The sequence below is a fragment of the Pseudomonas sp. B22(2017) genome (genome assembly GCF_002113105.1).
GTDB lineage: Bacteria > Pseudomonadota > Gammaproteobacteria > Pseudomonadales > Pseudomonadaceae > Aquipseudomonas > Aquipseudomonas asiatica.
Map to the genome: position 1 here is coordinate 731,319 of NZ_NEJN01000001.1, position 95,576 is coordinate 826,894.

Sequence of the window (95,576 nt, forward strand, 5' to 3'; positions counted from 1 at the left end):
ACCGGGTGTTGTCGGTATCGTTGCTGGAGCAGCCAATCGGCCCCGAACCGGATACCGAGAACTTCAAGCGCTACGCCGATTTCAAGAGCCTGGAAACCTTCCGCAAATTCGTCGCCGGCTTCTTCATGCGTGAGCGCTGAGCCCCCTCTACCGGCACACACAAAACCTTGTAGGAGCGGCCTTGTGTCGCGATGGGCTGCAAAGCAGCCCCTGCCATTCATGCACTAGTGCTGAAACCCAGGGGCCGCTTCGCGGCCCATCGCCGGCAAGCCAGCTCCCACCTGGACCGCACCAACCTCAAGCCATGCGCCGTCCCTGTGGGAGCGGGCGTGCCCGCGAAGAGGCCCATACAGGCTGCATGAGGTTTGCGTATCAACCCAGGAACAGCTTGTACGCCGGGTTGTCGGTCTCATCCCAGTAACGGTACCCCATCTCATCCAGCGCCAGCGGCAACCCCGCCAACTCATCCCCCGGTACTTCCAGCGCCGCAAATACCCGTGCTTCTGCCGCGCCATGGTTGCGGTAATGGAACAAGCTGATATTCCAGCGCTTGCCAAGCCGTTCCAGAAAGCCCAGCAAAGCACCCGGGCGCTCGGGGAATTCGAAGCGCAGCACCCGCTCGTCAGCCCCGGGCGCGGCATGGCCGCCAACGGTATGGCGCACATGCAGCTTGGCCAGTTCGTTGTCGGTCAGGTCCAGCACGCTGTAGCCCTGCTCATGCAGGCTGGCCAGCAACTGCTCACGCGGGTCGTGTAGTGGGTGTGTCTGCACCCCAACGAACAGCCGCGCCTCCTTGCCAGGGTAATAGCGGTAGTTGAACTCGGTGATCTGCCGCTTGCCCAGGGCCTGGCAGAAGGCGCGGAAGCTGCCCGGCTGCTCCGGAATGGTGACAGCGATGATCGCCTCGCGCTGCTCGCCCAGTTCGGCACGCTCGGCCACATGGCGCAGGCGGTCGAAATTGACGTTGGCCCCGGAGTCGATGGCCACCAGGGTCTGCCCCTGCACGCCGTCGCGCGCCACATATTTCTTGATCCCCGCCACGGCCAGGGCGCCTGACGGCTCGGTGATCGAGCGGGTATCGTCGTAGATGTCCTTGATCGCCGCGCACAGCTCGTCGCTGCTCACGGTCACCACTTCATCAACGAAGTGCCGGCACAACTCGAAGCAATGGGCGCCGATCTGCGCTACCGCCACGCCATCTGCGAAGGTGCCGACCTGCGGCAGGATCACCCGCTCACCGGCCGCCATGGCAGCCTGCAGGCAGTTGGAGTCCTCCGGCTCGACGCCGATCACCTTCACCTCCGGACGCAGGTACTTCACATAAGCGGCAATACCCGCGATCAGACCACCACCGCCCACTGGCACGAAGATGGCGTCCAGCGCACCCGGGCGCTGGCGCAGGATTTCCATGGCCACGGTGCCCTGCCCGGCGATCACATCCGGGTCGTCGAACGGTGGCACGAAGGTGGCGCCTTCGCTGTCGGCCAGTTTCAGCGCATGGGCCAAGGCATGGGGGAAGCTCTCGCCGTGCAGTACTACATGACCACCGCGCGAGCGTACACCCTCCACCTTCAGCGACGGCGTGGTGGTAGGCATGACGATGGTGGCCTTCATGCCCAGGTGCGATGCCGCCAGGGCCACGCCCTGGGCATGGTTGCCCGCAGAGGCGGTGATCACCCCGCGCTCGCGCTGCACGGTACTCAGCCGTGACAGGCGGGTATACGCACCGCGGATCTTGAACGAAAAGGTAGGCTGCAGGTCTTCCCGCTTCAGCAATACCTGGTTGCCCAGGCTGGCAGACAACGCAGGCGCAGCTTGCAAAGGCGTTTCGATGGCCAGGTCGTACACCGGGGCGGCAAGAATGCGCCGCACCTGCTCCGACAGCAGTTGCTGGGGGGTGACGGTAGAACGAGGGCTGACGAAGCTGGTCATCGATGACTCCTTGGCTGTGTTCACGTTGCCCAGGAGTCAGAGAGAAGAAACCCGCCTCCAGGGCGGGTTCGGTGCACGTACGCGCTAGCCCGCCAAACTGATAATGGCGGTAATAATAATGGCGTTGACGTGCTGGAAAGTTTTCATGGGGTAGGAACTTAGCCGGTAGCGCAGCACAAAGTCAACACTTGGCCTGCTGCGCCGAAAGCGGCACATCGAACACCTTGTCGAAGCCCCACTGGAAGACAAACGCATAAACGAAGAAAAACACGAACAACGCCAGGTTGGTCAGCAACGCCGCCCACAGGCTGACATCCAGCCAGTACGCCACCAGCGGCAGCAGGATCAGCACCAGCCCGCCCTCGAAGCCCAGCGCATGCAGCAGACGCCGCAGGAAAGTGCGCTCACGCCGGTGCTGGCGCGCTTCCCAGCGTTCGAACACCCAGTTGTAGGCCATGTTCCAGCTCATCGCGATGCCCGACATCAGCACCGACAGCACGGTCGACTGCGCCATGCCGGCACCGAACGCCAGCTCCAGCGCGGGCGCCACGCAGGCGACGGCGATGGCCTCGTAAAGGATGGCCTGGACGATCTTGCGTGCCTTGCCTTGCATGTTCAGCTCCCTGGGTAAACGACCTGTAAAACTACAAGAAGTGGCCCACAAGAAAAAGCCTGAAATTTGGACAACCCCGCGTTCGGCTGCTTGTATCTATCCAGTACAAACGGCAGCAAGTCGTACAACTTCGTCCAGGGAATCGAACGAGGATAAAGACGATGGCCCACCCCTTCCTGTCGGTGACCGGCAAATGAGCCTGGTATTCATCGACTTCCTCACCTACGTGCTGTTCGGCCTGAAGATCCTCGCGATCATCCTGGCCTCGCTGATGTTCCTGCTGGGTCTGGATGATCTGTTCATCGACCTGTGCTACTGGGGCCGCAAGCTGATCCGGCGCTTTCGCATCTACGACAAGTACGAGAAAGCCGACGAAAAACGCCTGTTCGAGGTGCCGGAGAAACCGCTGGCCATCATGGTCCCGGCCTGGAACGAAGTGGGCGTGGTGGGCGAGATGGCCCGCCTGGCAGCCTCGACCATCGACTACGAGAACTACCAGATCTTCGTCGGCACCTACCCCAACGACCCGCAAACCCAGGCCGACGTCGACGCGGTATGCCTGCACTACCCCAACGTGCACAAGGTGGTCTGCGCCCGCCCCGGCCCCACCAGCAAGGCCGACTGCCTGAACAACATCATCGACGCGCTGCTGCGCTTCCAACAGGACGCCGGCATCGAGTTTGCCGGTTTCATCCTGCACGACGCCGAAGACGTGATCTCGCCCATGGAGCTGCGCCTGTTCAACTACCTGCTGCCGAACAAGGACATGATCCAGATCCCGGTGTACCCCTACGCACCGGAATGGAAAGGCTTCACCGCCGGCCACTATGTCGACGAGTTCGCCGAAAACCACGGCAAGGACGTGATCGTGCGCGAGGCCCTGACCGGCCAGGTGCCCAGCGCCGGGGTCGGCACCTGCTTCAGCCGCCGCGCCATCAGCGCGCTGCTCGAGGACGGCGACGGCATCGCCTTCGACGTACAGAGCCTCACCGAAGACTACGACATCGGCTTCCGCCTGAAGCAGAAGGGCATGAAGTGCATTTTCGCCCGCTACTCCATCACCGACCCGGCGCTGACCCTGAAGCAGGAATGGCGCCCGGGCATGAGCCGCGAATTTTCCCAGGTGATCTGCGTGCGCGAGCACTTCCCGCGCGACTGGCAGCATGCCATCCGGCAGAAGTCGCGGTGGATCGTCGGCATCGTGTTCCAGGGCACCAGCAACCTAGGCTGGAGCCGCAAGGGCGCGCTCAACTACTTCCTCTGGCGCGACCGCCGCGGCCTGTTCGCCTACCTGCTGAGTTTCCTGGTCAACCTGTTGCTGCTGGTGTTGCTGGCCATGTGGCTGGTCACGGTGATTGCGCCGGAGTCGTGGCGCTTCATGTCGATCCTCAGCGACAGCTGGCTGCTGACCACCTTGCTGTGGCTGAACGGGCTGATGCTGTTCAACCGCTTGTTCCAGCGCGCCTGGTTCGTCACCCGCTTCTATGGCATCGGCGAAGGGCTACTGTCGGCACCGCGGATGATGTGGAGCAACTTCGTCAACTTCTTCGCCAACCTGCGTGCCCTGCGCCAGGTGATGGAAATGGGTGACTCGCGGCGCGTGGCCTGGGACAAGACCACCCACGAATTCCCCGCCATCGCCGCCCCCGCCCGCACGCCGCTGGGCCAGCGCCTGGTAGCCAAGGGCCTGATCAGCGACGAACAGCTGCAACAGGCGATCACCAGCCCGGTACGCCGGCGCCTGGGCCGCGAGCTGCTGCTGCGCGGCTGGCTGAACAGCGAACAGCTGGTCGCCACCCTGGCCGAGCAGATGGACCTGCCCTGGGCACCGCTCAACCCGTTCAAGCTCGACCCGCAGCTGATCGCCAAACTGCCGCGCAAGCTGGCGACGCACTACGGCGTGCTACCGGTGGCCGAAGACGGCGACAAGCTGGTGCTGGCCAGCGAAAGCCCGGTGAGCCAGGTGTCGCTGGGGGTAATCAGCCGCCACCTGAAGCGCCCGGTCAGTGCCCGCCTGGCGCCCCAGGGCCGGGTGACCCTGGGCCTGCGCTACCACTACCCAAGCCCCTGGCAGAAGCCGGAAACCCGCGACATGCTGGCCATCCTCGAGCGCCACCAGGACGACGAAGTGCTGCTGGAACAGGTCAGCCATCACCAGGTAATGCTCGGCGCCCTGCTGCAGGTGCGCGGCATGGTCCCGGTCACTTTGTTCAACCAGGCGCTGATCGACTTCGACCCGGAACACCAGAGCCTCGGCGAGCACCTGATCGCCCGCGGCATCATCACCGAGCAGGTGCTGCAGCAGGCCCTGATCGAACAGGCCAGCGAACAGCAGGCCGCCTTTGACCTGACCCGGGAGGTGGCATGAAGCCGCGCTTTTCCCTCACCTTCACTGGCTTGTTGCTGTGTTCCGCCGCCCTGCCCTGCGCCGCTTCGGCGCCGATGACCGACTTTCAGCGGTTCACCAGTTACCCGTTCATGGAGCGCAGCTACCGCGAAGCGAAGAAGGACAACTGGGCCGAGGTCGAACGCCTGACCCGCCACGTGCTGGGCCGGGTGCCGAACAACGACGAAGCGCGTGCACTGCTGGTGGAGGCGCTGGCTCACCAGCGCCGCTACAAGGAGGCCGAAGCCCTTGCCGAACAGTTGGGCGACAGCCCCGAACACGCAAACGCCCTGCTGGAACTGCGCTTGACCTGGATCGAACAGGACCCACCGCCGGCCAGCCAAGTGGAACAATGGCTGGCCAGCAGCGACGGCGCTCAACGGGTTCGCCTGTGGCAGGCCTACAGCCTGAGCCTGGCCAGATTCGGGGGTGCTGCCAGGGCGCTGGACTGGCTCAACCATCTGCCGCCACAGGGCGACGGCCAAGTGCTGCGCCTGGCCCGAGCCAACTTCGCCGAACAACTGCGCAACTGGAAGGAAACCATCGAGCAGTTAAAGCCGCTGGCCGAGCAAGGCCAATTACCTGCGCAGGACTGGCAGCGCCTGGCCAATGCGTATATCCAGCAGGTGGATGAAAAAGGGTTGAACGCGCTGTTGCCCAGCGCCCCTTCCCCCGAAGCAGCCAACCAGGCCCGCCTGGCCATGGCCAACCGCGCCATCGCCGTCGGCCAGAACCAGCAGGCCCGGCATTGGCTGCAGGCACTGCCCGCCGAGCAGTTGAACCAGCCCGAGCAGCGCCAGCAACTGTGGGAGCTGGCCCGCGCAGGCGATGACGCGCCGCTGGTGCAGCGCCTGAGCAACGAACTGCAACGCCCCTGCCTGGAAACCGTCGACTGGCTGTCGCGCCGCGACCCGCAGCTGGCGCGCGAGCAGTTCAAGGGCTGCACAGCCAGCACTGACCCCAAGGCCTACGCCGTGCTCAAGCAACGCCTGTACGGCGACCCGCCCCAGCCCCCGCAACCACGTACCGCCGCCGAGTGGGAGCAACGCTATCGGCAGAGCGGCGATATGGCCGCACTGGAGCAAGCCACCTTCCTGCTGATGCAGCAAGGCCATGACGAACACGCCCGGCAATTGCTGGAACAGGCCTACGACCGCCACCAAGGCCGCCTTGCACCGTCGCTGCTGCAACGCCTTGGCAACCTGTATGCACGTAACGACGGGCCGCTGGACACCCGCCGCATGCTCGGCCTGGTCCCTCGGGTCGACGCCAGTACCCGGGCCCAGTTGCTCGGCCGCCTTGCCGAGGCTGGCCAGTGCGATGCCGTGCGCCAGGCAGTACCGGCCACCCCGAGCGAACCTGGCCAGTACCGCGCCCTGGGCCGCTGCGCCATGCCCGACCAGCCAGGCGAAGCGGTGGTCTACTACCAGGCCGCCGAGCGCCTGGGCGACAGCGGGAGCCGCCTGCCCCTGGCCTATGCCCTGGAAGCCGCTGGCGACTCCGAAGCGGCCCTGCCCATCTGGCGCACCCAGCCGGACAGCGCCTGGACCGACAACGCCCGCCTCACTGCCGCTCGCGGCGCGTTGAACGCCGGCGACGCACAAGCGGCCCGGCGCTATTGGGACGCCGCCGCACACGATAGCGCCGACGATTGGGCCCTGGGTGCCGCCATCGCCCAGCGCCAAGGCGATTACCAGGCGGCGCTGGGCTTCCAGCGCCAGGCCCTGGCACACAACCCGCGGGCCGACCACTACTACGCGGCCTCCAGCACCGCGCAACTGGCTAGCGACAGTGCCCGGAGCAGCGCCTGGCTGGCAGAAGCCGTGCGCCTGGCTCCCGACCAGCCACGCTACCGCGCCGACTACGGCATGCGCCTGGCCGGCTCGACGGACAAGGCCCAGCGCCGCCAGTCGATCCCCTACCTGGAACGCGCCACCCACGACTTCCCCGAGGACTACCGCCTTGGCGAGACGCTGGCCTTGCGCTATGACGAAGCCGAAGACAGCGCTTCGGCGCGCCGCGAACTGCGCCGCATCCTCGATGTGGAGCAGGACCTGGTCGACGGCGACGACGAATACGGCAGCCTGGAAGCGCGCAAGTACCGCCAGCGCCGCGCCCACGAAAGCCTGTCACGGCGCGATACCATCACCCTGGCCAGCACCTGGTCGCCGGCCGGTACCTCGACCAACGACAAGTTCCTCGACAATGGCCAGCGCAGCGGCACTTCGCGCCGCGCGCAATCGCAGAACGTGCAACTGGCCATGTGGGACCACGCCCTGGGCGAAGAGCCCAGCCGCAACGGCAGCACCCTGTCTGTGTATGGCCGCGTGCTGTTCGGTGGGCAAAGCCGCACCGACTACGCGCAAAGCATGGGTACCGGTGTCGGCCTGCGCTACAAACCATTCGGCCAGGCCAACCTCAACCTGTATGCCGAGCTGTACCACCAGCGTCAGATCGACGAGGAACACTACCGCGGGCTGAGCCTGGGCCAACTGCTTAGCCCCGCCAAGGTCGGCGGCAACTGGGGCGACCTGCGTCACCACGCCGAATCGAGCAACGACCTGCTGTTGCGGGCCACCGCTTCTTTCCTCGACCAGGGCGACTGGCGCAACGACTGGCGGGTCGATGAAGACGACTGGAACGAACGCTTCCTCTACCTCGACGCCGCCTGGTGGACCCGTGCCGGCGACCACGCCTGGCTGTCGCGCTACCAGCAAGGCCACGCCTGGAAGCTGCCGGGCAGCTCACCGCAAACTATCATGCCCTATGGTTTTGTCGAGTTTTCCAGCCAGGACCCGAGCAACGACTGGCGCCAGGACGCTCGGGCCGGGGTGGGCGTGCGCTGGCAATGGTGGTTCGATGACGACCGCTACAATGCCTACCGCGGTTCGCTGAAAGTGCGTGCCGAATACCAGCAATCGCTGGGCGGCAATCTATACGAGCGCGCCAATGGCGTGCTGGTCGGTGCGGAGATGACCTTCTGATGCGTACGTTCCTGGCCCTCTGCCTGGTTGCCCTGTGCCTGCCAGCCAGCGCCGACCAGCGCCTGTTCTACCAACCCCTCAACCGCGACGCCAATGTCACCCCCGCCCAGTGGCAGCAACTGTGGCATGCCACCGTGGCCCAGGGCGGCAAAACCCTGATCGTGCAGTGGAGCGCCTATGGCGACAGCGATTTCGGTGGTGCCCGGGGCTGGCTGGCCGACAGCCTGCGCAGCGCGCGTGCCCAGGGCCTGCAACTGGTGCTGGGGCTGTACATGGACCCGGTCTATTACCAGCGCATCGACGAGCTGGACGGTGAAGGCCTGAACAGCTACTGGAAGGCGCAGCTGGGGCGCTCGCTCAGCCAGTATCAGCAACTGCGCCAGGCGTGGCAGTTGCCGGTGGACGGCTGGTACCTGCCCATGGAGCTGGACGACCATCACTTTCGCGAGGCCGAGCGCCGGGATGCCCTGCGCAGCCAGTTGCAGGCCTTCAACCGGCAACTGGACAAGCCTTTGCACATCAGTGCTTTCAGCGTCGGCAAACTCTCACCGCGGGTCAATGCCGCATGGCTGGATCAACTGGCCGGGTTGGGCTTGACTGTGTGGTGGCAGGATGGCGCCGGGACCGGGCGCTTGCCCGCGTTGGTGCGCCAGGGCTACGAGCAGGCTTTGCCGTGCCGGGTTGGCGTGGTGCGCGAGGCGTTCCGCCAGGTGAGCGCGCCAGGCCAGGCGTTTCGGGCTGAGCCTGCCCAGCCGAAGCTGGGCGCCGGGTGCCATGCCGAGGCGGTGTTCGACCTGCGTTACCGGCCATGGGCCCGGGGTGTTCTGCCCACCAATTGAGTCCCCAGGCCTGGCCTCTTCGCAGCACAAGGCTGCCCCTACAGGAGAAATGCGTCACCTGTAGGAGCAGCCTTGTGCTGCGAAAGGGCCGGGACCGGCATGGTAGTACTCTCAGGAGCCCGAATGTTCAAGACCATCGAAGCCCACGTTCGCAAACAGGTCGCCCCCGCCGCCCTGCGCGCCGAATTCCGCCAGCACGAATTCGAGCTCATGCGCCCGTTCTGCCTGCTGGTATTCTGCGTCAGCATTCTGATCTGGCTGGTTTTCGACCTGATCGTCAGCTTCCTCGGCGGCCAGGGCTTCACCTGGCTGTCCTATCTGTTCATCACCCTGCTCGGCAGCCTCACCGTGGTACTGCGGTTCACCCGTCGCAGCCATCACTTCGATGTACTCAACCTGCTGTTCATCGCCGCCATCACCCTGGGCATGCGCCTGGTGATCGAAGGCATCCCGGTGGCCCAGCGCCCGGTATGGCTGGTGCTCGGGGTGTCCACCGTGCTGTATGCCGTTTCGGTGCTACCGGTGCGGCGCTGGTCGTTCTTCTGCGCCATGGCCATCACCTGGGTGGTGCTCAACCCGTTCTACCACACCCGTATCGGGCCGGACGAACTCGAAGGCGCCATGCTGATCAGCTACGCGGTGTTCCTCAGCGGCCTGGTCATCTACAGCTACCTGCAGATGCGCAAGGCCAAGCTGCACAACTTCTACCTGTCCAAGGTGCTGCTGGACCAGGCCTATGTCGATGCCCTGACCGAAATCCCCAATCGCCGCTCGTTCATGGCCCAGGCCGGCCACCAGCTGCGCCTGGCCACGGCCGAGCAGTACCTGGCGATGATCGACATCGACAACTTCAAGCGGGTGAATGACCGTTTTGGCCATGACGTGGGCGATGAAGTACTCAAGCGCGTGGCCCTGCATATCAAGGCGAGCATGGCCGGTTACGAGTTTGCCCGACTGGGTGGTGAGGAATTCGCGATCTTTTTCCAGGGGCTGGACCAGCAAGGCGCCGAGCAACGAGTGGCGGCGCTGTGCCAACGAGTACGTGAAGATGTTGGCGAACACCCGGTAACCATCAGCATTGGCCTCACCCGGGTGGACCAGGGCGACAGCCTGACCACGGCGCTGGTGCGCGCCGACCAGGCGCTGTACGAGGCCAAGCACAGTGGCAAGGACCGGTTTGTGCTGTGGTCTGCCCGGCTGGCAGAAAGTGATTAGCAGGCCCGGCCCTTTCGCGGGTAAACCCGCTCCCACAGGTGCTCCACAGTGTTTGAATCTGTACGGCTCTTGTAGGAGCGGGTTCACCCGCGAAAGGGCCGGCACAGGCACCCAATCACCCGGCAGGCAAGCGAATCCGGAACTGCGCGCCCCCCAGCGCCGACTGCGCCACGGTCAAGGTGCCACCCTGCCCCTCGATCGCCCGCCGGCTGATCGCCAAGCCCAGGCCAAACCCTCCGGTATTGCGGTCACGGCTACGGTCCAGGCGGTAGAACGGCTGGAAAATCCGCTCGCGCTCCTCCACCGGAATACCGATCCCGTCATCCTCCACCGTCACCAGGCAGGCGCCATCGTCTTCCAGGCGCAAGCGCAGCAACAGGCTCTCGTCGCAGTAACGCATGGCATTGCGCACCAGGTTCTGCACCGCCCGTGCCGTCAGCCGTGGGTCCAGCACAAAACGCGGCAAATCCCCCTCGGCCCGCACCTCCCACTGGATACCCCGGCCATCGAGTTCCTCGGCAAAGCCGCCGAGTACACTGTCGACCAGTTCCAGCAACGACACCTCGACCCGCTCGCGGGCCTGGTCGGCGTTGTACAGCCGGCTGTAGGACAACAGCTCCAGCACCAGCTCATCCAGCTCACGCACATGCCCCACCAGCTCCAGCAGGCGCTTGCGGCTGGCCGGCGGCACTTCGTCGAACAGCAGCACCAGGCCGAAATCCAGCCGGGTCAACGGCGTGCGCAACTCGTGCGACACCGCATTGAGCAGCTCGCGCTGCTGGTTGACGTGGCGCTCCAGGTCACTGGCCATGGTGTCGAACACCCCAGCCAGCTCACCGATGTTGGAGTGCGGCGAGATGTGCGTACGCTCGGCCATCTGCCCCTGGCCCAGGCGCCGGGCGGTTTCCTTGAGGCGCTCCAGGTCGCGCCAGTGCGGCCATACCCACAGCAACAGGCAACCGAGCATCGCTGCACCGATCAGGACGGTCACACCCCACGACAGCACGTTGATATCCAGCGGGTCTGGCGGTGAGTGCAGGCGCACCAGCCATTCCTTGTCCAGCGGCGCCAGCACCGTCTCGTAGTAGCCCCATTCGGCAATGCGCACGGCGTACAGGCCGTGCTCCAGGCGCGCCTGCTCGTCCTCGCTCAGGTCAGCCTGGTCCATGCGCAGCAGTTGCAGTTCCAGCGGCGCGAAATCACTGGCCAGCTCTTGCTCCACCGCCGGCCACTGCTCGCGCGGGGCCTGGCGGAACTGGCGCACGATCAGCGACTGCACGCCCTTGGCCTGGTCCAGGTTGTAGGCCATGAAGCGGTCCTGGAACAGGCCGACGATGGTGTCGGGGATGAACAACAGTGCACCGGCATAGGCAACGATGATCACCAGGTACAGCCGCACCAGAATCTTCAGCATGGGCGGTCAGCACTCCCACTCGACACGGCTGAACAGATAGCCCTTGCCCCACACGGTCTTGATCTTGCGCGCTTCGCCGGCGTTATCGTCGAACTTGCGCCGCAGCTTGGAGATGGCCACGTCCACCGAGCGGTCGGTGCCGTTGAACTCGATACCCCGCAGTTGCTGCAGGATGCGGTCGCGGTTCAGCACTTCGCCGGCATTGCGCGCCAGTACCACCAGCAGGTTGTACTCGCCGCTGGACAGCTCCACCTCTTCGCCACGCCAGCTCACGGTGCGCTCGGCCAGGTCGATGCGCAGGCCACCGATCAGGATCAGGTCGTTGTCCAGGCGCGGCTCGTTGACGCTGCTGCGACGCAGCAGGGTACGCACGCGGGCCAGCAGTACACGCGGCTCGCAGGGTTTGGTCACGTAGTCGTCGGCGCCCATTTCCAGGCCCAGGACCTGGTCGTGGCTGTCGTCGCGGGCGGTCAGCATCAGGATCGGCAGGCCCTGCGACTCCTGGCGCAGCAGGCGACACAGCTGCAGGCCGTCGATCCCCGGCAGCATCAGGTCGAGGATGACCAGGTCGGGCTTTTGCCGGCGGTACTCGTCAAGCACATGATCGCCACGGGCGATCACCTGGACATGGAAGTCGTTGCGTTGCAGGTAGCTGGCGATCAGTTCGGACAGGGCGCTGTCGTCTTCGACCAGGAAAATATTCGGCATAGGTGCTTGGGAATCTGGGTTGGGGTAAGACCTCACCGGCCTCTTCGCGGGCTTGCCCGCTCCCACAGGGACCCAACAGCACTTGAAAGCTGTGCAGTCCCTGTGGGAGCGGGCAAGCCCGCGAAGAGGCCGGTACAGGAATACTCAGGATATAGAACACTACAGGCAGACAGGATTGTTCTTCACACTTTTTCACACTCGTCCTACAGGTATTAACAGCCACGCAAGGAACGCCTGCCGTAGCATACCGGCGGTCATCATCGGAAGATCCGTATGTCTACTACCCTCCCCCCACGCTTGCGCCCGTTGGCGCTTCTGGCGCTCCTGAGCCTGTCCCTGGCCGGCTGCGACGACAGCGCCGAACAGGAAGAACAGGCCCCCACCCCGCAAGTGCGGGTGGAAACCCTGCAACTGCAGCCACTGGCCATCAGCAGTGAGCTAAGCGGCCGTATCCTCGCGCCGCGCACCGCCGAAGTGCGAGCACGTGTCGCGGGCGTTGTGCTCAAGCGGGTGTATCGCGAAGGCAGCGACGTCAAGCAGGGCGATGTGCTGTTCCTGATCGACCCGGCACCGTTCAAGGCCGACCACGACAGCGCCCGCGCCACCCTGGCCAAGGCCGAGGCCACCCTGTACCAGGCACGCCTGCAGGAACAGCGCTACCGCGAACTGGTCGACGACAAGGCCGTCAGCCGCCAGGAATACGACAACGCCAAGGCCAGCTACCTGCAGGCCGATGCCGCAGTGGCCGAGGCCAGGGCCGCCCTGGAACGCGCCCGCCTGAACCTCGGCTACGCCACCGTGACGGCTCCGATTTCCGGCCGTATCGGGCGCGCCCAGGTCACCGAAGGTGCGCTGGTCGGGCAGAACGAGACCACGCCCCTGGCGACCATCCAGCAGCTGGACCCGATCCACGCCGATGTCACCCAGTCGACCCGCGAGCTCAACGCCCTGCGCCGCGCCATGCGTGCCGGCGAGCTGCAGCAGGTGGGCGCCGGCCAGGCCCGGGCCACGCTGATCCAGGACGATGGCAGCACCTACCCGTTGCCGGGCAAACTGCTGTTCTCCGACATCAGCGTCGACCCCAGCACCAACCAGATCACCCTGCGCAGCGAGTTCCCCAACCCGGACCTCGACCTGCTGCCCGGCAGCTACGTGCGCGTGCGCCTGGAGCAGGCCGTGCAGCCCAAGGGCCTGAGCGTGCCGCAGCGCGCCATCCTGCGCGACAGCGCTGGCGTACCCAAGGTGCTGGTGGTCGACCCGCAGGCCCGGGTCAGCGACCGCCAGGTAGTCCTGGGCAGCGCCCAGGGCGACCGCTGGATCGTCAGCGAAGGCCTGGCCCCCGGCGAGCGGGTGGTGGTCGAGGGCCTGCAACACGTCAAGGCCGGTGACCAGGTGCAGGTCGACAACGCATCAGGGGCATCGCCCATCGCACAGCACACTGGCCAGTGAGGGCCTGATTCATGCCGCAATTCTTCATCGACCGCCCGGTATTCGCCTGGGTGGTCGCCCTGTTCATCCTGCTGGCAGGTGCCCTGGCCATCCCGCAACTGCCGGTGGCCCAGTACCCCAACGTGGCCCCGCCGCAGGTGGAAATCTACGCCGTGTATCCGGGCGCTTCGGCGGCGACCATGGACGAGAGCGTGGTCAGCCTGATCGAGCAGGAGCTCAACGGCGCCGACAACCTGCTGTACTTCGAGTCGCAGAGCAGCCTGGGCAGCGCCACCATCACCGCCACCTTCGCCCCGGGCACCAACCCGGACCTGGCCCAGGTCGACGTACAGAACCGCCTGAAGGTGGTCGAGTCGCGCCTGCCGCGCCCGGTAACCCAGCAAGGCCTGCAGGTGGAAAAGGTCTCCACCGGTTTCCTGCTGCTGGCCACCCTCACCTCCGAAGATGGCAAGCTCGACGAAACCGCCCTGTCGGATATCCTCGCGCGCAACGTGATGGACGAAATCCGTCGCCTCAAGGGCGTCGGCAAGGCCCAGCTGTACGGTTCGGAACGCGCCATGCGCATCTGGATCGACCCGCGCAAGCTGATCGGCTTCAACCTCACGCCCAACGACGTGGCCGAGGCCATCGCCGCGCAGAACGCCCAGGTGGCCCCCGGCAGCATTGGTGACCTGCCCACCCGTGGCACTCAGGAAATCACCGCCAACGTGGTGGTCAAGGGCCAGCTGAGCACCCCCGAGGAGTTCGCCGGGATTGTCCTGCGTGCCAACCCGGACGGTTCCACGGTGACCATCGGCGATGTCGCCCGGGTCGAGATCGGTGCCCAGGAGTACCAGTACGGCACGCGCCTGAACGGCAAGCCGGCCACCGCCTTCAGCGTGCAGCTGTCGCCGGGCGCCAACGCCATGGAAACCGCCACCCTGGTGCGGGCGAAGATGCAGGACCTGGCGCGCTACTTCCCCAAAGGCGTCAAGTACGACATCCCCTACGACACCTCGCCATTCGTCAAGGTGTCGATCGAGCAGGTCATCAACACCCTGTTCGAAGCCATGCTGCTGGTGTTCGCGGTGATGTTCCTGTTCCTGCAGAACCTGCGCTACACCCTGATCCCGACCCTGGTGGTGCCGGTGGCCCTGATGGGCACCTTCGCCGTGATGTTGGCCATGGGCTTCTCGGTCAACGTGCTGACCCTGTTCGGCATGGTGCTGGCCATCGGCATCCTGGTCGACGATGCCATCGTGGTGGTGGAGAACGTCGAGCGGATCATGGCCGAAGAAGGCCTGCCGCCCAAGGAGGCCACGCGCAAGGCCATGGGCCAGATCAGCGGCGCGATCGTCGGCATTACCCTGGTGCTGGTGGCAGTGTTCCTGCCCATGGCCTTCATGCAAGGCTCGGTGGGGGTGATCTACCAGCAGTTCTCGCTGTCGATGGCAGTGTCGATCCTGTTCTCGGCGTTTCTCGCCCTCAGCCTGACCCCGGCGCTGTGTGCCACCCTGCTCAAGCCGGTGGCCAAGGGCGAGCACCACGAACGCAAGGGCTTCTTCGGCTGGTTCAACCGCCGCTTCGAGGGCATGAGCAACGGTTACCAGCGCTGGGTGGTGCAGGCACTCAAGCGCAGCGGCCGCTACCTGCTGGTATACGCGTTGCTGCTGGCGGTGCTGGGTTATGGCTTCAGCCAGCTGCCCACGGCGTTCCTGCCCACCGAAGACCAGGGCTACACCATCACCGATATCCAGCTGCCGCCAGGCGCCAGCCGCATGCGCACCGAACAGGTGGCGGCACAGATCGAGGCGCACAACGCCGAAGAGCCCGGCGTGGGTAACACCACCTTGATCCTGGGTTTCAGCTTCTCGGGCAGCGGGCAGAACGCGGCACTGGCCTTCACCACGCTCAAGGACTGGTCCGAGCGCGGTGCCGACGACAGCGCCCAGTCGATCGCCGACCGCGCGACCATGGCCTTTACCCAGCTCAAGGACGCCGTGGCCTATTCCGTGCTGCCACCGCCAATCGACGGCCTTGGCGAGTCGACCGGCTTCGAGTTCCGCCTGCAGGACCGCGGCGGCATGGGCCACGCCGAGCTGATGGCCGCCCGCGACGAGCTGCTGGCAAATGCCGGCAAAAGCAAGGTGCTGACCAACGTGCGCGAAGCCTCGCTGGCGGAAAGCCCGCAGGTACAACTGGAAATCGACCGCCGCCAGGCCAACGCCCTGGGCGTATCGTTTGCCGATATCGGTTCGGTGCTGGACGTGGCCGTGGGTTCCAGCTACGTCAACGACTTCCCCAACCAGGGCCGCATGCAGCGGGTGGTGGTGCAGGCCGAAGGCAACCAGCGCAGCCAGGTCGAAGACCTGCTGAAGATCCACGTGCGCAACGACAGCGGCAAGATGGTGCCACTGGGCGCCTTCGTCCAGGCCAGGTGGGTCAGCGGCCCGGTGCAGCTGACCCGCTACAACGGCTACCCGGCGGTGTCGATTTCCGGCGAACCGGCAGCCGGCTACAGTTCGGGCGAAGCCATGGCCGAAATCGAGCGCCTGGTGGCCCAGCTGCCGGCCGGTGCCGGCCTGGAATGGACTGGCCTGTCGCTGCAGGAGCGGCTGTCCGGCAGCCAGGCACCGATGCTGATGGCGCTGTCGTTGCTGGTGGTGTTCCTGTGCCTGGCAGCGCTGTACGAAAGCTGGTCGATCCCCACCGCAGTTCTGCTGGTAGTACCGCTGGGCGTGCTCGGTGCGGTGCTGGCGGTGACCCTGCGCGGCATGCCCAACGACGTGTTCTTCAAGGTCGGCCTGATCACGCTGATCGGCCTGTCGGCGAAGAACGCCATCCTGATCATCGAGTTTGCCAAGAGCCTGGTCGACCAGGGCGTGGATGCTGCCGACGCCGCCGTGCAGGCCGCGCGCCTGCGCCTGCGCCCGATCGTGATGACCTCGCTGGCGTTCATCCTGGGCGTGGTGCCACTGGCCATTGCCAGCGGCGCCAGCTCGGCCAGCCAGAAGGCGATCGGTACCGGGGTGATCGGCGGCATGCTCAGCGCCACCCTGGCCGTGGTGTTCGTGCCGGTGTTCTTCGTGGTGGTGATGCGCCTTGCCGGGCGACGCCAGGCGGGTAATGCCGACACGCAGGCCGTGACCAGCGACAGCTGACTGGACAAGCCCCGCGTGAAATGGGAGGGTTCCCGGCATTGACTGCCCGGAACCCTTTTTCATGCCTGATGCCCTGCCCCCCTGCTCCATCCTCATTCTCGCCGGTGGCCGCGGCCAGCGCATGGGCGGCCGCGACAAGGGCCTGGTCGACTGGCAGGGCGAACCGCTGGTGGCGCATGTGCAGCGCGTGGTACGGCCGCTCAGCGATGACCTGGTGATTTCCTGCAACCGTAACCAGCAGGCCTACCGGGCGTATGCCGACCAGTTGGTGGGCGATGCCGAGGCGGACTACCCCGGGCCGATGGCGGGGGTGATTGCCGGGCTCAAGGTGGCGCGGCATGAATGGGTGGTGCTGCTGGCCTGTGATGCGCCGCTGGTTGACCGGGGGTTGATCGAGGACCTGCTGCGGCTGGCGGTGGCGGGTGACAGTGCGGCCATGGTGCGCCAGGGTGGGTACTGGCAGCCGATGTTCAGCGTGCTGCCACGCCGGGTGTTGCCGGTGCTGGAACAGGCCTGGGCGGCGGGCGAGCGGAGTTTGCAGAAGGCCTTGCTGCGTGAAGCGGTGCAGGGGCTGGAATGTGCCGACGATGATCGCAGGTTGAGCAACTTCAACAGCCCGGAGTTGCTGCAGGGCTGAGGTCATCTGCTGCCTGACCATCAGGCCTGCGCGGTCCTTGTAGGAGCGGCCTTGTGTCGCGAAAGGGCCGCAAAGCGGCCCCGGGATTTCGGCGCAGATGCACAAATTGCCGGGGCTGCTCTGCAGCCCTTTCGCGACACAAGGCCGCTCCTACAGGGGCCCACTTCCTTTTCAATGGGTGATTTACCCGGCAAACAGCTCCTCGACACTGATCTCGCGCATGCGGAACTTCTGCACCTTGCCGGTCACCGTCATCGGGAACTCATCGACAAAGCGGAAGTACCGCGGCACCTTGAAGTGCGCTATCCGCGCCTTCGCCCAATCGCGCAGTTCCTCCGCGCTGGCCGTATGCCCCGGATGAAGCCGCACCCAGGCCACGATCTCTTCACCGTACTTGCTGCACGGCACGCCAATCACCTGCACATCGGCCACCGCCGGGTGGGTGAAGAAGAACTCCTCCAGCTCGCGCGGGTAGATGTTCTCGCCGCCGCGAATGATCATGTCCTTGCTGCGCCCGACAATACGCACATAGCCCTGCTCGTCCATCACCGCCAGGTCGCCGGTGTGCATCCAGCCTTCCTCATCGATGCTTTCGGCCGTGGCCTTGGGGTTGTTCCAATAGCCCAGCATCACGCTGTAACCCCGCGTGCACAATTCGCCGATCTCGCCCCGCGGCAGCGTGTTGCCATCGGCATCAATCACCTTGTTCTCCAGCCTTGGCTGGGTGCGCCCGACGCTGGTCACGCGGCGCTCCAGGTCGTCGCTGGCGCCGGTCTGCAGCGACACCGGGCTGGTTTCGGTCATGCCGTAGGCAATCTGCACCTCGGCCATGTGCATCTCGCCGATAACCCGGCGCATCACTTCGATCGGGCAGGTGGCGCCGGCCATGATCCCGGTGCGCAGGCTCGACAGGTCGAACTCGCCGCGCTGGGGGTGGTCCAGTTCGGCGATGAACATGGTCGGCACACCGTACAAGGCAGTGGCCTTTTCTTCCGCCACCGCACGCAGGGTGGCCAGCGGGTCGAAGGCGTCGTTGGGGTAGATCAGGGTGCTGCCGTGGGTCATGCAGCCGAGGTTGGCCATGACCATGCCGAAGCAGTGGTACAGCGGCACCGGCACCACCAGCCGGTCATGCTCGGTCAGGCCCAGGCTTTCACCGACCATGTAGCCGTTGTTGAGGATGTTGCTGTGGCTGAGGGTGGCGCCTTTCGGGAAACCGGTGGTGCCCGAGGTGTACTGGATATTGATCGGGTCGTCGCAGCGTAGCTGTGCCTGGCGCTCGGCAAGGGCTTCGCGGCTGACGGCCGCGGCACGGGCCTGCAGGTCGTGCCAGGCGAGAAAGCCCGCCGGTGGCGCGACGGCCAGGCTGACCACACCGCGCAGTTCGGGGAAGCGTTCGCAGATCAGGGCGCCCGGCTGGCTGCTGGCCAGGCCCGGAACCAGGCCCAGCAACATGGCGTGATAGTCGGATGTCTTGAACGCGTCGGCGCAGATCACCCAGCGGCAGCCGGACTGGCCGAGGGCGTAGTCCAGTTCGCTGGAGCGGTAGGCCGGGTTGATGTTGACCAGGATCGCGCCCACCTTGGCGCTGGCGAACTGGGTGATACACCACTCTGCGCAGTTGGGTGCCCAGATGCCGAGGCGGTCACCGGGCTGCACGCCCAGGGCCATCAGCGCACGGGCGTGCTGGTCGACGGCGTCGGCCAGCTGCTGCCAGGTGTAGCGCAGGGCCTGGTGGCGGACGACCAGGGCGTCACGGTCGGGGAAGCGGGCGACGGTGGTGTCGAAGGCGTCGCCGATGCACTGGGTAAGCAGGGGTTTGTCCTGGTTGCCCTGGGAGTAGCTTGGCTGGGGCATGGGCGGTCTCTTGTTGTTCTTGTGTTGATTGAGCGGGCCTCTTCGCAGCACAAGGCTGCTCCTACATTGGAGTGCAGGAGCCTGTAGGAGCAGCCTTGTGCTGCGAAGAGGCCAGTGAAGCCACCCTGGAGCTAACGGATGAACACCTGCGGCGTGGTGGTGGACATGTCCCCACCCGGCAACTTGATGTTCTTCACTTTCTCCAGCGTATCCGGGTTGAACACCGCCAGGTCGCTGAAGGTGCCGCCCAGGTACAACTTGTCGCCTTTCTTGTCGAAGGCCACGCAGTAGTAAGTGTGGTCCAGATTCGCCGCCTTGATCAGCTTGCGCTGTTTGAGGTCGTACTTGGCCAGGCGGTTGAGCACGCCGTAGATCTGGTTCGGGTCTTTCGGCGAACGCAGCCCGGTGAAGTACAGCTCGGTCAGGTCGGCAAATTCCTGGGTGTGGGTCTTGCCGGTCTTCAGGTCGACGCTCAGGTAGCCATACAGCAGATCGGCGGTGGCCGGGTCCTGCTTGTCATCCTTGAACCTGGCAATGGTGTACAGCATCGAAAACTCGTGGCGCGGGCTCTGGTGCGGCCAGAAGTACAGCACGTCCGGGGCGCTGTAGCCTTTGCGGTTCCAGTTGCGCAGCGGCAAGGCCACCGTGTACTTGCCGGTCTTCACGTCCATCTTGTAGATGTCCGGCCCGGCGACGTACAGGCTGCCATCGTCCGCCGCTCGCATCAGGTACACCTGGCGCGGCATCGGAAAGGTGCGCACCGGCTTGGCTTCCAGGCCATCGGCGGTGCTGAACACCTCCAGCCGCGGTGGCTTGACCACGTAGTGGTCGTTCAAGCGCTGGGTCGGGTTGACCGTGGCGTACACTTCCTTGCCGTCCGGGCTGATGGCGAACGAGTACATCGACCGGCCCACCTCACCCGGCACACTGGACAGGTTGGCGAGGAAGGTGTTCTTGCAGGTGTCCAGGTCGATGCCGTAGATGTCGCCGTAGTGGTTGTTGAGCACGTAGGCGGTGCGGTTGTCCGGCGCCATCATCGCGGTGCCGGGGCCGAACTTGTCGGGCATCACGCAGCTCTTGTACACCGTGTCACTGGCCACATCGACCACGTGCAGGTTGTTCGGGTAATTGGTCACGATCATGTATTCGTGGCCAGCCTTCAGCGCCGGCCCGGTGTCGGCGGCCTGTACCAGCCCGGCACAGGCCGTGGCGGCGATGGTGAGCGCGAGTGACGCGCAGCGTCCAGCTTTCATGCGGTTTCCCCTTGTCATTCTTGTTGGGCCGGTCACTTGTCTTTCGGGAACACGGTGCCGAGGTTGCGCCAGTCTTCCGCCGAGTTGCTCGCCTGGGCGTTCCAGTCCTGGTAGGTGCTCATCATGTCCGGCACCTGGGCCGGCCACCAGCAAGGGTCGGAGCAGCCATACAGGTCGGCCTCCATCGGCTGGCACAGCGAGCTCACGCCACCAAAGGCGTCCACTTCCCAGCCCGGGTCGGTGGTGGCGGTGCAGCCCGCCACTGCGCTCATGGCCATGACTTCTTCGACGCGGTCTTCGGCGGCGGTCTGCTCGAGGATGCGCGCCTTGTTGTTCAGGGGCTTCAAGTGCTTCATGTCAGTGCGCCTTCCGCGGGGTGATGTAGCGATCGATGAAGGCCGGGTTGGCGGCCATGATGCGGCTGTAGACTTCGATGCCGAAGTCGACCCAGTCGCGCATCAGTTCGCAATAGTGGTAGGTCGGGTGCTGCGGGTCGCCATAGCGGGCATAGCTTTCGTGGTAGCAGCCGCCGGAGCACAGGTTGCGGATGCGGCAGCTGTCGCAGCCGGTGTTGCTGCGGTCCAGGCGCTGCGACAGGAAGTCGTTGAGCTGCGCCTGCTTCACGCCCTGGTGCACATTGCCGAAGGTCGGCAGGCTGGAGCCGGTGAAGCGGTGGCACAGGTTCAACTCGCCCTCATGGTCCACGGCCAGCATCTTCAGCCCGGCGCCGCACGGCAGGGCCTTCTTGTGGCCTTCGTGGATGTCGGTGATCAGCTGGTGCAGGTTGGAGAAGCCGATGTTGCGGTGCTCCAGCGCAGCCTCCAGGTAACGCCGGCCCAGCGCCTTCATGTTGGCGAACACCTGCACCAGCTCTTCGCCGGTGAGGTTGAAGTTGGCCATGTCGCCAGAGGTGACCGGGGCAAAGCCGACTTCAGCGAAGCCCAGTTCGTTGAACAGGTGGTTCCAGATGGTCTCGACGTCGGTGATGCCACGGGTCAGCGTGACCCGCGCGCCCACCGGGCGGCTGTGGTAGCGCGACAGCAGCATGTCGACCTTGCGCCGCACCACGTCATAGGTGCCCTGCCCGCCCACGGTGATGCGGTTGCGGTCGTGCACGGTCTTGGGGCCGTCGATGCTGATCGACAGGCCGAAGCGGTGGGCATTGAGCCAGTCGACGATCTCTTCGTTGAGCAAGGTGGCATTGGTGGTCATTATGAACTCCACCTGCTTGCCCGCCTCGGCGAAGCGCCGCTCGCAGTAGGCGACCATGTGCTCGATCAGTGGCCGGTTGGACAGCGGCTCGCCACCGAAGAACACCACGCTGTAGCGCTGCTCGTCGGGCGACTCCTTGAGCAGCATCTCCACCGAAGCCTCGGCGGTGGCAGTACTCATCTTCTTGCCCGCGGACGGTTTGTCCAGGTCTTCCTTGTAGCAGTAGGTGCAGCTGAGGTTGCAGCCGGTGTTGACGTTGAGCACCACGGTGTTCAGCGCCGTGCGCTCGACCTGCTTGAGGGCGATTTCCGGGGTCAGCGGCGAGCCGTCGCTGACCAGTTCCAGCGCGATCAGCTCGCGCAGGGTGTCCTGGATATCGCTGCCGGCAAACCGCTGGCCAAGGCGCTGCATCAGCTCCTCGGCCGAGCAGCCTTGCTGGCGCAGGGTGTCGATGATGCCGCCGGTCACCGCGTCGGCGGTGAACAGCGAACTGCTGGGGATATGGAACAGCATGCGGTCGGCGTCGACCTGCACTTCATGCAGGTTGCGTTCGACCAGGTTCAGTAGCGCGCCCATGGCGACCTCCCGATAATCGATCCGTTGGAAAACCGTAAGCCCCCTGCCGTTACGGCAGCGGCGGGTTGTTCCAGCGCTGTACGGTGACGATCATGTGCCCCTCGCCAGTCTGGCCACCGTCGGCCAGGGTGGCGATGACCTTCAGGTTGCCGGCGTTGTTGGTCATCATCTTGCGCTCCGGGTTGGGGCCAGCGCCGCCTGGCACGAACACGCCATCGGCCTGCATCTTCCCGGCGAACTTCACGTCCTCGTCCTCGATCGCACGCTCGTTGAACGGCTCGACCTTCCAGCTGGCCGGCAAGTAGCCGATGCGCAGCGGCTGGCCATTGGCGTCCTTGCCCCAGGCTTCGGCCTCGAAGCGGCCCTGCACCTTGGGCACCGAGGCGCCGTTTTCACCGATGCGGGCGATGGAGAACGCCGGCACCACTTTCACTTCCTCGACCTTGTCGTACACCGCCAGGTTGACGCCCTTGAGCGCCCCTACGGCGACTTCGCGCTGGCCAGGCCTGGCATCGGCCGCGGCGCGGGCCTTCACCCGTACCAGGGTTGGGGTCTGCTCCAGTACCTCGGTCACTTCCACGCCAGCGCCCAGGTCCGGTTTGCCGGCCAGGCCGCTGCCGACCAGGGTGATCTCGCTTTCGCCACCGGCCTTGATGAATGCCGGTTGTACCGCCAGCAGGCGCGCCTTGCCCTCCTTCACTGCGGTGAAGTCCAGGCCACGCTCGTCGTGCTCGGCCTCGAACATGCGGCCCTTCATTTCGCCATCCAGCGCGGCGAACACCTGGCGAAGGTTGGCGTCGCCGACCTTGACGTTGCCACGCCATTCATAGCCGTTGTAGAGGATCGCCGAACCGCTGCCATTGAACGGCGTGCCGTCGGCATAAGCGCCCTTGACCTCGACCTTGAAGGTGTCACCCTGGTCAGGCGTGACGCTCATCACCCCGCGCACATCGCCCTTGGCCAGCATGTGGCCGCTGAATGCCCACTGGCCCGGCAGCGCATCGGCCTTGGGCCTGGCTTTCTGCCATTCGGCCCACGCCGCGCTTTCCAGCGGGTAGCGCTTGGCCAGGTCCGGCACCACTTGTTGCAGGGCGATCGGCAGCCAGTCGCGGTCACGCGCCTGGGCCTGGTATTCGAGGGACGGCCACTGGCCGAGATGGAAGTTGACCAGGTGCTCCCACTCCTTGGCCGGGCGCCGCTGCAAGGCGACACGGGCACCGGAGTGGCAACGGCCACAGGTTTCGCTGAGCTGGGTGTCGAACTGCTCGACGGTGTTCAGCCGGCGCTCCATGGCATACCGCACGCCATCGGTTTCGCTGGGCGCCAGGCCCTGCTTGTCGGCCAGGTACTTGACCAGGGTGCGGCGGTCGTCGTCGCTGATCTGCAGGCCGTGCATCACCTGCATGCGGGCGATGCTCATCAGCCAGCCTTCCGGCGTCTTGCGCTGGTGGCTGATGCGGCTGTAGGTGTCGTTGCCTTCGGGGATATGGCACCCCATGCACTTGTTCTGCAACAGGCTCGGGCCCTGCTCGGCCGCCATGGCCTGGGTGCTCAGCAGCGCGGCGGCGACCAGCGCCAGTTTGCCCGCATGCCGCCGGAGTCGAGTCGTCTTCAAGGTCAGACCTCCACGGTTGTTGTTCTTATCGTTTTCGCACGCTTTGGTACAGCAGGTGTGCATGTGACGGTTGCGATACAGGAACTGTGCCAGGTGCTGTAAAAGCGTTTTCTTTCAACCTGTTAGCCGGTTTTTCGGCCTTGGCCAGCAGCAGGCATGACCAATTGCAGCGTGCCATTTCGCGACAGGGTGTTTCATCCTGAGACAGGGGCCTGCTGCGCAGGCCAATTGCCGGCAAGCCAGCTCCCACAGGTACAGCACAGGCCTTCAGGGCAGTGGTTAACCTGTGGGAGCTGGCTTGCCGGCGATTGGCCCTTGATGCCACTGTTTCACCACCGTCTCACACCGTCTCAATGTGCAACAGCGCAACCCTGCAATCCCAACCTTGCACCAGGACAAAACCCAACCCGTTCAACGGCTTGCAGCCATCTACCGACCTTGGCACGCCCATTGCGCCTATGCCTGTCACATCCAATGACAAGAGGCACCGTCCCATGCTTTCCGAACTGCCCATCCTGCCCGCCACCCGCGCCTTTCTCGAACGCAAGCTGAAGATGCGCATCGGCGCCGACTGGCAGGACGCCGCCAGCGGTCGCACCCTGTCGTTCCGCAACCCGGCCACTGGCGAGGTACTGGGTGAAGTGCCCGCCGCCGAGGCCGAAGATGTCGACCGCGCCGTGCGCGCCGCTCGCCAGGCCTTCGACGATTCGCCGTGGAGCCGCCTGCGCCCACGCGAACGGCAGAACCTGCTGTGGCGCCTGGCCGACCTGATGGAGCGCGACGCCCGCCAGCTGGCCGAACTGGAATGCCTGAACAACGGCAAGAGCGCCGCCGTTGCCCAGGTGATGGACGTGCAACTGGCCATCGACTTCCTGCGCTACATGGCCGGCTGGGCCACCAAGATCGAGGGTAGCACCGTCGAAGCCTCGATGCCGTTGATGCCCAACGACCAGTTCCATGGTTTCGTGCGGCGCGAGGCAGTGGGCGTGGTCGGCGCCATCGTCGCCTGGAACTTCCCGTTGCTGCTGGCCTGCTGGAAGCTCGGGCCGGCCCTGGCTACCGGTTGCACCGTCGTGCTCAAGCCCGCGGACGAAACACCGCTGAGCGTGCTCAAGCTGGCTGAACTGGTGGACGAAGCCGGCTACCCGGCGGGCGTGTTCAACGTGGTCACCGGCACCGGCCTGAACGCCGGCGCCGCACTCAGCCGCCACCCCGGCGTGGACAAGCTGACCTTCACTGGCTCCACCGAGGTCGGCAAGCTGATCGGCAAGGCAGCCATGGACAGCATGACCCGCGTCACCCTGGAACTCGGCGGCAAGTCGCCGACCATCGTCATGCCCGACGCCAACCTGCAGGAAGCCGCCGCCGGCGCCGCCACGGCGATCTTCTTCAACCAGGGCCAGGTGTGCTGCGCCGGGTCCCGCCTGTACGTGCACCGCAAGCACTTCGACAACGTGGTGGCCGACATCGCCGGCATCGCCAACGGCATGAAGCTGGGCAGCGGCCTGGACCCTGCGGTGCAGATGGGCCCGCTGATCTCGGCCAAGCAGCAGGACCGCGTCACCGGCTACATCGAGCTTGGCCGCGAGCTGGGCGCGACCATCGCCTGTGGTGGCGAAGGCTTCGGGCCTGGCTACTTCGTCAAGCCGACGGTGATCGTCGATGTCGACCAGCGCCACCGCCTGGTACAGGAAGAGATCTTCGGGCCGGTGCTGGTGGCGCTGCCGTTCGATGACATCGACGAAGTGATCGGCATGGCCAACGACAACCCCTATGGCCTGGGTGCGAGCATCTGGTCCAACGACCTGGCCGCCGTGCACCGGATGATCCCGCGCATCAAGTCGGGGTCGGTGTGGGTCAACTGCCACAGCGCCCTCGACCCTGCCTTGCCGTTTGGCGGCTACAAGATGTCCGGCGTCGGTCGTGAGATGGGGGCGGCTGCCATCGACCACTACACCGAGCTGAAGTCGGTGTTGATCAAGCTCTGATCATTTTCCTGTACCGGCCTCTTCGCAGCACAAGGCTGCTCCTACAAAGGTAGCGCGGTCCTTGTAGGAGCAGCCTTGTGCTGCGAAGACGCCGGCACAGGCAACCCGAGAACAACAACAAAAACATGGAGCACACCATGAGGCACAAACTCGCCTGCACATTGGCCCTGCTGTTCGCCGCCCCGGTCACCCAGGCCTACGAGCTGTACAACCACGACGGCACCACCCTCAACGGCGACCTCGAAGCCCTGTTCGGCACTTTCCACAGCGACGAAAGCTTCAACCTCGCCGGCAACCGCAAGCCTGGTAGTACCGCCTGGCAGGAAGGCTACGTCAAATATGGCCTCAGCGGCAGCCAGGCCCTGGCCGACAGCGGCGCGCTCTACGGCGCCTTCAACCTGCTCAGCTCCGCCACCTGGGGCGACGGCGATGCCGCCGGCCTGACCCTGGGGGACGAGCGCCGCACCGCCATCGAAGACCTGTACCTGGGCTGGCGCTCGGCCAACCTGTTCCCGGCCCTGGGCGAAGACGGCGTGGACATTTCCGGCGGCCGCCAGGTGGTGACCCTGGGCGACGGCTTCCTGATCCAGGGCGACCCGGTGAACCTGGGCAAGGTCGACCTGGGCGCCAACTTCGACCGCGGCGGCGCCTACTACCTGGCCGCACGCAAGGCCTTCGACCGCACCGCCGTGCTGCGCCTTGGCGGCAAGCAAGGCTGGCGCAGCGACCTGATGTGGCTGAAGTCCGACAACCACTACCAGGCCGACACCTCGCTGGCGGTGGCCAACCTGGAGCACGTCGCCGACGCCGGCACCGTCGGCCTGAGCTGGATCCGCGGCCTCGACGTGGACCAGCGCTACGCGCAGATCATGGGCCTGGAACACCGCGACGGCATGGACACCGCCAGCCTGCGCGGGCGTGGCAACCTGGGGGTGAAAGACCTGGAGCTGGCCGCCGAGTACGTGACCCAGGACAAAACCGGCGAGCGGGAGAACGCCTGGTACCTGGAAGGCAACTGGACCTTCTCCGAACTGCCCTGGTCCCCCACCGCCACCTACCGCTACAGCCGCTTTTCCGAAGACTTCGACCCGCTGTTCTATGGCCTGAGCCGTGGCTATGGCACCTGGTTCCAGGGTGAGGTGGCAGCCAATTATGCCGGGCCGTTCAACAGCAACAGCCAGGTGCACCACGTGGCGCTGAAAGGCAAGCCACGGGACAACCTGACCGTCGGCGCGCTGTACTTCGACTTCGATACGCTGGACACCGACCAAGGCAACCTGGGCGGACGGGAGCTGGACCTGTACGTGGAATGGATGGTCAACGACCATCTGCTGATCAGCCCGCTGGTAGGGTTCTACAAGCCGGAACGCAGCGCGGCCAATGGCGGGACGCAGCTGGGTGGGCGGGATACCGGGACCTATATGCAGCTGATCGTCGGGACTTTCTTCTGATTCGAAATCCTGGGGCTGCTGCGCAGCCCATCGCGACACAAGGCCGCTCCTACAGGTACAGCGCAAGCATCATGGGCATCACCGAACCTGTAGGAGCGGCCTCGTGTCGCGAAAGGGCCGCAAAGCGGCCCCGGCAATCTCAAACCAAGCCCTGCTCCAACAACCACCGCCGCACCATCATCTGCTGCCCCCCTGGCAGGCCTGACAACACTGCCTCGATAGGTCGGCCGCTACGCAGCCCGCGCACCACCGGCGCCAACTCCATCCCCTGCAAATGCCACACCCCCAACGGCTGATCCGCCGTCACCACCACCTCGGCCTCATCCACCAGCCCGTCACGCAACACCGGCCGCCGCTCGACCCTCACCGCGCTCCAGTCCGCCGCCACGTGCAATGCCTGCATGTCCGGCCAACCCTGCCGCCGCGCCCAGAACGGCTGCCCCACCCGCCCCTGTTCTTGCCCATAGAAATCCCGCCCGATCCGGGCAAAACGCAAAAACAGCTGTTCGATCCGCTGCTGGTGAAACTGCCGCGCCAACCCGGCCCGCTCGGGCCTGCGCAGCAAGGTATTGATCACCACCGGCGCCTGCAGCGCCGAAGACAGCGACTGGAAGATCCCGTTACCCGATAGCGGGTCAACGGCCATCGCGGCATCGCCCACGCGTATCCAGTCCTGCCCGACGCACTCACCGGCCAGAATCGCGGTACTGCTGCGCGCATGCACCTCTGCCGGCGCCAAGGCCCTGGCATCGAACAGCTCGGCCACCAGCACGCTGCCGGCTCGCCGCGCCGCACAGTAATCCGCCAATCCGGCCTTGCCCGGCAGCCCGGCGGCGTCCAGGGTGACTTGCCAGTAGCAGCGGCCGTCTTCCAGGCGCGCCATCCACGCCCAGCCATCCGCCAGGCTCTCCACCGCCGACGCTGGCGCCCCGGGGGCGGCCTGCCAGACATTCAGCAAGCTGACCGTCTCCGGCCCGCGCAGGCGGTCGGCGGCCAATGGGGCCTGGCGGCCTCGAGCTTCGACCAGGAAATCAGCCTGCAGTACCTGCCCGTCGTCCAGGCGAATATCGTGGCCGCCTTCGCGTACGACCTCACGCACCCGTCCCTCGACCACGCTCACACCCGCGCACTGAAGGTCGTCGCGCAGCGCCCGGTCGAACATTTGCCGATCGAGCAGAAACTCCTGGTTCAGGTGCAGCTGCTGGCCGTTCCAGTGCACTTGCCGAGTCGCCGGCATCGCCGCCTGGCGCAACGCCCCACCAAGGCCGGCATGGCGCAGCCCGTCCAGCACCCGCTGCGAAACCCCTTCGACCGCCGCGAACCGGCGCCACTCGGACACCACCGTCACCGCATAACCCAGCCGCCGCAGGCCAATGGCCGTGGCCGCACCCGCAGGGCCTGCCCCCAACACCACAATGCGCGGTTCAGCCATGGCCGACACCTCGTCGCTCGGGGCCGGTAAACGCCGCGTGGTGGCGCAACCAGTCATGAACCTGCTGCTGGCCCATGCCCGGCTCGTCACACAGCAACGCAGCGATCCTGCCACTCAGGGCCGCACAGCCCAGGCTCGCGCCCGCCCTGCCGCCCGCCCCCACATAACCGCCAAAGTCCGCCTGCCGGGTACCCAGCCAGGACCACTGGCCAGGCGCACAGCGGGCATCGCCGGTAACCCGGATCACCCCGGAGTAGCTGGCTGGATACACCGGCCCGCCCTGCGCCGGGCTGGAGGCGCACAACAGCACACCCGCGGCCAAAGCCTCGGCGCAGGCCTGGTGCAGCACAGGCCGGTCCTGCTGCAGGCCAAGGCTGAGGTTGACCAGCGTAACCCCCGCCTCCACCAGCCACAGCAGCGCGGCCGCCACCTGCAAGGCACTGGTGCTGGCCTGGGCGCCGAAAACCTGGGCCAGCAGCACGGGCACCGGCCCGGCCTCCCGCTGCAAGCCGGCGAGCACCGCGCTACCGTGCCCAAGCTGGTCGGGCAGCATGTCACCTTCGCGCAACTGGCCATCCTCCAGCCAGAAGCGGCGCGCGCCCAGCAAGGCGCTGGCCTGCTCCGGCGTGCAACCACTGTCGATCACGCCAACACGCACGTCAGTGCCCATGCTTGATCACCTCCTCGGGCAGCACCTGCAACTGGCCAGCGTGCAACTGCAGGTGCAGGTCGGCATCGGCCAGGGTCGAAGCACGGTGACTGATCAGGATGCGCGTGCGGCCGGCGAACAACTGGTCGATGGCCGCGATCACTTCGCGCTCGGTGGCTTCGTCCACCGCCGAGGTGGCCTCGTCCAGCACCAGGATCGCCGGCGCCTGCAGCACCGCGCGGGCGATGGCTATGCGCTGTTTCTGCCCGCCGGACAACTGCTGGCCACGCTCACCCAGCAGGCCGTCCAGGCCCAGCGGCAGGCTGTCGACCAGGCTGTCCAGCCGCGCCAGGCGCACCACCCGCTCCAGCTCCTCACGGCTGGCCTCGGGCACGCCATAGGCCAGGTTCTGTGCCAGGGTGCCGCGGAACAGCACGATATCCTGGCTGACCACCGCAATGCGCCGGCGCAGCGCAGCCAGGTCCAGTTCGCGCAGGTCGGTGCCGTCCAGCAGGATGCGCCCGGCGTCCGGGTCGTAGAATCGCTGCAGCAGGTCGATCAGGGTCGACTTGCCCACCCCCGAGGCACCGCTGATGGCCACCTTCAGGCCACCCGGCACGCACACCTGCACGTCGTTCAGCACCGCGCCCTGGCGCCCTTCATGGGCAAAACTCACCCCCTCGAGGCGCAATTCGCCCGGCCCGTCGGGCACCGGCTGCGGGTTGGCTGCCGGGCGCACGGCCACGGCCTCCTGCTTCAGCTCCATCACCCGCCCCAGGCTCACCGCCATGCGCTGCACCGCCACGTACAGGCCCAGCAGGCTCTGCACCGGCCCTACCGCCATGCCCATGTAGGTGGAAAAGGCGATCAGCGCCCCCAACTGCCAAGTACCCTGGATCACCCACCAGCCGCCGACCAGGAACGCGCAGGCGCGACACCAGGAGGTCAGCGTGCCAGGGATTGCCTGGGTGAAGAATTCGGTCACCTGCACCTTGAGCAGCTGGCGCATGTAGCCCTGCCCCAGTTGGTCCAGGCGCCCCGCCTCGCGGCCTTGCTGGCCGGCGGCCTGGATGAACTTCATTGCCGGCAGGGTTTCGACCAGGAACGACGACACATCTGCCGAGCGTTCGCGCAGGTTGCGTACTTCGCGCTCCACCTTGCGCCGCATCCAGCGCAGCCACAGCACTTCTATCGGTACCAGCAGCGCCAGCAGCAAAGACAGTTGCCACGACAGCATCAGCATCAACACCACCGCGCCCACCAGGCCGATCACCGCCGACACCGCCGAAAACAGCGAGTCCACGGCAAAGCGCTGGATTTCCGCCACATCGCCATCCAGCCGCGAAAGGATGTCGCCGATGCGCCGCCGCCCGTAGAACGTCGGCGACAGCTGCTGCAGGTGGCGGTAAAGGTCGTCGCGCAGGGCGAACAGGATGCGCCCCGACAAGCGCGTGTGCAGGTAGCGGTTGACCCCGGCCAGCACGGTACCCAGCAGGCCCGCGCCGATCATGATCGCGGCCATGTGCCAGAGGGTCTGGTAGTCCTTGGCCAGCAGCCCCTCGTCGATCAGCGTCTTGACCAGCCAGGGTTGCGCCAGCGCCAGCAACGAGGCGCCCAGCGACAAGCCGAGCAACAGGCCGATGGCGCGTCGATGGGGGCGCACGAAACCATACAGCCAGGCCAACGCCTGGCGCATGAGCACAGGGTCGCTGGATTCCACCAGCCGGGCGAACAGGCCGCCCACGTCAGCCGCGCAACTGTTTGAGCTTGCGGTACAGCGTCGCCCGGCTGATACCCAGCGCCTCGGCCGCCGCGGACACATTGCCCTGATGGCGCGCCAAGGCGCCACGTATCAGTTCCAGTTCGTTGTCCTTGAGGCTGCCGGAAGGCGCCGTGCCACTGGCCAGTTCGTCCAGCAGGCAGTCGGTGAGGTGGTCCAGGGTCAGCACCTGCTCGCCGTCCTCGCGCATGGCCAGCGCGGTGCGCACGACCATTTCCAGCTGGCGGATGTTGCCCGGCCAGTCGAAGCCTTCGAGCAACGCGGTCAGGGCCGGGTCCAAGGTCACGCCCCGGGCATCGGACTTTTCCAGCAGCCCCTGGATGATCGCAGTCAGGTCATCACGCTCGCGCAGTGCCGGCAGGCGCAGCGACACGCCGTTGACCCGGTAGTAAAGGTCTTCGCGGAAGTGCTGCTCCTGCACCAGGCGCTTGAGGTCGCGGTGCGTGGCACAGATCAATGCCACATCGATGTCCTGCTCGTCGCCCGCCCCCAGCGGTGCCACTCGCCGTTCCTGCAGTACCCGCAACAAGCGCGCCTGCAGCGCTAGCGGCATGTCGCCGATTTCGTCGAGGAACAGCGTACCGCCGTGGGCCTGCATCAGCCGGCCGACCATGCCGCCCCGGCGCGAGCCGGTGAACGCACCTTCACGATAGCCGAACAGTTCGGACTCGATCAGCCCTTCGGGGATGGCCGCGCAGTTGACGGCCACGAACGGTTTGTCGGCACGCGGGCTGGCCTGGTGCAGGGCCCGGGCGACGACTTCCTTGCCAGTACCGGTCTCACCCAGCAACAGCACCGGCAGACCATTGCCCAGCCCCTGGCGGGCCATGCGCAGGTTGCGCGCCAGGCGCGGGTCGCCACCGGCCAGGGCGTCGAGGGCGGGTGACTGCTTGCCCGGCGCCGGCTTGCTCACCGGCGTGCTGCCGTTGACCCGGCCATGGCGCGGCAGCTGCAGGGCGCGGAAGTAGAACTCGCCCTTGGCCGTTTGCACACTGCTCACCCCGCCCTGCCACAGGCGGGCGATGAAGGCCGGTGACCGTTCACCCAGCAGGTCGCTGCTGCGCCGGCCCAACAGCTCATGGCGCGGCACCTGCAACAGCTGGCAGGCACTGTCGTTGGCAGCCAGCACTTCACCGTCCAGGCTCAGCGCCAGCAGGCCATGCCAGGCGCTGTTGAGGTATTGCGGGCGGCTGTGAAAAGCCAGCACCAATTGCTCCGGGTGGCACAGGCCGAACATGCGGCTTTCGATGTTGCCGGCCGCCAGCATCAGCGTCGACAGGCTGTCCTGTGGTTGCGCCATCACCCCTTCACGGGTGATGTCGAGCACGCCGATCACCTCGCCGCGCGGGTCGCGCAGGGGTACCGAAGTGCAGGAGAACGGGCTGAGGCGGTCGAGGTAATGTTCGCCGCAGTTGATCAGCGTCGGCCGGCCTTCCACCACTGCCGTGCCGATCGCGTTGGTGCCACGCAGCGACTCGCTCCAGCAACTGCCCGGGTGCAGGTCGCGCAGGCCCTCGCGTTGCAGCACGTGCTTCTGCCCTTCGATGGCCAGCACATTGGCCTGGGCGTCGCCGAGGATGACGATGCCGGCCTTGCCCTGACGCGCGACCAGATAGTCCAGTTCCGGGGTAACGGCGTCGACCAGCAGGCGGTTGCGCTCCAGCAGCATGCGCAGGTCGTGGCCCTGCTCCAGGCCCAGGCCGACCTGCTCGCCCTGCAGGCAATCCAGGCCATGGCCCAGGCTGCGGCGCCAGGAGGCATCGATCTCGTCGCGCAGCATGCCCAGTGGCAGCTCGCCTTCGCTGGCCAGCTTCAGGCGGGCCTGGCGGGATTCGTGCAGCGGGTCGTGGGCGTTTGTTATTAGTTGTCGCGCCATTTTCTACTCCGGCTGTGCCCCGCAAGGTGGCGGGGAACGGGCTTGGGAATTTTCCGCAGTGTGCGGGAGAAATCCCTGGCCGTCATCAGGCTGAGGTAGAAGGTGGCATATGGTGACGTTTACGTAAAGGGACAGGCAGGAGCACCGCCTTGCTCAAGATCTGAAAGCTTGCGCAAGCTTTGTGGGAGCGGGTTCACCCGCGAAGAGGCCCTCAAGGTCGATCACGGCTGCCGCTTGATTTCAACAAAGCCCAGGCGCCCGCCAGATACCCGGAACCGGCCCATTCGCGGGTAAACCCGCTCCCACAGGGACGGCGTCGCACTTGAGATCACGCGGTACTTGTGGGAGCGGGCAAGCCCGCGAACACCGGCAAAGCCGGTGCCATCCACCGCGTCGTCTGCTTCGCGGGCGCGCCCGCTCCCACAGGTACTGCGCTGTCTTAGCCACCATAAAACGAAATAACCGGGCATAAGGCCGCTCCTGCAGAAACAGCGCACAACTTGTTCTCAACTACATGGCCAACCCAACAACCAAGAAAAAACACTAAGTTACAAGTTTCAGAAAGTTCCTACTTATAACCAAAAACAACAACACCCTGTTTATTTAAATCCCGCCGCAGCCCGCCTACCCTGCAAGTCCGCCCTCGCCATCAACCTTACCCCAGGCCCAATCTGCACCAAGACTACGGCTGATACTGGAGCAATTCTTAACAAGGGAAAACACGCCATGTACCGACAATCTGATCTGCGCTTCAGCTTTCAACCCTTGGCTGGCGACATTCAATTCGAGGTGCTTTCATTCGAACTCGACGAAGCCATCAGCGCACCATTCCAGTTGAAGCTGGAGCTGATCAGTCACGAAGATGAAGTCGACTTCGGTCAGTTGCTCGACAAGCCGGTACTGTTCACGATCTGGCAGCACGAACGCCCACTGCGCTACGTGCACGGCGTGACAAGCAGCTTCAGCCAAGGTGAAACGGGCTTTTATCGCACCCGTTACCATGCCTTGGTCGAGCCCCTCCTGGCCCGCGGCGGGTTGCGTTCGAACTGGCGAATCTTCCAGCAGAAAACCGTGCCGCAGATTCTCGAAATCATACTCAAGCGCCAGTGCATCCTTCATTTCGAGTTGCACATTTTTGGCGACCATCAGGTGCGCGAGTTCTGCGTACAGGCCGGTGAAACAGACCTCGACTTCATCGCCCGCCTGGCGGGTGAAGAGGGTTTCGTCTATCGCTTCGAGCACACGCCAAAACAACACCTGCTGGTCATCACCGACCGACTGCTGGCGCTGGGACAGATCAGCCGAGGCGCGATCAAGACCGAAGACGACGATGAAGGGCTTCCTGAAGAGGACGACGTCGGCCCCGACCAGGTGCTGTACCGCGCCAACAGCGGTGGTGATCAGGCCAGGCCTTGCCTGCGCCGCCTGCGCTACAGCGAGCAGGTACGCACCGCACGACAGGTACAGCGGGACTACACCTTCACCAACCCGCAGTACCGGCAGGAACACCGCGCAGATGACAGTGGCATCGCCCATCAGTCCCGGGATTATGAGCGCTTCGACTACCCCGGCCGTTACAAGCGCGATGTGGTCGGCGTCCCCTTCACCGCCACGCGACTCACGGCCCTGCGCCATGACGCCCGTATTGCCGAGGTAGAGGGCGACGATGTGCGGCTGCAACCAGGCCTGAGCTTCACCCTCATCGAACACCCCCGCAAAGACCTCAACACACACTGGCGCGTGATGCGCGTGCATCACGAGGGGAGCCAATTCACCAGCCTGCAAGAAGAAGCTGCCGGAGCCGAACAGGGAACGCGCTACTCGCAGGAAGCCGTGCTGGTGCCCGGCCGGATCGAATGGCGACCTGCGCCGCTGGACAAACCGCGCATCGATGGCCCGCACATGGCCACCGTCGTCGGTCCACCCGGCGAGGAGATCTATTGTGACGAATGGGGACGGGTCAAGGTCAGCTTCCCCTGGGATCGCGAGAGCAGAAACAACGAGTTCAGCTCCTGCTGGGTGCGCGTATCACAAGGTTGGGCAGGCGGCAGCTGGGGCTCGATGGCTATCCCACGCATCGGCCAGGACGTGATCATCCAGTACGTCAACGCCGACCCCGACCAGCCGATGATCACCGGGCGCACCTACTGCGGCGATCAACTGCCGCCCTACGAGCTGCCGGAACACAAGACGCGCATGACCATCAAGAGTCAGACCCACAAGGGTAATGGCTTCAACGAACTGCGTTTCGAAGATGAACTGGGTCGGCAGGAAGTGTACGTGCATGCCGAAAGGAACATGAATACCAAGGTCAAACACGACCAGACCCTGAACGTCGGCAATGATCGCGCCACTGCGACAGGCCGGGACCAAAACACCAGCATTGCGCGTGACGAGACTATCGATACCGGACGTGATCGCCGCGATCATGTTCACCAGGACCGATTCACCAGCATCGACCGCAACGATATCCACTCCATTGGCAACACAAGCCGCATCACCATCGCCGCCGACCACAGCCTGAGTATTGGCGGCAATCAGTCGCTAGTCATTGAAGGTACGCGCGCCATTGAAGCCCGTACTGCACAGCGCCTGCTGACCCGGTACTACATGCTTCAGGGCACGGAGCGCATCCACATCCGTGGCCCTAGCGGCAAGATCATCCTCGATACCGACGGCATCACTATCGAGGCTCCCAACATCCACTTCAAAGGCAATGTCACCTACCAGACACCTGTGCAGGCCCAGGTCGAAGCCATCGAGGCCGCCATTCGAGAAGGCTCACCGCTGATTGAAGAATGCCCCTTTGCCGGGAAGGACGACGCATGAGCCTGCACCAGCAATTAAGCGAAGGCAGCCTGTACACGGGTGTCGTCAGTGCAAGCCTGTTCGTGCTTGCCGAAGCGTCGGCCAATCCGGGCCTGCTGGGCAGGCTCGAGTTCCATTCCACCCGACACCAATGCCTATGGCACCTGGACCATCACACCGGGCTGGAGAAGCATGCGCCATTACTGTTCCAGCTGACAGCAGGCAGCGAACTGGATGCCTGGCTTGGCGGCCTGGACGGGGCCTTCGCCTGTACTGTCGCCGAGACCACTCTGTCTCTCGAAGCCCTCGCACGGCACCTGCGCCGCTTTGGCAAAGTCCAGGAAGGCCGACGTCGTTACTTCATGAGGCTTGGTGACCCTCGGTCGTTAAGCATCTACGTCGGCTCACTGGTACACCAGCCAGACACCCTGGCCCGGCTGTTCGATCACGGACGCATACGCAGACTCTACTTTCACGATTCACGAACCGGGCTTGCACTTGGCGCACAGCCGCTGTTCGAGCAAACAGAAAGCAGCATCGAACGGGAAGGCTGCCTGGCCTGGCTGCCATTGCGCCACGAGGTCCCTGCATGAGCCTGCCGAAACTCAATCTGGGTGCGCTGCAAGCTGCCTCGCTACGGACCACCAACCGTCGACTGTCCCGCTTCCTGCTGGGGACGTTGGACGGTTCGATTGCGCGCTTCCATACCCGTCCCGAGGATGTTCCCTTGCTGGTAGCCAATGCGGGGGCTCTGGTCAGCAACAGGGGCTACACCTGCGGCAAGGAATACAGCTTGCTGGTGCTGGGCCATTTCTTGCTGGGTCTGGGCTGGTGGAACGACCCCGCAAGCGTATCGGTGTGGTCAATCCACCAGGTTCCCGGCCTTACCCAGGATGAGCGACTCGACATGCTGACCGTGCGGGCAGTAGCCCACCGTATGCAGTGGGAGGGTCAACTTACCCTTATGCATGACGTTACACGGCAGATTTTGCGCTTGCCCGATGACGATTGCGACCGCGACCGGCAGTGGCGATCACTGGAGCAACTGATGACCCTGCGCGGCATACCGGCTGACGCGCAGCAGTCTTGTTACTGCTGCTATGAGTCGGATGCCAGCCGCCGCTATGCGCTGCCCGCCATCAATCACAAGGAGCTGAACGGGAACGAGATCCTCGCCTACCGCTATTACGGAAAACGGCTACCTCAGCCGTCCGATGACCTGTACAAGCTGCCCCCGTTGCCCCGCAGCCAAGTGCTGATGCATGTACTCCTGGCGATCGCGTTCGGTCGACACTTTTACCTCAACCCATTGTTCACCCCTTGGGTGAAGTTGCTTGAAGCCACCGACTCTCCCCGAGAGCGCTGCCGGGTGTTGGCAAGTCAATTGGCAGCCCACCAACAAGCACTCAAGGAGCCGAGCCCGCATGGTTGAAGCATCTGCTTTACAAACACTGGGGCAAGCCGCACTCAACGGGGCGCTGCCTCTTCCACCCGACATTTGCGTACCCTGCTCCCTGCCCGGCGCGCTGTTCTCCCTCGACGGCGGCGACGGTTGCGACCAGTTGCTGGGCATCCCCTCCCAGAACGGCGTCGGCCCTGCCTGGTTTCGCAACAACCCCTGGATCCGCGACCAGGCGCGCAACCACCGCGATACCTTCCTCCAGCAGGTGCTGGAGCATGCCGGCGACACGCTGGGCAATGCCTGGCTGGCTGAGTTTCATGCCTTTGCCGCCAGCGAAAAGCTGCAGTTGGTGTGCATCGACGACGAGATCCGCCTCGACGAACTGCCCCCGCCCGTACTCGACCACATGGGCGAGCGCAGCCAGCACGGTTATGCCTTTGCCCTGCACAGCAATTTCTTGTTCACCGACCACAAGATCTATTTCGCCACCTTCACCCATGTGCAGTGGGCCGAGGCGCAACGGGAAGAGTACGTCGACGAGCACGGCACCCAGCGTATCAGCCCGCCCTATACCTGGCACACACCCAGTGGCCTGTACCCGATCGAACAGGCCTGTGAACAGCTGGCCCGGCACTACGCCGAAGCCAAGGCCCGGGCTCGCTTCTGGCAAGGCGTCATTGGCGCGGGCGAATTCGCCCTCGGCGTGCTGGCATTCATACCGGTGGTGCGCGGCATCAAGGGCACCGTAACGCTCGGCCGCTATGCCTTCGTGGCCCTGGAGGCCGCGCTGGCCGCCGATGCCATGGTCGACGGCAGCAGCCGCATGATCACGGGCGAAGGCCTGAGTATCGGCGAGCAGTTCTTCACCGACCTGGCGCGCCTGGCCAATCCCGACACTGCCGAGGCACGTGGCAAGCAGGTATTCATGGCCATCAACCTGGCCCTGCTGCTACCGGCCGCCATCGGCAGCGCCCGTTGGCTGATGCACAAGTTGCAGCCCGGCAGCATGACCACCGTACGCCTCGACAACGCCGCGCTGTCGCAAGAGGAAGTCCGGCGCCTTGGCAACCGCAGCGCCGGCGAAGTCACCGTACTAGAAACCCGCATCCAGCGACGCCCCCGTGAGGGTGAGCTGCCGGTCACCGCCCGTGAACTGCACTCGGTGGAGCGCAATGCCAGCCTGGTCGCGCTCGATGTGGCTGGCGGCAAGGCCGACTATGCCTACATGGCCACCACCCTGCGTGACCGGCTGGTGGCCATGATTCAGCACAGCATCGGGCCGGTGCGCATGGGCGGCAGCCTGACCCGGGTCGTCGCCGATGCCGGCGAAGAAGCCCTGGCGGCGGCCCTGGTCAGCCACTGGAAGGTCAAGCCGGAGAACATCCTCGGCCTGAGCACCCACCCTTCCCGGCCCAGCCAGTTCGGTTTGAAAAACAAGAGCGACCAGGGGATCGACATGCTGGTGTACGTACCACCACCGCCCTCGATGACGGTGCGTAATCCGACGACACAGGAAATGCGGCACCACATTGATGGGCTGAAGGGGACGGCGCCGCTGGAGGAACTGAAGTTCGAGGCTGGGACGTTGTTGGTGATCGAGGTGAAGACGACGCTTGGCAAAACCAGGACGCCATCTTTTCTAGAAACGCAACGCGTTGGAGGGTCAAGAAATTTACGACGAATCCAGGAGCTTATAGCTAAGGACAAAGGCGCTTGGCAACTCGATAAGCTTCAAAAGCATGACCCCGGCTTCACATCAAAAGCCGGGGCGACCATGACGGCGACAGCCTCGGGAAAAGTTGAATTCCTGCACGCTCAAGTTTTCTTCGACTCCAGTGGCAAACCCAACCCACTAACCCACGCCCTCAGCGGCATACAAATTAATAACTGGAAATAACATGAAAAAAAATCGACTTCAACAGAGCCTCCGAGACCTGGACGATTGGGCATCTGCTCAGGGCAATTATCCAGCCAATTGGTTTGACGATTATTTGAACAACGGTTCCCAATCTACCCTGGCTTTTAACGCCCTATTCAGAATTGGGCTTCTCGAAATCAAAAAAGAGCTTCTACAAGCACGACTCAAAATAGCACCACCAGCACCCAAGAATTTAACGACCGGCATAGTTAGAATGATGGCCAGCGATGCAATCCTTATCGAATCACTTAAGGGCACCGGGCGAGTTGCTAATGATACGCTGGACGGCATAACACACCTCATGTTCTGCGCCATGGCTACAGGACAATTTCGACTGATAGCGCCTTTCCACCAAACCATTCTTCTAGCGTTGGAAGGCGGCTACGGCGTAGAGGATGGAAACAACCTGCCGATAGGCACCACCCTTCGCTACGCCGCCTTCGGTCTGACCATCATCGGCGACTGGCTGGGCAAACCGCTCGACCTCGACAAGCACGCCCTGCCTCGCGACCCTGCCTGGGGTCAATTGGTCGCCCAATGGCGCGAACCTGATCCCGATAAACTGGCGCCTATTCTGTTGGCGGCCTGCGATACCCATGTCCAACGCATCGCCCTGACATCCCGCGAACTTGACTCCGGCAATTTCGATTTCGGCTCCCCCTTCGAGGCCGTCTACCCCGCCGAGATCCTGGCCATTCTCAACCTGCGACGTTCGCTGGGCCTGCCGAACCCTTCCATCGACCACCCATTGATGAAAACACCCTACGCCAGGCTGACCTGCCCGCCTGGCATGCGCTTCGAGCCGGATGAACTGCTGATGCGCTTCCTGGCTGCCGCCTGCAAATACGATCCTGATGCCGTGCCGGCCGGCCTTTACGAAGCAATCTTGCAAAACAGCGCAAAGGATTGAGCGATGTCCCGACAAGGTGCGATTCGAAAAGGCGATCCCCACAGCGGGGGTGGTCGGATGGGGGAAGGAAGCGGAGTTCTTGTCAACGGGCGGCAGCAATGCGTTCTCGGAGATCGTGCGCCATGCGCGCTTCATGGAGGGACATTTGCGTTGGTCTCTGGCGGTGACGGTAGTGTCTTGTTCAACGGTATTTCGTTGGTGTTCGAGCCGGCAGAGCTTGCTTGTGGGTGCAAGGTTTCATCTACCTGTTCGGGACCTTATGCCAAAGAGGGCTGAACGACCTGAAGATCGTGGTTTCATGCATCGACCTCTTCGCGGGCTTGCACGATTTGAACAGCGCACGCGTTGTCTGTTTCGCGGGCGCGCCCGCTTTGACAGGTACTGCGCTGGCTTCGAGTTGGCGCTGTATATGTGGGAAATTGCAAAGAACAAATATCGCTCGTCTGACGCGTCCTTTGTAGGAGCAGCCTTGTGCTGCGAAGAGGCGGTACAAGCAACAGACAGGCTTTGTCAGTACTGGCCTCTTCGCAGCACAAGGCTGCTCCTACAGAACCTCGCCGAACCAATGAGTCACGTGTTGTATGAGAGCGGGTTCACCCGCGAAGAGGCCCTCGTAGCCAATCACGGCTGCTGATTCTGGCTCAGGTACTTGTCCACCGTAGCCTGCCCTTCCCCCGCATCCCCCGCCACCTGCCGCAGCCGCCGTTCAATCCCCTGCGCCAGCAAGTGCCCCACCGCCGCCTCGATCGCCGACAGCACGCACAGCTGCGCCGGTTCGTTGGTGGTGTACCCCACCTCGGCCTCGAGCAGCTTCTTGAACTCGATGAACTTGAACACCCCCGCACTGCGCCCAACCGATCAGCATGCTTGCTGCACCCTGGGTGACGGTGGTGGAGAACGAACTGGCCGGGGTCGGCTTGTATTGCCCGGTCTGGTCGCGGAAGCCGTACATCTCTTGGGCTGAGGCAAGTTGATCAGGATAGGAGGTCGAGTCGCGCGATAGAATTGGCTGAACGGCATCTAGTAGTGTATGGATTGGGGTAAGGCTGGGTTATATTCCATAAAATTAGCGCAATCCTTGTGTGGCTTGTCGGCGATCACAAGGCTGCTCCTACAGAACCTCGCCGAACCAATGAGTCACGTGTTGTATGAGAGCAGGTTCACCCGCGAAGAGGCCCTCGAGGTCAATCACGGCTACCGCTAGAGTCCAACAAAGCCCAAGCGCCCGTCAGACACCCGGCACCGTCTTCCGCCCAACCAGCTGCTGCCTCTCCACCCCATCCAGCAACGCCTCCACCACCGCCTTGGCCGAATCCAGCCCATGGTCGTTGCTCAACAACAGATCACGACAGGTCCCCTTGGCCAGCTCCAGTGCCTTGAGATTGGTCGCAAACGCGCCTTGGAGCAGCGTGGACAGCACCAGCGCATCTTCGTAGTCCACCCCCGAACGCACGGCAAACAACGGCGGATGGCTGCATTCGCACGTGGAGAAACTGGAGGACGCCGTGGTGGCGCGTACGGGAGGATCGGGTAAGCCTTTTGTCATTGTGTCGCTCCTTGATTCACTGGAGCCGCCACAAATCGCTACCAAACGAGATGGTGACGGCTGTACGCAGGTTGGTAGACCGGGAATCAAGGAAACCGGCGCGCACGGAGGCGCCCTACGCACAGCCGCCATAAAACGAAACAGCCGGGCACAAAAAAGCGCCAACTGTATCGCAGAGCGGGCGCTTGTGCGCCTTGATTGATCGCGGGCTACCAAACCCGGCTGCTGGACTTACAGCAGCGGGTAAAGACTACCGGTGTCGGGGAAGCGTTTCAAGCGAAGGGAATGTGCAGTAACACTTCCGTTGCCGCCTCCACAGGGACGGCGTCGCGCTTGAGATCACGCGATACCTGTGGGAGCGGGCATGCCCGCGAACACCGGCAAAGCCGGTGCCATCCACCGCGTCGTCTGCTTCGCGGGCGCGCCCGCTCCCACAGGGACGGCGCGGGCTTCGAGTTGACGCTGTACCTGTGGGAGCGGGTTCACCCGCGAAGAGGCCCTCGTAGCCAATCACGGCTGCTGATTCTGGCTCAGGTACTTGTCCACCGTAGCCTGCCCTTCCCCCGCATCCCCCGCCACCTGCCACAGCCGCCGTTCAATCCCCTGCGCCAGCAAGTGCCCCACCGCCGCCTCGATCGCCGACAGCACGCACAGCTGCGCCGGTTCGTTGGTGGTGTACCCCACCTCGGCCTCGAGCAGCTTCTTGAACTCGATGAACTTGAACACCCCCGCACTGCGCCCAACCGAATAGATGGTCTTGCTGGTCATCACATTGGCCAGGACCTGCCCGGTGCGCACGTCCACCGCGCGCAGGTTCACGGTCACCTGGTCGACGCGGTACTCGCGGGAGATGTCTATCCCCAGGTAGCGGGCACCTTCGCCGCCGCTGCGCACGTTGGTGTCGTAGGCGATGATGCCGCCCTCCAGCATCAGGTTGGCGGCCTGCAGCGGTGGCAGCTCGCCCATGATGTTTTCCGGCACATCGGGCTTTTTCTGCGAAGCACGGATGATCTTGCGCTCGGTCAGCAGGTTCTGCAGGCCTTCACGCTCCAGCACCACGAACCAGCCGCTGGCGTTCAGGGCGTCCATCAGCATGCTTGCCGCGCCTTGGGTGACGCTGGTGGAGAACGAGCTGGCCGGGGTCGGCTTGTACTGCCCGGTCTGGTCGCGGAAGCCGTACACCACCGCCATCAACCGACCCTTGGGCCGTGGCATGTTGATCAGGTCGTAGTAGGTCGAGGCACGGGGGGTCAGGGTCGGGGTTTCCGAATCCTGTTCGGCGGGCATCGGTTCGCGCAGGCCACAACCGTGCAGACCCAGGGCGGTGAGGATCAGCAGCGTGCTCAGCAAACGTTTCATGGTGTTCTCTCCCCAAACAAATAGCCTTGCCCCCTCAAGGGTTCAGGCCGCTGACCTCAATGATCGAAATTTCTCCTGTGGCGCGATCGGTGACCTTGATGCTCAGGGCCCCGGAATCGTCGATGACGTCGATGAGAAACGCATCGGTCGCCATGCTGCCGGTGTTGCCGTTACTGATGTTGTCCAGCAACTGCGACAACATCCGCGACTCCAGCTGGTTGCTGAAGCGCTCCAGGGCCGTGGTGCCGGCAAAGGCCGAGGAGCGGTCCTTGAGGTCGGGGTCGTCGTAGTCGTTCTGCGCCTGCGCGTTGTTCAGCAACCAGGTGCCATTGAGCGGGTTGCCGCCAAAGGCCGGGTTGACCGGGGTGTACACCAGCTCGGTGGCCTGGGCGGCACACGCGCTGGCCAACAGGCAGGCGGCGATGCAACGGGGTATGTGGTGCTTCATAGCTCGTCCCTCTCCAGATCGGTGGTGTCCTGCAGCAGGCGTTGCAACTTGCGTTGGATGATTTGCTGCTTGACCAGGTCGGCTGCTGCAACGGCCTCGTCCTTGAGCTCGGTGGTGTTCGGCGGCAGGAAGCGGCGGTACACCACCTCACGCTCGAACTCCACGGTGACCAGGCTGCCCCAGCGGGCATCCGGGCGTTCGCGCACCACCAGGTTGAAATCAAGCCGGCTGGTGGCGCGCAGGCGGTCGGCGAAGTAGTAGTAAAAGTCGTGGCCGATGTGCGAGATGGTGTTGTCGACGATGAAGCCTTGCATCTCGTCCTCGTCCCCGGCCCTGGCCGAGGTGGCCAGCACTGCCACCAGCAGCAGGCCCAGGCACAACGCGGCCAGGCGGCTCATGGCGTGTCTCCCGGGCCGGCATGGGTCTGCACGCCACCGGCACTTTCGGTAAAGGCCTGTTCGGCGACGAACTGCCAGTCGCTGTAATGTTCCAGCCCGTCGAAACCGCTCCATTCGGCGCTGAAGCCACTGCGCTTGAACGGGGTGGCGTCCGAGCGGCTGTGCACGCCGGTGATGCGGCCATCGATCGAGCGCAGCAGGCCCCAATCGTCGCTGTTGGTGATGGGGTCGGGGTACAGCCGGCGAATGTGCCGCCTGGCCTGCGGGAAGCGGTTGTCCTGCAGCAGGTCGGCCAGTTCCTGCGGGTACTGGGCCAGCCCCGGCGAGGCGCGGTAGTAGCTGCGCAGGGCCTGGGCATACTGGCTGCCTACCCACAACAGCTGGCGCTCGCGGTCACGCTGGGCAGCACTGGCCCAGAGCGTGCCGGTGGCGGCCAGGGCCACGCTGCTGACCGCAATCAGCAGCAATACGCCCAGGTAGGTGAAGCCGGCGTCGGCCTTACCATTCCGCGAACAGGCTGCCATCGCGCGCCCTCCCTGTGGCACCGCTCTTGATATCAGCCACGCCGCCAGCCACGCCTTCGGGCGGTGGCACCAGCTGCCAGGCATCGCTGCGCTCGGTGATCGGATCTATCGGGGTGTTGCGTAGGTAACGCTGTTCCACCAATTGCTCCAGCGAGTCCGGGTAGTGGCCGGTGTCGCCGTAGTAGTGGTCCAGCGCCTCGCGCAGCACCGCCAGGCTCTGGCGCAGGGTGGCTTCGCGGGAGCTTTCCAGGCTGTTGAAGTAGCGCGGCATGGCAATGGTCATCAACGTGGCGATGATCGCCAGCACCACCAGCAGTTCGATCAGGGTGAAGCCTTTGCTGCGTTTCATGGCTGTCACCATTGCCCGTAGGGGATGTTGTTCAGGCCTTTGCCGCGGGCCTTGGAATACACGTCGAACACGTCTTCACCTTCGCGCGGGTTTTCGGGGCTGCTGTCATAGGCGCGCAGCCCCCACCCGCCTTCGTCCTCACCCTTGGCCGCCACCAGCGGGTCGTGCGGGATGCGCCGCAGGAAGTAGAACTTGGCGCCCTTGGCGCTGCGCACATCGCGCACGCCGTCGACCAGCACCTGCAGGTTCGGCGGGTAGCCACTGGCGTCCAGGCGCTTCTCGATGTAGCCGGCATCGAACGCGCGCTTGTAGGCGTCGATGGCGTCGCGAATCTGGTACAGCGCCTCGCGCAGCTGCTGTTCCTTGCCGCGGCGCACCACGGTTTCGGTCAGCGGCGCGGCCATGCTGGCAAGCAGCCCGAGCAGTGCCAGGGTCAGCACCACCTCGATCAGGCTGAAGCCCTGCATGCGGCGCTGCGCGATCATGGCCGCGGGCTCCCTTTGGGTGGGGCGATCGCCATCTGGCTTTCCACCACCGGGGCATCGGTGGCCGGGGCATTGCCAGGCACATCCGCCGGCGGCAACGGCGCCATCTGCCGCACCTGCATGGCCGACTCGGTGCCGGTGGCGAACTCCATGTCCGACGGGCTCTGGTACGGCAGGTTGCGCACGATGCGCGGAGTGATCGCCAGCACCAGCTCCGACTTGCTCATGTCGTCCTTGTTGCTGCCGAACAGCCGGCCCAGGCCAGGGATGTCGCCAAGGCCCGGGATCTTGTTGCCGCTGGCGTTGTGATCGTTGCGCACCAGGCCGGCCAGCACCTGGGTTTCGCCATCGTGCAGGCGCAGGGTGGTCTGGGCGTTGCGGGTGTCGACCTGGACCGGAATGGTGCCCTGGCGGGTGGCTTCCAGCGGGGTGGCGTTGCTCACCTCCAGGGCTACCTTGATCGCCACTTCGTTGTTCAGGTGCACGGTGGGCTGCACCTCAAGCTTCAGGCCCACGTCCAGGTAGGTGACGCTTTCGGTGATCACCGGGCCCTGGGTGGACGGCACCGAAGTGGCGCTGATGATCGGCACCCGCTGGCCGATGTGGATGCGCGCCTGCTCGCGGTTGCTGACGCGGATCACCGGGCTGGCCAGGGTGTTGATGTCCTTGTCCTGCGCGTTGATCTTGGCCTGCGGTGCCGGCGCGATGCTGATGCGGCTGGAGTCGATGCCCTTGAGCTGGTCGAGCACGCTTACCGGCTGGCCGTCGGAGCTCAGCACGCCGAAGGTGTTGGGCCATTGCAGGCCGAGGTCGAGGATGCGCGAAGTGGCCACTTCCATCACCTCCACTTCCAGCACCACCTCGGGGTTGGACTGGTCCTGCGACTGCAGCAGCTTCTCGGCCATGCGCACGGCATCGGGGGTGTCGCGCATGGTCAGGGTGTTGAGGCGCTCATCGACGAACACGTCGCGGGTCTTGAGCATGGTCTTGACCATGTTCAGCGCGGTGTTGGAGTCGATGCTGGTCAGGTAGAAGGTGCGCATGACCAGTTCCTGGTAGTCCTTGGTCTTCTGCGGCGAGTCGGGGTAGATCATCAGGGTGTTTTCGTTGACGATCTTCTGCCGCAGCTGGTTCTGTTCCAGCAGCAGCGCCACGGCGTCCTCGATGCGCAACTCGCGCACGAAGATGGTGGCCTTCATGTCCGGGCGCATGTCCTTGTCGAAGATGAAGTTGATGCCGGCGACCTGGGACAGCACCTCGAAGATGGTCTTCAGGTTGGCATCGCGAAACTCCAGGGTCACCGGCCGCTCCAGCTTGCTGCGCAGCTGCGGGAACGGTTGCGCGGTGCGCGCCTGCACGTTCTCGATGTCGCTGCGCAGGGCAATGCCCTTCTGGTTCTGCGGGTCCAGGCGCAGCACTTCGCGCATGTAGCGCTCGGCACCGAACAGGTCGCCCTGGCGCAGCGCCGCCTGGCCCAGCGCCACGCGCTCGTCGAGGGTGCGGATCAGCTCCAGCTGGCGGATGCCTTCCTGGGCGCGGCGGTTGTTCGGCTCCAGGGTCAGCACCCGGCCATAGCCCATGCGGGCGCTGGCGAAGTCGTGGCGGATGCGGTCGGCGTCGGCCTGGGTCAGCAGCGCCTCGACCGCGGCCTGGCGGCTGTGGGCCAGGGCGATGTTCAGCTCGGTGTCACGCGGGTCCTCGCGCAGGGCTTTTTCCAGGCTGGCGATGCCGGCTTCGTACTGGCCCTCCTTCATCAGCTGTTCGCTGTCCTTGCGTACCGCACTGGAGCCGCAGCCGGCAATGGCCACGCACAGCGCCACTAGCAGGAACGGAGCCGGTTTGCACAGCTTTGACGACTTCATGGTGCGCTCCCTACAGACAAAGTCTGCGACTGATGCAAAGGCAGGTAGACCAGATGCAGCTCGCTGGCCGATACCCGCTCGAGGCGGTAGGTGTCTTCGATCACGTCGCCCTGGCGCACGACGTAGAGTTTTTCGCCGCTCTGCAGGAAGATCTGCAGGTCGTCGCGGTCGCCGATGCGGCCAATGAACTGGAATGGCAGGGCCGGTGCAGTCGGGGCTGCGACTACGGCGGGTGCAGTGACCACGGGTTGTTCGGTGACAGTGGCCAGAGCCTTGGGTTTGGTCCATTGCTGGGTTGGGAAGAGATCCCTGGAGGCTTGTTCCGGCCCTTTCGCGGGTAAACCCGCTCCCACAGGGACCGTGGATACCGCCGATTTTGTGGGAGCGGGCGCGCCCGCGAAGGGGGCAACACTGTCTTCCTCGCCGAACCAATGACCCGGCGCCCAGGCCAGCGCCGCACTCACGCCGAGGAAGCCAACCCAGATGACAGCACGTTGTGTGTTCATCATGACCTCGACAGGTAAAGGGTCATGCGCAGGCGGGCGTTGAGCTCGCTGTCGCCAATGCGTTTGCGTTGCAGCTCCAGGTCTTCCAGCACCAGGGTCGGCAACTGCTTGAGCAGGCCCTTGAGGAAACCGCGAATCTGCGGGTAGCTGCCGCGTACCGGCAGCACGATCTGGTAGCGCGCCAGTTGCGTCTTGGGGTCGATGCCCAGGGCATATTCGCCACGCGCCAGGCTGATATGCTCCGCGCTGGCCAGGTGGTACAGGCGCTCGATCAGCTCACTGGCCCGGGGCTGCCCCGGCAGTTGCTGGCGCAGGCTGTCGAGGGCCTGCTGCTCGGGCTTGATGGCAATCTTCAGCTCGCCACGCCTGACCCGCTCGACCTGCACGCTGGCGTCCGCTTCGGTGGCGCGCAGCTCGCGCAGGTTCTGCCATTGCGGCAACACCCCGGCGCACAGCACGCCCACGGCCAGCAGGCCCACCGCAACCGCAGCCAGGCCGACCGGGCCGACGCGACGCAGGCGCTCCTGGAGGATCAGGCTGTTCAGCGATTCACGGGCGCGCATGGCCGGTCTCCCAGGTAGCGGTGAGGGTGAAGCGCACCGGGTGTTCGGGCTGCGCGGCCAGCACTTCGTGGTTAAGCAACGACACATCGCTGAGCTCGGCACTGGCCTCCAGGCGCTGGTGGTACTGCAGCATCGCTTCCAGGTTGCGCGCCTCGGCGGTGATGCGCAGTTGGCCTTTGCGCGCGTCGGGGGCCAGGCTGAGCAGCGCCACGTCGTCCTGGGGCTGCGCTTCGAGCATGGCGAACAGCTGCTGCCAGGGCCGTTGCAGCTGCTGCGAGACGCTTTGCATCTGCGCCAGGCGCTCGGCCTGTTCGCGGCTGGCGGCGCTGCTCAGCGGCGCGACAGTGGCCGGGCGACGGCCCAGTTGCTGCTCCAGGCTGTGCACGCTGGCCTCCCGTACGACCTGCTCGGCCTGCAAGCTTTGTTGCAGCAGCACCAGGCCGGCAACGGTGGCGCTCGCCACGGCCAGCAGCGACCAGGCCAACGGGCTGCTGCGCCGGGGCTGGAATTCCAGGTCGAGGCGGCGCATGTCAGGCCACCGCCCGCCACATGGCGCACAGTGGGTCGGCATCGCTGGCTGGCTGGCACAGCTGCACCGCCGCCAGTTGCGGCACGTCACCCCGACCCGGGGCATGCAGGTAGACCCGTGGCAGGTGCTCGCCGTACAGCTCGCAGGTGCGCTCGATCAGTGCTTGCAGGGCCTGGTCACTGTCGGCACAACCTTGCGTCAGCACTTGCTGCCAGGCCCCGCCGGCAGCCAGCAGCAGCACGCTGCGGCGCGGTTCGGCCAGGACGAACAGGAAGTCGCCCTGCCCCAGCTGCGCCGAGCAGCGGTTGTAAGCGGCCATCAGGTACGGCTGTACCGAGCGCAGGCTCAGGTGGCTTTCCCGGCCCAGCGCCTGCAGCCGCTGCAGCAGGGCTTCGGGCAACGCCGTGGCGATGCGCGCGGCACCGGCCGGCTCGGGCGACAGCACGATGCGCCAGTCGTCCAGCGGCTGCCCGTAGAGGTTTTCGAAACAGGCCCGGGCGTAGGCGTCCAGCTCGCGCGGGTGGCTGATGGCATCACTCCAGGGCACCAGGCAGAAGCGGCTGTACCGGGCCGACAGCAGTACCCGCAACTGGGCACCGCGCACGGCATGCTCGGCCAGCAGCATGGCCAGGGCGTCGACGGCGGCCTCCCAGGCCGGTTGGGCGGCATCGCAGGTAAAGTCGCGGCTGCCCAGCCATTGGTGGTGATTGGCGTGCCAGCTACCCAGGCCCACACCTTCGGCACCGAGTACGGCACTGTATCTGTAAGCGCCACGATCAGATGAATGTGACACGGTTGATCTCCTCGAGTGTGGTACGGCCATCCCGGACCAGGTCCAGGGCCGAGGCCCGCAGCAGGCGCAGGCCACGCTGGCAGGCGAGGTTCTTGATTTGCGACAGAGGGCGACGCTCGACGATCATCTGCCGCAGGTCGTCGTCCAGGTGCAGCAGTTCGGCGATGGCGCTGCGGCCGCGGTAGCCACTGCCACGGCACTGGCCGCAGCCCTGGGCGCGGACGAACTTCCAGCCGGCCACGCCCTCGCGGGTCAGGCCCGCGCCGTACAGGGTGTCGTCGTCGACTTCGCACGGCGTGGCGCAGTGCGGGCAGGCCAGGCGGATCAGGCGCTGGGCCAGCACCGCATTGAGCGCGGAGACGAAGCTGTAGGGGTCGACCTGCATCTGGCTGAAACGGCCGATCACATCGAACACGTTGTTGGCGTGGATGGTGGTGAACACCAGGTGGCCGGTGAGCGCCGACTGCACGGCGATTTGCGCGGTGTCCGGATCGCGGATTTCACCGACCAGGATCTTGTCCGGGTCGTGGCGCAGGATCGAGCGCAGGCCGCGGGCGAAGGTCAGGCCCTTCTTCTCGTTGACCGGGATCTGCAACACGCCAGGCAGCTGGTATTCGACCGGGTCCTCGATGGTGATGATCTTGTCCACGCCGTGGTTGATCTCGCTGATCATGGCGTACAGGGTGGTGGTCTTGCCGCTGCCGGTGGGGCCGGTGACCAGGATCATGCCGTAGGGTTCGGCGGCCAGGCGGCGCAGGGCGCGCAGGGTTTCCTCGGCAAAGCCCAGGGCCTGCAGCTGCACGCCGCTGACCCGGTCGGACAGGTCCTGCTTGTCGAGCACCCGCAGCACGGCGTCTTCGCCGAAGATGCTGGGCATGATCGATACCCGGAAGTCGATTTGCCGGTCGCCCACGGCAACCTTGAAACGGCCGTCCTGGGGCACGCGTTTTTCGCCGATGTCCAGCTCGGCCATCACCTTGATGCGCGAGATCACCTGGTCGGCGAAGGCGCTGCCGCTGGCCTTGCCGGCGCCATTGAGCACACCGTCGATGCGGTACTTGATGGTCAGGCCCTGGCCGGTCATGCCCAGGTGGATGTCGCTGGCGTGCAGCTTGAGGGCGTCGTACAGCGTGGAGTTGACCAGCTTGACCACGCGGCTCTGGTCTTCGCTGATGCTGGCCAGCGACAGGCGCTGCAGCGGGTCGCTTTCGCTGCTGGTTTCGGCGTCGTGGTCAAGGGCGTCCACGGCGTGGAAGCTTTCTTCGTGGCGGGCCAGGAAAGTGGCGAGGTCCGCGGCGTGGGCCAGGTACAGCGGTGCGCCTTGCAGCACATCGTCGATCCAGGCCAGGCGGGCGTGGTCGAAGGGGTCGGCGAACACGCCCAGCAGTTGGCCACCCTGCTCGATCAGGACGAATTCACGCTTCAGGCACATCGCCAGGCTGACCTTGTCGAAGCGTGGGGTGCTGGCCAGCAGGGTGTGGCTGTCCAGCACCGGGTAATGCAGGGTCAGGCCCAGGCGCTGGGTGAAGGTGTCGGGGGTGTCGCAGGCCAGCTGTTCCAGGCGGGTGAGCAGGCGTTCGTCGCTGGTTTGCAGGCGGGCCTGGGCCAGTAGGTCGCGGGGGTAGGCAGAATATGCTTTTACCTGTGCCGGCCCTTTCGCGGGTAAACCCGCTCCCACGGGATTGCCGATTTCTTCAGAATTGCGGTGCCCCTGTGGGAGCGGGTTTACCCGCGAAGAGGCCGGTGCAGGCGGTAGAGCGTCCTGGGTTGCATCGAATGCTTCTGGCATGGCCTGCGACTCCGCTCAGGGGCGCGTCGCAGGCTGGCTCGGCCAGGGGTGCGGGCGCCGCTATTCCCCTGTGAGCAGTTGATCGTCGTCGGGCCCCGGGGGCTTGGCGCCGTTGCGGCGGCGGTCGGCCAATACCCAGCTTCCATCGTACAACTGCAGGGGGAACGATTCGTTCCTGTTCTGGCGTCGTTCGACAAACCCTTCAGCCGGGTTGTCCGTGGCCCTGCGCCGGCGCTCGATGCCCATCAGGTCGAAGACTGCACGGGCCAGTTCCACCAACGGGAACGGCTTGAACAGGACATGGCTCACACCCAGTTCGGCGGCCCGCTCACGCACCTCGACGGTGGGGTGGGCGGTAATCAGCACGAAGTGGCACTGCCTGTTCCTGCGTACGGTCTCCAGAACCTGAAAACCCTCCATGTCGGGCAAGCGGTAATCCAGCACGATCACTTGCGGTGCCAGGCTTGCAGCCTGCTCGATACCACTGGCACCGTCGTGGGCAACATGAACTTCCAGGCCTTGCGCCTGCAGGTACGCTTGCAGGTTCTGCGCAAGAGTCTGTTCGTCATCGACTACCAATACTCTGTTCACCAAGGTCGACTCCCAAGAACTGCCCGGTAACCCGGTCTGCGAAGTGCGCCCCTGTACAGGCTTGAGCAGGCTTCGTGCCAGGCGTGAAAAATCATGCTGCACCACTGTAAGTCATTGATTCGCCAAGGGGTACCGATCAACATCCGTAACGCAGCGGGCAGGCGCACCGGCCTGGTTCCCCACATGCGGGGAAACTGATGGCACACTGCCAGATCGTTATTCCCCATGATTGGGGAAACGCCATCAGTCACCTCAGTCGGCAATCTCCACGATAGCGGACGCACGCAAACGTTGGCGCACGGACTGGCGCGCCTGCGCCTCCCGCTGCCCGATGAGCGTGGCCCTGGCTTGAACCAGTCCCTGTTCGCGTATGACCGAAGGTTCGTCATTTTGTTTCTGCACTCCTTGCAGGGTTTCCAGGCTGGCATCGTAGAATGCCTCCACTTCGGCCTGGCTGGGCGCGGCGACAGCGCTGAGCTGGGCATACACCTGCTGCGCGGCCAGCTCGCGCCGGGTGTACTCATTGTACTGTGCCCTATCGAAGCCCGCTTCCGCCAGCCGCCGTTCAAAGATTGCCGGGCTGCCAAGCGCGGCCTCGACCTCGCCCACATGCGCCGACACCTGCTCGTCGCTGATGGCTATGCCGCGGCGCTGGGCCTCCTGCCACAACAGCTCCTTGTCGATCAGTTCATTCAGTGCCTGGTCGCGCAGGCGCTGGTACAGGTTCGGGTTGCGGATGCTGGCCACCGCGCGGCCCTGGGCATCCAGGTATTCGCTGAAATAGCGCTCCAGGCGCATCGTCTCGATCTCCACACCATTGACCCGCGCCGCCGGCATATCGGCCCAGCTTGCCTTGGCCAACACCTGCAACAGGCACAACAACAGAACGCGCATGGCAACCTCCGCTCAAGGGCTGTCCGGCAGTGGCCGGTATGGGGTGACCGCGGTGAAGCGCGGCCCGGGCAGGGCCACCGCCACCACATGGGCACCGGCCATGCCCTGGCGGCGACCGGGGCCGAAGCCCAGGGCCGGGGTCAGGCCGGTGGACACATCATGCAGGCCTTCCAGCGCGGCAATCAGCTGCTCGCGGCTGGTGTCGCGGCCTGTCTGCTTCAACGCTTCACTCAGCAGGCGCAGCGCGCACAGGGTGTTGACCTGCAACGACGCCTGGCGAGGGTCGAGGCCCTGACGCTGCTGCAGGCCGGCCAGAATCGCCTGGCCCTGTTCGGTCCAGTCCCCAGGCACGTAGGGATAAGCCAGGAACACCCGTTGCGACCAGAACTCGGGCAAGCGCGCCACGGCGCCGGTCACCTGGCTGGAGGCGGCAAACAGGTACGGCTGGCGGCCGGCTGACTGCAGCGCCGAAGCCAGTTCGGCAAAGGCCTGGGCACGGCCGAGGAAGACAATGCCCTGCCCGTCCACGGCCTGGCCAGCAAAGGCCTGGGCCGCAGGTGGTGACCAGCCTTGCTGCTGAAGGCGTTCGCGCACCTGTTCGGCCAACGCCGCTTGTTCATTGCCGGCATACACCACACGCAGGTCGTTGGCAGCCAGCCCCAGTGCCGCGCGGGCGTGGCCGGCCAGGCTCAGCAATTGCGCGGGCAAGCCGGGCAACGGGTCAAAAATCTGTGGGCTGCCGCCGCTGCGTGGGGTACTGCCGATCAGCGGTACATTGTGGGGCGCCAGCAAGGTTGCCAGGCGCTGGTCGAGCATGGGTGCCAATGGCGCGATCAGGGCGAACACCTGCTCCTGCTCCAGCAACTGCTTCAGCGCCCGTTCGGCGCTGGCCGGGTCGGATCCCGGGTCGAGCACCACCAGTTCCAGGCGTCGCCCGTGGATGCCACCCTGCTGGTTGAGTTGCGTCAGGCCGTCTTCCAGCACCGCACGCACCACCTGCCCGGCCTCGGTCAGCGGGCCGGATGCCGGCAGCAAGGTCCCCAGGCGCAGCACGCCCTCCTCCACGCCGGGGTCGCGCTCCTGGGCCAGGCGCTTGAGGTAGGCCGTGAGGTTGCGCTGGTCGGCCAAGGTGAGGTCGAAGCGCGGCATGGCCGGGTCCAGGCGATTGCCTGCCGGGTCGACGCCGTGCTGAATCGCCCGGGCCAGGCTGCTGTCGCTGTAGGCCGGATAGCGGCGGCCGTTGACCTCGCGTTCGCCCTGGCCTTGCGCCAGGCGCTGCCAGTCGAGGCTGGGCGGGCGTACGCCCCCTTCGGCACGGCCGCGGCCATCGTTGCCGTGGCAGCTGGCACAGGGCAGCACGCTGGCGGGGACCATCATGTCGCTGGCACCGACCCGGGCTTGCAGTTGTGCGTCGCTGCTGGAGACGCCCTGGCGGTAGAGGTGTTTGCCGGCTTGTTCGTTGGCGGTGAGGTCCAGGGCAAAAGCCGGAGCACAAAACATCAGGCTCACAAGCACAACCAGGGTTGTGCTCATGGCTTTTCCAGCCTGCTCAGGCCTCATCGCCGGCAAGCCAGCTCCCACAGTAATCGCAACGTGCCTGAAGGCAGTGTCATACCTGTGGGAGCCGGCTTGCCGGCGATGAGGCCGGCAGCAACAGCACAAGGCCGCAAAGGCATTCATGATACTCACCGCCCTGCCAAAGGCAGTGCCAGCAACTGCATGCGCTGGGCAATCGCCGCCGGCGGTGCATCCGGGCGGATCTTGCTCCAGCGCTTGCCGGCCACATCGCCGGCAATCAGCTGTGTCGAATGCTGCTCGGGGCTGGGCAGGAACTGGCCGATGCGCCCGAGCACCAAATCGACATTGGCCTTGTCACCGGTCAGGAACAACCAGTTGGGCCCATCCACGCCCTGCTTCCCGGCAAACGCCTTGAGCACTTCGGGGGTGTCATTGAGCGGGTCGCTGCTGATCGACACGAAGGTCACCTGGCTGGCCAGCTGCGGCCCCATGGTCTCGCGCACTTCGCGCAACTTGCGGGTAATCAGCGGGCAGGCGTCGGTGCAATGGGTGAAGATCACGTTGAGCATCACCACCTTGTCCTTGAGCACATCGCTGTAGAAGCGCAGCTCGCGGCCATTCTGGTCCTTGAGCACGGTGTCGGTGAACCAGGCCTGGGCATCGCGGGTACCGCCGCCACTGGTCATCGCCTGCGGTGCCGGCTGCGGTTCTGGCGCCTGCGGGGCATGGCCTTCATGGGCGAACGCCACCGAGGCGAGGATCCACAGGCAGCCACCCAGCATCAGCCAGTCAAAACCGCGCATGCCTGCGCGACGGGAGCTTACCAGGCTCATGGTTGCACCTCGTGATGGTCGGCAATCGCCGTGCTCTTGGCATGCACCCGGCGGGCGCCTAGGCGGTTGATTTCGTCGATCAGCACTGCCGGGTCGGTGAAGCCGTAGTAGCGCGTCCAGTGGCCGGTGCGCCCGTCCCCCACCAGGATCAGTGGCGGGTGCTGGCTGAGGTCGGCGCTGAAGCTGCCCAGGCCCTTGAGGGTTTCGCTGATGGCATATGGCGTGCCGGTCAGCCAGCTCCAGCCCGGCCCCTTCTGGAAGGCCTTGGCGTAGTCCTGCAGGCGCTTGGCGTCGTCACGTTGCGGGTCGACGCTGATCGATACCAGGTGAATGTCTTGCCCCACCCGGCCACCCAGTTGCTGCTGGACCTTGCCCATGATCGACGACACCACCGGGCACACCGTGGTGCAGCTGGTGTAGATAAAGCCCATGACCACCAGGTGGTCGCCTACCAGGTCTTTTTCCAGGCGTACCGGCATGCCGTCCTGGTTCAGCAGCGAGACATCGGCAAAGCGCACGCTGGCCTTTTCCTGGCGCGCCGCCGGCGGCTGTTCGGAGTGGCCGTTGTGGTCGTGGCCGCCATGGGCCAGGGCCAGGTTGCCGGCAAAAGCCAGGCTCAGGGCCAACAGTTTGCAAGCATGCTTGGCGTTCATCGCAGATTCCTCACGTCATTATCGGAAACGGTGGACGTTGCGGCCGGCAGCACGCGCAGGCTGGTGTAGTTTTCTTCGGCGAACTTGCGCCCCAGCGACGGCGACTGCACGTGCAGGTACCAGGCACCAGCTTCGGGCAGGCTCAGCGCTGCCTGATAGATGCCCTCGCCCACCTCCTCCAGCTGCAGGTTGCGTGGCATCGACGAAGGCGCCAGGAAGTAGCGCAGGCTCAGGTCGCTCAGGCCCAGGCGCGGCAGGCCGTCGTCGCCGACGATGCGCACCCGTGCGGTCACAGCGCTGTGCTGCGACAACGGCCGGTCCAGGCCGATGAACTCGGCATGCGCGCCCTTGCGCTTGCCGGCATTTGGCGCTGCGACCACATCGGTGCTGAAGCAGTGGATGATCTGCGGCTGGTTGAGCAAAAAGGCCACGTCGAACTTGCCGGCGGCGGGCATCTTCACCGTCGAGCCATACACGCCCGGCGCCAGTTCGCGCAGGCTGCGGTCGACGACGATGGCGGCACGGGCCTGGTGGCCACGGTTGTTGTAGCCGGACATCGGTGCGTTCATGCCTTCGGCGTAGAAGTAGGTGGTGTTGTCCACCGGGTTGACCACGAACACCGAATTGTCATCGCGCGACACCGACAGCCCCTGAGCCAGCGGCAGGTCGCCAGCCTGACGTGGCGCCGCCGGGCCGGCCTCGAAGCCCTGGATGATCGGCGAACGCCCTTCGCCCAGGCTGGCCAGGTTGATCATGCTCACCTTCGGTGAAGCCAGGCCGCGCACGTAGGCATAGCCCTTGGTGAAAGTCAGCTGATACGGTTCGGCCGCCACCGGGATCCGGTGGATCAGCTTGTCGGTACTGGCGTCGATCACCAGGGCCTGGTTCTCCAGGGTGTTGAGCACGATGCCATAGCGGCCATCGCTGCTGAAACGCATCGGCCCCAGGCCCTGCTCGGCCTGGACCGTGTGGCGTAGCTGGTGGTTGCGGGCATCGAACACGCGCACGCTGCCCTCCTCGCCATCGACCACGTACACCGCCTGGGACAACGCCGAATAGCTGACCGACAGCGGGTGCGGGCCAACCTTGATGGTCTTGGCCAGGCGCATTTCCGGGATGTCGATCACGCTCAGGGTGCCGCTGTCGCGGTTGCTGACATAGGCGTAGCGGGAGTCACCACTGAAGGCGATTTCGTGGTGGCCGCCGCCGGTGTTGAAGGTTTTCAGGGTGTTGCGCCCCGGTACGTCTATCACCGTTACCCCGCCCTTGGCCGGGTCGCTGCTGTTGTTGCCTACCCAAAGCCGGTGCTGGTCCGGTTGCAGGGCCACGCGCAGCGGCTGGTCGCCAGCGTCCAGGTCGGCCACGCGGGTGAAGGTCTCGGTGTCGATCACCGAGACCTTGCCGCGCTCGGGAATGGACACGAACACCTGCCTGTCGTCAGCGGTGGCTACCCAGTCCATGGGCCGCCCAGGCAGGTCGATGCGGGCCATGGTGCTGGTCACGCCGCCCACCGATACGGTCGGGTCGATCACCGTCAGGCTGGCGTCCTTGTTCATCATCAACAGGAAGTAACTGTTCAGGTCGAGCAAAGGCCGGGCGCCAATGCTGCTTTTGAGGAACAGCGCGACACGGGCCTTGCAGCTCTGGTCGCGGTCGCCCTCCGGGGCCGACTGCGTCGGGTCGAGCCACGCCCCCGGGGCCATGCCCGACAGCGGTTGGCCACTGGCCTGGTCGCTGACCTTGAAACGGATGTTGGCGAAGCCGCCCTCCTGCAGCTCATCCCCCGCCAGCGGCCGGGCCTCGAACTCCACGGTCACACCGTCGCGGCTGAGCCGGTGCGGGGCCTGCGGGTCGGCAGAGCCCTGCAAATACTCGCGCGGATCGCACCACAGGCTTTCATAGGCCACGCCCAGGCCGATCAGCGCTGCCCCCAGTGCTACCCCCATGCATGCAAGGCGGGTCTTCTTGTTCATTTTCGCGCCCCCATTTACCGTCACTGCGCCGGTGCCGTTGCCGGCGGCGCTTCATTGGTCACCCGCAAGATCCCCCACAGCCCCGAGAGGTTGCCGTAGGCGGCGTAGTCGCGGAACAGGTAGTCACCCGCCACCGCGTTGGCGCCGCCGGCACTGGGCAGCATGAAGCTGAAGTGCGCGGCCGGCAGCACGCTTTCCTGGGCACCGATGTACATGGCCATCGGGTTGTAGCCGAAGCGCACCGAGCCGATGCCAGGCAGGCTCAGCGGGTAGCCGTCCACGTCGTTCTTCTCGGCCTGGTAGTTGTGCAGCGGCCACAAGTGGCCATCCAGCTGGTAGACCATGCCGCGGCTGCCACCACTGGGCATCACGATATGGTTGCGCACCGGCTGGCCGGGCTTGGCGTACAGCACCGGGGTTTGCGGGTCGCCACCGACCAGGCCGTTGGCGTAGGCCATGTGGGCATTGGGCACATCGCCAAAGCCCAGGCCACCGGCGCGGCCGAAGGGTGAGTCGGGGGCCATGCCGAAGCGCAGCCACAGGGGTTCGGTCTTGTAGTTGACCGCCATGTTGCCGTTGTCCTGCGGGTCGCCGGCGGCGCCGTTGCCTTCGGTATTGATGCCCTCCACCGGGCGGCCGTCGGCCCAGCGCATGTTCAGCGCACGCTGCCAGACCGTGACGAAGTCGCGGTAGTCGGGCTGGCCGGTGACCTTGACCGTGGCCTGGGCCCGTGTTGCGGTGTCCTCGGTCCAGGTGGCGGTCTGTGGCAGGATGCTCATGGCACCCACCAGGCCTTTCTGCGGCTGCTTGATGAAGTCCGACGGGGTCAGGTTGAGGCCGCCGAACTCGATGGCCGTGGTATTGATGTTGTCCACCGTGCGGCCCAGCTGCGACACCGGCTTGCCTTCACGCTCCAGGTGGCCGGCATAGTACTGGTAGGTACGGGTCGGCCAGGCGCCACTGGTGCCGGCACGCGGGGCTACGGTCTGCACCGGGTTGAGGCCGACGTTGGCGCCATCGGACTTGGTGATGTCGTAGGCCAGCAGCTGGGCATGCAGGCCCACGTGGCTGGACGGCCGCATCAGGTTGTTGGCAAAGGCGGTGGCACCCTCGCTGTCGAAGCGGTCACGCTTGACTACGTTGTGCATCACCGCAGTGCTGGGCAGGTCCGGCATCACCAGCGGCAGGCGGTTTTCCAGGGTGATGCTGATGCACTCGCCGGCATTGGCGCGCAGCACCAGTGGCTCCACGGGCACGCCCGCCTTGAGCTTGCCGGTGGTGGCGTCCAGGTCGGCCTTGCGCACGTACAGGATCGCGGTCGGGTCGTGCAGCGGCGCGCTGTGGCCACCGATGGTGAAGGGTTCCCCATCTTCGGGGTCTACCCCACTGACCAGCGGGATGGTGGTCTTGCGGCTGTTGAACACCAGGGTGCCGCCATTGGCCTTGAGCGGGCCGCCGACATGCTGGCCGACACCGGCCGGGTCGTTGATGCTGACCCCGTTGCGGTTCTCGAGAATGTCGTTGGCCAGTGCCGCGACGATTTCGTAGCTGCGCTTGACCGTGGGACGGCTGCCGATGCCGTTGGGGTTGGCCGTGGTTTTCGGGCAGATGCCGTCGAAGTTGACGGTGTTGCGCATGGCCACCGGCTGCGGGTTGTTGGGCAGCGGGAACAGGTCGGCACGCTGCGCGGTGTAGTTGCGCATGATGCCCCAGATGCCGTTCCAGTAGCCCTCCAGGGCCGCGTCCAGGGAATACAGGTAGTCACCGTTGGTGGCCGCCGAACTGGAGATCATCGACACCGGCGCCATGAAGCCCAGTTGCTCGGAAATACCGATCATCTGCGATGACTTCCAGCCCGAGTTGGAGCTGTTGCCGTAGCCGGTGCCGTTCTGCAGCCACTTCACGCCATGCAAGGTGACGTTGTGCTCCTCTTCATGGCCGCCGGCGTGCATGCGCAGGCGTACGTTGTCACCGGAGTAGGTGCGCAGCATCGGGGTAAACGGGTCGCCCGGTTCGCTGCCGGCCGCGTTGATGTGCGGCGGGAACAGCGTGGTGCCGCCGGTGGGGCCCACGGCCGAAGTAATCGCCGACGGAGCCAGGTTCATGGCCGGAATCGCCCGGTCGGTACGGGTTTGCAAGGCATAGCTGAGGTCGCCGGCCAGGCCGTCGGCCTGCATGCCACGCTTGCCGTCCGGGCCGACCTTGTACGGGTCGTACACACGCAGGGCCAGGGGCTCGTTGCGGTAGTTGACGACGAACATGCCCGGGTCATCCACCGAGATTGCCTGCGGGCAGGGCCGGCTTGGGCAGCCCGGGTTGATGCCGCCGCGTTCCTCGACGATGGCCTCCAGCAGGTTCGACGCCTTGCCGCGCACCGGCGGGTTGATGGCGTAGCGGAAGCTGTCGGCGGTGGCCGGGTACGACTGGGCATTGGGGATGCCGTCCGGCCCGGCGCCGACGTACACACCGGCCTCGTAGGCGTGCTGGAAGTCGCTGTATTCCAGGAAGAACTCGCGGTAGCTGTCGTTCTTGCCGTCGCCATCGTGGTCACCGGTCTGGATCACCGCCTGCCACGAGGTCGGGCCACCGTCCTGGCGCGTGGCCGGGTTGTACAGCTTCTCGCCGGTTTCGGCGTGGTACCAGGTGGAGTTGGCCGGTTCGGCCAGTACGGTGGCATACAGCCCAAGCTGCTGGTGGGTCGATGGGCCGAGGTGGTCGTGGGTGAAGATGGTGCCCAGGCCACGGTCGACGTTGTACACGTTCACCAGCGGGTCGGCGAACCAGCGCTGCATGGCCGTGCGTGCGCCCAGCCAGTCGGCCCGGCCGAAGCGGCCGAAGTATGGGTGCTGCCGGGCTTGCGGGCAGGCGGCGGTGCCGTCGCGGCTATCGCCTTGGGTGCAGCCGTTGTAGGCGCGAATGGCCTGCACCCGCTCGACCACGCTGCCGGGCGAGAGGATGCCGTCTTCGTAGTTCCAGCCGTTGGCCGAGCCGTCGGCGGCGGTCAGGTCCCACTTGGGCAGGTGGATGTGCTGGCCGATCACGTCGGTCGGGGTGCGCACCTGGTAGTCGTCCATCTCGTAGATGTTCGGGATCAGGTTGGTGTGCTGGTACATGGTGCAGTCGAAGGTGTTCATGCGCATCACCAGTGGCTCTGGCGGGCGCTGCTTGGTAATCACCGGCCAGGCGTCCTCCCACAGGGCGATGATGCGGGCCTGCGGGAAGTGGTAGCCGACCTTGTTGTACACCGCGTCGAACTGGATGTTGGCGCCCTTGTAGATGCGTGGGTGGTCGGCGGTGAAGGCCGAGGAGCCCCGGAAGTTCAGGCCCGAAAGGCTTTCGCCGCTGAAGTACTCGCCTACCCCGGAAGATTGGGTCAGGCGTTTGCCCCGGTCATCCATGCACGGCTCGTAGAACGGCGCGCCGGCAGTCGGCAAGGCGCCATTGGTGCGGAACGCCTTGGCCACCGGCTGGCTGCCGGGGATCAGGGCAAAGCTTTGGTGTTCGGCCTGGGCATGGAACTGCATGGCCGCCTGCTCGACATCGGTACCCTCTTCCGGCAGGTAGATGGGCTTGGCCTTGTGTACCACCTTGGTGAAATCGAGCTTGGTGGTGGTGGTTTCGGCCTCGCCGCCGGCAGATACGCCGTCCAGCGCGTGGCGGCCAAGGCCGCCATCCCAGCCATCGACCTGGTTCGGGTCAAGGTTGGCCCACAGCGCCTTGCCGCTTTCCTTGAGCTGGCGTGCCATGGCCGGGTCGAGCATGTCCAGTGGCGGGGTTGGTGGGCGGTTGCCCACGCTGCTTTCCATGCCGCCGATCCAGAACGGATAGCCAGGGTTTTTCAAGGTGCCGTCGGCGTTGCGGTTGGCGTCACTGCGGTCGACCAGCGCCAGCGAGCCGATGGCCTTGCGAACCGGCTCCTGGTCGGCTGGTTCTTCATCCTCTTCTTCTTCGGGCTCGTCGTCGTCATTGGCGGCAACCAGCTCTTCGGACAGCTTCGGTACCACCACCACCTTGCCTGGCATCGGCGCCATGGCCTTGCCGGGCAGCGGCACGATGGCCGGGATCGGCGTACCCGCAACGATCTCGCCATCGGGCAAGGCCCGCGCGCCAACCGCCGGCTTGCCGCTGCGCAGGGCGAACGGGGTGCTGTGGAAGCCGTTCTCGCCCTGCCCGCTCACTTCCAGGCGGGTGCCTTCCTCGAACACGTCGTGCACCCGCCACATGGCCCACATGCCCTGGGCGAAGTGCGGGTAGAAGTGGCAATGGTAAATGGCATCGCCCGCGACCCGGTTGCGGTTGCCCGCACCGCCGTTGGCGATTTCGTAGGTGTAGCCGACCCCCGCGCCGATGCCCTGGGCATCGATGTAGTCGGAATTGTCGTCATTGGGGTTGAACAGCCACTGGTGGCCGTGCAGGTGGAAAATGTGCTGTTCATGGCCGTTGTGGGTGTTGCGGAACTTGGTGAAGTCACCAATGTAGCTGTGGTGCACGTTGGCCGGTTCCGCCGGGAACAGGGCCATGCTGGCCTTGACCCCGACGGCGCTGGCCGGTGGCACCTCGCCAGGGCGAATGTGCTCCAGGCCGACGTTGGCCGGCACGTCCACCAGGGTACCGACGTCACCGACAGTGTGCGCACTGAGGAAGAACTCCTCATAGGCGCACGACAGGCAGTCGTGCATCGGCCCCACGCCCAGGCGGTTGGCCACCACTTCCGCGCCCATGCCACCGGAACCGTAGTTGATCATGAACGAGTCGCGGGTGGGTTCCAGTACATGGCCCATCACCGGGTCGGCCCAGTAGCCAGGGAACGCCTGGGTGCCGGCGACCTCGTCGGCGAACTGCGAGGCGAAGTCACGGAACGCCTCCAGGCGGTTGGGCAACGCCGGGTTGCGCTTGCCCAGGCTTTCCAGCGGGTAGGTGGATTTGGGGAAGCTGCCATCGGGGTTGGGGCCCATGACGATGGCATCGGTTTCGCTGTTGATGATCTGGTTGCCGTCGACCATGGCAATGATCGGCTTGCCGGCCTTGCCTTCGGCGATCCAGGGTTGCATTTGCGGGTAGCGGGCTTCGTAGTCGATCACCGGCTGGCCGGTGGCGGTACGGCCGGTGGTGGCCAGGCGCATTTCTTCTTCGGTGAGGGTATTGCGGTAGGCGCGGCCGAGTTTGGGCACTACCACTACCTGGCCGAACAGGCCGTTGGCAACGTTGCCCGCAGTGCCCTCGCCGCCGAAGGTGGCGGCTTTGCTGGTGGCGGCGAAAGCGCCTTCGCGTTCGGCGTACAAGGTATAGCTGCGGGTGCTGCCGGGGCTGACGAAGAAGTTGCCGTTACGCCCGGTGTAGGCCGAAATGTCGGCGATGCTGTTGACCGCCTGCATGCCGTTGACCTGGAAGCCGACCATGCGTTCGGCCACTTGTTCATCGGCGACGAAGCCTTCGGCGGCTTCATTTTCGAGCTCCGGCCCCTCCTCTTCGCCCTCAGGCTCTTCGGCCTCGATGCCGTCCTTGTTGGGGTTGGCCTTGTAGTCGAGCAGGTTGGTCAGGTTGACGGTAAGGCATTCACCGGCGGCCACCCGCAGCACGATGGGCCGCGGGCGCTTGTCCGGGCGCAGGGTGACCTTGCCCGGTACCGCCGCCCCGCCGCTGCTGAGGGGGACCATCTTGTCGTCCACCACATCCTCGCGCAGGGCGAACATCATGCCGTTGGCGTTTTGCGCGCCAAGGCGGTTGAACATCAGTGGCTGGTCCAGCGCCACAACGTTGGCGACCAGGGTGCGCTGGCACTGCACGGCGGCTTCGCTGGTCGACTCCCAGCCGAGCAAGGCCAGAACGAGTGATGACAGGATGGGGCCTTTGAGTGGCATGGACATGCTGCACCTCCGGGACACAAGATCTCTGCGTGGAGCTGGAGCAAGGTGTATGCCAGGAGCGGATTGCTTTAATTTTCAGTTGGTTGCAGCGGCAAACGAAACAGATTGGGGAGGATTCCCCAGCGGTTTTCCCCGAAACGGGGGGTGGGTTGCGGGTGTTCGTCACGAGGTTTTTAGCGGCTGTAAGACATTTCTGAACATGAAACCAAATACTCCAGAAACGACCCGCTTGGGAATTATCCTACGCGCGCTGCCGAACTATCGCTGTTGTCGGGGAAACACCTCACGGATAACGTTTTCGGGTCGCTCCGGCGACCGGGTGTGAGAACCCGACGGGTAGATTTGGTAACACCGTCATGGTGGCCGTACGTGGGCAGGCTTTTGCCTGGCCGAGTCTTTACCAATTCTCCTCGGTTTCTCACCCCACGTATGGCTGCCACCTTCAATCCGTGAGATGAACGAAGTTGAGCTGACCAAGAATACCTTGCGCTAAAGCTCAGGGTTCTGCCTGTGCTGGCCTCATCGCCGGCAAGCCAGCTCCCACAGGTACAGCATTGCTTTCGAGGTTATCGCTGTACCTGTGGGAGCGGCCTTGTGTCGCGAAAGGGCCGCAACGCGGCCCCAGGGTTGATGCGCAACAGTTGAAATTGCTGGGGCTGCTTTGCAGCCCTTTCGCGACACAAGGCCGCTCCCACACAGATCGCGCCACCTTTTGGAATTTGAGCAAGACAGTTGCTCCCAAGTACTGCGTATGGCTTGAAACCGATGCGGTCGGTGTAGGAGCGGCCTTGTGTCGCGATGGGGCGCGCAGCGGCCCCAGGATCTTGGCTGCGATGCGGATATCGCTGGGGCCGCGTTGCGGCCCGATCGCGACACAAGGCCGCTCCTACAAGGGGTCTGCGCAGTCCAGCAGATTGTTGTCAACCGACCAGGGCGCGTACGCAGAAGTACAGGATCGACGGGCCCATCAGGCAGCCCAACCCGGTATGGAAGGTGGCTGTCAGTGCCCCGTACGGCACCAGGCGCCGGTCGGTCGCCGCCAGCCCGGCCGTCACCCCCGACACCGTCCCCGCCAACCCGCCGAACACCATCGCCGAACGTGGGTTGTCCAGCGCCAGCAGGCGCGCTGATACCGGGGTAAACACCATCACCAGGATCGCCTTGATCAGCCCGGTAGCAATCGACAGCGCCATCACGTCCGAGCTGGCCCCCAGCGCCGCCCCGGTCACCGGCCCGACGATATAGGTCACCGCACCCGCACCGATGGTGGTCATGCTCACCGCATCACGGTAACCGAAGGCGTAGGCCACCGCAGCGCCGACAATGAACGGCAGCACCGTGCCGAGCAGCAGCGCCACCGCGCCGATCATCCCGGCCCTGCGCGCCTCGGTGGCCTGCACTTCGAAGGCCGTGGCGACAATGGCGAAGTCGCGTAGCATGGCCCCGCCCATCAGGCCGATGCCGGAGAACAGCGCCATGTCGGCCAGGCCTTTCTGGCCACCGGTAATGGTGCCGCCGACCCAGGCCAGCACCAGGCCGATGACGATGGCGATGGCCGAGCCGTGCACGCGGCCGAAGGTCAGGTACTTCGACAGCACCACCGACAACCACATGATCGCGCCCACCACCGCAAAGGCAGTGATCAAACCGTTATGTTCCAGGGCATTGTCAATGATCGGCCACATGATCAACGCCCTCCTGCAGGGGCGGCCTGCACATTGCTTTCGGGGCCGGCCTCCACTGCCGGCAGGGGTTCGCCGCGGTGGCTGCGGCTGATCAGGGCAATGGTCGCACCGCACACCAGTACCGCACCCACTGCCGCCAGCAGCGCCACCGGCCCGCCGTGCAGGGCGGTGACCACGTTCTGCTGGGCAGCCATGGCCACCACCACGGGGATATACATGGCGCCCCAGAAGCCCACGCCAAACTCGCATTCCTTGCTCATGCCGCCGTTGCGGTGCATGTACAGGCGTGCGCAGATCAGCAGGATCATGGCGATGCCGACCCCGCCCACATTGGATTTGACGCCCAGCAGCACGCCCAGGAAGTCGCCGACGATGACGCCGGCAAGCGTGCAGACCGCCAGCAGTGCCACACCATAGATGATCATTGTTGTTGTCCTCAGGTAGTGTCGAAGTTGCTTGTTGTTGTTCTTCGTAAACACACTTTTGTGCAGCTTTCGCGGTCATTGTGGGAGCGGGCGTGCCCGCGAACACGGGCAAAGCCCGTGCCATTCACCGAGGTGCCTGCTTCGCGGGCACGCCCGCTCCCACTGGGATCACCATCCTCCGCGGTGTTGCCATCATCGTTCGTCGGCCACCTCCTGGCGCAGCAGCGCATCCAGGGTGTCCCAGCGGGTGCCTTCAACAGCAACCACCCTGCCCTGTTCGAACACCGGCCGGGCCAGCCCGCCGAGCACGTTGCCGGGCGGCAGTTCCAGGTGCAGGCGCACGCCACGCTCATAGGCGTTGCGCAACGTAGCACGCCAGTCGACCACCCGCGCCATGTTGCCGGCCAGGTCGTCGCGCAGACGCTGTGGGTCGAATATCGGCCGAGCGCTGCTGCCGCTGAGGTAGGTGATACGCGGTCGCTGCAGTTCGACCGTGGCGAAGGCACTGGCCAGTTCGGCCGCCGGGCCATCCAGCAACGGGCAATGCGACGGCACGCTGACCGCCAGGCGCCGGGCAACGCCCTGGCCCAGGCGGCGTGCCTTGGCCGCAACCGCAGCCATCGCGCCATCGCTGCCGGCGATGACGATCTGGTTGTCGCTGTTGAGGTTGGCGACATACACCTCGCCGCCCGTATCGCTCAACAAGCGTTCGACACAGGCCAGGTCCAGGCCGCTGAGTGCGGTCATGCCGTAGCCTTGCGGATAGGCGCGCTGCATCAGTTCGCCACGCAGGGCAACCAGGCGCACGGCATCGGCAAAGCCCAGGGCGCCAGCCGTGACCGCCGCCGGGTAGGCGCCAATCGACAAGCCCGCCACGTAATCCGGCGTGGGGCTGCGCTGCATCAGCCAACGCGCCCAGGCCACGCCAGCCAGCAGCAGGCACAGCTGCACGGCACGGGTCGTCTGCAGGGCCTGCTGGCTGTCCAGCGCCAGGGCCTGCTGGCCGAGGGTGTCACTGGCCTCTTCCAGCAATTGCCCGGCACCCTCAGGCAGGCGCTGCAGCATGCCCACCTGCTGGGCGCCCTGGCCGGGGAAGGCGAACAGGCTGCTCATGCGGCACGCTCCATCGCTGCCCATGGGTCGCTGACCAGGCGTGGGCCATGGGCCGACTTGAGCAGTACGCGGCGGGCGAAGCTGGCCCACTCGCGCAAGGCAACAGCGCCCGCCGGAGTTTCCAGCTGCAGGTCGATACGACAAGGTGCGCATTCGAGGATATCCAGCAGCTCACGCGCCTGCGCCCGGGCCAGCGGTTGTGGCGTACGCAGCAGCACATCCAGGTCGCTGTCGGCGTGTACCACCTCCATACCGGTGGCGATCTGGTACCCCACCCCACCTGTCGGCCCCCAGGCCAGGCCGCTGGCATCCAGTACCGGGGCGACCGAGGCCAGGGCCTGCAATGCAGGCCAAGGGCTCTCAGCTTGCCAGCGCAGCGCTTCGGGGCCTTGCTGACACCGGATATCGGCCAGCCGCATCAGTACACCCGACCGCTGCGCCCTGCCCTGGCCACGCAGCCCCACCGCCACCCAGCCGTTCGCACAGGTGGCACGGCGCACCACCACCGGCTGGCCGCTCAGCAGCACATCCTGCGCCCAACGCGGTGCATCAGCAGGCAGGCCCGATACGGGCATGCCCCAGAGCAGGTCGTGCGGCCTTGGCGCGTTCATCTCAAGCGCCCTGCCACTGACGGCGCAGCTGTTCGCGCACTTGGCGCGAGGCGTTGCGGTTTTCGCCCGCCAGCCGCGACGACAGGTCGCTCGAGCTGCCGATGTCGCGCACCGCATCAGCCAGGCAGGCACGTACCTGGGCGATGTCGGCACTGCTCGGCGTCTCGGCGTTGTCCACCGTCAGGCGGCGCCACAGCAGGCCCAGCGAGGCGTAGCTGGCCAGGTCGTAGGCCATCGGCGGCACCTCGGCGGCCAGGGCTTCCAGTTGCTCGACGCTGCGCAGGGTGATGCGCGCTGCCGCCGCCTTGCCCATGGCGTGCACCATGACCCCGGCATCATCCAGGGCGATCAGGCGCTGGGCCTGGTAGCCGTGGGCCAGGAAGGCACCGGACATGGCCTTGCCGACCAGCAGGCCTATCACCGGGTGCCCGGCCAGCCGTGCCTGGGCATAGGCCTGCACCGCAGCGGCCAACGCCTGATGAATCCCCAAGGCTTCCTCACGGCGGCCGTAAGCCTGGCTGGGCACGTCGATCACCGCGACGATGGCCCGCTTCTGGCCCTGGCGGTCCGCCTCGACCGCTTCGCTCACGGCCTTGGCCAGGCCCCAGCCTTCCAGCAGGCCGACTTCGCCCGAGCGCGCCCGGGGGAACGGGTTGTCGGTGTCCGGCACCACGGCGATGAAACGCGCCAGGCGGTTGTCCAGTTCGCCATCGATTACCCGCAACGACGCGGGGTAGCCGGGCAAGGCTTGCCCGCCGGCGAGGCCCGGCAGCCAGTTCAAGGCACGGTTCATTTGGCTTCTCCTTGGTACAGGTCACGCACGGCAGCGGCATCCAGTTGCGTGCAGTCATCGCCCAGCCGGGCCAGGCGTTCGAGGAACCAGGCGTGTTGACCGGCGCGATCCCTTGAAGGCTCGTCGAGCAATTGCAGCAAGCGTTCGCGCAAAGCCTCGATGTCATCGGCCACACAGGTATCGACCAGGCCGCTGGCGTGGCGCTGCTCGCCGCCGGTCAAGCTCCAGATAAAGGGGCGGTCCTTGGCGTCGTATTCACCGATGCCCGCTTCCTGCTCGATTACCTGCGGGCCGTTGAGGCCCACGCGGGCTTCGCGGGTGACCAGCAAGTGGCTGCACAGGCCAGCGGCGATGGACATGCCGCCGAAACAGCCGACCGAACCTGCGACCAGGCCGACCACCGGCTGCCAGGCGCGCAGCTCGACAATCGCCGCCTGTATTTCGGCAATCGCCGCCAGGCCCAGGTTGGCTTCCTGCAGGCGTACACCGCCGGTTTCCAGCAGCAGCACGGCGCAGGTGGGGATGCCGTTGCGGTTGTCTTCGATGGCCAGTTCCAGCGCACCGGCGATCTTGGCCCCCCCCACCTCGCCCATGCTGCCGCCCTGGAAACTGCCTTCGATGGCAGCGACCACAGCGTTTCGCCCGTTCAGCAGGCCCTTGGCGATGACCACGCCATCATCGGCCTGCGGCACGATGCCCTGGCGCGGCAGCCACGGTGACATCATCCGGTCGAACGGGCCCAGCAGCTCACGGAAGCTGCCCGGGTCGAGCACGGCGCGGGCGCGCTGGCGGGCACCCAGTTCGACAAAGCTGCGGCTGTGCAGCAGGCGTGCGATATCAGTCATGGGCGATCTCCTCGAAGCCTTGCTCCAGGCGCAAGCGCACCACGCCTGGGGTGGCACCAAAATCATGGATGTCGATGTTGACGGCCGGCCAGGTGCGGCCTTCGAACAGGCGCTGGAACAGCTGCGCCCAGCGGGCAGCGCTGCCGTTGACCGAAGTCACCACCTTGATTTGCAAGCTGCCGGCGGTGCCGGGTTCGATCAACACTTCAAGGTCGCCGGAGCTGACGCAGCCCACCAGCGTGCGGCCACGCCCAGGGGCGGCGGCGGGGAATTGAAAGGTCAGGGTTTCCATGTCACAGGCTCCCGGCTTTGTCGAGGAACAGGCAGGCGGCCAGCAGATCGGCGGCGCCGCCCGGTGAGGCATTCAGCTGAAGCAGGTGCTGGTCCAGCCGGCGCAGCTGCCGCCGCCCGGCCAGCGTGGCGCTGCCGCCTTCGTCCAGCACGGTACGGGCACCGTGCTGGACGGCAGCCAGCCCGGTCGGGCCGCTGCGCCAGAGCACGCAGGTATCGTTGAGCACGGCCATGATCGCCAGCAGCGCGTCGAGCCGGGCGTGGGGCTCGCTGGCACCTGCGGCGCGGCTGCGCTGCAGTTGTGGCAGGCCGTGACCGATAACCGCCGGGAAGCCTTGTTGCGCCTGTTCGCGGGCGCCGCCAGTGCCATAGCGGCGGCGTACCTGCAGGCCATGGCTGTCCTGGGTGGTCATGGCGGGGTCGTCGAACAGTGCGATGCGCCCGGCACGGGCAGCCAGGGTGTTGGTATCGGCCTGGGTGTCGAGGGCCTTGGATGCTACCAGCAGGCCGAGGGCCCAGATTGCGCCGCGGTGGGTGTTGACCCCACCGGTCGCGGCCAGCATCGCCGCCTCGCCTTCGCGGCCGAGCTGGCCCAGGGTGGCGCGCAGGGGCTGGCCGAGGGTGCCGATGGCCTGGGCGGCTTCGGCCATGTTGCGCAGGCATGGCCACAGGGCCAGGGCCGAGGCATGCATCAGGGCCAGGGTCATGTCGTGGTGGGCGCCATTGCCACGGCGGTCGACCAGGCCGGGTTTGGGGGACAGGTCGGCTTCGTCGATCAGGGCTTCCACGGCCAGGTCGGCCAGTTGGTCGGCCAGGGGTAATTCGGTTGCCTGTGCTGGCCTCTTCGCGGGCACGCCCGCTCCCACAGGGACCGCGCAATCTTCAAATGGATCACTATTCCTGTGCTCGCGAAGAATCCCACGCGGTTGCAAGTCGAGTGCTTTCATCACCAGCTCCTGAACCGTGCAGGCGGGTTGTAGAGGCCGCCGGACCATTCGACCAGGTCGGCGATGCTGCGCGCGGCCAGCAGTTCGCGGCTGGCGTCTGTGCGGCGGATGCCGAGGTCTTCGGGCAAGGCGACCAGGCCTTGCTGGCGCAGGCGCTGAGTGTCCTTGGGGTCGTGCCGCAGGCCGATGGCGGTAACCCCGGCCACGGCGGCGATCATCTGCTGGCGCTCTTCCAGGCTGCGGGCCTTGTACAGGTAGGCAATGCCCTCCTCGGTCAGCAGGTGGGTAACGTCGTCGCCGTAGATCATCACCGGCGCCAGCGGCATGCCGGCTTTCCTGGCCACTTCCACGGCATCGAGGGTTTCCACGAAGGTGGGCTTGCCGCCTTCCTGGTAGGTCTCGACCATCTGCACCACCAGCTTGCGACCGCGTTCGAGCATTGTTTCCGGCACGGTCATGTCGAGCCAGGCCGGGGTCGCGTGGCGCCGGCCACGGGGGTCGTGGCCCATGTTCGGGGCACCGCCGAAGCCGGCCAGGCGGCCGCGGGTCACGGTCGAGGAATGGCCATCGCCATCCACCTGCAGGGTGGCGCCGATGAACAGGTCGACGGCGTACTGCCCGGCAAGCTGGCACATCATGCGGTTGGAACGCAGCGAACCATCACGGCCGGTGAAGAACACGTCCGGGCGCTGGGCGATGTAGTCCTCCATGCCCAGCTCGGTGCCGAAGCAGTGCACGCTTTCCACCCAGCCGGTCTCGATGGCCGGGATCAGTGTCGGGTGCGGGTTGAGTGTCCAGTTGCGGCAGATCTTGCCCTTCAGGCCCAGGGATTCGCCATAGGTGGGCAGGATCAGCTCGATGGCGGCGGTGTTGAAGCCAATGCCATGGTTCAGCGACTGCACCTGGTGCTTTTCGTAGATGCCGCGAATGGCCATCATCGCCATCAGCACATGCACCGGCTTGATGTGGCGCGGGTCGCGGGTGAACAGCGGCTCTATATAGAAAGGCTGGTCGGCAACCACCACGAAATCGACCCAGGATGCCGGGATATCGACCCGTGGCAGGTCATCCACGCGGTCCACCAGCTGGTTGACCTGGGCAATGACGATGCCGTCGCTGAACGCAGCCGGCTCCACCAAGGCCGGGGTGTCTTCGGTGCTGGGGCCGGTGAACAGGTTGCCATCGCGGTCGGCCATGAAACCAGCCACCAGGGTGACGTTGGGGATCAGGTCGACCAGCAGCCGCGAGTACAGCTCGATGTAGGTGTGGATGGCACCGACTTCGAGCAGGCCGTCTTCCAGCAGCTGACCAATGCGCAGGCTCTGCGGGCCGGCGAAGGAGAAGTCGAGCTTGCGGGCTATACCACGTTCGAACAGGTCAAGGTGCTCGGCGCGGCTTACGCTGGGCATGATCATGTGCAGGTCGTGCAGGCGCCCAGGGTCGACCTTGGCCAGCGCGCGGGAAAGGAAGTCGGCCTGCTTCTGGTTGTTGCCTTCGAGCACTACCCGGTCGCCGGGGGCCAGCAGCAGTTCCAGGGCTTCGACGATACGCTCGGTGGGCAGCACCACGCCGTCGGCGAGGTGGCGGACCCGGTCAAGGCGGCGCTGCTTTTCGGCGCGCCGCCGCGACCATTGCGGCGGTGGATTCTTGGTTGTTGTCATGGTGACTCCACGGGTTCGCTGTCGTGGGGGTCACCTTAGGGCTGGGGTGGTTGCGCATCAATCAAGCTCAGGCACTGATCGTTACGGTCAGGGTAACGATTTAGCATATGCGCTGTCGCTGATGGCCCTATCGCAGGCAAGCCAGCTCCCACAGGTACAGCGCAGGCCTTGAAAGTTGTGCGGTACCTGTGGGAGCTGGCTTGCCGGCGATAGGGCCAGCCCGGCCAACCTGAAACCTTGCTAGAGTGGCGTTATCGCCACACAAGACAAAAATGCAGAATCCCCCTGCAGATTTGTCGATTGTGCAAGGCAAATTCGCATGACAGGATCCTGCGATCCTCCAGCGAACTCCAGACTTCACTTGGAAAATCAATAACAAAGCAGGGAGAACGCAATGACTGCGCACGCTCATACCTCGGCAACCGACCATGTGCTGGCCGAGGTCCGCAACCAGATCGGCCATCTGACCCTGAACCGCCCCGCCGGCCTCAATGCCTTGACCCTGGACATGGTCCGCAGCCTGCGCCAGCACCTCGACCAGTGGGCCGAAGACCCGCACGTGCACGCCGTGGTACTGCGTGGCGAAGGCCCGAAAGGGTTCTGCGCCGGTGGCGATATCCGCTCGCTGCACGACAGTTTCAAGGCCGGCGAAACGCTGCATGAAACCTTCTTCGTCGAGGAATACGCCCTCGACCTGGCCATCCACCGCTACCGCAAGCCGGTGCTGGTGCTGATGGACGGCTTCACCCTCGGTGGCGGCATGGGCCTGGCCCAGGGCTGCGACCTGCGCGTGGTCACCGAACGCAGCCGCCTGGGCATGCCCGAAGTGGCAATCGGCTACTTCCCGGATGTGGGTGGCAGCTACTTCCTGTCGCGCATCCCTGGCGAGCTGGGCACCTACCTGGGGGTCAGTGGCAGCCAGATCCAGGCAGCCGATGCACTGTACTGCGGCCTGGCCGACTGGTACCTGGCCAGCGACCAGCTGGCAGCCCTCGACCAGGGCCTGGACCAGCTGCACTTCGGCGACCAGCCACTCAAGGACCTGCAGAACCTGCTGGCCAAGCTCGGCACCCAGGTGCTCGACGATGCGCCGCTGGAAAAACTGCGCCCGGTCATCGACCACTTCTTCGCCCTGCCCGACGTGCCTGCCATGGTCGAGCAACTGCGTGCCGTGAGCATTGGCGACAGCCACGCCTGGGCGGTAGCCACCGCCGACCAGCTGGAAAGCCGCTCACCACTGGCCATGGCGGTTACTCTGGAGATGCTGCGCCGGGGTCGCCACCTGAGCCTTGACGACTGCTTTGCCATGGAGCTGCACCTGGACCGCCAGTGGTTCCAGCACGGCGACATCATCGAAGGCGTGCGCGCCCTGATCATCGACAAGGACAAGCAGCCACGCTGGAACCCTCCGACCCTGGCCGCACTGCACCGCCAGCAGGTCGACCAATTCTTCGAAGGCCTGTGAGCCCGGGAGTACACAGATGCAAGACCTGGAACTGAGCGAAGAACAGATCATGATCCGCGACATGGCCCGGGACTTTGCCCGTGGCGAGATCGCCCCGCATGCCCAGGCCTGGGAAAAGGCCGGCTGGATCGACGATGGCGTGGTACGCAAGATGGGCGAACTGGGCCTGCTGGGCATGGTGGTGCCGGAAGACTTCGGCGGCAGCTACACCGACTATGTCGCCTACGCCCTGGCGGTGGAGGAGATCGCCGCCGGCTGCGGCGCCACCGGAGCGATGATGAGCATCCACAACTCGGTGGGCTGCGGCCCGCTGCTGGCCTACGGCACGGCCGAACAGCAACAGCAGTGGCTGCCACGCCTGGCCACCGGCGAGGTTATCGGCTGCTTCTGCCTGACCGAGCCACAGGCCGGTTCCGAGGCGCACAACCTGCGCACCCGCGCCGAACTGGTGGATGGCCAGTGGGTGATCAACGGTGCCAAGCAGTTCGTCAGCAACGCTCGCCGCGCCGGCCTGGCCATCGTCTTCGCGGTGACCGACCCGGAGCTGGGCAAAAAGGGCCTGTCGGCGTTTCTGGTGCCCACCGACAACCCGGGCTTCAAGGTCGATCGCAGCGAGCACAAGATGGGCATCCGCGCTTCCGACACCTGCGCGGTCACCTTCGACAACTGCCGCATCCCTGCCGCCAACATCCTCGGTGAGCGTGGCAAGGGCCTGGCCATCGCCCTGTCCAACCTCGAGGGTGGCCGTATCGGCATTGCTGCCCAGGCACTGGGCATTGCCCGCGCCGCGTTCGAGGCGGCGTTGGCCTACTCGCGTGATCGGGTGCAGTTCGGCAAGCCGATCAACGAACACCAGAGCATCGCCAACCTGCTGGCCGACATGCAGGTGCAGGTGAATGCCGCGCGCTTGCTGATCCTGCATGCCGCGCGCCTGCGCAGCGCCGGCAAGCCGTGCCTGTCGGAAGCTTCGCAGGCCAAGCTGTTCGCCTCGGAGATGGCCGAGCGGGTGTGTTCGATGGCGATCCAGGTGCATGGCGGGTATGGCTACCTGGAGGATTACCCGGTCGAGCGCTACTACCGCGATGCGCGGATCACGCAGATCTATGAAGGGTCTAGCGAGATCCAGCGGATGCTGATTGCGCGGGAGTTGAAGCATTACCCGCTGTAATCAGACGGGATACTGGGGCCGCTGTGCGGCCCATCGCCGGCAAGCCAGCTCCCACAGGCACTGCACCGCCTTCGCGACCTGTGGAGTACCTTGTGGGAGCTGGCTTGCCGGCGATAGGGCCAGTACAGGCAGTGCAAGAAGTTGCCCCAAAAAAGCAGATCAGTGCTTCAACGCCAATACCGCGAATCATCCACCACCCTGGCATGCCCCTCGAACAGTGCCGGCAACTGCTCCTTGAGGTAGTCGATCCAGGTGCGCACCTTGGCATCCAGGTAATGCCGTGACGGGTAGATCGCATACAGCGCGCTCTCGCGCAGGCGATACGGCGCCAGCAAGCGGCACAACCGCCCCTGCTCGATCGCCTGGCTGGCGGTGTAGAACGGCAGCAGGCCAATGCCCATGCCCAGCTCGCTGGCCACCAGCATGGCGTCGGCGACGTTGGTGGAAAAACTGTCGTTCGGTGCGATCACGCACTGGTCCACCCCTTGCGGGAACACCCAGTCACCTTCGTACATCGGATAAGCCATGCGCAGGCAACGGTGCTGGTGCAGGTCTTCCGGGCGCTCTGGCACGCCGTGGGCCAACAGGTAGCTCGGCGCCGCGCAGGGGATGCTGAAAATGTTGCCCAGCGGCACAGCGATCAGCTGCGAATCCGGCAACGCACCGTCCACGGTAATCACCACGTCATGCCCTTCGGCCAGCGGGTCGGGGTTGCGCTGGGACAGGGTCAGTTCGATCACCACCTCCGGGCACAATGCGTTGTAGCCGGCCACCAGCGGCATCAGCAACAGGCCCATCCCGTGCGGGCAGTGCAAGCGCAGGCGGCCGCGGGGCGTGAGGTGCGCGCCACGGGCTTCATCCACCGCCTCTTCGGTCAGCAACATGATCTGCCGCGCGCGCTCGAGAAACCGCTCGCCCGCCTCGCTCATGCGCAAACGCCGCGTGGTGCGGTGCAGCAGGCGGGTCTGCAGCTGGTTTTCCAGCTCGGCAACGATACGCGAAACCTGCGCCGCGGAAATATCCAGGGCATTGGCGGCCGCAGCGAAGCTGCCGCATTCCACCACACGGGCGAAGGTACGCATGGCATGCAGCATGTCCATGAAGGTGCTCCTTGTTCGGTCTTATTCTTGCGTTACAGGCAGGAATCTATCACGGGTTAGCCCATTTATTGTGGATGGCCAATGAATGGATCATTAGTCATACATTGAAAAAAGGAGCCTGCCATGAAACGTTCGATCGCTGTCCTTGCCGTTACCGCTGCCCTCGCCTCGTTCGGTGCCCTTGCCGACACCGGCAGCAACCAGCCGGTCAGCAGCAGCAATTACGAATACGGCATGCCGCTGGACGTGGCCAAGGTCATCTCCATCACCCCGCCCAGCAACGCCGCCGACTGCCAGGTTGGTACCGCGCACATGGTGTATGTAGACCACCAGGGCCAGAAGCGCGAAATCGACTACCGGGAAATGGGCAACTGCTCGCAGCAGTGAGTCAGGCCAGCACCTCGGTGATCCAGCCGACCTGTTGCCTGAAGTCGTCGATTTTCGCCTGAGGCACCGCACCGCGGGCCCGCTCGAAGTTGGCCAGGGTCTGCTGCTTCTGCCGCAGCATGCGCCGCCACTTGACCAGAAACGCCTCGCTTTTCTCCTGCACCAGCACCGGGCCGAAGTACAGCTGTTCAGCGGTGTACGCCGCCCCGCCCGGCTCGGCGACGATGATCTCGTAGTCGAAGCGGTTCTCCCGCAGCAGTTCTTCGCTGACGATCCGGTACCCATTGCCCATCAGCCACTGGCGCAGTTCGCGCTCGGCGCCATTGGGCTGCAGCACCAGGCGCGTGACGCCAGCCAGGCGCTGCTTGCCGGCCTCGAGGATCTCGCACATGGTGTCGCCACCCATGCCGCATATGCTGATCACCGAGATGCGATCTTCCGGCTCGACCGCTGCCAGGCCATCGGCCAGGCGCACGCAGACCCGCCCTTCCAGGCCGTTCCTGCGCACGTTGCGCTGGGCCGAGGCGAACGGCGTCTGCGCCACCTCGCCCGCTACCGCCGCGTCCAGTATGCCGCGCAGCATCAAGGCTACCGGCAGGTAACCATGGTCCGAGCCGATGTCGGCCAGGCGCGCGCCTTGCGGTACTTGTGCAGCCACGCGCTCCAGGCGCCTGGACAATGTCTGTTCGTTCAACGTAAACCCCTGCTTTGCAATCGGCCGCGATTCTGACGGCGAACGCCACGCATTTCAAACACCGGGGCACCCTCGACCGGGCCGGCGCGCTCGCGTAGGCTTGCCGCTTTCCTTCCGTAGCAAGGCAAAACACACCATGGCACAAGCAGACATCATCTACACCCCGGACCCGGACGCCGAGTCGATTTCTTCCGACGTTGCCGAATACAACGGCGTGCTGGTCACCACGCAGATCCCGACCCACGCTGATGGCAGCCTGGAGCTGGGCGGCATCGTCGAGCAGAGCGAGTGCACCCTGCAGGCGCTGAAGGTGGCGCTGGAGAAGGCCGGCAGCGGCATGGACCGCGTGCTGCACCTGACCATCTACCTCACCGACATGGCCGACCGCGCGGCATTCAACGAGGTGTACCAGCGCTTCTTCAGCAAGCCCTGGCCGGTACGCGCCGCCGTGGGCGTGGCTGCACTGGCGTTCGAAGGCATGCGCGTGGAAGTGACCGCAATGGCTGCCAAGCGCTGATTCACCTTCAAGGGCCCTATCGCCGGCAAGCCAGCTCCCACCTCGACCGCGCTGCCCTCAAGCCTGTGCAGTACCTGTGGGAGCTGGCTTGCCGGCGATAGGGCCGGTGCAGGCAGTACACCTCTCGGCACCCCGATGATGCCGCCAGCCCGTTTCGCCGCTACAATGCCCGCCTAAACCGTGACAGCCCGAACCTATAACGACATGTCCCTTCCAAAGAATCACCTGGAACTGCTCAGCCCTGCCCGTGACGTGGCCATCGCCCGCGAAGCGATCCTGCACGGCGCAGACGCCATCTACATCGGTGGCCCGAGCTTCGGCGCGCGCCATAACGCCTGCAACGAAGTCAGCGATATCGCCGAACTGGTCGAGTTCGCCCATCGCTACCATGCACGCGTGTTCACCACCATCAACACCATCCTCCACGACAACGAGCTGGAGCCCGCGCGCAAGCTGATCCACCAGCTGTACGACGCTGGTGTCGACGCACTGATCGTGCAGGACCTCGGGGTGATGGAGCTGGACATCCCGCCGATCGAGCTGCACGCCAGCACCCAGACCGACATCCGCACCCTGGAACGGGCCAGGTTCCTCGACCAGGCCGGCTTCTCCCAGCTGGTGCTGGCGCGTGAGCTGAACCTGCAGCAGATCCGCGCCATCGCCGCCGAAACCGACGCCGCCATCGAATTCTTCATCCACGGTGCGCTGTGCGTGGCCTTCTCCGGCCAGTGCAACATCTCCCATGCGCAGACCGGCCGCAGCGCCAACCGCGGCGACTGCTCGCAAGCCTGCCGCCTGCCCTACACCCTGAAGGATGACCAGGGCCGCGTGGTCGCGTTCGAGAAGCACCTGCTGTCGATGAAGGACAACAACCAGACCGCCAACCTGGCTGACCTGGTCGACGCCGGCGTGCGCTCGTTCAAGATCGAAGGCCGCTACAAGGACGTGGCCTATGTGAAGAACATCACCGCCCACTACCGCAAGGAACTCGACGCCATCCTCGAAGGCCGCCCTGAGCTGGCCCGTGCCTCCAGCGGCCGCACCCAGCACTTCTTCGTGCCCGACCCGGACAAGACCTTCCACCGCGGCAGCACCGACTACTTCGTCACCGACCGCAAGGTCGACATCGGCGCCTTCGACTCGCCAACCTTCACCGGCCTGCCGGTGGGCGTGGTGGAAAAGGTCGGCAAGCGTGACATGCAGGTGGTCACCGAGGTGCCGCTGACCAACGGTGACGGCCTCAATGTGCTGGTGAAGCGTGAGGTGGTGGGCTTCCGTGCCAACATCGCCGAACCGCGTGGCGAATTCGAGGAAGACGGCGAGAAGCGCTACCGCTACCGCGTCGAGCCCAACGAAATGCCTGAAGGCCTGCACAAGCTGCGGCCCAACCACCCGCTGTCGCGCAACCTCGACCACAACTGGCAGCAGGCCCTGCAACGCACCTCGGCCGAGCGCCGCGTCGGCGTGCAATGGCACGCGGTACTGCGCGAGCAACGCCTGGTGCTGACCGTCACCAGCGAGGAAGGCGTGAGCACGCAAGTGGCACTGGAAGGCCCGTTCGGCCCGGCCAACAAGCCGCAGCAGGCGCTGGACCAGCTGCACGACCTGCTCGGCCAGCTGGGCACCACCATGTACCACGCCGACAGCATCGAGCTGGACGCCCCGCAGGCTTACTTCATCCCCAACTCGCAGCTCAAGGCCCTGCGCCGCGAAGCCATCGAGGCGCTGACTGCAGCACGGGTGCAGGCGCACCCGCGTGGCGGGCGCAAGGCCGAGACCACGCCACCGCCGGTTTACCCAGAGTCGCATCTGTCGTTCCTGGCCAACGTGTACAACCAGAAGGCCCGCGACTTCTACCACCGCCACGGCGTGCAGCTGATCGACGCAGCCTACGAGGCCCATGAAGAGCACGGCGAAGTGCCGGTGATGATTACCAAGCACTGCCTGCGCTTCTCCTTCAACCTGTGCCCCAAGCAGGCCAAGGGCGTGACCGGCGTGCGCACCAAGGTGGCGCCGATGCAGCTGATCCAGGGTGATGAAGTGCTGACCCTGAAGTTCGACTGCAAGCCGTGCGAAATGCACGTGATCGGCAAGATGAAAAGCCACATCATCGACCTGCCGACCCCGGGCAGCGCGGTGGCCCAGGTGGTTGGGCACATCAGCCCGGAAGACTTGCTGAAGACCATTCCGCGCGGGCCGCATTGATCGGTGGCCTGCAAGGGCCCTTTTGCGGCTGAAGCCGCCTGCATGATGATACTCGAAGGGGTGGTGGGACGACTCGGGAAGAACCGACAATGCTCGCCTGCAAAAAACCGTTTGCCCCCGCGCAAACCTGCGCCCGCCAAGCCCTTCTTGTACACTCCTCGCATTAGCCCCCACCTGCACATTTTTTTGGTGAACGCATGATCGAGGTAACCGAGGTTTCCATTGCCGAGCTGCGCGATGCGCTCGAGTCGGGCCGCACGACGGCGGTCGAGCTGGTCCAGGCCTACCTGGCGCGCATCGACGCCTACGATGGCGCCGACACCGCCACCGCCCTGAACGCCGTTGTGGTACGCAACCCCGAGGCGCTGAATGAGGCCGCAGCCTCCGACGCCCGTCGCGCCAAAGGCCAGGTCCTGAGCCCGCTGGACGGCATCCCCTACACCGCCAAGGACAGCTACCTGGTCAAAGGCCTGACCGCTGCCTCCGGCAGCCCTGCCTTCAAGGATCTGGTGGCCCAGCGCGACGCCTTCACCATCGAACGCCTGCGCGCCGCCGGCGCCGTGTGCCTGGGCAAGACCAACATGCCGCCCATGGCCAACGGCGGCATGCAGCGCGGCGTGTATGGCCGCGCCGAAAGCCCGTACAACGCCAACTACCTGACCGCACCGTTCGCCTCGGGCTCGTCCAACGGTGCCGGCACCGCCACTGCCGCCAGTTTCAGTGCCTTCGGCCTGGCCGAAGAAACCTGGTCCAGCGGCCGTGGCCCGGCATCCAACAATGGCCTGTGCGCCTATACCCCGTCGCGTGGGGTGATTTCGGTGCGTGGCAACTGGCCGCTCACACCGACCATGGACGTGGTGGTTCCCTATGCCCGTACCATGGCCGACCTGCTGGAAATCCTCGACGTAGTCGTAGCCGACGACGCTGACAAGCGCGGCGACCTGTGGCGCCTGCAACCCTGGGTGCCAATCCCGGCCGCTTCTACGGTGCGCCCGGCTTCGTATCTGGACCTGGCCGTGGATGCCAGCGCGCTCAAGGGCAAGCGCTTTGGCGTGCCACGCATGTACATCAATGCCGATGCCGAAGCCGGTACTTCCGAGAAGCCAGGCATCGGCGGCCCGACTGGCCAGCGCATCCACACCCGCGCCACGGTGATCGACCTGTGGCAGCAGGCCCGCCAGGCACTGGAGGCGGCTGGTGCCGAAGTACTGGAAGTGGACTTCCCGCTGGTGTCCAACTGCGAAGGCGACCGCCCGGGGGCACCGACTGTGTACAACCGCGGCATCGTCAGCAAGGAATTCCTGCATGACGAGCTGTGGGAGCTGTCGGGCTGGGCCTTCGACGACTTCCTGCGCGCCAACGATGACCCCAGGCTCAACCGCCTGGCCGATGTCGACGGGCCGCAGATCTTCCCCCACGACCCGGGCACCCTGCCCAACCGTGAGGACGACCTGGCCGCTGGCATGGACGAGTACGTCAACATGGCCAAGCGTGGCCTGAAGACCTGGGACCAGATCGAGACCCTGCCCGACGGCCTGCGCGGCCTGGAGCAGACCCGCAAGATCGACCTGGAAGACTGGATGGACAACCTGGGCCTGGACGCGGTGCTGTTCCCCACCGTGGCCGACGTGGGCCCGGCGGATGCCGACGTCAACCCGGCGTCGGCGGACATCGCCTGGAGCAACGGTATCTGGGTGGCCAACGGCAACCTGGCAATCCGTCACCTGGGCGTGCCTACCGTGACCGTGCCAATGGGCGTGATGGCCGATATCGGCATGCCGGTGGGGCTGACCTTTGCTGGCCGGGCTTACAGCGACAATGCGCTGCTGAGCTTTGGTGCAGCCTTCGAGGCGACCGGGTCGCGTCGAATGATCCCACCGCGTACCCCGCCCCTGGGCTGAGGGTTAAAGGGGCCGCTTTGCGGCCCATTCGCGGGTAAACCCGCTCCCACAGGGACCCCACAGGTATTGAATACCGTGGGGTCCCTGTGGGAGCGGGTTTACCCGCGAATGGGCCTGGAAAAGCAAATCGCCTAATTCAACTTTATGTGTAAAAATACACAAAACGTTGATTTTGCGATCTGCCATGCCTATCACCCCAAGCGAAGAACGCCAGCTCACCCTCACCGTCCTCAAGGCCGCCATCCAGGCCCTGGGCAGCGTTGCCGCGCGCAACATGGAAATCCTCCTGCACGACCTCGACCACCCGGAACACTCCGTGGTGGCGATCGTCAACGGCCATCTTTCCGGGCGCAGCGTCGGTAGCCCAATCCTCGCCGCCCCGGAACAGGACCAGGGTTTCAAGGCACTGATGCAGGCCTCGGCCGATCAGCACGGCTGCGAGCCGGTGGTGCTGCCCGACTACCCCACCACGCTGAAGGGCCGCACACTGCGCAGCGCCACGGCCATCTTCCGTGACAGCAGCGGCCACCCCTTCGCCAGCCTCTGCGTCAACACCGACGTCACCGGCCTGGATGCAGCCATGAATTTTCTCCGGCAGTTCCAACCAACAGCGGCCGCACCTGCCGTCAGTGAACCCGCCGACATGGAACTGCTGATGAGCGAGATAATCCAGGCATCCCTGCAGCGCAGCGGCCAGGGGCGAATGAACAAGCAGGCCAAGGTAGAAGCCGTAAGAGTGATGCAGGAGCGCGGCCTGTTCATCGTCAAGGGCGGCGTGGAAAAGGCCGCCAGCGCCCTGGGTGTGACCCGCTACACCGTTTACAACTACCTCGAGCAACTGCGCGGAGCCAGCCAATGACCTTGCATATCCATACCCCCCTGATCGAGTCCCGCCCGCTGTCGCTGGCCGCGGGGAGCAACGTCTGGCTCAAGCTCGATGCCCTGCAGCCCTGCGGCTCGTTCAAGCTGCGCGGCGTGGGCCACGCCTGCGAGGTGCACCATGCCCGTGGCGCGCGGCACTTCGTGTCTTCATCGGGCGGCAACGCGGGCCTGGCAGTGGCCTATGCCGGGCGCAAGCTGGGCGTGCCGGTGACCGTGGTAGTGCCCGAGACCACCACCGAGCGGGCCAAAGACCTGCTGCGCCTGGAGGGCGCCAAGGTGGTGGTGCATGGCAGCTCCTGGCAAGAGGCCAACGCCCTGGCGCAGACCTTGGTCGGCCCGGATGACGCCTTCATCCACCCATTCGACGACCCGCTGCTGTGGGCCGGGCATGCCAGCCTGGTGGATGAAGTCGCCGAGGCCGGCGTGAAACCGGATGCCGTGGTGTTGTCGGTAGGCGGTGGTGGTTTGCTCAGTGGTGTGGTCGAGGGGCTACAGCGTAACGGCTGGGGCGATGTGCCGGTGCTGGCGGTGGAAACCGAGGGCGCGGCATCGCTGCATGCGGCCATGCAGGCGGGGCATTCGGTGGAGCTGGAACATATTGCCTCGGTGGCGACCTCGCTGGGGGCCAAGCGTGTGGCTGACCAGGCGCTGGTGTGCGTGAAGGAGCATCCGGTGCACAGCCATCTGGTCACTGACCGCGCTGCGCTGGAGGCGTGCGAGCGATTCCTGCTGGACCATCGCGTGCTGGTTGAGCCTGCATGTGGGGCGGCTTTGGCGTTGGCCTATGCACCGGATACCCTGGCCAAGTACCGGAATGTGCTGGTGGTGGTTTGTGGCGGGGCAACCGCCACGCTGGAGCAGATCCAGGCGTGGTTGCAGCAGGTTGATTGAGGTTGCCTGTACCGGCCTCTTCGCGGGCTTGCCCGCTCCCACAGGAACCGCGCATTTTCTGAGCCTCGCGCTAAACCTGTGGGAGCGGGTTCACCCGCGAACACCGGCGGAGCCGGTGCCATCCAATACAACACTCATCGGATTCTCCTTGCGGCACCCGGTTGCTGATTACGATAGTCACATGCCGCTGTTCTACTGAGCCCGCCGCAACCGGAAAAATCCTCTCGCAACAGCGTCAACCACGACGAAATGCGTAACCCACCCTTTCGGTCTGCGGCAAGTGAAGGCACAATGCGTGTCCTTTTTTTGGCCGGCCTGGCCGGGGGCCTTTAAATGATCAAGACGCCGTACTACCTCATCGATAAAACCAAGCTGCTGGGCAACATGGAGAAGATCGCCTACGTGCGCGAACACTCCGGCGCCAAGGCACTGCTCGCCCTCAAGTGCTTTGCCACCTGGTCAGTCTTCGACCTGATGCAACAGTACATGGACGGCACCACCTCTTCGTCGCTGTACGAGCTCAAGCTCGGCCGCCAGAAGTTCGCCGGCGAAACCCACGCCTACAGCGTGGCCTGGGCCGACGACGAGGTCGAGGAAATGCTCGAGAACTGCGACAAGATCATCTTCAACTCGATCGGCCAGCTACAGCGCTTCGCCGAACAGTCCGAAGGCAAGGTCCGTGGCCTGCGCGTCAACCCGCAGGTCAGCAGCTCCGACTACCTGCTGGCAGACCCTGCCCGCCCGTTCAGCCGCCTGGGCGAATGGGACCCGGCCAAGGTCGAACAGGTGATCGAGCAGATCTCCGGCTTCATGTTCCACAACAACTGCGAGAACGGCGACTTCGGCCTGTTCGACAAGATGCTCACGCACATCGAAGAGCGCTTCGGCCACCTGCTGCACAAGGTCGAGTGGGTCAGCCTCGGTGGCGGCATCCACTTCACCGGTGAAGACTACGCGCTGGACGCCTTCTGCGCGCGCCTGAAAGCCTTCTCGGAAAAGTACGGCGTGCAGGTGTACCTGGAGCCGGGCGAAGCGGCCATCACCAACAGCGCCTCGCTGGAAGTGACCGTGCTCGACACCCTGTACAACGGCAAGCACCTGGCCGTGGTCGACAGCTCGATCGAAGCGCACATGCTCGACCTGCTGATCTACCGCCTCAACGCCAAGATGGCCCCCAACGACGGCGCGCACACCTACATGGTCTGCGGCAAGTCGTGCCTGGCCGGTGACATCTTCGGCGAATACCAATTCGATCGTCCGCTGGCCATCGGTGATCGCCTGTCGTTCGTCGACGCGGCGGGTTACACCATGGTCAAGAAAAACTGGTTCAACGGTCTGAAAATGCCATCCATCGTGGTCAAGCAACTCGACGGCAGCGTCGAAGTGGTGCGCGAGTTCGGTTTCGAAGACTACGTTTCCAGCCTGTCGTAAGACCGGCTTTCAGTAAGGAGCAAGGGATAAATTGAAGAAGAACGTTCTTATCATTGGTGCAGGAGGTGTCGCCAAGGTGGTGGCCCACAAGTGCGCGCAGCATAACGACGAACTGGGTCGTATCGCTATCGCGTCACGGAACATCTCCAAATGCCAGGCCATCATCGACAGCGTCAAGGCCAAGGGTAGCCTCAAGGTACCCGCCGACATCCAGGCCTTCTCGCTCAATGCCCTCGATGTCGAGGCTACCAAGGCGCTGATCCGCGAGACCGAATCGCAGATCGTGATCAACGTTGGTTCCGCCTTCCTCAACATGTCGGTGCTGCGTGCCTGCATCGATACCGGTGTCGCCTACCTGGACACCGCCATCCACGAAGAGCCGGGCAAGATCTGCGAGACCCCGCCGTGGTACGGCAACTACGAGTGGAAACACCTCGAAGAGTGCCAGGCAAAGAACATTACCGCCATTCTCGGCGTCGGTTTCGACCCGGGTGTGGTGAACAGCTACGCCAAGCTGGCGCAGCAACAGTATTTCGACAGCATTGACTCGATCGACATCCTCGACGTCAATGCCGGTTCGCATGGCAAGTACTTCGCCACCAACTTCGACCCGGAAATCAACTTCCGTGAATTCACCGGGCAAGTGTGGAGCTGGCAGAACAGCCAGTGGACCAGCAACACCATGTTCGAGGTCAAGCGTACCGACGACCTGCCGGTGGTGGGTTCGCAGAACCTGTACCTGACCGGCCACGATGAGGTTCACTCGATTTCGAAGAACCTCAACGTGCCGAACGTGCGTTTCTGGATGAGCTTCGGCGAGCACTACATCAACGTGTTCACCGTGCTGAAGAACCTGGGCCTGCTCTCCGAGCAACCGGTGAAAACCGCCGAAGGCCTGGAAGTGGTACCGCTGAAAGTGGTCAAGGCCGTGCTGCCGGACCCAGCCTCTCTGGCCCCGGGCTACACCGGCAAGACCTGCATCGGTGACCTGGTCAAGGGCACCAAGGATGGCCAGCCGCGCGAAGTGTTCATCTACAACGTGGCCGACCACGAAGAAGCCTACGCCGAGACCGACAGCCAGGGTATTTCCTACACCGCCGGTGTACCGCCAGTGGCTGCCGCCCTGCTGGTCGCCCGTGGCGAGTGGGATGCCAAGCGCATGGTCAACGTCGAGGAGCTGCCAGCCGAGCCGTTCCTCAAGGCACTGGACGTCATGGGCCTGCCGACCCGCGTCAAGGATGAAAAAGGCGATCGTCCTTGGGACGCTGAAGCCTAAGCAGCAAAGCAGAGGGGGCGCCATCAAGGCGCCCCCTCTGCTTTTGCAGGCCACGTGTAAGTCTAGATGCCCTGGCCAGAGGCCTTTGCCTGCTGAGCCAGCTTTTCCAGCAATACCTTGGCCAGCGCCTTGTCCGAGAACGGGTTCTGCCCGGTGATGAGTTCGCGGTCCACCACCACATTGGGTTGCCAGGCCTTGGCGTAGCCCATGTCGCCCCCTGCCATTGCCATGGCGTTGGCCGGGTAGAACAGCAGCCGCTGGTCCTTGAGCGAACCTTCGAATACCTGCTCCTCCGGGTCGGAGAAAATGGTCATCTTGTAACCCTTGTACAACCAGTCGGTGGCTGCCGGCTTTTCACCACGCGCCAGCGCCGACTGGTAGCTGGCCGGGTCCTGTTGGGCCGAGAGCAAGGCGATGGGGCCGTGGCAGATCGCGGCTGTAGGCTTGCCGGCTTGATGGAAATGCCGCAGCAAGGCGCCCACGTCCGGGTTGTTGGCCAGGTCGATCAACGGCGCATGGCCGCCGGGGATGAACAGCCCGGCATAGCGGCCCAGGTCACCTGCCAGTACTTCTTTCACCGACAGGGTATCGTCAATGCCCGGCAGGCCTTGCACGACCTTCTCGATCCGGCGCATCTCCACCGCATCGCCGGCAAAGTAGCTCGGGTCGATCGAACGCTGGTCGACCCTCGGGGCATTACCCTTGGGGGTAACCAGCAACAGCTTGTAGCCAGCCTTGAGCAACTGGTCGGCAGGCACGCCGAATTCGTTGAGGTAGTAGCCGGTGGCGTAGCGCTTGCCGTCCTGCAGGAGCAGCTGGTGCTCGCTGGACAACAGCACCAGCACCTCTCCCTTTGCCGCAGCGTGGGCGCCGGTGGCAAGCAGGGTGCTGGCAACAGCCAGGGCAAGCCGGGACATCTTGGTCATGCAACAATCTCCTGATCAGGCAAATAGAGCTGTCCGCTCATGTTGGCGGGGATGCGTTCATGCTAACGGCAAGGCTATGATTCGATAATTCGAAAGCTCTCATGCCTGTGATCCAGAAAATGAATATCTCCAGCAAGGACTTCAACCTGCTGTACCTGTTCCATGTGCTGTACCAGGACCGCAACGCCACCCTCGCCGCCCAGCGCATGGCGCTGAGCCAGCCGGCCCTAAGCCACAAGCTCAACAAGCTGCGCCATCAGTTTGGCGACCCGCTGTTCGTGCGCGCGCCCCGGGGCCTGACCCCGACGCCACGCGCCCACGAACTGGCGCCTGAGGTAGAACGCCTGGTCGTGGGCCTGGAAGGTTTTTATGAGCGCTGCGAAGGGCAGGACTTCCTCGCCCGCCCTGCCCGACTGCACCTGTACAGCACCGATTATGTGGAGCAGACCCTGTTGCCCAGGCTGCTGCCGCTCCTGCGTAGCCAGGCACCGAACCTGACGCTGGTCACCTGCAACACCCGCGGTCTGCTGCCTCGCGAAGAACTGGAGAAAGGCACCTGTGACCTGGCCGTTGCCGGGTTCTACACCGACCTGCCGGAAACCTTCCACCAACAGCGCCTGCTCAGTGAGCACTTGGTAGTGCTGGCCTCGCGCAGCCATCCAGGCCTGGAAAACGGCCTGGACCTCGATACCTTCCTTGCCAGCGACCACCTGCTTACCACCCTCACCGGCGACCTCGATGGCCTGGTCGACCGCGCCTTGCGCAGCCAGGGCATGCAACGGCGGGTCGTGGCTGGCCTGTCGAGTTTCCTGGCCCCCATGCGCCTGCTGCGCGGCACCGATCTGCTGCTCACCTGCCTGCGCTCGCTGGCCACCGAAGCCGTCGAACGTGACGACGACCTGCTCATGTATCCGCTGCCGCTGACATTGCCAGCGATCGAGGTGATGCAGATCTGGCACGAACGCACCCACGCCGACCCCTTGCGCCGCTGGTTTCGCCAACAGCTGTGGAACGTCGCCCAAGAGGCAACCGCCTGCGCGAGTAACAATTTCTAAACAACGATGTGACATTTTTTTTCAGCTTTCTCGCCAAGGAGCTGTCAGATGAAGGTCACGGTTTTCGGTACCGGCTATGTCGGCCTCACCCAGGCAGTGTGCCTGGCCCAGGTGGGCCATTCGGTGTTGTGCATGGATGTCGACGCCGAGCGGGTCGCCAGCCTCAATGCAGGCCATTGCCCGATCTTCGAGCCCGGCCTTGCGCCGATGCTGGAGAAGAACCTGGCCTGCGGTCGCCTTCGTTTCACCACCGACGCCAGCGAAGCGGCCAACTACGCAAGGGTGCAGTTCATTGCCGTCGGCACCCCGCCTCAGGCCGATGGCAGCGCCGACCTGAAGCACGTGTTCGCCGTGGTCGACAGCATCCTCGAACATGCCGATGGCCCCAAGTTGATCGTCAACAAATCCACCGCGCCGGTTGGTACGGTGCACCGCATCAAGGCGCGCATCGCCCAGGCCGTGGCCGATACCAGCCGCTTGCGCGTCGTCAGCAACCCCGAGTTCCTCAAGGAGGGCTCGGCGGTCGATGACTGCATGCGCCCGGAGCGCATCATCATCGGTGGCGCGGAACCCGCCGAAGTAGAGCTGCTGCGCGAGCTGTACCTGCCGTTCAGCCGCAACCGCGAAAAACTGATGGTGATGGACGCGCGCAGCGCCGAGCTGACCAAGTACGCGGCCAACTGCATGCTGGCGACCAAGATCTCGTTCATCAACGAAATCGCCAACCTGGCCGAGCATCTGGGCGCCGACATCGAACTGGTGCGCCGCGGCATCGGCTCGGACCCGCGCATCGGCTACGACTTCATCTATGCCGGCTGCGGCTTTGGCGGCTCATGCTTCCCCAAGGACCTGCAAGCCCTGCGCCGCAGCGCCGAGGCCGAGGGCTTCGAACCACAGTTGCTGCGTGCGGTGGAATCGGTCAACGAGCAGCAAAAGAACCGGCTGTTCGGCAAGATCCAACGCCACTACCCACGCGGCCTGCGAGGCAAGGTCTTCGCCGTGTGGGGGTTGTCGTTCAAGCCCAATACCAACGACATTCGCGAGGCCTCCAGCCGAGTCTTGCTGGAAGCGCTTTGGGCCGCCGGCGCGCGGGTGCAGGCCCATGACCCGCAGGCCATGGAGGAAATCCAGCGGCACTATGGCTGCCGCGCCGACCTGCAACTGGTACCGTGCAAGGACGACGCGCTGCGCGGCGCCGATGCCCTGGTGATCGTCACCGAATGGCAGGAGTACCGCGTGCTCAACCTGGACAAGGTGCCGCAACAACTGGCCGACCGGGTGGTGTTCGACGGGCGCAACCTGTTCGAACCCGAGCACATGGCCGCCGCCGGCCTGACTTACTACGGCATCGGTCGCGGCCAGGTGCAGCCAGCATGCCCGAACTGATTACCGGCGTGGCCGGCTTCACCGGCGACCACATTGCACGGCGCCTGTGCGAAGCAGGCATCGAGGTGGTCGCCGCATGGAACTTTGCTACGGCGTAACGGCGCCCTCGGGAGGATTCAGTTGCAACACCTCGTTGGTGTATGCCCACTCCTTCTGCACCTGGTCCGGGTGGTCGTTAAGGCGGATGCCGTAGGACGGGATGATCTGCCTGATCTTCGCCTGCCACTGCGGCGATGCCATCTTGTCCTTGAACACCTTGCTCAGCACATCGAGCATGATCGGCGGCGCGGTCGAGGCGCCAGGCGAAGCACCCAGCAATCCTGCAATGCTGCCATCCTTGGACGTCACCACTTCAGTGCCGAGCTTGAGCACACCACCCAATGCTTCGTCCTTCTTGATGATCTGCACCCGCTGGCCCGCCTGCCACAGCCGCCAGTCCTCTTTCTTCGCCTCGGGGAAGTAGGTGCGCAACGCTTCGAAACGGTCATCGTCAGATTGCAGCACCTGGCCGATCAGGTACTGCACCAGGTCGAACTCGCGCACCCCAACCCTTACCATCGGCCAGGCATTGTGCACACTGGCGCTGGCGAACAGGTCAAGCAGCGAGCCCTGCTTGAGGAACTTGGTCGAGAAGGTGGCGAACGGCCCGAACAGGATCATGCGCTTGCCATCGAGCACACGGGTGTCCAGGTGCGGCACCGACATCGGTGGTGCGCCGGTGGCGGCAATACCGTAGGCCTTGGCCATGTGACGCTGGGCGATGGCCGGGTTGTCGGTGACCAGGAACGAACCACCGACCGGGAAACCGGCATAGTCCTTGGCCTCCTCGATACCCGACTTCTGCAGCAGTGGCAGCGCTGCACCACCTGCGCCGATGAACAGGAACCTGGCGTCGGTGGCCGCGTTGCTGCCGTCCTTGAGGTTCTTGTATTCGACATGCCAGGAGCCGTCGTCGTTGCGGGTGATCGCCTGCACTTCGGTCGACAGCTTGAGGTCGAAGTTCGGCCGGGTCTGCAGATAGCCCACGTATTGCCGGGTGATCTCGCCAAAGTTGACGTCGGTGCCGATCGGCGTCCAGGTCACGGCCAGTTTCTGGTTGGGGTCGCGGCCCTCCATCATCAACGGTACCCACTTGCGGATCTGCTCGTGGTCCTCGGAGTACTGCATGGGCTTGAACAACGGGCTGGCCTGCAGCGCCTCGTAGCGCTTCTTCAGGAAGCGAATGTTGTCGTCGCCCCAGACGAAGCTCATGTGCGGGGTAGTGTTGATGAAGGAATGCGGGTTCTTCAGCACGCCCTGCTTGACCTGCCAGGCGAGGAACTGACGGGTGACCTGGAACGACTCGTTGATCTCCACCGCCTTGCTGATATCGACCTTGCCGTCCTTCTCCGGGGTGTAGTTCAGTTCGGCCAGGGCCGAGTGGCCGGTACCAGCGTTGTTCCAGCCGTTGGAGCTTTCTTCGGCGACCTTGTCCAGGCGCTCGACCATTTCCATCGACCAACCCGGCTCCAGCTCATTGAGCCAGACGGCCAGGGTTGAACTCATGATGCCGCCGCCCACCAGCATGACATCGACCCTTCTGGTTTCCGCGGCCTGGGCATCGAGCATGCCGAATGCCAAGGCCAGCCCGGTCAGCGCCAGTACCGGCTTGATGGTGATCCTCATAACCTCCCCCTTGCCTCGTTGCTATCCGTAAGTCAGCCACAAGCTTAGATGACGGATTTGGTCGGGCGTGGCTGGTGCACAATCACTTGCAATCCGCCACGTCTCAAAATACTGTATGAATACTCAGTATCACAGGTCAGGCCCATGCAACTCATCGCCAAACTCGGCATCCTTGCCGATGCTGCCAAGTACGACGCATCCTGCGCCAGCAGCGGCGCGCCCAAACGCAACTCGCGCGGGGCTGATGGGCTGGGTGCTACCAATGGCATGGGCATCTGTCACAGCTACACCCCTGATGGGCGCTGCGTATCGCTGCTCAAGGTGCTGCTGACCAACTTTTGCCTCTACGACTGCCAGTACTGCGTCAACCGCCGATCCAGCAACGTGCCACGCGCACGCTTCAGCCCCGAGGAAGTGGTCCGGCTGACCCTGGACTTCTACCGGCGCAACTGCATAAGCGGCCTGTTCCTCAGCTCCGGCATCATCCGTTCGGCGGACTACACCATGGAGCAGCTGGTCCGCGTGGCGCGGCTGTTGCGCGAAGAGCACGACTTCCGTGGCTACATCCACCTCAAGACCATCCCCGATGCCGACCCGTTGCTGATAGAGGAGGCCGGGCGCCTGGCAGACCGGCTCAGCGTCAACATCGAGCTGCCGACCGACGCCAGCCTGAAACGCCTGGCACCGGAAAAACAGGCGCACACCATTCGCCAGGCCATGGGCGTGATCCACCAGGGCCAGCAAGCCGTGGCCCACGAACCCAAGGCGCCGCGCTTTACCCCGGCCGGGCAAAGCACCCAGGTGATCGTCGGGGCCGACAGCACCGACGACAGCACACTGCTGCGCAATGCCGAATCGCTGTACCAAGGCTACGGCCTCAAGCGTGTGTACTACTCCGCCTTCAGCCCCATCCCTGACAGCCCCGGCAGCGTCCCCCTGGCCGCACCACCGCTGCTGCGCGAGCACCGTCTGTACCAGGCTGACTTCCTGTTGCGTGGCTATGGCTACAAGGCCGGCGAGCTGCTGGGCCAGAGCGGCAATCTGGCACTGGACATCGACCCCAAGCTGGCCTGGGCGCTGGCCAACCGCGACGTGTTCCCGCTGGATGTGAACCGTGCCGAGCCGGCGCTACTGGCGCGCATTCCCGGCATCGGCCTGCGCAGCGTGCAGCGCCTGGTAGCCCTGCGACGCGAACGGCGCATTCGCTACGATGACCTGATCCAGTTGCGCTGCGTGCTGGACAAGGCGCGGCCATTCATTGTCACCAGCGACTACCGCCCGCCCCAGGCCGAACTGCGCAGCGGCCTGCTGAGGGCGCGCTTGCGTGAGCCGCAGGCCCCGGTGCAGATGGGCTTGTGGGGATGATCGCGCTCGATTGCGACGGCCTGTTCGCCACCTGGCGTGACCAGGCCCGGGTGTTGTTGGGGCATGGCATCGACCCGTCGGAGGTCACCTGGGCGCAAGGGCCGGTGGCTGATTTGCTGGCCGTACCGACAGCGCTGCCGGAAGGCTCCGGTCCCTTTCGCGCCAAGGTGCCTGCGGCGCTGCTCGGCCAGCTGGAACAGGCGGCCCGCTACCGTGGCGAGCACCGCTGGAACCTGCTTTACGAGGTACTTTGGCGGGTGGCCCATGGCGACCGCACTGCAATGCTGCCGGGTGACCGATTGGGCAGTGAGCTGCATAGACGGATCAAGCAGGTCAATCGCGAAGCACACCACCTGCATGCGTTTGTACGCTTCGTGCCACTACCCGAAGTATTGGCTGAACAGCTGCAACTCGACCTGGTGGCCTATCACGAGCCGGCGCATGACATTCTGGAAAGCGCCAGTGAGCATTTCGCCGACCGCCTGGGGCGTTTGCGCTGGATGATTGCCACGGCCCACGACGGCATACGCTTCGATGGCCAGGCTTTCGACTACCAGCGACAGTGCCCCGAACCCTGGCGCCAATGGGCCCGCAACGCCGAAGACCCTGGTGCCGAATTATGGCGCACCTACTATCGTCATACCTTCAACCCCGCCCGCCTCAACCCCGACGCCTTGCGCTTGCACATGCCCGGGCGGTTCTGGCGTCATTTGCCGGAGGGCATGCTGATTCCGCAGCTCGAAGGCCTGGCTCGGCAAGGCAAGCAACGGGACGGCCAAGCACTGGAGGTCGCCTCTCAGGCTGGCAAACAAATCAGCAAGCCCATACGGTAGTTGCGTATTCGCAAACCTTGATCAGTGGGAGTTTCTTCGCGGGCATGCCCGCCCACACAGGTATTGCACAGTTCTCGAAGTGTGTAGAGATCCGGAGGGAGCGGGCGCGCCCGCGAAACTGCCAAAAGCAATCTCAAGCCGAACGATCAGCCGCCACAGCCGTCATAACCTGAGCCGCTGCCGACACGCAAAGAGGACGCGAAATGACCCAACCCGACCCGTCATACGTCAAATGGCTCGAAGACCGCGCCATGCTCAAGGCCTCCCAGCAACGCACCCACCTGTACTCGGGCCAGTCGCGCCTGTGGCAACAGCCCTACGCCGAAGCGCAGCCCCGCCGCGCCACTGAAATCGCTTCGGTCTGGCTGACCGTCTACCCCGATGCCATCATCGCCCCCGAAGGTTGTTCGGTGCTTGGCGCCTTGGGCCACGAGGCGCTGTGGAAGCGTTTGTCGGAGATCGGCATTCAGGGACTGCACACCGGCCCGATCAAGTTGTCCGGCGGCATTCGTGGCCGTGAACTCACCCCCAGCGTGGACGGCAACTTCGACCGCATCAGTTTCGACATCGACCCGCTGTACGGCAGCGAGCAGGAGCTGATCCAGATGAGCCGCATGGCCGCCGCGCACAACGCCGTGACCATCGACGACCTGATCCCCTCGCACACGGGCAAGGGCGCCGACTTTCGCCTGGCCGAGCTGGCCTACGGTCCCTATCCGGGGCTGTACCACATGGTCGAAATCCGCGAGGAAGACTGGCCGCTGCTGCCCGAAGTGCCTGCCGGGCGCGACGCGGTCAACCTGCTGCCGGCCCAGTGCGACGAGCTCAAGGCCCGCCATTACATCGTCGGCCAGCTGCAACGGGTTATCTTCTTCGAACCAGGTGTGAAGGAAACCGACTGGAGCGCCACGCCGCCGGTGACCGGTGTAGATGGCAAGACCCGGCGCTGGGTGTACCTGCACTACTTCAAGGAAGGCCAGCCATCGCTGAACTGGCTGGACCCGACCTTCGCCGCCCAGCAGATGATCATTGGCGATGCCCTGCACGCCCTGGACTGCCTGGGTGCACGTGGCCTGCGCCTGGATGCCAACGGTTTTCTCGGTGTGGAGACCCGCGCCAGCGGCACTGCCTGGTCGGAAAGCCACCCGCTGTCGATCGTCGGCAACCAACTGATCGGCGGCATGATCCGCAAGGCCGGCGGTTTCAGCTTCCAGGAACTGAACCTGACCCTCGACGACATCGCGCAGATGTCCAGGGGCGGTGCCGACCTGTCCTACGATTTCATTACCCGGCCGGCCTACCAGCATGCGCTGCTGACTGGCGACACCGAGTTCCTGCGCCTGATGCTCAAGGAGATGCATGCTTTCGGCATCGACCCGGCCTCGCTGATCCATGCCCTGCAGAATCATGACGAGCTGACCGTGGAGCTGGTGCATTTCTGGACCCTGCATGCCCACGACATGTACCTGTACAAAGGCCAGACCTTGCCCGGCGGCATTCTGCGCGAGCACATCCGCGAAGAGATCTACGAACGGCTGTCGGGCGAGCATGCGCCATACAACCTGCGCTTCGTCACCAATGGCATAGCCTGTACCACGGCCAGCCTGATCGCTGCCGCGCTGGGTATCCGCGACCTTGGGCAGATCGGGGTGGCAGAAATCGAGCTGATCCAGAAGGTGCACCTGCTGCTGGTCATGTACAACGCCATGCAGCCGGGTGTGGTGGCGCTGTCCGGCTGGGACCTGGTAGGCGCCCTGCCCTTGCCCGCCGAAGCAGTCGCCCAGCGGATGCTGGATGGCGATACCCGCTGGATTCACCGCGGCGGCTACGACTTGGCCGGGCTGGAGCCACAGGCCCAGACGTCTGTGCGTGGCATGCCCCGAGCCCGGGCGCTGTATGGCAGCCTGGACAGCCAACTGGAGAATGGCGATTCGTTTGCCTGCAAGGTGAAGAAGCTGCTGGCGGTGCGCCAGGCCTATGGCATTGCCACCAGCCGCCAGGTGCTGGTGCCCGAAGTCAGCAGCCCCGGCTTGCTGGTGATGGTGCATGAGCTGCCGGCCGGGCGTGGCATCCAGATCACTGCGCTGAACTTTGGCCAGGAAGTGATTGCCGAGGAGCTGCAACTGACCGGGTTCACGCCGGGGCCGGTGGTGGACATGATCAATGAAACGGTCGAAGGGGATTTGACCGAGGATGGGCGGCTGATGGTGAACCTGGACCCGTATGAGGCGCTGTGCCTGCGGATCGTCAACAGCAGTGGGCATGTCTGAGTTGGATTTGCCCCATTGCCTTCACCGGTGAAGCTCTGAACGGCAGCCACGCGATTCCTGTGGGAGCGGGTTCACCTGCGAACACCGGCGCAGCCGGTGCCATCCACCGCATCGCCTGCTTCGCGGGCATGCCCGCTCCCACAGGGACCCCACCAGCTGAAGGAATGCGCCATACCTGTGGGAGCGGGCGCGCCCGCGAACACCGGCGCAGCCGGTGCCCTCCACCGCGTCGCCTGCTTCGCGGGTGAACCCGCTCCCACAGGG

78 protein-coding genes and 1 pseudogene (1 of these 79 only partly in view) are annotated in these 95,576 nt (G+C 65.0%); 32 read left to right on the top strand and 47 right to left on the bottom strand.

Annotation, left to right across the window (positions count from 1 at the left end; genetic code table 11):
* On the top strand, positions 1–140 hold the 3' end of the coding sequence (locus CAG18_RS03535) for a hypothetical protein (protein WP_039614693.1). It extends 1,042 nt beyond the left edge of the window; 140 of the gene's 1,182 nt are visible here — the last part of the coding sequence; its start codon lies off the left edge, out of view; its stop codon occupies positions 138–140.
* Positions 141–372: 232 nt separating this feature from the next.
* Here the strand turns inward: CAG18_RS03535 and ilvA are convergent, their stop codons facing one another.
* Positions 373–1,932, bottom strand: coding sequence for a threonine ammonia-lyase, biosynthetic (ilvA, locus tag CAG18_RS03540; protein WP_013972832.1), 1,560 nt, complete (start codon positions 1,930–1,932; stop codon positions 373–375).
* A 181-nt stretch (positions 1,933–2,113) separates the two neighbouring features.
* Entirely contained in the window at positions 2,114–2,545 is a 432-nt protein-coding gene (locus tag CAG18_RS03545; RefSeq protein WP_003259966.1) for a PACE efflux transporter, read from the bottom strand.
* Between the two features lie 193 nt (positions 2,546–2,738).
* Here CAG18_RS03545 and nrfB point away from each other — a divergent pair, with 193 nt between their 5' ends.
* From nrfB to CAG18_RS03565, 4 genes are all read left to right on the top strand, one after another.
* The gene (gene nrfB, locus CAG18_RS03550) at positions 2,739–4,913 is read left to right on the top strand and encodes a cyclic di-3',5'-guanylate-activated glycosyltransferase NrfB (protein WP_085720369.1); all 2,175 of its coding nucleotides are present in this window, start codon (positions 2,739–2,741) and stop codon (positions 4,911–4,913) included.
* Positions 4,910–7,915 (top strand): phage receptor, encoded by a 3,006-nt coding sequence (locus CAG18_RS03555; protein ID WP_085720371.1) that lies wholly within the window; start codon positions 4,910–4,912, stop codon positions 7,913–7,915. The genes nrfB and CAG18_RS03555 overlap by 4 nt, the downstream gene beginning before the upstream one ends.
* The gene (locus CAG18_RS03560) at positions 7,915–8,754 is read left to right on the top strand and encodes a DUF4434 family protein (protein ID WP_085720373.1); all 840 of its coding nucleotides are present in this window, start codon (positions 7,915–7,917) and stop codon (positions 8,752–8,754) included. The genes CAG18_RS03555 and CAG18_RS03560 overlap by 1 nt, the downstream gene beginning before the upstream one ends.
* Before the next feature lie 123 nt (positions 8,755–8,877).
* On the top strand, positions 8,878–9,969 hold the full coding sequence (locus tag CAG18_RS03565; RefSeq protein WP_015270561.1) for a diguanylate cyclase: 1,092 nt from the start codon (positions 8,878–8,880) through the stop codon (positions 9,967–9,969).
* 115 nt (positions 9,970–10,084) lie between these two features.
* On the opposite strand, the gene CAG18_RS03570 is transcribed toward CAG18_RS03565, so the two are convergent.
* Positions 10,085–11,383 (bottom strand): ATP-binding protein, encoded by a 1,299-nt coding sequence (locus CAG18_RS03570; protein ID WP_013972839.1) that lies wholly within the window; start codon positions 11,381–11,383, stop codon positions 10,085–10,087.
* 6 nt (positions 11,384–11,389) lie between these two features.
* Complete coding sequence (locus tag CAG18_RS03575; protein WP_003259958.1) at positions 11,390–12,091, bottom strand: response regulator transcription factor; 702 nt, start codon at positions 12,089–12,091, stop codon at positions 11,390–11,392.
* Between the two features lie 273 nt (positions 12,092–12,364).
* On the opposite strand from CAG18_RS03575, the gene CAG18_RS03580 reads away from it, so the two are divergent.
* From CAG18_RS03580 to mobA, 3 genes are all read left to right on the top strand, one after another.
* Complete coding sequence (locus CAG18_RS03580) at positions 12,365–13,540, top strand: efflux RND transporter periplasmic adaptor subunit (protein ID WP_085720375.1); 1,176 nt, start codon at positions 12,365–12,367, stop codon at positions 13,538–13,540.
* Positions 13,541–13,551: 11 nt separating this feature from the next.
* Positions 13,552–16,680 carry an efflux RND transporter permease subunit gene (locus CAG18_RS03585; protein WP_085720377.1) on the top strand — a complete coding sequence of 1,043 codons (3,129 nt, stop codon included), beginning with the start codon at positions 13,552–13,554 and terminating at the stop codon, positions 16,678–16,680.
* Positions 16,681–16,741: 61 nt separating this feature from the next.
* Positions 16,742–17,317: a molybdenum cofactor guanylyltransferase MobA gene (gene mobA, locus CAG18_RS03590; RefSeq protein ID WP_085720379.1), complete on the top strand. Its 576-nt coding sequence runs from the start codon at positions 16,742–16,744 to the stop codon at positions 17,315–17,317.
* 183 nt (positions 17,318–17,500) lie between these two features.
* Here the strand turns inward: mobA and CAG18_RS03595 are convergent, their stop codons facing one another.
* The 5 genes from CAG18_RS03595 to peaA all read right to left on the bottom strand — a co-directional run bounded on the left by CAG18_RS03595 (position 17,501) and on the right by peaA (position 23,830).
* On the bottom strand, positions 17,501–19,174 hold the full coding sequence (locus CAG18_RS03595; RefSeq protein ID WP_085720380.1) for a fatty acid CoA ligase family protein: 1,674 nt from the start codon (positions 19,172–19,174) through the stop codon (positions 17,501–17,503).
* Between the two features lie 131 nt (positions 19,175–19,305).
* Positions 19,306–20,427 carry a quinohemoprotein amine dehydrogenase subunit beta gene (gene peaD / locus CAG18_RS03600; protein ID WP_085720381.1) on the bottom strand — a complete coding sequence of 374 codons (1,122 nt, stop codon included), beginning with the start codon at positions 20,425–20,427 and terminating at the stop codon, positions 19,306–19,308.
* 32 nt (positions 20,428–20,459) lie between these two features.
* Entirely contained in the window at positions 20,460–20,783 is a 324-nt protein-coding gene (qhpC, locus tag CAG18_RS03605; protein ID WP_085720382.1) for a quinohemoprotein amine dehydrogenase subunit gamma, read from the bottom strand.
* A 1-nt stretch (position 20,784) separates the two neighbouring features.
* The gene (gene peaB / locus CAG18_RS03610; protein WP_015270568.1) at positions 20,785–22,215 is read right to left on the bottom strand and encodes a quinohemoprotein amine dehydrogenase maturation protein; all 1,431 of its coding nucleotides are present in this window, start codon (positions 22,213–22,215) and stop codon (positions 20,785–20,787) included.
* A gap of 49 nt (positions 22,216–22,264) precedes the next feature.
* Entirely contained in the window at positions 22,265–23,830 is a 1,566-nt protein-coding gene (gene peaA, locus CAG18_RS03615) for a quinohemoprotein amine dehydrogenase subunit alpha (protein WP_043936178.1), read from the bottom strand.
* A 494-nt stretch (positions 23,831–24,324) separates the two neighbouring features.
* Here peaA and CAG18_RS03620 point away from each other — a divergent pair, with 494 nt between their 5' ends.
* Together CAG18_RS03620 and CAG18_RS03625 are read left to right on the top strand one after the other, a co-directional pair.
* Positions 24,325–25,818: an aldehyde dehydrogenase gene (locus tag CAG18_RS03620; protein ID WP_085720383.1), complete on the top strand. Its 1,494-nt coding sequence runs from the start codon at positions 24,325–24,327 to the stop codon at positions 25,816–25,818.
* 137 nt (positions 25,819–25,955) lie between these two features.
* Entirely contained in the window at positions 25,956–27,269 is a 1,314-nt protein-coding gene (locus tag CAG18_RS03625) for a hypothetical protein (protein WP_085720384.1), read from the top strand.
* A gap of 139 nt (positions 27,270–27,408) precedes the next feature.
* On the opposite strand, the gene CAG18_RS03630 is transcribed toward CAG18_RS03625, so the two are convergent.
* From CAG18_RS03630 to CAG18_RS03645, 4 genes are read right to left on the bottom strand one after another with little or no spacing between them, the layout of a single operon-like run.
* Positions 27,409–28,701, bottom strand: coding sequence for an NAD(P)/FAD-dependent oxidoreductase (locus CAG18_RS03630; protein WP_085720385.1), 1,293 nt, complete (start codon positions 28,699–28,701; stop codon positions 27,409–27,411).
* Positions 28,694–29,371, bottom strand: coding sequence for a hypothetical protein (locus CAG18_RS03635; RefSeq protein ID WP_054572746.1), 678 nt, complete (start codon positions 29,369–29,371; stop codon positions 28,694–28,696). The genes CAG18_RS03630 and CAG18_RS03635 overlap by 8 nt, the downstream gene beginning before the upstream one ends.
* Complete coding sequence (locus CAG18_RS03640) at positions 29,361–31,094, bottom strand: ABC transporter ATP-binding protein (protein ID WP_085665547.1); 1,734 nt, start codon at positions 31,092–31,094, stop codon at positions 29,361–29,363. Before CAG18_RS03640 ends, CAG18_RS03635 begins: the two co-directional genes overlap by 11 nt.
* A 1-nt stretch (position 31,095) precedes the next feature.
* Positions 31,096–33,006, bottom strand: a complete 1,911-nt coding sequence (locus CAG18_RS03645; RefSeq protein ID WP_054572748.1) for a sigma-54-dependent Fis family transcriptional regulator — start codon at positions 33,004–33,006, stop codon at positions 31,096–31,098.
* 726 nt (positions 33,007–33,732) lie between these two features.
* On the opposite strand from CAG18_RS03645, the gene CAG18_RS03650 reads away from it, so the two are divergent.
* Genes CAG18_RS03650 through CAG18_RS03675 form a run of 6 tightly spaced genes read left to right on the top strand, consistent with a single transcriptional unit; the run spans position 33,733 to position 40,320 of the window.
* Positions 33,733–35,835: a type VI secretion system Vgr family protein gene (locus CAG18_RS03650; RefSeq protein WP_085720386.1), complete on the top strand. Its 2,103-nt coding sequence runs from the start codon at positions 33,733–33,735 to the stop codon at positions 35,833–35,835.
* On the top strand, positions 35,832–36,407 hold the full coding sequence (locus CAG18_RS03655; protein ID WP_085720387.1) for a DUF4123 domain-containing protein: 576 nt from the start codon (positions 35,832–35,834) through the stop codon (positions 36,405–36,407). The genes CAG18_RS03650 and CAG18_RS03655 overlap by 4 nt, the downstream gene beginning before the upstream one ends.
* Complete coding sequence (locus tag CAG18_RS03660; protein ID WP_085720388.1) at positions 36,404–37,246, top strand: hypothetical protein; 843 nt, start codon at positions 36,404–36,406, stop codon at positions 37,244–37,246. Before CAG18_RS03655 ends, CAG18_RS03660 begins: the two co-directional genes overlap by 4 nt.
* Positions 37,239–39,113 (top strand): hypothetical protein, encoded by a 1,875-nt coding sequence (locus CAG18_RS27235; RefSeq protein ID WP_256573335.1) that lies wholly within the window; start codon positions 37,239–37,241, stop codon positions 39,111–39,113. Before CAG18_RS03660 ends, CAG18_RS27235 begins: the two co-directional genes overlap by 8 nt.
* A gap of 1 nt (position 39,114) precedes the next feature.
* A complete protein-coding gene (locus tag CAG18_RS27240) occupies positions 39,115–40,044 on the top strand; it encodes a hypothetical protein (RefSeq protein ID WP_256573336.1) in 930 nt (309 codons plus the stop codon).
* A 3-nt stretch (positions 40,045–40,047) separates the two neighbouring features.
* Positions 40,048–40,320 carry a PAAR domain-containing protein gene (locus tag CAG18_RS03675; RefSeq protein WP_080604882.1) on the top strand — a complete coding sequence of 91 codons (273 nt, stop codon included), beginning with the start codon at positions 40,048–40,050 and terminating at the stop codon, positions 40,318–40,320.
* Positions 40,321–40,665: 345 nt separating this feature from the next.
* On the opposite strand, the pseudogene CAG18_RS03680 reads toward CAG18_RS03675, so the two are convergent.
* The 30 genes and pseudogenes from CAG18_RS03680 to mdcA all read right to left on the bottom strand — a co-directional run bounded on the left by CAG18_RS03680 (position 40,666) and on the right by mdcA (position 71,895).
* Positions 40,666–41,080 (bottom strand): annotated as a pseudogene (locus tag CAG18_RS03680) (CsgG/HfaB family protein).
* Positions 41,081–41,272: 192 nt separating this feature from the next.
* Positions 41,273–41,506, bottom strand: a complete 234-nt coding sequence (locus tag CAG18_RS03685) for a hypothetical protein (RefSeq protein ID WP_085720389.1) — start codon at positions 41,504–41,506, stop codon at positions 41,273–41,275.
* 594 nt (positions 41,507–42,100) lie between these two features.
* Positions 42,101–42,949 carry a CsgG/HfaB family protein gene (locus CAG18_RS03690; RefSeq protein ID WP_015270587.1) on the bottom strand — a complete coding sequence of 283 codons (849 nt, stop codon included), beginning with the start codon at positions 42,947–42,949 and terminating at the stop codon, positions 42,101–42,103.
* 34 nt (positions 42,950–42,983) lie between these two features.
* On the bottom strand, positions 42,984–43,397 hold the full coding sequence (locus CAG18_RS03695) for a curli assembly protein CsgF (RefSeq protein ID WP_013972854.1): 414 nt from the start codon (positions 43,395–43,397) through the stop codon (positions 42,984–42,986).
* Entirely contained in the window at positions 43,394–43,795 is a 402-nt protein-coding gene (csgE, locus tag CAG18_RS03700; protein ID WP_013972855.1) for a curli production assembly/transport protein CsgE, read from the bottom strand. The genes CAG18_RS03695 and csgE overlap by 4 nt, the downstream gene beginning before the upstream one ends.
* Positions 43,792–44,319, bottom strand: a complete 528-nt coding sequence (locus tag CAG18_RS03705; protein WP_013972856.1) for a type II secretion system protein — start codon at positions 44,317–44,319, stop codon at positions 43,792–43,794. The genes csgE and CAG18_RS03705 overlap by 4 nt, the downstream gene beginning before the upstream one ends.
* Positions 44,294–44,668, bottom strand: coding sequence for a type II secretion system protein (locus CAG18_RS03710; protein WP_024087221.1), 375 nt, complete (start codon positions 44,666–44,668; stop codon positions 44,294–44,296). The genes CAG18_RS03705 and CAG18_RS03710 overlap by 26 nt, the downstream gene beginning before the upstream one ends.
* Before the next feature lie 5 nt (positions 44,669–44,673).
* Positions 44,674–45,153: a type II secretion system protein gene (locus tag CAG18_RS03715; RefSeq protein WP_085720390.1), complete on the bottom strand. Its 480-nt coding sequence runs from the start codon at positions 45,151–45,153 to the stop codon at positions 44,674–44,676.
* Complete coding sequence (locus CAG18_RS03720) at positions 45,150–47,015, bottom strand: secretin N-terminal domain-containing protein (protein WP_085720391.1); 1,866 nt, start codon at positions 47,013–47,015, stop codon at positions 45,150–45,152. Before CAG18_RS03720 ends, CAG18_RS03715 begins: the two co-directional genes overlap by 4 nt.
* Positions 47,012–47,521, bottom strand: a complete 510-nt coding sequence (locus CAG18_RS03725) for a hypothetical protein (RefSeq protein WP_043936184.1) — start codon at positions 47,519–47,521, stop codon at positions 47,012–47,014. The genes CAG18_RS03720 and CAG18_RS03725 overlap by 4 nt, the downstream gene beginning before the upstream one ends.
* Positions 47,521–48,084 carry a GspMb/PilO family protein gene (locus CAG18_RS03730; RefSeq protein WP_013972861.1) on the bottom strand — a complete coding sequence of 188 codons (564 nt, stop codon included), beginning with the start codon at positions 48,082–48,084 and terminating at the stop codon, positions 47,521–47,523. Before CAG18_RS03730 ends, CAG18_RS03725 begins: the two co-directional genes overlap by 1 nt.
* Complete coding sequence (locus tag CAG18_RS03735; RefSeq protein ID WP_085720392.1) at positions 48,071–48,613, bottom strand: PilN domain-containing protein; 543 nt, start codon at positions 48,611–48,613, stop codon at positions 48,071–48,073. The genes CAG18_RS03730 and CAG18_RS03735 overlap by 14 nt, the downstream gene beginning before the upstream one ends.
* Before the next feature lies 1 nt (position 48,614).
* Positions 48,615–49,406 (bottom strand): hypothetical protein, encoded by a 792-nt coding sequence (locus CAG18_RS03740; RefSeq protein WP_085720393.1) that lies wholly within the window; start codon positions 49,404–49,406, stop codon positions 48,615–48,617.
* Positions 49,390–51,195, bottom strand: a complete 1,806-nt coding sequence (locus tag CAG18_RS03745) for a GspE/PulE family protein (RefSeq protein WP_232880520.1) — start codon at positions 51,193–51,195, stop codon at positions 49,390–49,392. The genes CAG18_RS03740 and CAG18_RS03745 overlap by 17 nt, the downstream gene beginning before the upstream one ends.
* Before the next feature lie 60 nt (positions 51,196–51,255).
* A complete protein-coding gene (locus tag CAG18_RS03750; protein ID WP_031325917.1) occupies positions 51,256–51,789 on the bottom strand; it encodes a response regulator in 534 nt (177 codons plus the stop codon).
* Between the two features lie 249 nt (positions 51,790–52,038).
* The gene (locus CAG18_RS03755) at positions 52,039–52,680 is read right to left on the bottom strand and encodes a SurA N-terminal domain-containing protein (RefSeq protein ID WP_013972866.1); all 642 of its coding nucleotides are present in this window, start codon (positions 52,678–52,680) and stop codon (positions 52,039–52,041) included.
* Between the two features lie 12 nt (positions 52,681–52,692).
* Entirely contained in the window at positions 52,693–54,213 is a 1,521-nt protein-coding gene (locus CAG18_RS03760) for an ABC transporter substrate-binding protein (RefSeq protein ID WP_085720394.1), read from the bottom strand.
* 152 nt (positions 54,214–54,365) lie between these two features.
* A complete protein-coding gene (locus tag CAG18_RS03765) occupies positions 54,366–55,031 on the bottom strand; it encodes an SCO family protein (protein WP_085720395.1) in 666 nt (221 codons plus the stop codon).
* Positions 55,028–55,684, bottom strand: a complete 657-nt coding sequence (locus tag CAG18_RS03770; RefSeq protein WP_085720396.1) for an SCO family protein — start codon at positions 55,682–55,684, stop codon at positions 55,028–55,030. Before CAG18_RS03770 ends, CAG18_RS03765 begins: the two co-directional genes overlap by 4 nt.
* On the bottom strand, positions 55,681–57,657 hold the full coding sequence (locus CAG18_RS03775; protein WP_085720397.1) for a YncE family protein: 1,977 nt from the start codon (positions 57,655–57,657) through the stop codon (positions 55,681–55,683). Before CAG18_RS03775 ends, CAG18_RS03770 begins: the two co-directional genes overlap by 4 nt.
* 20 nt (positions 57,658–57,677) lie before the next feature.
* Positions 57,678–63,524 carry a manganese-oxidizing multicopper oxidase MnxG gene (gene mnxG, locus CAG18_RS03780; protein WP_085720398.1) on the bottom strand — a complete coding sequence of 1,949 codons (5,847 nt, stop codon included), beginning with the start codon at positions 63,522–63,524 and terminating at the stop codon, positions 57,678–57,680.
* Between the two features lie 920 nt (positions 63,525–64,444).
* Positions 64,445–65,209 carry a malonate transporter subunit MadM gene (gene madM, locus CAG18_RS03785; RefSeq protein ID WP_024087229.1) on the bottom strand — a complete coding sequence of 255 codons (765 nt, stop codon included), beginning with the start codon at positions 65,207–65,209 and terminating at the stop codon, positions 64,445–64,447.
* Positions 65,210–65,211: 2 nt separating this feature from the next.
* A complete protein-coding gene (madL, locus tag CAG18_RS03790) occupies positions 65,212–65,634 on the bottom strand; it encodes a malonate transporter subunit MadL (protein ID WP_003258591.1) in 423 nt (140 codons plus the stop codon).
* Positions 65,635–65,826: 192 nt separating this feature from the next.
* The gene (gene mdcH / locus CAG18_RS03795) at positions 65,827–66,747 is read right to left on the bottom strand and encodes a malonate decarboxylase subunit epsilon (protein WP_085720399.1); all 921 of its coding nucleotides are present in this window, start codon (positions 66,745–66,747) and stop codon (positions 65,827–65,829) included.
* A complete protein-coding gene (locus CAG18_RS03800) occupies positions 66,744–67,358 on the bottom strand; it encodes a malonate decarboxylase holo-ACP synthase (RefSeq protein ID WP_085720400.1) in 615 nt (204 codons plus the stop codon). The genes mdcH and CAG18_RS03800 overlap by 4 nt, the downstream gene beginning before the upstream one ends.
* A 1-nt stretch (position 67,359) precedes the next feature.
* Complete coding sequence (gene mdcE, locus CAG18_RS03805) at positions 67,360–68,151, bottom strand: biotin-independent malonate decarboxylase subunit gamma (RefSeq protein ID WP_015270605.1); 792 nt, start codon at positions 68,149–68,151, stop codon at positions 67,360–67,362.
* Entirely contained in the window at positions 68,148–68,996 is an 849-nt protein-coding gene (locus CAG18_RS03810) for a biotin-independent malonate decarboxylase subunit beta (protein WP_085720401.1), read from the bottom strand. The genes mdcE and CAG18_RS03810 overlap by 4 nt, the downstream gene beginning before the upstream one ends.
* On the bottom strand, positions 68,989–69,288 hold the full coding sequence (locus CAG18_RS03815) for a malonate decarboxylase subunit delta (RefSeq protein ID WP_015270607.1): 300 nt from the start codon (positions 69,286–69,288) through the stop codon (positions 68,989–68,991). The genes CAG18_RS03810 and CAG18_RS03815 overlap by 8 nt, the downstream gene beginning before the upstream one ends.
* 1 nt (position 69,289) lies before the next feature.
* Positions 69,290–70,234, bottom strand: a complete 945-nt coding sequence (locus CAG18_RS03820; RefSeq protein WP_085720402.1) for a triphosphoribosyl-dephospho-CoA synthase — start codon at positions 70,232–70,234, stop codon at positions 69,290–69,292.
* Positions 70,234–71,895, bottom strand: a complete 1,662-nt coding sequence (gene mdcA / locus CAG18_RS03825; protein WP_015270609.1) for a malonate decarboxylase subunit alpha — start codon at positions 71,893–71,895, stop codon at positions 70,234–70,236. Before mdcA ends, CAG18_RS03820 begins: the two co-directional genes overlap by 1 nt.
* 394 nt (positions 71,896–72,289) lie before the next feature.
* Here mdcA and CAG18_RS03830 point away from each other — a divergent pair, with 394 nt between their 5' ends.
* Both CAG18_RS03830 and CAG18_RS03835 read left to right on the top strand, forming a co-directional pair.
* Positions 72,290–73,360 carry an enoyl-CoA hydratase/isomerase family protein gene (locus CAG18_RS03830; RefSeq protein ID WP_085720403.1) on the top strand — a complete coding sequence of 357 codons (1,071 nt, stop codon included), beginning with the start codon at positions 72,290–72,292 and terminating at the stop codon, positions 73,358–73,360.
* Between the two features lie 16 nt (positions 73,361–73,376).
* Positions 73,377–74,528 (top strand): acyl-CoA dehydrogenase family protein, encoded by a 1,152-nt coding sequence (locus CAG18_RS03835; RefSeq protein WP_003258582.1) that lies wholly within the window; start codon positions 73,377–73,379, stop codon positions 74,526–74,528.
* Between the two features lie 167 nt (positions 74,529–74,695).
* Here CAG18_RS03835 and CAG18_RS03840 read toward each other — a convergent pair whose 3' ends face one another.
* Positions 74,696–75,628 (bottom strand): LysR family transcriptional regulator, encoded by a 933-nt coding sequence (locus tag CAG18_RS03840; protein ID WP_085720404.1) that lies wholly within the window; start codon positions 75,626–75,628, stop codon positions 74,696–74,698.
* A 123-nt stretch (positions 75,629–75,751) separates the two neighbouring features.
* On the opposite strand from CAG18_RS03840, the gene CAG18_RS03845 reads away from it, so the two are divergent.
* On the top strand, positions 75,752–76,015 hold the full coding sequence (locus tag CAG18_RS03845) for a DUF2790 domain-containing protein (protein WP_015270611.1): 264 nt from the start codon (positions 75,752–75,754) through the stop codon (positions 76,013–76,015).
* A gap of 1 nt (position 76,016) precedes the next feature.
* On the opposite strand, the gene CAG18_RS03850 is transcribed toward CAG18_RS03845, so the two are convergent.
* Positions 76,017–76,709 (bottom strand): tRNA (adenine(22)-N(1))-methyltransferase TrmK, encoded by a 693-nt coding sequence (locus CAG18_RS03850; protein WP_061305339.1) that lies wholly within the window; start codon positions 76,707–76,709, stop codon positions 76,017–76,019.
* 136 nt (positions 76,710–76,845) lie between these two features.
* On the opposite strand from CAG18_RS03850, the gene CAG18_RS03855 reads away from it, so the two are divergent.
* The 7 genes from CAG18_RS03855 to CAG18_RS03885 all read left to right on the top strand — a co-directional run bounded on the left by CAG18_RS03855 (position 76,846) and on the right by CAG18_RS03885 (position 85,812).
* On the top strand, positions 76,846–77,226 hold the full coding sequence (locus tag CAG18_RS03855) for a RidA family protein (protein ID WP_015270613.1): 381 nt from the start codon (positions 76,846–76,848) through the stop codon (positions 77,224–77,226).
* Positions 77,227–77,430: 204 nt separating this feature from the next.
* The gene (locus CAG18_RS03860) at positions 77,431–79,431 is read left to right on the top strand and encodes a U32 family peptidase (RefSeq protein ID WP_015270614.1); all 2,001 of its coding nucleotides are present in this window, start codon (positions 77,431–77,433) and stop codon (positions 79,429–79,431) included.
* A gap of 197 nt (positions 79,432–79,628) precedes the next feature.
* Entirely contained in the window at positions 79,629–81,332 is a 1,704-nt protein-coding gene (locus tag CAG18_RS03865) for an amidase (protein ID WP_015270615.1), read from the top strand.
* Positions 81,333–81,516: 184 nt separating this feature from the next.
* On the top strand, positions 81,517–82,191 hold the full coding sequence (locus CAG18_RS03870) for a transcriptional regulator (RefSeq protein ID WP_039615221.1): 675 nt from the start codon (positions 81,517–81,519) through the stop codon (positions 82,189–82,191).
* The gene (locus tag CAG18_RS03875; protein ID WP_085720405.1) at positions 82,188–83,105 is read left to right on the top strand and encodes a pyridoxal-phosphate dependent enzyme; all 918 of its coding nucleotides are present in this window, start codon (positions 82,188–82,190) and stop codon (positions 83,103–83,105) included. The genes CAG18_RS03870 and CAG18_RS03875 overlap by 4 nt, the downstream gene beginning before the upstream one ends.
* A gap of 333 nt (positions 83,106–83,438) precedes the next feature.
* Positions 83,439–84,536, top strand: a complete 1,098-nt coding sequence (nspC, locus tag CAG18_RS03880) for a carboxynorspermidine decarboxylase (protein ID WP_013972889.1) — start codon at positions 83,439–83,441, stop codon at positions 84,534–84,536.
* Positions 84,537–84,567: 31 nt separating this feature from the next.
* A complete protein-coding gene (locus CAG18_RS03885) occupies positions 84,568–85,812 on the top strand; it encodes a saccharopine dehydrogenase family protein (RefSeq protein WP_003248123.1) in 1,245 nt (414 codons plus the stop codon).
* Positions 85,813–85,874: 62 nt separating this feature from the next.
* On the opposite strand, the gene CAG18_RS03890 is transcribed toward CAG18_RS03885, so the two are convergent.
* On the bottom strand, positions 85,875–86,738 hold the full coding sequence (locus CAG18_RS03890; protein WP_085720406.1) for a type 1 glutamine amidotransferase domain-containing protein: 864 nt from the start codon (positions 86,736–86,738) through the stop codon (positions 85,875–85,877).
* A gap of 119 nt (positions 86,739–86,857) precedes the next feature.
* Between CAG18_RS03890 and CAG18_RS03895 the strand changes: the two genes are divergently transcribed.
* From CAG18_RS03895 to CAG18_RS03905, 3 genes are read left to right on the top strand one after another with little or no spacing between them, the layout of a single operon-like run.
* Positions 86,858–87,793: a LysR family transcriptional regulator gene (locus CAG18_RS03895; protein ID WP_085720430.1), complete on the top strand. Its 936-nt coding sequence runs from the start codon at positions 86,858–86,860 to the stop codon at positions 87,791–87,793.
* 48 nt (positions 87,794–87,841) lie between these two features.
* Entirely contained in the window at positions 87,842–89,179 is a 1,338-nt protein-coding gene (locus tag CAG18_RS03900) for a UDP-glucose/GDP-mannose dehydrogenase family protein (RefSeq protein WP_054573523.1), read from the top strand.
* A complete protein-coding gene (locus CAG18_RS03905; RefSeq protein WP_085720407.1) occupies positions 89,167–89,277 on the top strand; it encodes an NAD-dependent epimerase/dehydratase family protein in 111 nt (36 codons plus the stop codon). The genes CAG18_RS03900 and CAG18_RS03905 overlap by 13 nt, the downstream gene beginning before the upstream one ends.
* Here CAG18_RS03905 and mqo read toward each other — a convergent pair.
* The gene (gene mqo / locus CAG18_RS03910; RefSeq protein WP_023660582.1) at positions 89,267–90,844 is read right to left on the bottom strand and encodes a malate dehydrogenase (quinone); all 1,578 of its coding nucleotides are present in this window, start codon (positions 90,842–90,844) and stop codon (positions 89,267–89,269) included. The genes CAG18_RS03905 and mqo overlap by 11 nt on opposite strands.
* A 144-nt stretch (positions 90,845–90,988) precedes the next feature.
* Between mqo and CAG18_RS03915 the strand changes: the two genes are divergently transcribed.
* The 3 genes from CAG18_RS03915 (at position 90,989) to treS (ending at position 95,312) form a co-directional block, all read left to right on the top strand.
* A complete protein-coding gene (locus CAG18_RS03915) occupies positions 90,989–92,209 on the top strand; it encodes a putative DNA modification/repair radical SAM protein (protein WP_013972894.1) in 1,221 nt (406 codons plus the stop codon).
* The gene (locus CAG18_RS03920) at positions 92,200–93,042 is read left to right on the top strand and encodes a TIGR03915 family putative DNA repair protein (protein WP_085720408.1); all 843 of its coding nucleotides are present in this window, start codon (positions 92,200–92,202) and stop codon (positions 93,040–93,042) included. The genes CAG18_RS03915 and CAG18_RS03920 overlap by 10 nt, the downstream gene beginning before the upstream one ends.
* A gap of 203 nt (positions 93,043–93,245) precedes the next feature.
* Positions 93,246–95,312, top strand: a complete 2,067-nt coding sequence (gene treS / locus CAG18_RS03925) for a maltose alpha-D-glucosyltransferase (RefSeq protein ID WP_015270624.1) — start codon at positions 93,246–93,248, stop codon at positions 95,310–95,312.
* Positions 95,313–95,576: the final 264 nt, after the last annotated feature.

Coding starts and splice junctions, on each gene's coding strand:
- ilvA (WP_013972832.1), bottom strand. CDS start 1,932: ATGACCAGCTTCGTCAGCCCTCGTTCTACCGTCACCCCCCAGCAACTG.
- CAG18_RS03545 (WP_003259966.1), bottom strand. CDS start 2,545: ATGCAAGGCAAGGCACGCAAGATCGTCCAGGCCATCCTTTACGAGGCC.
- nrfB (WP_085720369.1), top strand. CDS start 2,739: ATGAGCCTGGTATTCATCGACTTCCTCACCTACGTGCTGTTCGGCCTG.
- CAG18_RS03555 (WP_085720371.1), top strand. CDS start 4,910: ATGAAGCCGCGCTTTTCCCTCACCTTCACTGGCTTGTTGCTGTGTTCC.
- CAG18_RS03560 (WP_085720373.1), top strand. CDS start 7,915: ATGCGTACGTTCCTGGCCCTCTGCCTGGTTGCCCTGTGCCTGCCAGCC.
- CAG18_RS03565 (WP_015270561.1), top strand. CDS start 8,878: ATGTTCAAGACCATCGAAGCCCACGTTCGCAAACAGGTCGCCCCCGCC.
- CAG18_RS03570 (WP_013972839.1), bottom strand. CDS start 11,383: ATGCTGAAGATTCTGGTGCGGCTGTACCTGGTGATCATCGTTGCCTAT.
- CAG18_RS03575 (WP_003259958.1), bottom strand. CDS start 12,091: ATGCCGAATATTTTCCTGGTCGAAGACGACAGCGCCCTGTCCGAACTG.
- CAG18_RS03580 (WP_085720375.1), top strand. CDS start 12,365: ATGTCTACTACCCTCCCCCCACGCTTGCGCCCGTTGGCGCTTCTGGCG.
- CAG18_RS03585 (WP_085720377.1), top strand. CDS start 13,552: ATGCCGCAATTCTTCATCGACCGCCCGGTATTCGCCTGGGTGGTCGCC.
- mobA (WP_085720379.1), top strand. CDS start 16,742: ATGCCTGATGCCCTGCCCCCCTGCTCCATCCTCATTCTCGCCGGTGGC.
- CAG18_RS03595 (WP_085720380.1), bottom strand. CDS start 19,174: ATGCCCCAGCCAAGCTACTCCCAGGGCAACCAGGACAAACCCCTGCTT.
- peaD (WP_085720381.1), bottom strand. CDS start 20,427: ATGAAAGCTGGACGCTGCGCGTCACTCGCGCTCACCATCGCCGCCACG.
- qhpC (WP_085720382.1), bottom strand. CDS start 20,783: ATGAAGCACTTGAAGCCCCTGAACAACAAGGCGCGCATCCTCGAGCAG.
- peaB (WP_015270568.1), bottom strand. CDS start 22,215: ATGGGCGCGCTACTGAACCTGGTCGAACGCAACCTGCATGAAGTGCAG.
- CAG18_RS03620 (WP_085720383.1), top strand. CDS start 24,325: ATGCTTTCCGAACTGCCCATCCTGCCCGCCACCCGCGCCTTTCTCGAA.
- CAG18_RS03625 (WP_085720384.1), top strand. CDS start 25,956: ATGAGGCACAAACTCGCCTGCACATTGGCCCTGCTGTTCGCCGCCCCG.
- CAG18_RS03630 (WP_085720385.1), bottom strand. CDS start 28,701: ATGGCTGAACCGCGCATTGTGGTGTTGGGGGCAGGCCCTGCGGGTGCG.
- CAG18_RS03635 (WP_054572746.1), bottom strand. CDS start 29,371: ATGGGCACTGACGTGCGTGTTGGCGTGATCGACAGTGGTTGCACGCCG.
- CAG18_RS03645 (WP_054572748.1), bottom strand. CDS start 33,006: ATGGCGCGACAACTAATAACAAACGCCCACGACCCGCTGCACGAATCC.
- CAG18_RS03650 (WP_085720386.1), top strand. CDS start 33,733: ATGTACCGACAATCTGATCTGCGCTTCAGCTTTCAACCCTTGGCTGGC.
- CAG18_RS03655 (WP_085720387.1), top strand. CDS start 35,832: ATGAGCCTGCACCAGCAATTAAGCGAAGGCAGCCTGTACACGGGTGTC.
- CAG18_RS03660 (WP_085720388.1), top strand. CDS start 36,404: ATGAGCCTGCCGAAACTCAATCTGGGTGCGCTGCAAGCTGCCTCGCTA.
- CAG18_RS27235 (WP_256573335.1), top strand. CDS start 37,239: ATGGTTGAAGCATCTGCTTTACAAACACTGGGGCAAGCCGCACTCAAC.
- CAG18_RS27240 (WP_256573336.1), top strand. CDS start 39,115: ATGAAAAAAAATCGACTTCAACAGAGCCTCCGAGACCTGGACGATTGG.
- CAG18_RS03675 (WP_080604882.1), top strand. CDS start 40,048: ATGTCCCGACAAGGTGCGATTCGAAAAGGCGATCCCCACAGCGGGGGT.
- CAG18_RS03690 (WP_015270587.1), bottom strand. CDS start 42,949: ATGAAACGTTTGCTGAGCACGCTGCTGATCCTCACCGCCCTGGGTCTG.
- CAG18_RS03695 (WP_013972854.1), bottom strand. CDS start 43,397: ATGAAGCACCACATACCCCGTTGCATCGCCGCCTGCCTGTTGGCCAGC.
- csgE (WP_013972855.1), bottom strand. CDS start 43,795: ATGAGCCGCCTGGCCGCGTTGTGCCTGGGCCTGCTGCTGGTGGCAGTG.
- CAG18_RS03705 (WP_013972856.1), bottom strand. CDS start 44,319: ATGGCAGCCTGTTCGCGGAATGGTAAGGCCGACGCCGGCTTCACCTAC.
- CAG18_RS03710 (WP_024087221.1), bottom strand. CDS start 44,668: ATGAAACGCAGCAAAGGCTTCACCCTGATCGAACTGCTGGTGGTGCTG.
- CAG18_RS03715 (WP_085720390.1), bottom strand. CDS start 45,153: ATGATCGCGCAGCGCCGCATGCAGGGCTTCAGCCTGATCGAGGTGGTG.
- CAG18_RS03720 (WP_085720391.1), bottom strand. CDS start 47,015: ATGAAGTCGTCAAAGCTGTGCAAACCGGCTCCGTTCCTGCTAGTGGCG.
- CAG18_RS03725 (WP_043936184.1), bottom strand. CDS start 47,521: ATGAACACACAACGTGCTGTCATCTGGGTTGGCTTCCTCGGCGTGAGT.
- CAG18_RS03730 (WP_013972861.1), bottom strand. CDS start 48,084: ATGCGCGCCCGTGAATCGCTGAACAGCCTGATCCTCCAGGAGCGCCTG.
- CAG18_RS03735 (WP_085720392.1), bottom strand. CDS start 48,613: ATGCGCCGCCTCGACCTGGAATTCCAGCCCCGGCGCAGCAGCCCGTTG.
- CAG18_RS03745 (WP_232880520.1), bottom strand. CDS start 51,195: ATGCCAGAAGCATTCGATGCAACCCAGGACGCTCTACCGCCTGCACCG.
- CAG18_RS03755 (WP_013972866.1), bottom strand. CDS start 52,680: ATGCGCGTTCTGTTGTTGTGCCTGTTGCAGGTGTTGGCCAAGGCAAGC.
- CAG18_RS03760 (WP_085720394.1), bottom strand. CDS start 54,213: ATGAGCACAACCCTGGTTGTGCTTGTGAGCCTGATGTTTTGTGCTCCG.
- CAG18_RS03765 (WP_085720395.1), bottom strand. CDS start 55,031: ATGAGCCTGGTAAGCTCCCGTCGCGCAGGCATGCGCGGTTTTGACTGG.
- CAG18_RS03770 (WP_085720396.1), bottom strand. CDS start 55,684: ATGAACGCCAAGCATGCTTGCAAACTGTTGGCCCTGAGCCTGGCTTTT.
- CAG18_RS03775 (WP_085720397.1), bottom strand. CDS start 57,657: ATGAACAAGAAGACCCGCCTTGCATGCATGGGGGTAGCACTGGGGGCA.
- mnxG (WP_085720398.1), bottom strand. CDS start 63,524: ATGTCCATGCCACTCAAAGGCCCCATCCTGTCATCACTCGTTCTGGCC.
- madM (WP_024087229.1), bottom strand. CDS start 65,209: ATGTGGCCGATCATTGACAATGCCCTGGAACATAACGGTTTGATCACT.
- madL (WP_003258591.1), bottom strand. CDS start 65,634: ATGATCATCTATGGTGTGGCACTGCTGGCGGTCTGCACGCTTGCCGGC.
- mdcH (WP_085720399.1), bottom strand. CDS start 66,747: ATGAGCAGCCTGTTCGCCTTCCCCGGCCAGGGCGCCCAGCAGGTGGGC.
- CAG18_RS03800 (WP_085720400.1), bottom strand. CDS start 67,358: ATGAACGCGCCAAGGCCGCACGACCTGCTCTGGGGCATGCCCGTATCG.
- mdcE (WP_015270605.1), bottom strand. CDS start 68,151: ATGAACCGTGCCTTGAACTGGCTGCCGGGCCTCGCCGGCGGGCAAGCC.
- CAG18_RS03810 (WP_085720401.1), bottom strand. CDS start 68,996: ATGACTGATATCGCACGCCTGCTGCACAGCCGCAGCTTTGTCGAACTG.
- CAG18_RS03815 (WP_015270607.1), bottom strand. CDS start 69,288: ATGGAAACCCTGACCTTTCAATTCCCCGCCGCCGCCCCTGGGCGTGGC.
- CAG18_RS03820 (WP_085720402.1), bottom strand. CDS start 70,234: ATGAAAGCACTCGACTTGCAACCGCGTGGGATTCTTCGCGAGCACAGG.
- mdcA (WP_015270609.1), bottom strand. CDS start 71,895: ATGACAACAACCAAGAATCCACCGCCGCAATGGTCGCGGCGGCGCGCC.
- CAG18_RS03830 (WP_085720403.1), top strand. CDS start 72,290: ATGACTGCGCACGCTCATACCTCGGCAACCGACCATGTGCTGGCCGAG.
- CAG18_RS03835 (WP_003258582.1), top strand. CDS start 73,377: ATGCAAGACCTGGAACTGAGCGAAGAACAGATCATGATCCGCGACATG.
- CAG18_RS03840 (WP_085720404.1), bottom strand. CDS start 75,628: ATGGACATGCTGCATGCCATGCGTACCTTCGCCCGTGTGGTGGAATGC.
- CAG18_RS03845 (WP_015270611.1), top strand. CDS start 75,752: ATGAAACGTTCGATCGCTGTCCTTGCCGTTACCGCTGCCCTCGCCTCG.
- CAG18_RS03855 (WP_015270613.1), top strand. CDS start 76,846: ATGGCACAAGCAGACATCATCTACACCCCGGACCCGGACGCCGAGTCG.
- CAG18_RS03860 (WP_015270614.1), top strand. CDS start 77,431: ATGTCCCTTCCAAAGAATCACCTGGAACTGCTCAGCCCTGCCCGTGAC.
- CAG18_RS03865 (WP_015270615.1), top strand. CDS start 79,629: ATGATCGAGGTAACCGAGGTTTCCATTGCCGAGCTGCGCGATGCGCTC.
- CAG18_RS03870 (WP_039615221.1), top strand. CDS start 81,517: ATGCCTATCACCCCAAGCGAAGAACGCCAGCTCACCCTCACCGTCCTC.
- CAG18_RS03875 (WP_085720405.1), top strand. CDS start 82,188: ATGACCTTGCATATCCATACCCCCCTGATCGAGTCCCGCCCGCTGTCG.
- nspC (WP_013972889.1), top strand. CDS start 83,439: ATGATCAAGACGCCGTACTACCTCATCGATAAAACCAAGCTGCTGGGC.
- CAG18_RS03890 (WP_085720406.1), bottom strand. CDS start 86,738: ATGACCAAGATGTCCCGGCTTGCCCTGGCTGTTGCCAGCACCCTGCTT.
- CAG18_RS03895 (WP_085720430.1), top strand. CDS start 86,858: ATGAATATCTCCAGCAAGGACTTCAACCTGCTGTACCTGTTCCATGTG.
- CAG18_RS03900 (WP_054573523.1), top strand. CDS start 87,842: ATGAAGGTCACGGTTTTCGGTACCGGCTATGTCGGCCTCACCCAGGCA.
- CAG18_RS03905 (WP_085720407.1), top strand. CDS start 89,167: ATGCCCGAACTGATTACCGGCGTGGCCGGCTTCACCGGCGACCACATT.
- mqo (WP_023660582.1), bottom strand. CDS start 90,844: ATGAGGATCACCATCAAGCCGGTACTGGCGCTGACCGGGCTGGCCTTG.
- CAG18_RS03915 (WP_013972894.1), top strand. CDS start 90,989: ATGCAACTCATCGCCAAACTCGGCATCCTTGCCGATGCTGCCAAGTAC.
- treS (WP_015270624.1), top strand. CDS start 93,246: ATGACCCAACCCGACCCGTCATACGTCAAATGGCTCGAAGACCGCGCC.